The sequence below is a fragment of the Blastopirellula marina DSM 3645 genome, from assembly GCF_000153105.1.
Classification (GTDB): Bacteria; Planctomycetota; Planctomycetia; order Pirellulales; family Pirellulaceae; genus Blastopirellula; species Blastopirellula marina.
The window spans coordinates 4,117,315-4,232,657 of sequence record NZ_CH672376.1 but is presented as its reverse complement, the minus strand read 5'-3'; the positions used below and the strand labels follow the sequence as shown (position 1 = coordinate 4,232,657).

General features: G+C 56.5%; 94 protein-coding genes and 1 tRNA gene (1 of these 95 running past the window's edge). 39 read left to right on the top strand and 56 right to left on the bottom strand.

The window, feature by feature from the left end:
• The 4 genes from DSM3645_RS18945 to DSM3645_RS18935 all read right to left on the bottom strand — a co-directional run.
• Positions 1-2,532 carry the 5' portion of a 2-oxoglutarate dehydrogenase E1 component gene (locus tag DSM3645_RS18945; RefSeq protein WP_261339704.1) on the bottom strand. Its footprint begins 303 nt before the window's first position, so the window shows 2,532 of its 2,835 coding nt (coding positions 1-2,532); the start codon lies at positions 2,530-2,532; the stop codon falls past the left edge of the window.
• Between the two features lie 101 nt (positions 2,533-2,633).
• The gene (locus DSM3645_RS31925) at positions 2,634-3,002 is read right to left on the bottom strand and encodes an SPW repeat domain-containing protein (RefSeq protein WP_002653903.1); all 369 of its coding nucleotides are present in this window, start codon (positions 3,000-3,002) and stop codon (positions 2,634-2,636) included.
• Between the two features lie 13 nt (positions 3,003-3,015).
• The gene (locus DSM3645_RS18940; protein ID WP_002653902.1) at positions 3,016-3,687 is read right to left on the bottom strand and encodes a vitamin K epoxide reductase family protein; all 672 of its coding nucleotides are present in this window, start codon (positions 3,685-3,687) and stop codon (positions 3,016-3,018) included.
• Between the two features lie 26 nt (positions 3,688-3,713).
• Positions 3,714-4,796 carry an NAD-dependent epimerase/dehydratase family protein gene (locus DSM3645_RS18935; RefSeq protein ID WP_002653901.1) on the bottom strand — a complete coding sequence of 361 codons (1,083 nt, stop codon included), beginning with the start codon at positions 4,794-4,796 and terminating at the stop codon, positions 3,714-3,716.
• Between the two features lie 167 nt (positions 4,797-4,963).
• Between DSM3645_RS18935 and DSM3645_RS18930 the strand changes: the two genes are divergently transcribed.
• Positions 4,964-5,422 carry a hypothetical protein gene (locus tag DSM3645_RS18930; RefSeq protein ID WP_002653900.1) on the top strand — a complete coding sequence of 153 codons (459 nt, stop codon included), beginning with the start codon at positions 4,964-4,966 and terminating at the stop codon, positions 5,420-5,422.
• Positions 5,423-5,497: 75 nt separating this feature from the next.
• Here the strand turns inward: DSM3645_RS18930 and DSM3645_RS18925 are convergent, their stop codons facing one another.
• Both DSM3645_RS18925 and DSM3645_RS18920 read right to left on the bottom strand, forming a co-directional pair.
• On the bottom strand, positions 5,498-6,445 hold the full coding sequence (locus DSM3645_RS18925; RefSeq protein ID WP_040352802.1) for an NAD(P)-dependent alcohol dehydrogenase: 948 nt from the start codon (positions 6,443-6,445) through the stop codon (positions 5,498-5,500).
• Positions 6,446-6,517: 72 nt separating this feature from the next.
• Positions 6,518-6,748: a hypothetical protein gene (locus DSM3645_RS18920; protein WP_002653898.1), complete on the bottom strand. Its 231-nt coding sequence runs from the start codon at positions 6,746-6,748 to the stop codon at positions 6,518-6,520.
• A 290-nt stretch (positions 6,749-7,038) separates the two neighbouring features.
• On the opposite strand from DSM3645_RS18920, the gene DSM3645_RS18910 reads away from it, so the two are divergent.
• Positions 7,039-7,332, top strand: a complete 294-nt coding sequence (locus DSM3645_RS18910; protein WP_002653896.1) for a hypothetical protein — start codon at positions 7,039-7,041, stop codon at positions 7,330-7,332.
• 180 nt (positions 7,333-7,512) lie between these two features.
• Positions 7,513-8,310 carry a TrmH family RNA methyltransferase gene (locus DSM3645_RS18905; RefSeq protein ID WP_002653895.1) on the top strand — a complete coding sequence of 266 codons (798 nt, stop codon included), beginning with the start codon at positions 7,513-7,515 and terminating at the stop codon, positions 8,308-8,310.
• Positions 8,311-8,346: 36 nt separating this feature from the next.
• Here DSM3645_RS18905 and DSM3645_RS18900 read toward each other — a convergent pair whose 3' ends face one another.
• The 7 genes from DSM3645_RS18900 to DSM3645_RS18870 form a co-directional block, all read right to left on the bottom strand.
• Positions 8,347-9,498, bottom strand: a complete 1,152-nt coding sequence (locus tag DSM3645_RS18900) for an FG-GAP repeat domain-containing protein (RefSeq protein WP_237564856.1) — start codon at positions 9,496-9,498, stop codon at positions 8,347-8,349.
• 104 nt (positions 9,499-9,602) lie between these two features.
• Entirely contained in the window at positions 9,603-10,388 is a 786-nt protein-coding gene (locus tag DSM3645_RS18895; protein WP_002653893.1) for a biotin--[acetyl-CoA-carboxylase] ligase, read from the bottom strand.
• A gap of 2 nt (positions 10,389-10,390) precedes the next feature.
• Positions 10,391-13,834, bottom strand: coding sequence for a pyruvate carboxylase (locus DSM3645_RS18890; RefSeq protein WP_002653892.1), 3,444 nt, complete (start codon positions 13,832-13,834; stop codon positions 10,391-10,393).
• 105 nt (positions 13,835-13,939) lie between these two features.
• Positions 13,940-14,356 carry a hypothetical protein gene (locus DSM3645_RS18885; RefSeq protein ID WP_131282714.1) on the bottom strand — a complete coding sequence of 139 codons (417 nt, stop codon included), beginning with the start codon at positions 14,354-14,356 and terminating at the stop codon, positions 13,940-13,942.
• A 198-nt stretch (positions 14,357-14,554) separates the two neighbouring features.
• Positions 14,555-15,787 carry a M16 family metallopeptidase gene (locus DSM3645_RS18880; protein ID WP_002653890.1) on the bottom strand — a complete coding sequence of 411 codons (1,233 nt, stop codon included), beginning with the start codon at positions 15,785-15,787 and terminating at the stop codon, positions 14,555-14,557.
• A complete protein-coding gene (locus tag DSM3645_RS18875; RefSeq protein WP_040351975.1) occupies positions 15,771-17,030 on the bottom strand; it encodes a M16 family metallopeptidase in 1,260 nt (419 codons plus the stop codon). Before DSM3645_RS18875 ends, DSM3645_RS18880 begins: the two co-directional genes overlap by 17 nt.
• 218 nt (positions 17,031-17,248) lie before the next feature.
• Positions 17,249-17,857, bottom strand: a complete 609-nt coding sequence (locus DSM3645_RS18870) for a GNAT family N-acetyltransferase (RefSeq protein ID WP_002653888.1) — start codon at positions 17,855-17,857, stop codon at positions 17,249-17,251.
• A 228-nt stretch (positions 17,858-18,085) separates the two neighbouring features.
• On the opposite strand from DSM3645_RS18870, the gene DSM3645_RS18865 reads away from it, so the two are divergent.
• The 4 genes from DSM3645_RS18865 to DSM3645_RS18850 are packed head-to-tail and all read left to right on the top strand — an operon-like array spanning position 18,086 to position 21,809.
• The gene (locus DSM3645_RS18865) at positions 18,086-18,979 is read left to right on the top strand and encodes a metal ABC transporter solute-binding protein, Zn/Mn family (RefSeq protein WP_040351974.1); all 894 of its coding nucleotides are present in this window, start codon (positions 18,086-18,088) and stop codon (positions 18,977-18,979) included.
• A 6-nt stretch (positions 18,980-18,985) separates the two neighbouring features.
• On the top strand, positions 18,986-19,489 hold the full coding sequence (locus DSM3645_RS18860) for a hypothetical protein (protein ID WP_002653886.1): 504 nt from the start codon (positions 18,986-18,988) through the stop codon (positions 19,487-19,489).
• On the top strand, positions 19,486-20,271 hold the full coding sequence (locus DSM3645_RS18855; RefSeq protein WP_002653885.1) for a metal ABC transporter ATP-binding protein: 786 nt from the start codon (positions 19,486-19,488) through the stop codon (positions 20,269-20,271). Before DSM3645_RS18860 ends, DSM3645_RS18855 begins: the two co-directional genes overlap by 4 nt.
• Complete coding sequence (locus DSM3645_RS18850) at positions 20,268-21,809, top strand: metal ABC transporter permease (RefSeq protein ID WP_002653884.1); 1,542 nt, start codon at positions 20,268-20,270, stop codon at positions 21,807-21,809. Before DSM3645_RS18855 ends, DSM3645_RS18850 begins: the two co-directional genes overlap by 4 nt.
• Here the strand turns inward: DSM3645_RS18850 and DSM3645_RS18845 are convergent.
• The 3 genes from DSM3645_RS18845 to DSM3645_RS18830 form a co-directional block, all read right to left on the bottom strand.
• Positions 21,806-22,507: an ankyrin repeat domain-containing protein gene (locus DSM3645_RS18845; RefSeq protein ID WP_002653883.1), complete on the bottom strand. Its 702-nt coding sequence runs from the start codon at positions 22,505-22,507 to the stop codon at positions 21,806-21,808. The genes DSM3645_RS18850 and DSM3645_RS18845 overlap by 4 nt on opposite strands.
• 192 nt (positions 22,508-22,699) lie before the next feature.
• A complete protein-coding gene (locus DSM3645_RS18840; protein WP_040351973.1) occupies positions 22,700-23,557 on the bottom strand; it encodes a deoxyribonuclease IV in 858 nt (285 codons plus the stop codon).
• Between the two features lie 423 nt (positions 23,558-23,980).
• Entirely contained in the window at positions 23,981-24,685 is a 705-nt protein-coding gene (locus DSM3645_RS18830; RefSeq protein ID WP_002653880.1) for a class I SAM-dependent methyltransferase, read from the bottom strand.
• Positions 24,686-24,917: 232 nt separating this feature from the next.
• Here DSM3645_RS18830 and DSM3645_RS18825 point away from each other — a divergent pair, with 232 nt between their 5' ends.
• Both DSM3645_RS18825 and DSM3645_RS18820 read left to right on the top strand, forming a co-directional pair.
• Positions 24,918-25,979: a DUF1559 domain-containing protein gene (locus DSM3645_RS18825; protein ID WP_002653879.1), complete on the top strand. Its 1,062-nt coding sequence runs from the start codon at positions 24,918-24,920 to the stop codon at positions 25,977-25,979.
• 174 nt (positions 25,980-26,153) lie between these two features.
• A complete protein-coding gene (locus DSM3645_RS18820) occupies positions 26,154-26,498 on the top strand; it encodes a hypothetical protein (RefSeq protein ID WP_131282712.1) in 345 nt (114 codons plus the stop codon).
• A gap of 8 nt (positions 26,499-26,506) precedes the next feature.
• Here the strand turns inward: DSM3645_RS18820 and DSM3645_RS18815 are convergent, their stop codons facing one another.
• Entirely contained in the window at positions 26,507-27,133 is a 627-nt protein-coding gene (locus DSM3645_RS18815) for a hypothetical protein (protein WP_040351971.1), read from the bottom strand.
• A 131-nt stretch (positions 27,134-27,264) separates the two neighbouring features.
• Between DSM3645_RS18815 and DSM3645_RS18810 the strand changes: the two genes are divergently transcribed.
• Together DSM3645_RS18810 and DSM3645_RS18805 are read left to right on the top strand one after the other, a co-directional pair.
• Entirely contained in the window at positions 27,265-27,804 is a 540-nt protein-coding gene (locus DSM3645_RS18810; RefSeq protein ID WP_131282710.1) for a hypothetical protein, read from the top strand.
• Between the two features lie 202 nt (positions 27,805-28,006).
• Positions 28,007-28,080 (top strand) — tRNA-Ile (locus tag DSM3645_RS18805).
• Here DSM3645_RS18805 and DSM3645_RS31845 read toward each other — a convergent pair.
• The 13 genes from DSM3645_RS31845 to DSM3645_RS18735 all read right to left on the bottom strand — a co-directional run bounded on the left by DSM3645_RS31845 (position 28,040) and on the right by DSM3645_RS18735 (position 51,619).
• Complete coding sequence (locus DSM3645_RS31845) at positions 28,040-29,368, bottom strand: tyrosine-type recombinase/integrase (protein WP_002653875.1); 1,329 nt, start codon at positions 29,366-29,368, stop codon at positions 28,040-28,042. The two genes, DSM3645_RS18805 and DSM3645_RS31845, sit on opposite strands and share 41 nt — an antisense overlap.
• Before the next feature lie 126 nt (positions 29,369-29,494).
• Positions 29,495-31,831 (bottom strand): DUF3987 domain-containing protein, encoded by a 2,337-nt coding sequence (locus tag DSM3645_RS18795; RefSeq protein WP_002653874.1) that lies wholly within the window; start codon positions 31,829-31,831, stop codon positions 29,495-29,497.
• A 403-nt stretch (positions 31,832-32,234) separates the two neighbouring features.
• Positions 32,235-33,329, bottom strand: a complete 1,095-nt coding sequence (locus tag DSM3645_RS18790; RefSeq protein WP_002653872.1) for a hypothetical protein — start codon at positions 33,327-33,329, stop codon at positions 32,235-32,237.
• A gap of 850 nt (positions 33,330-34,179) precedes the next feature.
• Positions 34,180-37,290: a type I restriction endonuclease subunit R gene (locus DSM3645_RS18785; RefSeq protein WP_040352800.1), complete on the bottom strand. Its 3,111-nt coding sequence runs from the start codon at positions 37,288-37,290 to the stop codon at positions 34,180-34,182.
• 109 nt (positions 37,291-37,399) lie between these two features.
• Positions 37,400-38,875 carry an ATP-binding protein gene (locus DSM3645_RS18780; protein WP_081444894.1) on the bottom strand — a complete coding sequence of 492 codons (1,476 nt, stop codon included), beginning with the start codon at positions 38,873-38,875 and terminating at the stop codon, positions 37,400-37,402.
• Positions 38,876-38,955: 80 nt separating this feature from the next.
• A complete protein-coding gene (locus DSM3645_RS18775; protein WP_002653867.1) occupies positions 38,956-39,990 on the bottom strand; it encodes a DUF4268 domain-containing protein in 1,035 nt (344 codons plus the stop codon).
• Between the two features lie 12 nt (positions 39,991-40,002).
• Positions 40,003-41,283: a restriction endonuclease subunit S gene (locus tag DSM3645_RS18770; RefSeq protein WP_202594962.1), complete on the bottom strand. Its 1,281-nt coding sequence runs from the start codon at positions 41,281-41,283 to the stop codon at positions 40,003-40,005.
• A 55-nt stretch (positions 41,284-41,338) separates the two neighbouring features.
• A complete protein-coding gene (locus tag DSM3645_RS18765; protein ID WP_002653865.1) occupies positions 41,339-41,653 on the bottom strand; it encodes a type I restriction-modification system subunit M in 315 nt (104 codons plus the stop codon).
• Positions 41,646-42,932 carry a hypothetical protein gene (locus tag DSM3645_RS18760; RefSeq protein WP_002653864.1) on the bottom strand — a complete coding sequence of 429 codons (1,287 nt, stop codon included), beginning with the start codon at positions 42,930-42,932 and terminating at the stop codon, positions 41,646-41,648. Before DSM3645_RS18760 ends, DSM3645_RS18765 begins: the two co-directional genes overlap by 8 nt.
• A gap of 27 nt (positions 42,933-42,959) precedes the next feature.
• Positions 42,960-44,540, bottom strand: coding sequence for a class I SAM-dependent DNA methyltransferase (locus tag DSM3645_RS18755; RefSeq protein WP_002653863.1), 1,581 nt, complete (start codon positions 44,538-44,540; stop codon positions 42,960-42,962).
• Positions 44,541-45,629: 1,089 nt separating this feature from the next.
• Positions 45,630-46,760 carry a phospholipase D family protein gene (locus tag DSM3645_RS18745; RefSeq protein ID WP_131282708.1) on the bottom strand — a complete coding sequence of 377 codons (1,131 nt, stop codon included), beginning with the start codon at positions 46,758-46,760 and terminating at the stop codon, positions 45,630-45,632.
• 73 nt (positions 46,761-46,833) lie between these two features.
• A complete protein-coding gene (locus DSM3645_RS18740; RefSeq protein WP_002653859.1) occupies positions 46,834-47,688 on the bottom strand; it encodes a hypothetical protein in 855 nt (284 codons plus the stop codon).
• Positions 47,681-51,619 carry an ATP-binding protein gene (locus DSM3645_RS18735; protein WP_040351968.1) on the bottom strand — a complete coding sequence of 1,313 codons (3,939 nt, stop codon included), beginning with the start codon at positions 51,617-51,619 and terminating at the stop codon, positions 47,681-47,683. The genes DSM3645_RS18740 and DSM3645_RS18735 overlap by 8 nt, the downstream gene beginning before the upstream one ends.
• A gap of 221 nt (positions 51,620-51,840) precedes the next feature.
• Between DSM3645_RS18735 and tnpA the strand changes: the two genes are divergently transcribed.
• The 4 genes from tnpA to DSM3645_RS18715 all read left to right on the top strand — a co-directional run bounded on the left by tnpA (position 51,841) and on the right by DSM3645_RS18715 (position 56,037).
• Positions 51,841-52,284, top strand: a complete 444-nt coding sequence (tnpA, locus tag DSM3645_RS18730) for an IS200/IS605 family transposase (RefSeq protein ID WP_002653857.1) — start codon at positions 51,841-51,843, stop codon at positions 52,282-52,284.
• A 301-nt stretch (positions 52,285-52,585) separates the two neighbouring features.
• On the top strand, positions 52,586-53,038 hold the full coding sequence (locus DSM3645_RS18725; RefSeq protein ID WP_002653856.1) for a hypothetical protein: 453 nt from the start codon (positions 52,586-52,588) through the stop codon (positions 53,036-53,038).
• 877 nt (positions 53,039-53,915) lie between these two features.
• Positions 53,916-54,626 carry a GIY-YIG nuclease family protein gene (locus DSM3645_RS18720; RefSeq protein ID WP_237564855.1) on the top strand — a complete coding sequence of 237 codons (711 nt, stop codon included), beginning with the start codon at positions 53,916-53,918 and terminating at the stop codon, positions 54,624-54,626.
• Between the two features lie 397 nt (positions 54,627-55,023).
• Entirely contained in the window at positions 55,024-56,037 is a 1,014-nt protein-coding gene (locus DSM3645_RS18715) for a DUF1559 domain-containing protein (RefSeq protein WP_002653854.1), read from the top strand.
• A gap of 59 nt (positions 56,038-56,096) precedes the next feature.
• Here DSM3645_RS18715 and DSM3645_RS28625 read toward each other — a convergent pair whose 3' ends face one another.
• Entirely contained in the window at positions 56,097-58,427 is a 2,331-nt protein-coding gene (locus DSM3645_RS28625; protein ID WP_002653853.1) for a bifunctional serine/threonine-protein kinase/formylglycine-generating enzyme family protein, read from the bottom strand.
• Positions 58,428-58,447: 20 nt separating this feature from the next.
• A complete protein-coding gene (locus DSM3645_RS18705) occupies positions 58,448-59,041 on the bottom strand; it encodes an ECF-type sigma factor (RefSeq protein ID WP_081444892.1) in 594 nt (197 codons plus the stop codon).
• A 329-nt stretch (positions 59,042-59,370) separates the two neighbouring features.
• Here DSM3645_RS18705 and DSM3645_RS18700 point away from each other — a divergent pair, with 329 nt between their 5' ends.
• From DSM3645_RS18700 to DSM3645_RS28620, 3 genes are all read left to right on the top strand, one after another.
• Complete coding sequence (locus DSM3645_RS18700; protein ID WP_002653850.1) at positions 59,371-60,468, top strand: hypothetical protein; 1,098 nt, start codon at positions 59,371-59,373, stop codon at positions 60,466-60,468.
• 437 nt (positions 60,469-60,905) lie between these two features.
• On the top strand, positions 60,906-61,868 hold the full coding sequence (locus DSM3645_RS18695) for a DUF1559 domain-containing protein (RefSeq protein WP_002653849.1): 963 nt from the start codon (positions 60,906-60,908) through the stop codon (positions 61,866-61,868).
• Between the two features lie 82 nt (positions 61,869-61,950).
• A complete protein-coding gene (locus tag DSM3645_RS28620) occupies positions 61,951-62,367 on the top strand; it encodes a carboxypeptidase regulatory-like domain-containing protein (protein WP_002653848.1) in 417 nt (138 codons plus the stop codon).
• A gap of 109 nt (positions 62,368-62,476) precedes the next feature.
• On the opposite strand, the gene DSM3645_RS18685 is transcribed toward DSM3645_RS28620, so the two are convergent.
• The 4 genes from DSM3645_RS18685 to DSM3645_RS18670 form a co-directional block, all read right to left on the bottom strand.
• Positions 62,477-63,349, bottom strand: coding sequence for a DJ-1/PfpI family protein (locus DSM3645_RS18685; protein ID WP_002653847.1), 873 nt, complete (start codon positions 63,347-63,349; stop codon positions 62,477-62,479).
• Between the two features lie 68 nt (positions 63,350-63,417).
• Positions 63,418-64,356 (bottom strand): GlxA family transcriptional regulator, encoded by a 939-nt coding sequence (locus DSM3645_RS18680; RefSeq protein ID WP_002653846.1) that lies wholly within the window; start codon positions 64,354-64,356, stop codon positions 63,418-63,420.
• A gap of 235 nt (positions 64,357-64,591) precedes the next feature.
• A complete protein-coding gene (locus DSM3645_RS18675) occupies positions 64,592-66,184 on the bottom strand; it encodes an efflux transporter outer membrane subunit (protein WP_002653845.1) in 1,593 nt (530 codons plus the stop codon).
• Between the two features lie 243 nt (positions 66,185-66,427).
• Positions 66,428-66,973: a PH domain-containing protein gene (locus DSM3645_RS18670; protein ID WP_002653844.1), complete on the bottom strand. Its 546-nt coding sequence runs from the start codon at positions 66,971-66,973 to the stop codon at positions 66,428-66,430.
• A 241-nt stretch (positions 66,974-67,214) separates the two neighbouring features.
• On the opposite strand from DSM3645_RS18670, the gene nrdR reads away from it, so the two are divergent.
• Complete coding sequence (gene nrdR, locus DSM3645_RS18665; RefSeq protein ID WP_002653843.1) at positions 67,215-67,688, top strand: transcriptional regulator NrdR; 474 nt, start codon at positions 67,215-67,217, stop codon at positions 67,686-67,688.
• A 62-nt stretch (positions 67,689-67,750) separates the two neighbouring features.
• Here nrdR and DSM3645_RS18660 read toward each other — a convergent pair whose 3' ends face one another.
• The 8 genes from DSM3645_RS18660 to DSM3645_RS18625 all read right to left on the bottom strand — a co-directional run bounded on the left by DSM3645_RS18660 (position 67,751) and on the right by DSM3645_RS18625 (position 78,093).
• A complete protein-coding gene (locus DSM3645_RS18660) occupies positions 67,751-68,767 on the bottom strand; it encodes a polyprenyl synthetase family protein (protein WP_161603386.1) in 1,017 nt (338 codons plus the stop codon).
• Positions 68,768-68,798: 31 nt separating this feature from the next.
• On the bottom strand, positions 68,799-69,317 hold the full coding sequence (gene moaC / locus DSM3645_RS18655; protein WP_002653841.1) for a cyclic pyranopterin monophosphate synthase MoaC: 519 nt from the start codon (positions 69,315-69,317) through the stop codon (positions 68,799-68,801).
• A gap of 241 nt (positions 69,318-69,558) precedes the next feature.
• The gene (locus tag DSM3645_RS18650; protein WP_040351967.1) at positions 69,559-70,131 is read right to left on the bottom strand and encodes a helix-turn-helix domain-containing protein; all 573 of its coding nucleotides are present in this window, start codon (positions 70,129-70,131) and stop codon (positions 69,559-69,561) included.
• A gap of 736 nt (positions 70,132-70,867) precedes the next feature.
• A complete protein-coding gene (gene smc, locus DSM3645_RS18645; protein ID WP_002653839.1) occupies positions 70,868-74,497 on the bottom strand; it encodes a chromosome segregation protein SMC in 3,630 nt (1,209 codons plus the stop codon).
• A gap of 112 nt (positions 74,498-74,609) precedes the next feature.
• Positions 74,610-76,394: a HEAT repeat domain-containing protein gene (locus DSM3645_RS18640; protein WP_081444890.1), complete on the bottom strand. Its 1,785-nt coding sequence runs from the start codon at positions 76,392-76,394 to the stop codon at positions 74,610-74,612.
• Positions 76,395-76,521: 127 nt separating this feature from the next.
• Entirely contained in the window at positions 76,522-76,770 is a 249-nt protein-coding gene (yidD, locus tag DSM3645_RS18635; RefSeq protein ID WP_002653837.1) for a membrane protein insertion efficiency factor YidD, read from the bottom strand.
• Entirely contained in the window at positions 76,767-77,144 is a 378-nt protein-coding gene (rnpA, locus tag DSM3645_RS18630) for a ribonuclease P protein component (protein ID WP_002653836.1), read from the bottom strand. Before rnpA ends, yidD begins: the two co-directional genes overlap by 4 nt.
• 4 nt (positions 77,145-77,148) lie before the next feature.
• The gene (locus DSM3645_RS18625) at positions 77,149-78,093 is read right to left on the bottom strand and encodes a DnaJ C-terminal domain-containing protein (RefSeq protein WP_002653835.1); all 945 of its coding nucleotides are present in this window, start codon (positions 78,091-78,093) and stop codon (positions 77,149-77,151) included.
• A 174-nt stretch (positions 78,094-78,267) separates the two neighbouring features.
• Between DSM3645_RS18625 and DSM3645_RS18620 the strand changes: the two genes are divergently transcribed.
• Positions 78,268-78,702 (top strand): MarR family winged helix-turn-helix transcriptional regulator, encoded by a 435-nt coding sequence (locus DSM3645_RS18620; protein WP_002653834.1) that lies wholly within the window; start codon positions 78,268-78,270, stop codon positions 78,700-78,702.
• Positions 78,703-78,740: 38 nt separating this feature from the next.
• Positions 78,741-79,250, top strand: a complete 510-nt coding sequence (locus DSM3645_RS18615) for a DinB family protein (RefSeq protein ID WP_002653833.1) — start codon at positions 78,741-78,743, stop codon at positions 79,248-79,250.
• A gap of 33 nt (positions 79,251-79,283) precedes the next feature.
• On the opposite strand, the gene DSM3645_RS18610 is transcribed toward DSM3645_RS18615, so the two are convergent.
• Positions 79,284-79,946, bottom strand: coding sequence for a metal-dependent transcriptional regulator (locus DSM3645_RS18610; protein WP_002653832.1), 663 nt, complete (start codon positions 79,944-79,946; stop codon positions 79,284-79,286).
• Positions 79,947-80,084: 138 nt separating this feature from the next.
• On the opposite strand from DSM3645_RS18610, the gene mch reads away from it, so the two are divergent.
• Positions 80,085-81,026, top strand: coding sequence for a methenyltetrahydromethanopterin cyclohydrolase (gene mch, locus DSM3645_RS18605; RefSeq protein WP_002653831.1), 942 nt, complete (start codon positions 80,085-80,087; stop codon positions 81,024-81,026).
• An 11-nt stretch (positions 81,027-81,037) separates the two neighbouring features.
• Here mch and DSM3645_RS18600 read toward each other — a convergent pair whose 3' ends face one another.
• Positions 81,038-82,870, bottom strand: coding sequence for a WD40 repeat domain-containing protein (locus tag DSM3645_RS18600; protein ID WP_002653830.1), 1,833 nt, complete (start codon positions 82,868-82,870; stop codon positions 81,038-81,040).
• A gap of 282 nt (positions 82,871-83,152) precedes the next feature.
• Complete coding sequence (locus DSM3645_RS18595) at positions 83,153-83,521, bottom strand: hypothetical protein (RefSeq protein ID WP_002653829.1); 369 nt, start codon at positions 83,519-83,521, stop codon at positions 83,153-83,155.
• Between the two features lie 177 nt (positions 83,522-83,698).
• Here DSM3645_RS18595 and DSM3645_RS18590 point away from each other — a divergent pair, with 177 nt between their 5' ends.
• The 10 genes from DSM3645_RS18590 (at position 83,699) to DSM3645_RS18545 (ending at position 94,406) form a co-directional block, all read left to right on the top strand.
• A complete protein-coding gene (locus DSM3645_RS18590; protein WP_081444929.1) occupies positions 83,699-84,607 on the top strand; it encodes an ATP-grasp domain-containing protein in 909 nt (302 codons plus the stop codon).
• 46 nt (positions 84,608-84,653) lie between these two features.
• Entirely contained in the window at positions 84,654-86,342 is a 1,689-nt protein-coding gene (locus DSM3645_RS18585) for a fatty acid CoA ligase family protein (RefSeq protein WP_002653827.1), read from the top strand.
• A 196-nt stretch (positions 86,343-86,538) separates the two neighbouring features.
• Complete coding sequence (locus DSM3645_RS18580) at positions 86,539-87,507, top strand: hypothetical protein (protein WP_002653826.1); 969 nt, start codon at positions 86,539-86,541, stop codon at positions 87,505-87,507.
• Between the two features lie 38 nt (positions 87,508-87,545).
• The gene (locus DSM3645_RS18575) at positions 87,546-88,532 is read left to right on the top strand and encodes an NAD-dependent epimerase/dehydratase family protein (protein WP_002653825.1); all 987 of its coding nucleotides are present in this window, start codon (positions 87,546-87,548) and stop codon (positions 88,530-88,532) included.
• 91 nt (positions 88,533-88,623) lie between these two features.
• Complete coding sequence (locus DSM3645_RS18570; protein ID WP_002653824.1) at positions 88,624-89,877, top strand: beta-ketoacyl-[acyl-carrier-protein] synthase family protein; 1,254 nt, start codon at positions 88,624-88,626, stop codon at positions 89,875-89,877.
• Between the two features lie 25 nt (positions 89,878-89,902).
• Positions 89,903-90,154: an acyl carrier protein gene (locus DSM3645_RS18565; protein ID WP_002653823.1), complete on the top strand. Its 252-nt coding sequence runs from the start codon at positions 89,903-89,905 to the stop codon at positions 90,152-90,154.
• A gap of 74 nt (positions 90,155-90,228) precedes the next feature.
• Positions 90,229-91,620 (top strand): phytoene desaturase family protein, encoded by a 1,392-nt coding sequence (locus tag DSM3645_RS18560; RefSeq protein WP_002653822.1) that lies wholly within the window; start codon positions 90,229-90,231, stop codon positions 91,618-91,620.
• Positions 91,621-91,708: 88 nt separating this feature from the next.
• Entirely contained in the window at positions 91,709-93,160 is a 1,452-nt protein-coding gene (locus tag DSM3645_RS18555; RefSeq protein WP_002653821.1) for a phytoene desaturase family protein, read from the top strand.
• A 6-nt stretch (positions 93,161-93,166) separates the two neighbouring features.
• Positions 93,167-93,598: a 3-hydroxyacyl-ACP dehydratase FabZ family protein gene (locus tag DSM3645_RS18550; protein ID WP_002653820.1), complete on the top strand. Its 432-nt coding sequence runs from the start codon at positions 93,167-93,169 to the stop codon at positions 93,596-93,598.
• 4 nt (positions 93,599-93,602) lie between these two features.
• Positions 93,603-94,406, top strand: a complete 804-nt coding sequence (locus DSM3645_RS18545; protein ID WP_002653819.1) for an enoyl-ACP reductase FabI — start codon at positions 93,603-93,605, stop codon at positions 94,404-94,406.
• 196 nt (positions 94,407-94,602) lie between these two features.
• On the opposite strand, the gene DSM3645_RS18540 is transcribed toward DSM3645_RS18545, so the two are convergent.
• The gene (locus DSM3645_RS18540) at positions 94,603-95,754 is read right to left on the bottom strand and encodes a 3-oxoacyl-ACP synthase III (RefSeq protein WP_002653818.1); all 1,152 of its coding nucleotides are present in this window, start codon (positions 95,752-95,754) and stop codon (positions 94,603-94,605) included.
• 585 nt (positions 95,755-96,339) lie between these two features.
• Here DSM3645_RS18540 and DSM3645_RS18530 point away from each other — a divergent pair.
• The 4 genes from DSM3645_RS18530 to DSM3645_RS28615 all read left to right on the top strand — a co-directional run bounded on the left by DSM3645_RS18530 (position 96,340) and on the right by DSM3645_RS28615 (position 100,294).
• Positions 96,340-97,098, top strand: coding sequence for a gamma-glutamyl-gamma-aminobutyrate hydrolase family protein (locus DSM3645_RS18530; protein WP_002653816.1), 759 nt, complete (start codon positions 96,340-96,342; stop codon positions 97,096-97,098).
• 192 nt (positions 97,099-97,290) lie between these two features.
• On the top strand, positions 97,291-98,508 hold the full coding sequence (locus DSM3645_RS18525) for an anhydro-N-acetylmuramic acid kinase (RefSeq protein WP_002653815.1): 1,218 nt from the start codon (positions 97,291-97,293) through the stop codon (positions 98,506-98,508).
• A 300-nt stretch (positions 98,509-98,808) separates the two neighbouring features.
• Positions 98,809-99,753: a DUF1559 domain-containing protein gene (locus DSM3645_RS18515; RefSeq protein ID WP_002653813.1), complete on the top strand. Its 945-nt coding sequence runs from the start codon at positions 98,809-98,811 to the stop codon at positions 99,751-99,753.
• A gap of 85 nt (positions 99,754-99,838) precedes the next feature.
• Positions 99,839-100,294, top strand: a complete 456-nt coding sequence (locus DSM3645_RS28615; protein ID WP_002653812.1) for a hypothetical protein — start codon at positions 99,839-99,841, stop codon at positions 100,292-100,294.
• A 753-nt stretch (positions 100,295-101,047) separates the two neighbouring features.
• Here DSM3645_RS28615 and DSM3645_RS18505 read toward each other — a convergent pair.
• From DSM3645_RS18505 to DSM3645_RS31645, 3 genes are read right to left on the bottom strand one after another with little or no spacing between them, the layout of a single operon-like run.
• Positions 101,048-101,635, bottom strand: a complete 588-nt coding sequence (locus tag DSM3645_RS18505) for a DJ-1/PfpI family protein (RefSeq protein WP_002653810.1) — start codon at positions 101,633-101,635, stop codon at positions 101,048-101,050.
• 34 nt (positions 101,636-101,669) lie between these two features.
• Positions 101,670-101,927 carry an acyl carrier protein gene (locus DSM3645_RS18500; protein ID WP_002653809.1) on the bottom strand — a complete coding sequence of 86 codons (258 nt, stop codon included), beginning with the start codon at positions 101,925-101,927 and terminating at the stop codon, positions 101,670-101,672.
• 34 nt (positions 101,928-101,961) lie between these two features.
• The gene (locus DSM3645_RS31645; protein WP_002653808.1) at positions 101,962-102,087 is read right to left on the bottom strand and encodes a hypothetical protein; all 126 of its coding nucleotides are present in this window, start codon (positions 102,085-102,087) and stop codon (positions 101,962-101,964) included.
• Between the two features lie 314 nt (positions 102,088-102,401).
• On the opposite strand from DSM3645_RS31645, the gene DSM3645_RS18495 reads away from it, so the two are divergent.
• Both DSM3645_RS18495 and glgB read left to right on the top strand, forming a co-directional pair.
• A complete protein-coding gene (locus DSM3645_RS18495; RefSeq protein ID WP_002653807.1) occupies positions 102,402-102,914 on the top strand; it encodes an RNase H family protein in 513 nt (170 codons plus the stop codon).
• Positions 102,915-102,973: 59 nt separating this feature from the next.
• Positions 102,974-105,181 (top strand): 1,4-alpha-glucan branching protein GlgB, encoded by a 2,208-nt coding sequence (gene glgB, locus DSM3645_RS18490; RefSeq protein WP_040351966.1) that lies wholly within the window; start codon positions 102,974-102,976, stop codon positions 105,179-105,181.
• Between the two features lie 477 nt (positions 105,182-105,658).
• On the opposite strand, the gene DSM3645_RS18485 is transcribed toward glgB, so the two are convergent.
• A complete protein-coding gene (locus DSM3645_RS18485) occupies positions 105,659-108,166 on the bottom strand; it encodes a hypothetical protein (RefSeq protein WP_040351965.1) in 2,508 nt (835 codons plus the stop codon).
• A gap of 401 nt (positions 108,167-108,567) precedes the next feature.
• Here DSM3645_RS18485 and topA point away from each other — a divergent pair, with 401 nt between their 5' ends.
• Complete coding sequence (topA, locus tag DSM3645_RS18480) at positions 108,568-111,345, top strand: type I DNA topoisomerase (RefSeq protein WP_002653803.1); 2,778 nt, start codon at positions 108,568-108,570, stop codon at positions 111,343-111,345.
• Here topA and DSM3645_RS18475 read toward each other — a convergent pair.
• The 4 genes from DSM3645_RS18475 to DSM3645_RS18455 form a co-directional block, all read right to left on the bottom strand.
• Entirely contained in the window at positions 111,329-112,321 is a 993-nt protein-coding gene (locus DSM3645_RS18475; RefSeq protein WP_002653802.1) for a hypothetical protein, read from the bottom strand. The genes topA and DSM3645_RS18475 overlap by 17 nt on opposite strands.
• 147 nt (positions 112,322-112,468) lie before the next feature.
• Positions 112,469-113,425, bottom strand: a complete 957-nt coding sequence (locus DSM3645_RS18470) for a bestrophin family protein (RefSeq protein WP_002653801.1) — start codon at positions 113,423-113,425, stop codon at positions 112,469-112,471.
• Between the two features lie 669 nt (positions 113,426-114,094).
• Positions 114,095-114,490 (bottom strand): hypothetical protein, encoded by a 396-nt coding sequence (locus tag DSM3645_RS18460; RefSeq protein ID WP_002653799.1) that lies wholly within the window; start codon positions 114,488-114,490, stop codon positions 114,095-114,097.
• Between the two features lie 152 nt (positions 114,491-114,642).
• A partial coding sequence (locus DSM3645_RS18455) for a DUF1559 family PulG-like putative transporter (RefSeq protein ID WP_002653798.1) occupies positions 114,643-115,343 on the bottom strand: 701 nt, incomplete at its 5' end.

The window sequence follows — 115,343 nt, the reverse complement described above, 5'->3', positions numbered from 1 at the left end:
ACGGTAAGAGTCCAACTCGTAGTAGAGCTTGCCGGTGCACAGCAGCACGCGGCGCACCTTGGCCGGATCGCAAGTTTCGTCCGGCAGAATCGGTTTGAATTCTCCCTCGGCCAATTCGGTCAACGACGAAACGGCGGAAGGATGACGCAACAGGCTCTTCGGCGTGAAGATGACCAGCGGCTTGCGCCACAATCGCAACGTCTGGCGACGAAGCAAGTGGAAGTACTGGGCCGGAGTCGACGGGTAAGCGACCTGGATGTTGTCTTCGGCACCGATCGCCAGAAAACGTTCCAGACGGCCGCTGGAGTGCTCGGGCCCTTGTCCTTCGTAACCGTGCGGCAGCAACATCACGATGCCGCTCAGCCGGTTCCATTTGTCTTCGGCGCCCGAGATGAATTCGTCAATGATCACTTGGGCGCAGTTGCCAAAGTCGCCGAACTGAGCTTCCCAAGCGACCAGCGCCTCGGGGAAGTCCAAGCTATAACCATAGTCAAAGCCGAGAACGCCAACTTCGCTGAGCGGGCTATTGACCAGTTCGACCGGCGCTTGATCGCCGGACAACTTCGAGAAGATGTTATGCGTCTTGCCGGTGACGACGTCATGCAACACGCCATGCCGTTGGCTGAAGGTGCCGCGCTGAGCGTCTTGCCCCGACAAGCGGACGCGGCGCCCGGCCATCGACAGGCTCGCGAACGCCAGCGCTTCGGCCGACGCCCAGTCGAGCGGACGCTTCCCGTCTCCCATAGCGCGTCGCGCTTCCATTTGGCGGGTCAGCTTCCGATGCAGATGGAACCCCTTGGGGATCTCGGTCAGTTTGACCAGCATCTTCGACAGCTTTTCGACCGGCATGCCGGTGTCTGGATCGTCTTCACCGACTTCCGGCTGCGGGCCGCCAAAGTAGCCTTTCCAAACGTTTTGCGGATGACGATCGTCTTGGACAAGTTCTTTGCCGATCTCGTATTCGGTCTGCAAGAATTCGTGATGCTGGGTGAGCATCTCGTCCGCTTCTTGAACCTCGAACTGCCCCAGCTCGACCAGATTGTCAAGGAAGCGATCGCGAATCGAACGGTGATGTTCGATCGCTTGATAAAGCAGCGGCTGCGTGAAGCTCGGTTCGTCCGTTTCGTTGTGACCGAAGCGACGGAAGCAATACATGTCGATCACGACGTCACGCTGATGCGTACGACGGAATTCCAACGCCAGCGAAACCACCTGCGACACCGCCGCCGGGTTTTCGCCGTTCACATGAAAAATCGGCGACTGCAACATGCGCGCGACGTCGGTCGCATAGATCGTCGAACGCGAATCGTGCGGTTGCGTCGTAAAGCCGAGCTGATTGTTGACGATCACATGCAGCGTTCCGCCGGTGCGATAGCCATGCAGCTGACTCAAGTTCAACGTTTCCTGAACGACCCCTTCGCCGGCGAAAGCCGCGTCGCCGTGGATCAACACAACGGCGCCCATTTGGCGTTCGGTATCGCCGCGGCGATCCTGCTTGGCGCGCATGCGGCCCAAAGCGACCGGATCGACATACTCCAAGTGGCTCGGGTTGAAGCAGAGCGAAACGTGGACCTTTTTGCCCGAAGCGGCCACATAGTCGCCGCTGGCGCCCATGTGATACTTCACGTCGCCGCCGCCGATATGACGCTTGGGATCGGCGTCTTCAAATTGCGAGAAGATCTCACGCGGAGGCTGCCGGATCACGTTGGCCAACACGCTAAGACGACCACGATGCGGCATCGCCAACACGAGCTCGCTGATCCCTTGTTCGGCGAAACCATGGATCGCCAGGTCGAGCAGCGGAATCAAGGTCTCGGAGCCTTCGAGCGAGAAGGTCTTGGCGCCGAGGTATTTTTTGCGAACGAATTCTTCAAACACCATCGCTTCGGTCAAACGCTGCAGAATTCTGCGCTGCGTGTCGCGGCCGAGCGACGAGTCGCGATCGTCCCCTTCGACTTCTTCAATCAGCCAACGCCGGACGACATGGTCGTCGATGTGCTGCAACTGGATACCGACGTCGCCGCAATAGACGCGCTGCATCCGCTCGAACAGCTCACGCACGGTCGTCAGGATGGTCTCGCCGTCGCGATCGACATAGACCGAGCGATCCAGGTCGCTCTCTTTGATATTAAACTGGTCCGGCGACAGCGGCGGCGCCGGCGTGGTCGTCAGCCCCAGCGGATCGAGCCGAGAGTGCAAGTGACCGTAAGCCCGGAACGCTGTGATCATGCGATCGACGCAAAATTGCAGCAGCGCATCAGCCCCGACCGCCGCATCCCCAGCGGACGCGGCATGGTCGCCGTTGACCGCGACCGGAGCACCGGTCGGGTTGAACATGCTGGAGGTCGTGATCGGCGGGGCCAGGTTGGTGAACGCTTCTGCGTCGCCGTTGGCCTGCGGCAATTTCCCAAACCATTCGCGCCAGTCATCCGGAACGCTGTTGGGATCCTCCCGGTAGGCGTCTAGCAGCTCCGCTGCGTAGGCCATGTTTTGAACATCAATGTCAAGACGTTTCGAAAGTGGAGTGCGCATTGGTCGGGTTGTTCCCGTGTAGTGGTGAAGCCTTGAAGGAAGGTGCGCGACGATGTCTTACGGTAAGCCGTGTCGTAGGTAAGCCGGTCGTTTTCGGTAATTCAGTCTTTTGGTGATAAGGAGTTCGCTGAATCGGAGTACCAAAACCGGGGAGGATAGGCTGCGTGATTCGGAACTAGCGCGAACATCAGCAACAACAGTCCTACGACAATCTCGTTTTGCATTCCTGGTCCAGGGGACCCTTCCAATCCGAAACGCCCAAAGCCGATTAGCCAGATTGCCACGACCGCCGTGAACAAGTGTGCATGTCTTGTCGGTCGCCAATAGGATAACAGCGAAGCGCCGCCAACGCAGATGGCCGTCACGTAGTCGTTCCACCAAAGTGCGCGTGCGCTATCGGAATGATGAAATATAAACGGACTAGCCGCCAGCCAACAAGACAACATAAATTCAACAACACGGGCCCACATGATCGCCTCCGGGTTATTTGGACAGTGCGTCAGGCGAAATCGAACCCGAAATCGTCCCTACCATTTCGAGTGCGGCCTCATCTGCGGCCTTCTCTGGAAAACCCCATAAGGCTCGCCAAACGATTTTGCGACTTTTCGTCTTTTTCCAAACTAGAGCGAGATACTTCAGCGAAACGTAGACTTCGTCGTAGGCCATCACGACAAGCACGAGGGAAATCAGGGCCGTCACCAGGCAAAGAAAACACCAATTCCCAACAATTGTCGCTTGACAGATCACCAAGATCCCGCTGACCAGACCCAGCGGAATCACGTCGATTCCGAACAAGATCACTAGCCAAGGGCGATATTGCCAACGCCGCGTTGACCCGGCCAGGCCGAAGATCGCGTCGCCCAAGTAGGCGATCGCGCCCAAAATCGCGTCGGGCACACCCAGCCAAAGGTGCATTTTTTTCGCCACGTCCGAGTCGAGCACCTGTTTGCTTTGATCCCCGAATGCGGGATCCCACACGTCGCCGATCAGTCTCCACTGGTACAGCCCCATGTGAGTCGCCAACAAAAAGGCGATAAACGCCAACACGCAAATCGGCAATCGCTGCGACCACGCCGACGGATTGTACGAATAGGGGCTGACCCGCACCTCCAGATCGGCTGATTCCGCCGGGTAACCTTTGAGAGAAGCTGACATCGTGCGTCCCTTCCTTCCGCTGTGGTTCATCTCGAATGCAAATGCTCGACCGGCAGGTGATTGATCTCGTAAAACTTCTGGGGATCGCGTTGCAGCAGTTCAACCATTTGCGGCAGCGTTTCACGCAGGGTATGCCGCGGTTTCCAGCCCAACAGACTTTCGGCCCGACTAATATTGATCGGGTAATTCTGATCGGCCAAGTCGATCATCCACGGTTTGATAAAGGGAGCGTTGTCGCCGCTCGCCCACTGATCTTTCACCCATGCGCCCGCTTTGGCGACCATTTTGGGAATCCGAATCGCAGGCCATTGCTGACCGTGCAACAGTTCGCCGATTCGATCTTGCAGATCGGCGTAGCTCAGCACCTCTTCTTCACCGATCAACAGACGTTCCAGCGGCGGCAACTCGGCACGACGTTCAATCGCGCAGCGGATCGCTGTAACGGTGTCATCCAGATGGATAAATGATTGACCATGATCTTTGTCGCCCGGAAAGAAATAGCTCTCGAGCTGCTTTTCATAGATGCGGCTGATCTGCTGCGTAATCGGCGGCGAGTGCCCTTGTTCGTCATAAGCCCCGGCCAAACGAAGTATGAGGGCGGGTATTCTTCCCCGCTCATGCTCGATGACTTCTTCCGTTTTCAACTTCGACTGAGGGTAGTCCCACTCTGCTTCCAGCGGCGACTGACTCGATAACGGCAGACCACTCTCGGACGACTTCATGACCAGCAGCGTGCTGGAGAAAAGAAACTGCTCGACATCAAACGATTGCAAATGCCGCAAGAGGCTCCGCGTTCCTTCGACGGTCAGCTTTTCATATAGGGGGCTAGGCTCGCCGGAAAAGTCATAATAGGCCGCTAGATGGACGACGCTAGCGAGTTGGCTTCCCCACCGATCGCGAATCGCCTGCAGCGTATCGCTGACGTTGTCGTCATCGGTCAGATCGCATTGTCGCCAATCGACATCGGCTCGATCGCTTGACGGCGGATCAATATCAAGACCGATGACCTGAAAAGAGCTCGCCAGATCGTGGATCACCCGGCTGCCGATCAAACCTGCGCCGCCAGTCACAAGAACCACACGGCGTTCCTCTTTTTTCGTCGCGTCCATACTCATCTTCCTTTCCCTTTCGGAGCAAATAACGAACAATTCTGGTAAGTCGAACTGCGTCTTGTGAAATAAAACACGCAAGTCGGGCGCCGAAGTGGGCCAAGCCGTGCATTTCTCCGCACATTCCACTTGGGAGCAGTTGGTTCTTAGCAAGAGAAGGAACAGTTATGAGAAATGCCGAAGCGACGCCTGATCTGCACCAGGCCTTAGAACAATTTGAAAACATACTAGAAACGCCGGTCGTACCTGGCGAATTGCCCGAATGGTGCCAATCGGCGATGACAAGCTGCGTCGCGGTTCGTCAGTTGCTGCTGCGCAAACTGGACGACCATGTCAGCATCTATCTGCAAATCGAACAGGAAGATCCTTCGCTGGAATCGCACGTGCAGACGATGCGGGAAGAAGACGACACGCTAAGGAGCGAATCAGAGCGTTTTGTGGATGAGTTCACCCGCGCTGCTGCGACGGCCGAAGTCGCTGAGCCGAACGAAAATCTGGTCGAACAATTGGCGGGCGAAATCGCTGACCGCGCTATTCAATTTATTATCGCCGTCCGCAAGCAAGAGCGAGCCGTCGCCACGTGGTACGTCGAATCGTTGGAGCGTGATCGCGGGAACAAGGACTAATCAACGCCCTTGCGGGTCACTCGCCGACATTAGCTTCGGTAATAGAGTTGCTGCACTGCGATGGAGAGTCTCGACTCACTCCGCAACTTGCAGCACAATTTTTCCGACCGCATGTCCATCTTCGCTCTTTCGATGGGCGTCGGCAGCCTGCTCGAGCGGGAAAACTTCGTCGATAATGGTGCGCAACTTCCCCTGCTCGGCCAGACCGTAAATTGCTTGCAGGTCTTTCTTGCGAGAAGTTGCCCAAATAATTCCGCAGCGTCGCCGCTGAAATTTGGAAATCACGGTGAAGGCCGCCGTCTCGGCTGAAGGGAGCGTGGTTGCAAAGCGCCCATTACGGTCGAGCACGCGACAGCAATCGCGATATGACGCTTTACCAACGGCGTCAAAGATCACGTCAAACTTACGATTTGTCTGTGTGAAATCGACCTGGTGATAGTTAATGACGTCATCGGCGCCCAACTCGCGCATCAGCGCTTCGTTTCGTCCACTGCAAACGGCGGTGACAGTCGCGTGATGAATCTTGGCGATTTGAGTTGCAAAGATGCCGACTCCGCCCGAGGCTCCATTCACAAGCACGTTGTCGCCTGGGCGAAGCGAGCAGATGTCAAACAGGGACTGCCAAGCGGTCGACGCCGCCAAAGGAAAGGACGCCGCTTCGAGCGGTGAAAGATTCGCCGGCTTTCGCACAACGCAATCCGCATCGACAGAGATATATTCGGCGTAACCCCCGCCGGGCGCATGATTCGCGTAAGCACAAACTTCTTCTCCCACCGTCCACTGGTTCGTCAGGTTGCCGCCGACCGATTCAATTTCGCCGGCGACATCAAAGCCCAGAACCGCAGGAAATTTAAGCGGTAGTATCCAGCGTAGTTCGCCGTAGCGAATCTTCCAATCGATCGGATTGACGCTCGCCGCTTTGACTCGGATCAACAGTTGATCGGGGCCGACTTCGGGACGGGGCAAGTCCATCAGTTGGAGTCGCGTTGCCGGTCCGTACGCTTGAATGGCGATGCTCTTCACGGGATTGCGTTCTGTAAAAGGTTCATCCTGGGAAGACGCCGCATTGGCTTCGGCCAAGCGAATCGCTGCGAACTATCCAGCGATCATTCTCGCCAAGTGGACAACTCCAGCATAGCTGCGACGCGGATTAACTTCGACCGAGCCCTGGCGAAGCGTTCGATCCAGCGCACGAATTCGACGTTCGCCATCGATTTTGCGTTTGATCTTTTCCGAGCTGCTCCAATTCATTCGAATCGCTTCGCAGCGTGCTTGGATTTCGTCATTCGTCAATTTCGGCATTTCATCGCATAACGAATTAAGCATGGGTTTGCTCCTTCATTGGATAGGGGATCGCGTGTCGTCGAAATTCCTCGTTCGATTTCAAGCTACGGCTCTCCTTAAGCAAGCGTCGTGCCAGGACACGACGTTTCTTGGCTCCCTTCAATTCGTTGGCAATTCTGGCAATCTACAGGACTCACGCAACCCGCAGGCTGATTGTGGGGCATCCACAGCGGTTGAATCGCGTGCAACAATAAACCTTGCCGGTATGCCCTTTGCTTCGTAACCGGCAACTGCTTTCTATTTCCCCCCATTTGCACGGAGGAGTTTTTCGTATGAAGATGGCTCAATCACTGAATCAGGCTGCTCGTTGGGTTGTTGTTGTCGCCGCGACCATTGCGTTGATCGTCGCCTTCTCGCTGCCCAGCGCTGGATTCTTCTCTGCTTCCAGCAGTGACTCGGTCGTTGCTTTCGGTCGTCGCCACGGATGCTGCGGCGCTCGACGCGTTCATCGTCACCGCGGTTACCGCTCTTGCGGTTCGACCGGTTGCGGCGCTTCGTACTCTGCTTGTGGCGCTGGCGGCTGCAATGTTGGCGGCGGCTGCACGATCGGCGGCGGTTGTAACTAACAAGTTGCAACCAACAAGCGCTGAGCGTAGCTCACGCTTCTTGATCGTTCAGCGATCAGAAACGCCGTGAATCATTCAAGGCGGAAGAGGGGGAACAGACAACCGTTTGTTCTCCCTCTTTTTATTTCGAAAACTTTAGCCGAGGTTGATTCCGCAAAAACGAATCGCTGTAATAAGCGGATGAATTTCGAAACATTAGAAAGCCTGAATGATCCGCGACTCTCCCCGTATCGCGGTCTCGCGAATTCGCGGGCCTATCGAGCGACGGGACTATTGATCGCCGAAAGTCGATTTCTCGTCGAGCGGTTGTTGGCCAGTGAGTTGGAAGTCGAATCGTTGCTCGTGGACGATCTCACCAAAGTACCGACGCTGCCGGCCGGCCGCGAAGCGACGCCGATCTATTGCCTGCCGCGTGACCAGCTACAAGAGCTGGTTGGCTTTAATTTCCATCGCGGCGTCATGGCCTGCGCTCGCCGACCTTTACTATCGGACTTGCAGCAAGTCGCCTGGCCGGACCGCGAGCGTCTCACGCTCATGGTCGCCGCACAAGTGGTTGATCCCGAGAATCTCGGCAGTTTGATTCGCGCCGGCAGCGCCTTTGGCGCCGACGCTATCTTGATGGATGATCGCTGCGGCGATCCCTATTCACGCCGCGCGCTGCGCGTCTCGACGGGGCATGCCTTCAAGATTCCGATCGTTGAAACGTCGAACTTGCTAGACCAATTGAATGTCGCCCGGTCGCTCGGCTTTCAGTTGATCGCGACTGTTTTGGACGAGTCGGCGATTCCCCTAAAAAAAGAGACGGCGCGACATGATCGCACCGCCTTGCTGTTTGGCAACGAGGGCTTCGGTCTCGAAGCCGATCTAACCGCAATGGCCGATCGCTGCGTGACGATCCCCATGAGCCGCGGCAGCGATTCGCTCAACGTTTCGATGGCCGCCGGCGTGTTTCTCTATCACTATTGCTACATGCTGTAGCGTTCTCTCACGCAACCCTCGTCGGGCGACAGGAAACTACTCGCGCGGAAGTTGCTCTAGGTAAAAAACCCCTTGCTTGTTGGACGTGACGACATCCAGCAAGCCGTCGCCGTTCATGTCGGCCACTTCAAACTGCGTGCCGACGCCGCTGTTGTCGTCAAAGATGTGCGCAGTCCAAACCGCTTTGCCATCTTTGCGTGACAGCTCGTACCAGCACATGATCGCCGGATCGTTGCCGCCGGGATCGCGACCGCCGTGCGCCCAATGCCGTTTGCCGGTGACATAGTCCGGCAAGCCGTCGCCGTTCATATCGACCAGATGCGACGAGTGGGTCTGCGAAAAGGATTTGTCGATGATGTGCCGCTGAAAACCTTCCGGCGTCTGCTCGTACCACCAGACGCCAAAGTCGTGAGCGCTGCTGCTGATCACGTCATTGTCGCCGTCGCCATCGAAATCGTAGACGTACATGTGTCCGCATTTTTCACCAAAATTGGCCGCGTGAAATTTCCACGGCGTTTGGCTACGATCTTCCGGCGCTTCCCACCAGCCCTCGGTGACTAGGATGTCGTTACGGCCATCCTTGTTGATGTCGCCGGCGCCGATGCCGTGCGAGTAACGATCGGTTCCCGGAGCGTTCTCTTCCGATACGGCGGTGATCACCCACGGCGCGGTCGGATCTTCCGCCGGAGCGGCGTAGCCCACTTTTTTGCCCGGCTCAAACGAGAAAAGCAACTCGCGTTTGCCGTCGCCGGTGACGTCGCGCATGTCGGGGCTTTCGTTGTTGGTCACCGGGACCATTTCGTGACGCGGCCACGGGCCATCTCCTTTGCCGGGATTCTCAAACCACCAGGTCTGCTTGCCGGGGAAGTCGACCACCAGCACGTCGGTCCAGCCGTCGTGATTCACGTCTTGTGCAAAATTGCAAAACGAGTCGCTGTAGTTTTTGGGATCGTACTCGTCGGCTTTGGCGCGAATCAGGTGCATTTCCCAATCAGGCGCCGCGTACCAGACGCTGCCGGCGGCAATGTCCATTTTGCCATCGCGATTAAAATCGCCGACGGCGACTCCTTCGCTGCGGAACTTGGTTTCGATTTGATGCTTTTTAAACTTCAGTTCATCCTCGCCGCGCACAACAAGCGGCAAGACAAACAACAACAGCGAGCAAGCGGTCAGAGATCGGCGGAGCATCATGCGGGACCTTTCAGTCGAAAGTCACGGTAGGAGGCGAGAGAAGCGACGCGGAAGCTCCGCGTGCGAGGCGCATCTATTTTGCGCTGAATTATTTCGGATTTCTAGAACCGCGTGACGACGCCGGCCAAGATTCGACGAACTCCGGCGGGAGAATCGACCAGTAATGCCCCAGAATCGTCGATTCCGCCGCAGATCCCGGCGATCGTCTGTTCTCCGGACTGAATTTCGACTTTACGCCCCCACAGCAAACAACGACTGCGCCACGCATCGGCCAAGGGAACTAGACTCCGTTCGCACAGCGCGAAGTTCGCCTGCATCCGCTGTAGGATCGCCAACAGCACGTCGGGCAAAAAAAAGTCCTGGTGACTCATTTCGACCAGTGAAATCGCTCGATCTTGCACTTCCTGTGGCGCCGCAGCGAGCGAATTGTTCACATTGACGCCGATTCCTAAGTGCAGCATCGGCCGCGGCGAATCGGTTCGTTCCAGCAAGATGCCGCACAGTTTGCGACCGCGGCAATAAATGTCATTCGGCCATTTCACGAAGATCGATTCGTCAGGGACCAACGTCTCCAGCGCTTCGGCCACGGCGACCGCCGTCATCAGCGACGCCTGCGGCCAGCGCTGCAGCGGAATCAGCAGCGACGCTTGATCAAAGACCGCAGTAAAGGTCAACGCGCCGTCGGTCGCGTGCCAGGCGTTGTCGCCGCGCCCTCGACCGGCGGTTTGTCTTTGGGCGACGATGACATAGGGCAACGTCGCCGCGATCGCGTCGGCCCGCTCTTTGGTATAGCGACTGGTCGAAGGGAGTTCGGCCAGCGCTTCCACCGCAGCGGCGCCGACGCTGCGAGCAATTTCGTCCAGCGCCGCTTGGGGAAACGGATCCATCGCTACGCCAATTTCACCAACAAGTCGCCCGACTGCACCTGGCTGCCGGGTTTGACCAACACCTGCTCGACGGTTCCTTCGACTTCGCTGTAGATCGTCGATTCCATCTTCATTGCTTCCAACGAGAGCAGCTTTTGCCCCTTGGCCACTTTGTCGCCGACTTCGATGGCGACCATCACCACCATACCTGGCATTGCGGCGCCAACCTGCTTCGAGTCGTCAGGATCGGCCTGGATTCGTTTCGGCACGTCCGATTCCAAGCTGTGATCGATGACTTCGACTTCGCGCGGTTGACCATTCAGTTCAAAGAACGCGACCCGGGTGCCGTCGACGTGCGGTTCGCCCACCGTCAAAAACTTGACGATCAACGTTTTGCCAACTTCAATGTCGACGGCGGCCTCTTCGCCCGACTGTTGGCCGTAAAAGAAGACCGGCGTCGGCAACGTGCTGACGTCGCCATACTTTTTGACATGCTTGGTGAAGTCTTCGTAGACCTTCGGATAAAGCAGGTACGAGACCACCTCGCGGCGGTGCGGCTCACGGCCCAGCATCTTTTTGACGCTTGCAGTCGCAGCGGCAAAGTCGGCCGGCGAGAACTCGGCGCCGGGACGGTCGGTCATGACCGGCTCGTCGCGCATGATGCGGGACTGCACTTCCGGGGGAAAGCCGCCTGGCGGTTGTCCCATGCGGCCGCCGATCAAATCTTTGACCGACGCCGGGAAGGCCAACTCTCGCTGGGGATCCAGCACGTCGGCCGTGGTCAGGTTGTTGGCGACCAAAAACAACGCCATATCGCCAACCGCTTTTGAGGTCGGCGTCACTTTGACGATGTCGCCAAACAACTGGTTCACATCGGCGTAGATCCGGCAGATATCGGCCCATTGATCGGCCAGGCCGAGCGCCCGAGCTTGTTGAAACAGGTTGGTGTACTGACCGCCGGGCATCTCGTGACGGTACAAGTCGGCGTTGGCCGGCAACACGATCGCTTCAAACGGCGTGTAGAACTCACGCACGGCGCGCCAGTATTCGGCGATGCCGTCAAGCGCGTCGGTATCCAACTCTCCGTCGCGGTCGGTATTGCGGAGCGCCTCGACCATCGTGTTTAAGTTGGGCTGCGAAGTGCCGCCCGACCAAGGGGCCATCGCGGCGTCGGCGATGTCGAGCCCGACTTCCGACGCTTTCAAAATCGACGCCGCTTGGGTGCCGGCGGTGTCATGCGTATGAAAGTGAATCGGCAGGCCGATCTCTTGCTTGAGCGTCTTGACGAGCTTTTCGGCCGCGTACGGTTTGCAGAGCCCGGCCATATCTTTGATCGCCAAGATATGGGCGCCCATCTTCTCTAACTGCTTGGCCAGATCGACGTAGTACTTCAGCGAGTACTTATCCCTTTTGGGATCCGAGATGTCGCCGGTATAGCAGATCGAAGCTTCGCAGATGGCGCCGGTCTTCTCCACCGCTTCCATCGCGATCTGCATGTTGGGCGCCCAGTTGAGCGCGTCAAATACGCGAAAGACGTCGATGCCGGCCGCCGCCGCTTCTTCGACAAACGCCGTAACCACGTTGTCGGGATAGTTGGTATAGCCGACGGCGTTCGACGCTCGCAGCAACATCTGGAACAAGATGTTCGGAACCTTCTCCCGCATGTCGGTCAGGCGGCGCCAGGGGTCTTCCTTCAGGAACCGCATGCTGGTGTCAAACGTCGCGCCTCCCCACATCTCCAGCGAGAACAACTGTGGGCAAAGTCGCGAATAGGCCTCAGCGATGGTCACCAGATCATGCGTACGGACGCGCGTCGCCAACAACGACTGATGCGCGTCGCGGAACGTCGTATCGGTATAAAGCAGCGGCTTTTGCTCGCGAATCCACTGGCCAAACTTGGCGGCGCCCAGCTCTTGGTACTTCTGCCGCATTCCTGCCGGCGGATTTCCCTTCACGCTGTAAGACGGCAGCGGCGCGGGATCGCGCCGCAAAGCGACCGGGCGTCCTTTCACCAATTCGTTGCCGTTGACCGCGATTTCGCCCAGATAAGAGAGCAATTTGGTCGCGCGATCGCGGCGAATCGGAAAATTGAAGAGATCAGGCGTTTCGTCGATAAAACGGGTCGTGCAATCGCCGGCCAGGAACGTCTTGTTCGACATCAGTCGAATCAAAAACGGGATATTCGTTTTGACGCCGCGGACCCGGAACTCTTGCAGGGCTCGCTCCATCCGTTTGACGGCGGCCAAAAACTGACGCCCCCGAGCGCTGACTTTCACCAACATCGAGTCGTAGTAGGGATGTACGACGGCGCCCGAGAAGGCGCTGCCGGCGTCCAGGCGAATCCCCATGCCGCTGGCCGAACGATAATGGCTGACGCGGCCGTAGTCGGGCAAAAAGTTGTTGGCCGGATCTTCGGTCGTGACGCGACACTGCAATGCGAAACCGACGGTTTGCACTTTGCTTTGATCGCCCAGATCAATATCGGGGTGACTCAGCTTTTCTCCCTGCGCGACCAAGATCTGCGTCTTCACGATGTCGACGCCGGTCACTTCTTCGGTGACGGTATGCTCGACCTGAATGCGCGGATTGACCTCGATAAAGAAGTATTGGTTTGACTTTTTGTCAACCAAAAATTCGACGGTGCCCGCGTTCTGATAGCCGACTTCTTTACCAATTTTGATCGCCGCTTCGCAGAGCGCAATACGCACTTCCGGCAAGAGATTGGGCGCTGGAGCGATCTCAACCACCTTTTGATGGCGACGCTGGACCGAGCAATCACGCTCGAACAGGTGGACCAGATCGCCATGGCGATCTCCCATCAATTGCACTTCGATGTGCCGCGCCTGTTCGATGTACTTCTCGACAAAAATATCGGGACTGCCGAACGCCGACTGCGACTCGCGCGTCGCCGAATCAAACGACGCGTCAAACTCAGCAGCTTCGCGGACGACGCGCATCCCGCGTCCACCGCCTCCTTTGGCCGCTTTCAAGATGATCGGGAAGCCCAGCTTCTCGGCCAGTTTTCGTCCTTCATCGGCGGTCGAAATCGCCTTGGGACTGCCGCTCAACACGGGGACATTCGCCTGCTCGGCAATCGCTCGGGCGGCCGTCTTGTCTCCTAAGCGTTCCAAACAGTCGACGCTGGGGCCGACAAAGATGATCCCATTTTCCTCGCAAGCACGCGCCAGCTCTGGATTCTCCGACATGAAGCCGTAGCCGGGATGCACCGCGTCGATATTATGTTCGCGACAAAGACGAATCACGCTGTCAATGTCGAGATAGGCGCGAACCGGTTCGCCCTGCGTCCCGACCTGGTACGCTTCGTCCGCTTTAAAGCGGTGCAGCGCAAAGCGGTCTTCGTACGAGTACATCGCGACGGTGCGAATGCCCAACTCGTGGGCGCTGCGGAAGATGCGAATGGCGATTTCGCTACGATTCGCCACCAACAGTTTTTTGATGCTCTTCATGATGCAATATACTGGTGCGCAAGGTGGGTAAGAACGCGTGGACGCGCAGCGCTCGGCCGCGTTAGAAACGGCAGCAGTATAGCAAATGTTACGGCATCCCGGCAGCTACGCCCCGCGATGGAGCGGCACGGCCTTCACCGGCTCGACAATCGGCGGCTGATTTAGCAGCGGCGTGATCGATTCTCGCCGCATTTCCAGCGCCGCCGGCTCACGACCGGCATGGGGGCACGTTGGGCAATTTGCGGTCGGCAGCGCTTCGGTCGGCGGCGGCATAAACGGCAAGTGCCATAAACGGGGCAAATGGTCAATTTGGCCGGGTACGTAAACTTCGCCGGTGCTGACGGCATATTGGGAAGAATTGATCTTCGCTTCGGACCAATGACTGCCAGGGGCGTGATAGCCGTTGGACCATCCTTCGCCAAACCAGCGCCCGAATTGAGGCCAACCGGCTGCGGCCGGACTTGCGGTCAGCGCGAGAAGCGAAAACGCCAAAAACAGCGTAGCCAGGCGGGAAAGTACCATCGCGAAAGACTCCATTACGAATCGCGCAGCGAGAAACAGACTTCGTGCTAGCTAGGGTTATCGCCGCGATTCGAAGAGGGAAACCAACGATTTGTCGCCGTCACCGCAGAAAAGCCCCGCCGCCGTTCCGGGCAGGACGATCTTGCCGGTTCTAGGGAGAAACGCGCAGACCGCATTTTCGCGGTTGAATCTTTTCCGTTATCGAGATAGTTCGGCCAAGGGACCGATCGCCAGCGTGTTGCTTTTCGAGAGGGGGTACTTCGCCAAAACGGCGTGCACGTCGTCCAGCGTTACGCTTTTGTAGGCGGCGACCGATTCGGCGACGGTGTGATATTTGCCGCGTTGGATCCAGCCATTGCCGACCGAGAAGAGTCGGCTCGAAGGGCGTTCGCTCCGCAAGACCGTGCTGGAGCAAACCTTGTTTTTGGCTTGCTCCAGTTCGGCCAGGGTCACGCCGTTTTTCTCGAGCTTGGCGATTTCTTCGGTCAGGATCGCCAGATTGCTGGCCGCTTCTTCGGGGCTGCAGCAGAGATAGTTCATGTAAACGCCGGCTGACTGGAACTCGTACGGATCGGACGAAGCGAATTCGGCCAAGCCAGGATCCACGAGCGCCCAAAAGAGTCGACTGCCGGTGTCATCGCCAAAGATCGTCGTCAGCAATCGCGCTGCGAAACGATCGGCGTCTTCCGACGCCGGACAATCGGCCAACTGAATCAAATATTCCTGGGCGGCCGTTTCTTTGTGAATCACCTCGAAGCCGGTCTTGCCTGCCGGTCGCGACAAATCGCGCGAAGTTTCGGAGCGTTCCCAATCGCCGCAATGCCGTTTCGCTTGCTCGACCAGCGCGTCAAAGTCGACCCGTCCTGATGCGGCCAACACAATATTGTGCGGACTATAACGGCGATTGAAGTAATCCATCATCCGATCCGCCGAAAGCGCGCCGACGGTCTCGGCAGTCCCCAGCACGCTGTTACCCAGCGGATGCTGGCCGAAATACGAGGCCATGATTCGCTCGTGACCGCCAAACGGAGGCTGGTCGTCGTACTTCATAATCTCTTCCAAGATCACTTGCTTCTCCGTTTCAAAATCAGAGACGCGCAGCGACGGGCGCATGATGTCGGCCAGTAGGTCGACGACCTGCTCTTGAAACTCGGGCAAAACGACAGCGTAATAAACGGTCTGCTCTTCGCTGGTGTAGGCGTTGGACTGCGAGCCCATTTCGTCCAGCTCGCGATTGACGTCGGCCGCCGAACGACGCGGCGTTCCCTTGAACACCATGTGCTCGAGAAAATGGCTTACGCCGGCAATTTCCGCCGTTTCGTCCCGCGATCCCGTTTTGACAAAGAAGGCTGAAGAGAGCGAGTAAGCGTTCGGGTTAATTTCAGCGACGATCTGCAGACCGTTGTCGAGAACTTCATGGCGAAACTGCAACGGGAATCTCCAATTTTTCAGCGCCGACCGTGGTAAAACGGAAATCGTGCGGCGGGTTGTCTTGCAAATAGCGGTTGATCGAATCGCATGTCAGACCGTCCAGAATCGAAGTCAATTCGTCCAGCGTGCGAACGCGTCCGAGGTGACGCCAGTCGCTGGCCAACGAGGATGCTCGGGACGAACTCGACTCTTGCTGCATCACCAGCGAGCTTTTGATGCGCGCCTTCAGCCGAGTCAGTTCACTCTCTTCGATACCTTCGCGGATGCGGACCAGTTCGCTCATTAATACGTCCAGCGTCTCTTGCGCACGCTCGGTGCTCGTGCCGGCGTAACACAAGACGCTGGCTCGATCCAACAGCGTATTGATCGATGCGAAAACGGTATAGCAGAGTCCGCGATTTTCGCGAACTTCAGTAAACAGACGCGAGCTCATGCCGTCACTCAGCACGCCGACCGCAGCGCGAGCGAGAAAATAATCGGGATGGCTGTAAGGGACGCATTCGTAGCCGACGCCGATATGCGTCTGGTTGGAATCAAACGGAAGATGGCAATAGATTCCTTCGGCCGGCGTTTCCACAATCGGCGACTCGGCGGCCATTTTCCAATCACCAAACAATCGCAGCACGTCGTCGCGCGTTTGGTTCCAGTCAATGTTGCCGGCGATCGCAAGGATCGTGCCGTTGGGACGATAGCTCGCGGCGAAGTGGGCCTTGGCGATCTCGGCGGTCAACGCTTCGACCGAAGCGACATCACCGTACGACGCGCGGCCCCAGGGGTCGGCATAAACTTGTTTGCGTAGTTGCAACATCGACTGTTGAGCGAGATCATCTTCCAGCGCTCGCAGCTCTTGCAGACAAACCAGTTGGGCTTCGTCGAATTCATCTTCCGGCAAATGGGGCTTCTGGACGACATCGGCGTAGATCGCTAACGTGCGGCCCAGATTTTCGGCCAGCACCGCGCCCCCAAAACTGGTATGCGAGGTCGATACGCCGGCGCCGCGCGAGACGCCCAGATTGTCCAGGTCTTCGATAAACTGCCGACTATCACGATTTCCGCACCCGCGCTGCGTCCAGTCGCACAGCAAATTGCTGACGCCAACTTGCGTTTTGGAATCACTGGCGCTGCCGGACGGGGTCAGCAAAGCGAACGCGGCTGATTCGAGCCACGGCATTTGCTCCACCACCAGCGTCATGCCGTTGGCCAGGGTTTCGTGACGGATAGTGGACGAATCACTAGGAGACATACGCATTCCACGGGACAGGGAAATCAAGCCCCATATTAGAAACAGAACCTGGTTAAGTGACAACCTGAGTGGATGAGGGTTTCCACGTTGAAACCAAGCGTTTGAGGAAATGTCGAAGGACTAAATCCTAATGTCTAATGAAAATTCTTCCCCACTCGACATTAGGATTTAGTCATTCGGCATTCCGCCGAAAAGCCGCGGCTTGAAGCAAACCGGCGTCAAGAACACGCCGCTTCGACCGCTTTATAGACGGTGCGAGAAATTCGGAAACCAATTCGTTCGTACAGACGAATCGCTCCTTCGTTTTGGGCGGTGACTTCGAGAAAGGCGTGCTGCAAACCGTGATCGTAAAAACCTTGCAGTGCTTTTAGCAGCAAGCGACCGCCCAAGCCGCTGCCGCGATGCTCGGGAACGATTCCTAGATTTTGAATCGAACCTTGGCCAGATCGGTCGGCGACCCCTTGAACCGTCCCAACCGGCAACATCATCCCCGTCGTTTCATCTTTGTATTCGACCAACCAGGTCGCGCCGGGGATGAACCCTTCGCGATGGGAGATTTCGGTCATCAACCGCCGACAGCCCTCGGCGTCTCCCAAGCAGGGAAAGACGTTCGCGTCGATTTCCCAGCGGAAGCTCTCAAACTTGCTCGCCGCATGCGCGTCGATCAGATCGGGCCGCCAGGATACGAAACGATAGACCGAGGGAAGCAGAATCGGCTGGGCGGGAACTTCCGCCAAGTCGATTTCCATGCGGTAACGTTTGAAGTAAGTCAGTGTCACCGGATCTACCACGTCCGTCGTAGCGTAGCGTCGAATTTGAGGATTCATCTTGGTCGTCGTCCATCGAAGCGTTCTTGCAATTTATCGCGGTCGCTCCTTCCGGTCAATTTTCGACCCTGCTAGCACTCCAGGGCGAGACTACCTCCCAAGCGGACGTTTGGACCGATTCTTCCGTTGAATTGCTCTGGAAAACCTCCACAAAAGGAATTGACGCCGCTACAGACCGACTCCTATACTTTTTGATAGGCCAAAAACTTTTTTGCGCGAGCAGAAAACATGCGTGTTTTTTCTACCACTGTAGCGATTCTCCTCACACTAACCTCGTTTTCCACCGCATCAGCGGATGATTCCAAGCCGCTGATCGTTTGCTCCACCACCCAAGTTGCTGATTTTGCTCGTCAGGTGGTCGGGGATCAGATGGAAGTTCGGTCGATTCTCGCTGCCGGGCAAGACCCGCACGTCTACGAAATTAAACCGAACGACGCCGCTCTGGTTTCGCGTTCGGCCCTCTGTTTTGACAACGGCTGGCATCTGGAAGGCGCCAATTGGATGCGCAAACTTGCCGAAAACGCCAACAAGCCGATCACCAGTTGCACCACCGGCGCGACGCCGCTAGAGATCAACAACGGTGCGGCGCACGATCCGCATGCCTGGTTCTCTCCGGCCAATGCTGCGGTTTATGTTCGCAACATTCGTGATGCGGTCAGTCAATATGATCCGACGCATCGCGATGATTACCACGCTCGAGCACAACTCTACTTGGATGAACTACGTACGCTGGACGGTTGGATTCGCAAGCAGATGAATGCGATCCCGGTCGAAAAACGAATCCTGGTCACCAGCCACGATGCGTTCAATTATTTCTGTCGGGAGTACCATTTCACCGCGGCGACGCCGGTCGGCTGGTCGACCGGTTCAGAAGTTGGCGGAGGGGTGACGCCTGAGCGACGGCGGGAGACGGTCAAATCGATTCGCAGCTTCGGCGTCCGCTCGATCTTTGTCGAAACGTCGGTGAGTCCGGTGATGATTCGTCAAATCGCGGACGAAGCCGGCGTTGTCGTCGGCGGCACGCTCTATTCCGATTCGATGGGGCCTCCCGGTTCGGCCGGCGAAACTTACATCGGCATGATGCGCGAAAACGTGTTGACGATTGCGGCAGGGTTAAAATAATCGGTCATGCGAATCCTCTTTGCGATCACCGCCGCGGCTCTGGCGCTCTTGTTGGTGAAAGTCTACCTCACCGTCGATGAGCATCGCGCCGCCGCTGCGCCGCAAGCCGCAGCGCTGGAAAACGCCGCCGGCGAATTTCGCCTGGAGCTGGAACTTTCGTTTGACGCGGGTCCCGATCGCTTTTCGGCCGACCTCAACAATTCCAACGCGGTCAGCGTTCGTTTTGCCGGCTCGGCGCTCTATGAAACCAACCAACCGGTCGCCGCCGGCGAAGAGATCGAGATCGCCGACATCGGCAACATCGTCGCCGGGCGGAACGAATTTCTGATCGAAGCGACTCCACAAAACCCCGGCCCCCCCCTCTTCGCGAAGATCGCGATCTACTCGAGCCAACGTCAGGAGCCGATTGCCGAACGTTTCTTGTGGGCGCCGGCTGGATCCGCCATCTTGTCCGGCGTCGCAAATTTCTCGACAGCCGACCATCCGCCGATCGAGGGAGGGACGCGATGATCGCCCGACCGACACGTTCTGGTGTTCCCGCGGTTCAGGTCGACCACCTGACGGTGAGCTATGGCCCCACGCCGGCGCTGCTCGACATTTCGTTTCAGATCGAAGCGGGACAGTTAGTCGGAGTGATCGGCCCCAACGGCTCGGGAAAATCGACCCTGATCAAAGCGATTCTCGGCTTCCTGAAACCCGACTTGGGCGAGGTTCGCCTGTTTGGCGCGCCGACCGACAAAGCCCGGCGGCGCGTCGCCTATGTTCCGCAGCGCGGCGCGGTCGACTGGGATTTTCCGGTCACCGTCGAGCAGGTTGTCATGATGGGACGCTATGGCCAAATCCCCTTTTGGGCTTGGGGACCGTCGCGTGAAGATCGCCAGCATGTCGACGACGCGTTGGTGACCGTACGCATGGAGAAATTCCGCCGCCGGCAGATCGGGCAGCTCTCTGGCGGACAACAGCAGCGGGTCTTTATGGCGCGAGCGCTCGCCCAAGGCGCCGATATTCTGTTGCTCGATGAACCATTCGCCGGCGTCGACGCCGCGACCGAACGTGCGCTGCTCGAAGTGCTGGACAGCACCAAGCAGGCGGGACGAACGCTGATCGTCGTCCATCATGATCTGGCGACTGCCGCCGAATATTTTGATTCGCTGCTGTTGATCAAACAGCGACTATTCGCGTTCGGATCGCCGCAGCAAGTCTTGCAGCCTGAACTGTTGTCTGAAGTCTACGAAGGATCGCTGAAAGCGTTTGAGCACTTGCGGGACGTCTCGACAGGAGGTGACAAATGAACTTTCTGTACGACGTCTTTGTCGAGCCGCTGGCTTCCGGCGGATATCTATTTCGCGCGATGTTCGCAGGCTCACTGGTCGCGATCGCTTCGTCGATGATCGGCTGCTTTATCGTGCTGCGCCGCATGGCCTTTTTGGGAGACGCGATCTCGCATTCGATGCTGGCCGGCGTCGTCGGCGGCTATTTGCTGATGAAATTGATCGCCGGCGAAGAAGCCCATTTTGGCGCGATGATCATTGGCGCGTTGTTGGCCGGCTTTGTGACGGTGCTGTTGATCGGTTTTGTCTCCCGTGCTTCACGCATCAAAGATGATACGGCGATCGGCATCATGTACACCGGCATCTTCGCTTTTGGCGGCGCGATGGCGAGCGTCTTCTCAAGCGAGATCCACGTCGACTTGATGCACATGGTGATGGGCGACGTCTTGGTCGTCGACGCCGAGCGGCTCTGGATGATGGGCGCCGTCACCGCGATCATCCTGTTCGTCGTGATCTTGTTTTATCGCCAGTTGCAACTAACCAGTTTCGATCCGATCATGGCCGCGTCGGTGGGAGTTTCGGCGCCGCTGATCGGTTATTTGTTGACCGCTTGCACGTCGCTAGTCGTCGTGTCAGCCGTTTCTATCGTCGGCATCATTCAAGTGGTGGGGCTGTTGATTACGCCGGCGGCCGCCGCTTATTTGCTCTGCAATCGGTTGTCGAGCATGCTGGTCCTCTCAGCGGCGCTCGGCGTTAGCAGCGTCGTGCTCGGAGTTTATACTTCGGCCTGGCTCAACATCGGCGCCGGTTCGTCGATCGTGATGGCCGGCACCCTGCAATTTATGGCGATCTTGATTCTCGCGCCGCACAACGGGCTGTTAGCCGGCACGCTGCGGCGCTGGAGCCAGGTTCCGCAACATATTGTCGAAGACGTCCTAGGTTGCTTGCGGCGCGACGAGACGCATGCAACGCGATTCGAAACCATTCGAGCCCACGTGCAAGCGACGCCTGCCGTATTACGTCGCGTGTTACGACGCATGGTGGCGATGTCGCTCCTCAACCAGACGCCGCACGGTTTTATTCTGACCGAGTCCGGAAATCATGAAGCGCGACGTTTGATGCGTGCGCATCGAATTTGGGAAACCTATCTGCAACGAGTCGGCATGCCCGAAGATTCGCTACATGATCGCGCTCATCTGTTAGAGCATCTCAACGACGAGGCGACCGTCGACTATCTGGATGATCGACTAGGACATCCGACGCGCGATCCGCACGGACAAGAAATTCCCGAAGACTTCATCGACTTGATCCCCGGCGCAGAAGTAAAAGCAAGTCTCTTGCGTGACCGGCACCGCGGCGTCGTTACCGCGATCATCGGCAGTCACCTGCATGATCAAGTCGCGCTCGGCGACGTGATTGTCGCCGGCCCGCGTGAAATGGACGACACCATCTGGACCTTCCGTTTGCCCAGCGGCGAAGAGTTGCATCTCGATCATGACTCGGCCGATCAGCTGACCGTGCGTCTAGCCGATCCGAACAGCGAGCGACAAGTAGACTAGCCTTTTTTCTTTTTCGATCCCAAGCCAAACATGACCCGATTCATCGTTTGGTTCTTGTCACCTTTGCTGATCTGTCGCTGGATGAAACCGGCCGCACGTTCCGCGGCGACAAGATAATCGCGCACCGCCGGTTGATGATAGGCGACGGCAAATTGAATCGGTCGCAACCCATTGATGTTGTTCATTTGGATGTCAGCGCCCGCTTTGACCAGCACCTTGGCGACATCCAAAAACCCCTTGCGAGCCGCCCAGTGCAGCGCTCCGCAGCCGTCTGGATCGCGTGCTTGCAGATTGGCGCCTTGGGCGATCAGCATCGTCGCCGCTTCGGCATGCCCTTCGCGCGCGGCGTACAAGAGCGGCGTCTGCTCAGTTCGACTCGCGCGAATCTCTAGCTTCGCGCCGCCTGCTAACAATTCTTTCAGCGCGTGCAGCTTGCCGTGCAAACTAGCGACGTGCAGCGGCGTGTGGCCATCTCGGGGATTCTGCACGTCGAGATCGGCCTGCTGATCGGCGAATGCGCGAATCACTTCGCCGTCATTGCGCCGCGCAGCAAACAAAACGCCCAACTGCATGCGCTCGGCAACGCTACGATCTGGGATAAAGAAGCTGCGCCGACATTTCAGACACAGCACCTCATGGCCGCGCGCTTCGTCAGGTACGACTCCCAACGTCTCGCAAAGCGGACAATGATAGTTCATGAAGCAGTCCCCAACCGCTGCAAAACGGTTGTGGTCGATTCGACCACAGGCCCTTGCCAAACGGTTATATCGCAGAGACTTCCGATTTCCGCGCGAATTCAGCAGCAGCTTCCCCCAGAAGTGAGAGACTTCATGGGCGCTTCATCGAACGTTCATTTCGGTCGCATTTCAGCGTCACGCACCAAGCGGCGCTTATGATTTCATCAATCGCCGCAGCGTCGCCAGATTGCGAGTGTCGAAAGTTTCCCCGTCTTCGTCCCCCTTCGGAGTCTCCAGGTACATCGGCATCGTTTTGAAGCGTGCATCATTGACCAACAAGCGAAACGGTTCGATTCCCAGACAACCCTCGCCGATGTGCTCATGCCGATCGACCCGCGAACCAAGCGGTTTCTTACTGTCATTCAGATGAATCGCTTTCAACTTGTCGAGCCCGATGAGCGATTCAAATTGCTTCCAAGTCGCTTCGTACTCTTTCTCGGTTCCAATGGGATAACCGGCGGCAAAGATATGACAAGTATCAAGACAGACGCCTACCCGATCCTTCTTCTTCACACCGTCCAGCATCGCGCCAAGATGCTCAAACGTGTGCCCCAAACAGCTCCCCTGCCCTGCCGTCGTTTCTAACAGGCAGATCGAATCGAGATCCAATGTTGCGTTGATCACTTCATCCAGCGCTTTTACCACCGCCGCGATCCCTTCTTCTTCGCTGCTGTCGACAAACGCGCCGGGATGGACCACGACATACGGAATCCCCAACTGATTGGCCCGCTGCAGTTCGACAATCATCGCATCGCGCGATTTTTCCCACAGTTCTGGCTTGGGCGATCCCATATTGATCAAGTACGACGCATGCGAAAGCGGATGCTTCACTCCCTTTTCGCCCAGCGCATCTTGAAACAGCTTCACATCTTTGTCGGTAATTTCCTTAGCGCGCCACTGATTGTTATTCTTGGTGAACAACTGAACGCACTGCATCGACTCTTCCGCGGCGGCATTGACGGCTTTGTAATAGCCGCCGGCGATCGACATGTGAGCTCCGAAGATTGGCATGAGGGAGAATCTCTTTCCTAATTCAAAGAAATTTGACCGTAAGCCGGCAATGAATAGCGAGCGCCTTGTTGCGAAAATCAAAAACGCTTACTGGCGGCATCGATTTCCGCCGTTCTATCGCCTCAAATACCTGCTGACGGATTGGGAGCATCTGCTATGTATCGTTGACCGGCTTAGAGCAAGCGTTATGGGATTGCGCTCTTGCGCACGCCCCCTTTTCCTACCGATTTTTTGGTAGATCACTCGCTGTCGCTGAGTTGGATGCGACATTGGCAAACTTCAACCAGTGGCGAGAGCTTCGCAATCAGCTCAGAGCAGGCGATAAAAATTTACCCATTTATCATCATTCCCAACACCCTGGCAATGCGAATCGGTGTCGTGATCGTTTGGAAAAACCACGCGATCGGCGGACTTGTCTTGGTCTCAAGTTGACTTCTCAGCGGCCTTACTTTGCATCGCATAGTGCGAGTTAATCGCCGCTTGCCCTGTATAGTTCGGCCCTGCCGAATCATCCGCACCCAGATATTCAAACGGCGGCGCCAGCTCGCGCCGCTCCCTATATTCAAGCAACTTTGTCCGACTCGAATAACTCAGTCCCGCGCTGCGCAGGTAACGAAAGATCGCCTCCGAAGTGCGATGCCCGTGGAGTTGAAGATTTTTCGCGTCGAGATTTCCGACACAGCGGCCGTCAGGCGTCAGCCATGAGGTCGCCGTGGCGATGATCCCCAATTTATCGCCCAGATAGTGCAGCCCGTGGACCGACGTAATCAAATCGAAGGACGACGTCGGTTGAAAATCCTCAACCGATGATTTCATCAACTGCAGTCGCGAAGCTTCGCTGTTTGCACAAAACCTTCCCACCAAGTCGATACCCACAATTTCGACAGTCAGCGACTCAGCGGCGGTGACATCCGCTGCTTCGACCAATGCATTGCCGGCGCCACAGCAGATGTGTAGCCAACGAGCGCGTCCTTCGCGTTGACATACCAATCGCAAATATTTCAACAAGTCAAACTTGAGATCACGCTCGTAGCTGTTCGCCCCCCGCATGCGTCGCTGGCGATTCATTTGGCTATTAGCGACGACATCCGAGCAAACCAACTGTTCTCGATTCGACAAATATCGCATGTGGCTTTCCGACAGTTGCTCTCCCCCTTGGCCCCAAACAGATTCCACCGGAGGGAGACACGGACGCTCATCGCGATCATCAGGCTACCGACCTGCGCATGAATACTACGCATGGACCAACATGAATATGGCACGGAATTGGATGGAGCCGCTTGTTTAGATTTGACGCGATACCAAAACAACATTAAAACAATGCACGTTATCTTTTTTTTCATTTCCCCAGGAGTTCCGTATGACTCAAACGCGACGAACCGGCTTTACCCTGGTGGAATTGCTGGTCGTGATTGCAATCATCGGCGTCTTAATTGCGTTACTTTTGCCTGCCGTCCAGCAGGCTCGTGAAGCGGCTCGCCGGATGCAATGCACGAACAATCTCAAGCAACTCGGCTTGGCCATTCAGCTCTACCATGATGTGTTTAACGCTTTCCCGGCACTGAGAGCAGGCAACCCCAAAGGCGCCGCCAGCTATGCCGGCAACAATCGCATGAATGCACGCTTCGCAGTCTTACCGTTTATGGAGCAGACGGCGTTCTACGACCAAGGGATGGCTTCCACATATGGTTCCTATGACGCGTCGGGGGCGATTTGGAAAACCACCGTCGATTCGTTTCTTTGTCCCAGCAATGCTGGTCCGACCGAATCGCCGGAAGCGCCGGACAAAACGCTTGGCCTTGCGGACTACTACTTCTGCGTCGGCGATCGCCCGTACCATTCTTACCCTACCGGCTCGTATACCTCCGGTGATTTAAACTCCGGCGTCTTTTTAAACGATGCGTGGTCGCGGATGTCTGACATTATTGACGGCACAAGTAATACCATGGGAACCTCTGAAGGCGTTCGGCCGTCAGCGAATAACGGCTTCGGCGCGGTTGTCACCAAGCCAAGCTCAGCAAGCTGGAATCCGGCGGCGCTGACTCCTTTGTACAATCGGGCAACCAAAAAATACGTTTCGACGGTAGGAACGTTTTCGAGTCAAGCGCTACGCGGCTTCAAAGCCTGGGACGGGGCGATTCTCTTTTCGGCCATCACCGCCGCAACACCACCCAATTCGGTGCTGATTGCTGACGGAACAAGCCATGGCACGAGCCAGTATTTGCTCTCCCCCACCAGCTACCATCCGGGAGGAGTCAACGCAGGCTTCATGGATGGTTCAGTTCGCTTCATCACGGACACCATCGATACTGGTAATCAAGCTTCAGGCTACCGACAAAATACTGACAAGAGCTCTCCCAGTCCGTTTGGCGTGTGGGGCGCGATGAGCACGAAAGCCGGCGGAGAAGTCCTTAATCAATAGAACGCAGGAATCTCGCCTGATGCACGAACGCTCAACGAAAATTTTGAAGTAACGGCCATGAAGATGAACATGCACGCGTTTTGCAAACCTATCCAACTTACTTGTGCAGCGGCTTTTCTCTTGTCCGTCGCCGGTTGCGGTCCGAGCGTTGATCCCAACAAGATTCCAATTCAGGTGCAAATCAACTACCAAGGGGCTCCCGTCCATGAAGCCGTCGTCATCTTCTACGGCGACGATGACCGATACGCGAATGGACTGACTGGGACCGATGGCGTCGCCCTCATGGGGACCACAGCACCAGGAGACGGCGTCTTTCCGGGACAGTACAAAGTAGCCGTCGACAAGAGTCAGTTGATCGAGGAAAGCGATCCTAACGATCCAACAGGCCTTAAAATCATCAAGCGCAAAGCAGTCTTTCATATCCCGGCACGCTATGGCGATTTCACCCAATCCGGCCTGACGATCGATGTATCCAAAGAAGGTCCGACCGAAATTCTTTTCGATTTAGTTGACAAATAAAGTCCGCTCTAAATCGTCAGCTGATGCAACAAAATCATCAGCACGGTCCCCAAGATCGCTGTCGCCCAAGTGATCGCGCCAAACATCCCCAAGAAATAGCCGATCTGCGTGATCAGCACCGAGCGCGTGTCGAGTCTTCCCTCGCGATGCGCTTCTAAGTCGGATGCCCCCATGCCCCACGCCAATACGGCGAAGACCGGACAACCGACCCAACCCAAGACGCCAAACAGGACGATCATGATCCCCCGTTCCGACAAGCGCGATGCTGACGCGGCGTTGGCCAACGGTTTGGGCTCGATCTTAAAGGGATTGCCGCTGCTGACCGTCGGCGGCAACTGAAGCACCGGAAAAATCGTCGCCGCCGATTGCCAAGGCCCATTCAAAGTAAGTCGCACGTCGCATTTATCATCGACGCGCCCCTGACAGATCCATTCTTCCAACTGATCCAGCGGCATCGGACCGTAGATTCGTCCCTCGGGAATGCGGAGCGAAGCGATTGACTCGACCGGCGCCGCAATCGATAGCGAATCAGGGCGAAATTGGTGCCCACACGCCGCGCAGCGAATCGAACCGCCAGGCGCCGCGTCCAATTCCAACACAGCCCGGCAGTTGGGACATTGCAAAGTGAAAGTCATGAGGAGCCGTCGAAGAGGAGAATTTTTGCGAAGTGAACGATCTGGCAGGATTTACGCCCACAATCTTCGACCTTGTTGGTCGGTTTTCCGCTAAACAGTTGATTTTCATCGCTGCGCGTCAGTAAAATCAAGTGCCTACTCAATTCCTCGGACTCGCCACCAAGGTGAGCGCCTACATGGACGCAACCTCCCAATCTATTGCGGTCGGACTTGTACTGGTTGCGATCGTCGCCGTCGCTATCGGGCTCTGGCTACGCGCCCGCGCCAAGCGCCAGAATCCCCGCGTCGACTTCACGGCCGCTCGCAAACAGTTCTCGCTGCAACGAGAATTACTCGAAGCAAGATTTGAAACGATCGCCAGCAACTCGGGACGTCCGCGGGGTTTGGCCTGGAAACATTGCGATTTCCAATCCGAAGTCCAGTTTGCCCGCGACCCGGCCAACTCGCAGCTCCGCGCCTTTGTCGCGCTCACCATCAGCTTTGAAGCGATCGAAGGAGGCGGCATGGAAGAAGTCGCCGCCGTCTCGAACCTTCGCGCCGCAACCGCCCTCTTCTCGTACGTTGACGGCGCCTGGATGACCGACGGCCGCACCATCTTCAACCTGAACCCGCAACAAGCGATCGAACACTACCGCCACACGCCGGAAGTCACGCCGGCCCCGGTGCGGTAACAGCCGCAGATCTACCGCCAACCTACGCCGCTACCTACTCTGGCCGCCCCCCCCCGCATCGCAGCCAATCGGCTTTCAACCGGCACAAACCGTCGATCAGCCAACAGCTTACGCAACGCCCCGGGGATTTCCGCCGAACCCCAATCCAGGTACTATGAACCTTTGCGTCACGTTGCTCCTCTAGCGAGCAATAAGACCACACGGGCCAGTAGCTCAGTCGGTTAGAGCAGGGGACTCATAATCCCTTGGTCGCGGGTTCGAGTCCTGCCTGGCCTACCTTTTTATTTTGTGCAGCTTCGCCATATTTCGCTTTACCTCGTATTTCAGAGGCTTTTCGCTCCCTTGGATCGTACTTAAGCGAATCGTCGCGAGTCGCGGCGTGCACTGACTGCGCCGGATTCTGCGCCGCTTTTTCGGGACGGCGTAGCGCCTTCGTAAAGTGATCGTCGGTGACCTGCCAATAATGCTGACGGGCTACCTTCACGCAATGCCCCATCCAGGCGGTCGCGACGTGTTCCGGGTATTCATCGGCCAATTCCGTTGCCCGACTGGCCCGCATGTTCTGAAACAGCTTTTCCCAAGGCAAAACGCTCGCCTTCTTGAGAATCCGCAGAAACTGGGTTCGCAGGTTGGCGTTGCTATCGCGATAGCGATTGATGAGGTACTTCTGGCCAGCTTCCATGAGTTGGCAAACATCTTCCAGATAGGACTTCAGCTCGGGGAAGATCGGAATAACCCGATAGGATTTGCCAACATGGTGTTCCGTCTTCGGACTGGGTACACGTAAACGCTCGTTGATCCAGTCGACATCATCAATCGTGAGGGCTAGATGCTCGGACGGACATCGAAGGCCGGCAAAGCGACTCAACGCCACAATCAACCGCCATTCCGCATCAGGGCAAGAGTCGAGAACCTTCTCGATCGTCTCACGCGTGACGAAGTGGTCACGTTCGCGGTTGGTTCCGACCGCTCCTTTGAGCGTCTTGAACGGATTCGCCGGAATTAACTCCCGAGCGACGGCGTCTTCGAAGAATAGTTTGGCATTGGCGACGCGCTTGCGAATTGTGTTGACCGCCAGCCCCTGCTTCGATTTCAGGTCCTTCAGATTTCCCCTGGCAGCCGGCGTCGCAAGCCACCGTTCCCAGTCTTTCGCATCGGCAACGGAAATGCTGGCCAGCTTTCGTTTTGCACCGAAGAATTTCAAAAGTGATGTCCTGGCCTGTTTCCAACTGATAACCGTGCGCGGCTTCACTTCGGCGCGGCGATCCAGGTAAGCGTCGATATGCCCGGCAAGCGTCTGAAGTTGACTAACTCGCGGTTCGACGAGTGCAACCCGAGCCAGCTTTTCGTGCGTAGCGTTATCGAGATCGGCAACCCATCGGGCCGTTTCCTGATCTAACCCTGACTTCAAGGTCAGAGCATTCAGCAGCTTTTCGATACGTCCCTTGATAGACTCAGCGTCTCGTTGCGAAATCTTCCCGAGCCGAATCTGCTTTCGTTTTCCATCGGGGGCGATGAAAAGAACGCGACGTCGGCCGTTGGGGTCTTTAGAAATCGATGCCATTGGGTTTCACACTCCGTTATTTGCTTGTATTTGCGATTGTATGCCAGTTAGTGCGGGCTAGCCAGTGAAAACTGTTCGTTTGGAGCCGTACCGGAAAGCCGATGAGAATTGCGACGATGCGGCGAATTAAGCCACCTGACCTGTTTCCAATGCCCGCGTCTGTAAAGAAGCGTCCTCAGAATCCTCAAAATGAGCCAAATTTGGTGGTGATACGGCGTTTTGAGGATATTGAGGACAACTTGCGAACGCCTCGCGTTGAAGCAATACCGGGTTCACTTGATATCTGCGTGATGGCTTCCTTCCCGGTGTGGATTGCGATTCGCTATTGATTGGCTGCTCGCGGATGTAGCCACGTCCGATTAATTCGTTTAGCGGAGCGTCGATGTCTTCTGCTTTCTTGAATTTCCGACGCCCATGTTGGTGAGCATCGCGCCGACTGAATTCTTGAAGGCGATTCTTCTCGATCCAGCGAACGATGTAACGGGCTCCGTCCGTGACTGGATCGCTCAATGCCGTCATCGAGTCGAAAACCGTTTGGGCGTGTGGAATCAAATAGCGAGATATCGTGATGGCTGCTTCAACCCAGCAAATCGAGACCTCTTCGTGCGGAGAACCAGCCACGCAATGCAAAATCCCAGCCAGTCGAAGAGTCGCTCCATGTAATTTCGCCCCCCAATCGTGCATACCCTCCAGAGGTCCACCATCGGCAAGCATCGCCTCTGCTTCAACTTCCCAAGATTCAAACGCAACAGCAGCTTCGCGAGAAAGGCGAAGTGTGACAGGCCCGTCGATCGTGAATAACCGGCGTATGAGTTGGTCATAAGTATCATTGACGGATTCAGGCACCGGTGGACAAGCAACTTGGCGATGACCGATCCAGCTTTCCGGAATCGCGTATAAGAATCGCCCCAAGAGTCCACGGCCACGAAATGCCTTGTTTTTGCTCATCGCCTTGAGCACGATCTCTTGCACCGTATACGCACAAGTCAGCGCCGGCTTGGTGACCCTTACTGTTTCGCGACCAACGCGGTCGGTTACGAGGTCGTCACCATTGTGCCCCTTCAGGTAAACGTCCATCTGAGGCAGACCGCTTTTAGAGTAGAGGCCAGCCATCAAGTCAAAGACGGTGCCCTCCGCCGAGAAACTTGCGATGCGCCCCCCTTGGTCGGCCAACATCATCCCAAGCTTTTCGCCGGTAGCGTCTTCAACGATAAGCCGGGGCGCTACTGGTATAGGTTGCTGGGCGAGTTCGGCAGCTAATTCCTCCGCGTCGCGTCTTGCTTCGACGTCATGAGCACCTTTCTTTTCAAGGTCCTGAAGCCGCTTTTCATCTTGCCGGCGCCGCGAAGTTAACATGGCGACAGTCTGGGTAGTCTCTTCGATCAATTCATTTTCTAAGTCCTTCAGCGGCCTGATCACGTCGGCGAAGACTGCCGACTTTCGATTGCCTGGATCAAGAATCACGCAGACAAAAAGATTGGTTGGTTCGCTAAAACCGGGTCGCGCTTCGATACGAACCTTTCTTGCAATTGCCGCTGCACAAGTCGCCAAACTCATAATCGCCGCTAGGTCAGAAGGCGTTTGAGTAGCGTGAGATTCAGCTTCGACAAATTCCTGGAGCCCCCTTGGCAGCACTTCAACGGGAAATAAAGGGAGTTGCAGATAGTCCAGTGACTCGATATTTGGCCAAGCTTGACTACCCAGTTTCCAAATCCGTGTGGCATCCGCTAAGTTGACCAACTGCTCCTTTGTTCCCCCTGCCGCGATCCAATCGCTAACATCCCCTTTTTCTCCCAACCCAGGCAACGTGACGACCTTCACAGTGCGTGCAATCCCCTGCAGAGACATTGCAACTGTTTCAGCATGTTTCCCGCCAGGAACGTCATTGTCAGGAAGAACGACGACATCTCGGTGGGTCAGATAAACGGAATGTTCAGCCGTCCATTTCGATGCGCCGCCGGCGTTGCAAGTAGCAATGCAACCAATTCCCTCTAAAGCAATGACATCCTTTTCCCCTTCGACGAAAAAGACGACGTCGCCCTGGGAGGTTAACAGTCTAGGAAGGTGAAACGGAACTGAGCGAACGTCTTTCACTGACCATTTCCAGCCTCCCTTTCCATCAGGCTGGCGCTGGCGGAATGATTTAGGTTGGTACCGCACGACCTGAAATAGCATCGTGCCGACTTCGTCTTGGTAGTCGTACGTTGCGACAATAACCGATTTCTGTAATGCCGCGGAGTGCGAGGAATAAGGCATCAGGTCGGCAATTGTTAGCCCGAGGGCCGAGACAACTTTTTCAAAGTCGCAGCCAGCAAAGCACTTCATCAGCACCTTGCCATCGTCCCCTTCGCTGATGCTCAGACTGGGAGTGTGGTCGTCATGAGCAGGACAACAGGCCATCCAGCCTGAGCCCTGCCGATGTACACTCTGGAGCAGGCCTAGAATATCCTCAACGGTTTTCATTTTGTCCCCCTTTTAACATTGCTTCGATGTGAGCCTGCAGACCGGTGACGGGATAGCGAACAAGTCGCCCCATCTTTACGTGAGGCAACGCTGGCTCATCTGCAAAAGTCATCGCCCACAATTTGCGAGGCGAAACGGAGAGAAGCCTAGCGGCCTCCTTTGGCCCGACCAGAATGGGGGCAGAGTCGACTTGATTACGTTCGTGCATTTTGACACCTCAACTTGGGTTACCCGAAAAAGCCACGACGCTGTGACTCATCACGGAAATCAAATTAAGGGCAGGTCGAACAGAATTCATTCGATCACGAGAATTGTTCGCGCTCTAGCAGCGAGTCGTACGCGAATGCTGGGTCAAGAATTACCAAGAATGTCGGCGCGAACAATTAATTGGATATTGACTCGGCTATTTGTTCGCGCGGTTTCTCCAATTGCGAACTCTTGACTGGGCAGTATCCAGTTTCTTACCTTCAATTTTTCTATCCTTACAGAATTCGGGTTTTGAAACGTGCGCTGATGATGCCTGCTCCCAATCAGCAACTAGCTGCTTATCCTCCCTGCGTTCGTCCTCAGGAATTGGTTTGGGACCAGGTTTCCGAGCAACGACTATTTTTGATTCAAGGCTTGATTGTGAAAGTCGCTCCTCAATAGACTCCACCGCCTTCTGCCTTAGTATTTCAAATCTGGACATTTCCGATCTCGCCCAATCCTGGAATTGACGGCAGTGGTCGTAAAACGCCCAATATTGCTCGTCGTCGAACTCTCCTATTTCACCACCTGAGATCCGAAGCATTACAACCCAGTCTTTTCTCACATCCATTGGTAATTTGCGTTGTGGATAAAATGACTGGATCAGCCTAACTAAGTCATACAGCGGCCCACCCCTAACCGGCGATGGAGGATTCGGTTCGTCCGGGACTGATGTTTCCGAGTCGTCGAGGATTTCATCCAACTCCCCAACAAGACGCTCTAAGGCAAGAGTAAGGCGAAAATCGATTAGTAGTAGTTCGTAATTGAACTGCGAATTAAGTTCCCTTCGGAACGTGAAACCAGAGGTTAGCGAATCCTCCGTTGGCCCCCTGGATTTTCTCAATTCGCGTTTAGCCTGATCGATATACGACGTCAGTTGACTACCAAATACTTCTGGAACTGTTAAATTCCCAGCCGTGATTTCTTGCCCATCCTGGCCGGCTAATTCTCGAATCGTCGAGTCGAGACCATGAATTGACAAATACGTGCGGACGAGAAGTCGGCGCGACGAAAGGAGGATGGCGGCCAATCCTGAAAATTCACGTGGGGGTTGTGTGAGCAATTTCTCTAGATTGCAAAACGATCGAATCAAAAGTCCAATATTCGGCCTCAGCAATTGCCAAATTTCTCGGCTGCAAAAATCAGCCTCCGTTTTCGATTCTTGCAAAAGCTGAATCGCGAGAGCCTCCTCCAGGAGGATTGTCCATCTCGCCAATTCGCTAGGGTCAATCTCTTTCTTGCGCCGTCCCATAGATGCTCCTCAACTCGTTGATCCATTGCGAGCGATTGAGAATTATGGCGGTCTGAAGCCGTGGTCTTTCGTCTGAGAGATAGGCGAAAGAATGAAATGCGCACGTGCTGACTCAGACTTGCTCAATCATATTTGATTGTGAGCAGATCTCGCTAGAATTCGCAAGTACTCGCAATCCGATACTGCGACGGACTTGCCTAACTACGCTGATAAGGCCATGGACCGCAGCGATGAGAGATGGCATCGCGACGACGATGTCAAGAAATCGCCCGGGTTTGGAACCTCGCATTTTGGACGAATACGCTCAGGCCAGTCGGGCTTATTCCCCTTAAACCTTTATGATTTGGAAATAATTTGGATACGCCAAAAAATTCAAACCGTCGTTTGATAATTCTCTCGGTCCATGCGATATCAATGCCAGCGCGCAGTTCCCCCACCCAAATTGCACGATCTTGAGCCTCGCGCGCAGAGCGTAAATAGGGGCGCGCCGCGGATTTCGCGTCTTCTTTCGATACGAGAACGCAACCGTTCCTAAGTCAGGACCGAGCGCTCGGCAAGCGAAATATATTCGCGACCAAAGGCGAGTAGCGATTTGGGGCCACGCGTGGATTGGCCATCACCAAACACTGCTCGATCGCAAAAAATTTCAACTGCCGCTGACGCCATGATTAGCCAGAGCATCGTATCTCAAGAAGTCGCAGAATATCGTGCGTATGTGCGCTGCCACCTTTACGACCGGTTCTACCATTTGGCTAGAAAAACGTGCAAGTCAGTTCGTCGGCTATTGAGAAATATTTCGATTAACTGAGATGCCGAAACTCCCTTGAGATCACCAGGATGACGACGAAAGTTAAACGGCCCAATCCGCACACATCACTTCCGCCTGCTCCAGCACCAGCTTCACCGCTTCGGCTTGCAGGTCTGGCGGATAGCCATAGTGCCGCAAGATTCGGCGGACGATCGTGCGGATTTTGGCTCGGGCAGACTCGCGGTGTTGCCAGTCGATGGTGACGCTGCTGCGGACCTTGGTCACCAGCTCGGCTGCGATCACCTTTAGTTCGGGAATGCCCATTGCTTCTACCGCGCTGTTGCTTTGAGCCAGGGCGTCATAGAAGCAGATCTCGTCGTCTCCCAGCCCTAGGTCTTCACCGCGACGGTTCGCCTTTTGCATTTCTTTGGCGACCGTGATCAACTCTTCGATCACTTCCTGCGTCGCGATCGCTCGGTTGTGGTAGCCGTTTAGCGATTGCTGCAACATCTCGCTAAACATCCGGGCCTGCACCACGTTGCGGCGGGAACGCTCTTTGATCTCGCTCTTTAGCAGCTTTTGCAGCAGCTCGGCGGCGACGTTTTTGTGCTTCAGGCCGCGTACCTCGGCCAGGAACTCGTCCGATAGGATCGAGATATCGGGCTTCTTCAGCCCCGCCGCCGTAAACACATCGATAATCTGATCGTCGGCCGAGATCGCCTTCGAGACCAGCTGCCGCACCGCATGGTCCAGGTCTTGTGGCGAGCGCTTCTCGCCCACCGGCTTGACCAGCGCCGCTCGGACCGCCTGAAAGAAGGCGATATCGTCCCGAATTCGCAGCGCCTCTTCGTGAGACGCACACAAAGCGAACGCTTGCGACACCTCGGTCACGCTCCGCGTAAACCGGGCTTTCCCTTCCTCTTGCTGCAACACATGCTCCTGAGCAGCCGGAATCAGCTTCAACCGCTCAGCGGCCGGCGCGTTGCTCATCCAGATCGACCAGTCAAAGACATGCATCATGTCGCAGCAGATTTCGTACTTCTCCAGCATCACCGCCACCGCGGCCGCTGTATCAACCGACGGCGCCCCACGGCCGCCGCTTTCGGTGTAGGTGCCCAGTGCCTTCTTCAACTGATCGGCCAAGCCCAGGTAATCCACCACCAGGCCGCCTGGCTTGTCTCGAAAGACCCGATTCACCCGGGCGATTGCCTGCATCAGGCCATGTCCCTGCATCGGCTTGTCGACGTACATCGTATGCAGGCAAGGCGCGTCAAAGCCGGTCAGCCACATATCGCGGACAATCACAATCCGGAACGGATCTTTCGGATTCTTAAAGCGGCTCGCCAACTCCTTCCGCCGGCGTTTCGTGCGGATATGCGGCTGCCAATCGACCGGATCACTGGCCGAGCCGGTCATGATGATTTTCACGGCGGTCTCTTGCTTGCCTTCTTGCGTCTCATCATCGCCGGCCGCACTCGCCCAGTCGGGACGTAGCTTGATGATCTCTTTGTACAGATCAACACAGATGCGGCGGCTCATGCAGACGATCATCGCTTTGCCGTCCATCGCTTCCAGGCGTCGCTCGAAATGCTGGACCATATCTTCGGCGACTAGCGACAATCGCTTCTCGGTTCCGACCAACGCTTCCAGCGCCGCCCATTTCGTTTTGATCTTCTCTTTATTGTCCTGCTCTTCCCCTTCGGTCAGTTCGTCAAACTCCGTGTCGACCTTCGGCAGCTCCGCTTCGTTGAGCGATAGCTTGGCGACGCGGCTTTCGTAGTAGATCGGGACGGTCGCTTTGTCTTTGACCGCGCGCTGGATGTCGTAGATCGAAACGTAATCGCCAAAGACGGCCCGCGTGTTGGCGTCGTTCTTTTCGATCGGCGTGCCGGTAAAGCCGATAAACGACGCATTGGGCATCGCGTCGCGCATGTTGCGAGCCAGGCCGTCGATCAGGTCGTATTGGCTGCGGTGGGCTTCGTCGGCGATCACCACAATGTTGCGGCGGTCCGACAGCAGCGGCATCCGTCCCCCTTTTTCGTCAGGGCGAAACTTTTGGATGGTCGTAAAGACCACGCCGCCGCTCACTACCTGCAGCAGTTTCTTCAGGTGGTCGATCCCCTCGGCCTGCACCGGTTTCTGCCGCAGCAGTTCATGACAGCGCAGGAACTGCCCATACAACTGATCGTCCAGATCGTTTCGATCGGTCAGCACCACCAACGTCGGGTTGGCCATCGCCGGTTCGGCCACGATCCGTCCGGCGTAAAAGAGCATCGAAAAGCTCTTGCCTGATCCTTGCGTATGCCAGACCACGCCGCCTCGCTGGTCGCCACCTTCGCGTGAAGCGGCGATCGTCGACTCGACCGCTTGATTGACCGCATGAAATTGATGATAGCCGGCGATGATCTTATGGACGCGGTCGCTGTCGGTATCTTCTTCATACGTGATGAAGTGCTGCAGCAGATCGAGAAACCGCGCCGGCGCGAAGACTCCTTTGATCAGCACTTCTAGTTCCAGCACCACCGGCGGCGCGTCGTCCGCGGCGGCGATGTCGCGCCACACTTTGAACCATTCGGTGCTCGCGGTCAAAGCGCCCAGCCGTGCTTGTAAGCCGTCCGAGACGACCAGCAGTTCGTTGTAGTGAAACAACGACGGGATCTCTTGCTTGTAGGTCTGCAATTGATTCCAGGCAGTCCAGATCGTCGCGTCTTCATCCGCGGCGTTCTTCAGCTCGATGATCACCAGCGGCAGGCCGTTCACAAACAACACCAGGTCTGGGCGCCGGTGATGCCCTCCTTCGGTCACCGCCAACTGATTGACGACCAACCAGTCGTTGGCCGCCGCATCGCCAAAGTCGATCAGCCGCACATGGTCGCCTGCGATCGAGCCATCTTCGCGTCGATACTCAACCGCGACGCCGTCACGCAGCATTTGATGGAAACGCCGGTTGATGCCTACGAGCGAAGGAGCATCGGGGCGCAACACCTTGCGCAGCGCTTCTTCGCGAGCTTCGGCCGGAATAGTGGGGTTCAGCTGGTCAATTGCTGACTGCAAGCGTTTAATAAGCACGACGTCGCCAAACGAATCACGCTCCGTCGCCGGCTCGCCGGGGGCGATGTAGGGGCCGTGCAGGATGGTGTAGCCAAGTTCGGCAAACCAATCTTGGGCGGCTTCTTCGACGGTTGATTCCGCGAACTTGGATTTGTGGGGCATTTTGGCCAATCCCAATGGCGCAATTATTGCGCAATAATTGCGCGAAACGAAAATACAAACAAAAACCCGGACTAATCGCGCAAATGGCCGGCGGAAAATGCGAGATTTGCTATCGAAGAACGTGATACATTATTGAACGCCCGCGTCCAGTTGTTGCGACCAAACCACAGTTAATAAAAGACTTTAGGTGCAAAGTTGCCGCGCGTTTTGCTAGCCCCATTGCTTCAGCATACTCAGCACTGCTTACCACGTCTTTTGTCGCCAACCAGAGCCACCCTTGACGCTCCGAATCACTTAAAGATTGCAATTCTTCGGGCGAAAGGGCTCCAATTGCGCTTTCAACATTTCGATAAATCGTCAGCACCAATAAGTCACCATCCATAGAATACCGTGGCAACGGAAGCCCCAGATCTTCGGCATACGACTTCAAACTAGAAAGCCCGTAACCCTGCTCTTCCGCCATACCCATCCTAGAGAAGACATAGTGCAAAAGCGGATTCCGGCTCTTAATTGGCGCTGAAAATGCACGCATTTGATCTAGCGTCACCGGAGGAATTGGTCCTCCCGGACTTTTGATTGTGATCGTATCGGGAGTGATGATCAGATGGCACTTCTGCCCTATTAAGTCGTAATCCCGATGAATTAGCGCATTCACAACTGCTTCACGTATCATCTCAAACGGAAGGTCGACAGCTTCCTTGCGTTCCATCCGCCTGCGATCTACCGTGCTTGGTAAAACCGTATCAAGCCAAGCCTCGAGTTCACCAGGCAGCAACACCAACGCTTCTGAAAATTCCTTGCGCGAGGATTTACCATTCGGTAGCTCAACTCGTGCCAATAACCTTCCGTGAGGTAAAGCAAGCGACGAATCCTCTCCGAAAAGTAGCAAGCCAAAACCGGACGGAGCGACACTATCCCCTGATTCAACAAGAATTCCTTGCTGCAGCAAAAATCGCTGAAAGTCACTCGACCCAACCTTTGGCGCAAGCTTGGCCCGCGTACGGTAAGCGTTCAACGCCTTCGTCGAAAGATCCTGGAGAGTTACTGCGGTAGCAGACAACTCATACTTGGAAAGTAAGATCTTTTTGTCTTCAATGGCATCGATTTGTTGACGCGCCCATTCAAAAAACGACTTATTCTCGTCGAGAATGACCTCCTGCAATTCACGATCAAACAGGTGGACCGTCACACCGCTTCGCCGTAGGTACTCGATTCCTTTCCCCGCCACCTTCGGATTGTCGTCTTCGATCCCAACGTAAACCTCTCTAATACGAGCTCCCACAATATGCCGCGCGCAGCCACGCTTGGGAGAATTTCGATTAAGGCAGGGCTCCAATGTGGCGAAGAGAACGCAGCCTTCCAAATTCTCCGCGGCACATTTTCGCTCTAGTAAAGTGAACTCTGCATGATTGCCATCTCGCAGTTCGCCACGCGCGGCAGTCTCAATCGAGCCATCCGGCCTAACTAAGACCGCGCCTACCTGCGGACTGGGACTACCATCAGGTCTATGCTCTTGCACCGATTGACGCATCACCTCAATCGCTTTTTCCATCATCTCGCGAGGATCAAAAGGTCGTTTCGTCATGAGCCGAGCTCCTGGCCAGAACGGCCCTGCACGGATTCTTCAACGGTCGATTCATTAACTCTGGACATGCGACAACGCCTCTATTCGGCTTCCTCAGAAACAATCACATCCACTTCTTCCATCGGAAGCTCGGATTCAAGCAACTTTACTTTTGGAGCAAAAATCTTGAACATTCGGTTCAGCTTCACCCGCAACCACTCGTGATATTCGGGCCATTTTGCGTGGTCATGCAGATCCGCCGTCGCGGTCAGATAGGCGCGGCAGGTGCGGCGATCTTCGGGGTTGTACCAAATCAGCGGTTCGCCTATCTCCGTTTCGATCGCATCTTTCATCGCGAACAATTGGGCGTAGTAGGTCTTCGCGTAGTTGTCGGTCAATTCTAATTCGGCCCGCAGCTCATGGCGATCATTGCTTTGGGTTTGGCTATCCCAGTGAGAAGCAACCGCGTTTAGCTTGAAGCCCGTGCGACCGATCGAGACGTTCATCCAATGCTGCGGCAGCGGTTTGGTCGGCTTGAAGTCAGCGCCATGCTGTTCTAAGTAGGCGACAAATTCTGTCCAAAATTGGACGTGCCGTTCCTTGGCTGGCGTCATCGCTTGTTCCTGGGCCGCTTTCGCTCCACGGCTAACGCTCTTCGACCAATCGTTGGGCGAACTGATGATGTTAAACCGGGGCGCCACCGGCGAATCGCCGATCTGCCACAGTTCGACCTGCAGTCCAAAGAAGCGGATATCCTCGCTGGTCACTTTGTTCAGCCAGTCGAGCGCCGCGCGGTGCTCTTCGGTAAATCGCTGCGAGATCCAGACGATCGTCACCGTGTTCAGGCCGGCGGCGTAGGTGATCAACTGGCCTAGGTGCGTATGGTCGGTACGCTCCAACTGATTCTCGATCAGCACCCATTGGTCGTTGGCCGTATCCTTGCACAAGATGTCAGCGCGAAACGGGCCGACGCTTTTCTCCTGCGCTTCGACCTCTAGATCGATGCCGATCGTATCGCTCAGCAGCGCGATGTTTTCTTCCTCGGCCAGCCACGGCGTAAAGTCGCCGGCTTCCGATTCCCAGGCGTCACGCAACTTGACTGGGATTAATCTTCCTAACGTTTTTTTGATCGGCATGGGCGGAGATCCTTAGGCAAGTTGCTTGTCGATGAACTTTTCGGCGTCGGCTACACGCAACTCGCCGGAAAGGAGTTTAGGGAGGAGGGCGTCGCGAAGTTCCGCCAAAATATTGGATGCACCTTCATTTACGGCGATTTGATTCCTAAAACTCCAAACGACTTCATCAAATGCTTCGATCGTTTGGAGATCGGGCTCGAGTAGCTCCGCATCGGAGAAATGATCGGGGCGAACTGCTGGGTATGCGCTGCCATCGGCGCAATTTGTAAGGTACGAAGTAAACTCGTGCGTAGTTATTGCGTAATGCAAATAACACGGAGTGAGCAAATTCGGAGAAATAACCGCGAACCCAGTTGAAGCGATACGATTTTCCGGTGGCGAGTGAACAAAAAGGAATGAACGTCGATTTGGTCGAACACATGACCAAATGGTGTCGCCATGTGAAATCTTACGTCGCGCCCGACTTGGAGCTGAATTGAAGTCCATCGCCGTTGGTCCAGATGACCGCCCTTCTGAAACAGATGCGATGTCTACATACTCGATCATGCCGCTGACTTCGTTAGCACGCACGGTATTTGAATTGATACGACAGAGGTCCCCCAGGCGACCGACCTTCCACCCCTCAGGCACCAACTCCCCATTCACATGCACCAGCTTGTCAGGAAACAGCGCGGCGACGTCGGCGGACATGCCAGGCGGTTGGCGACCATCCATCTTGGCGCGGACCGGATCGAAATCGACGAACCAGCTTTTGAACAACGCCCGGGCCATTGCCTCCAGCGTCTCGTTCATCCGCCGGTTGAGTTCGATCTTGTCGTCGAGGGCGCCGAGGATGCTGGCGATCGCTTTTTGTTCGGGGAGTGGGGGAATAGGAAGACGAAATTTTGGCACGTCGGCGCATCTCAAACTGTCGAATACGGCGCCCACATTAATGAAGGTTCCTACTTGATTCCACCAATGTGGACTTCTCACTAACCAGCGCAGAAAAGGAGGATAGACTAATTCTCCATCCGCTCTAAGCAGGACAAGATTCTGGCCGAGTGCGCATTTCAGTTTTGAATCGACGAATGCGGTTTCACCGGGATTGCATCGACGAGACAAGATGACGTCGTTTTCCTGCGGCAGAGCTTTTTTGGTCCACTCAAAAAAATCAGATTCTGTAATCTTCCGTGCCGTTGCTACATCGATCCGACCATTTTGCATTTGTGGAATAGCGACATATGGGATTCCAGATATCGCGGCTGCGGGCGTTTTATGAACGCAGTCGATAAGTGAAACGCCAGCGTTGGCCAAAGTCAGTTCTTCCCACAGACCGGATATGCCGCTAGTACAATTCGATGCTTCATCTCTAGTCAACATAGCCCTGCCCTTTCAGATTCTTCTGAATCGCCGTCTCCAACTTCTTCGACTCAGAAAACTGCTCGGTAAGTTGCTGCGACAGTCGGGCCATATTTCCTTCGAACGGCCCTTCCACCTCCTCGTCCCAGACATACTGCGCCAGCGTCAGCACGTAACCGCGATCGGCGATCTTTTCCCTCTCAGCCGAGAAGCAAAAGCCGGGGATGTCTTCATATATCTTCAGCTTGCCCTGCTTGCGATCACCGCACCCGGTGTAGGTACCGCATTCCAGCCAGCGTGTTCGTCCGATATGGCAATTACGCATCAGTTGCTCCAATCAATTGGAGCGCATCAACAACGCCGGCCTGCTTCAGATCTTCGACTGCAACTCTGACAAATTCAGCGAGGGCGCCTGCTTGATCCTCTTCCATCAATAGCCAGGCCAACGGCTTGGAGATATGGACCACGCGCCAGGCCGATTCTTCGGGCGCCGGAATCGCCCAGTCGGGGTCTCGGGCTTGCAGGGGGCCGATACGTTCCGCGATGGCGGATCTTACCTGGCTACTGATCGGGCTGTTGGGGCTGACCTCGATCCAGACGCGAGCCCGGTCTCGATGGACGCCGGCCCAGAGACACAATTCCGGCACTGGTTTACGCTTGCCGTTGGCGACCAGGTAGCCCCAGACCACGCTCCGCACGCTGGGGCGAAACAGGGCCTTTTGATGGGCCACTTTCTCAAACGCAATTTTCGAGTCCGCGAAAACCTGCAGCAGCGGCGAAACAAGACTGTGAATGCGACTGGCGCACGCTTTCCCTTGCTGGGCGTAGGCACGGATCAGGGCGAGATCTTCGATGTCGATTCGGTGGTCGTTCATTTCGCTTGGATCCTGCAAAAATTTCAAGAGAAAGCCCAGCAGATGCTCGGCAAAGACTTTTTCGTGGGGAGGGAGCGTTTCGGCGGCGAGTTGATCCTCGATCCAGCGGCCCAGATCGGACCAACGCAGGCAATGCCAACGCGGCTGGAGCTTGCCGGCCTGGATCAAATCGTCTACCTGATGGGCGTGGGAAGGAATGGACAAGACGATGCCCGCTTTTCGGTCAGCGGCGACTGCTTGGGTTTCTAGCCAACGATCGTAGTTTTCTAGCTGAGTGACCGAGACGGCGACCTCGGCCTGCGGCTGGTCCTCTTCGCCGTACGATTCATGGGACGAGTCGTGAATGCCGGCCTGGACCTTGATTTCGATGGTCCACAGCAGCACAGGCGCCCCCGTCTGGTCCTCGTTCTCATATCCGACAATCCGCAGGTCGTCGCGCTTGCCGCCGACGGCCTGCTCGGTTTCGATGTCGTAGTGAAGTTCGCTGAGCGGCAGTCCTTGCCAACCGCAGAGCTCGGCGAGCTGCTCAAAAATAGCGGTGCGGAGCTGCGGACAATTCAACAGCACCACGCAGAGCATCTCGGCACAACTTCGTTCGCGCATCGGCCGATTAGGATTGGTCGGATTGCGAATGATCCGCTGAAACAGATTGGCGGATGGATCGGGGACATGCACGCGCAGCGTCGTCGGTTTTGGCGGCGGGTAGATGGGAATGAATGACCACGGCATGATGCTTGCCCTGTTGCTCGGTTCTGTTTAGAAACCCAGCCCTTTCAGGTTCTTCTGGATGGCCTTCTCCAGCTTCTTCGATTCGGCAAATTGATCCGTCAGCTGCTGCGTCAGCCGGGCCATCTTTTCTTCAAACGGTTCGTCGTCTTCCTCTACCTCTTCGGCTCCGACATATCGGCCCGGAGTCAGCACATAGCCATGCTCGGCGATTTGCTCTTTCTTGGCCGAGAAGCAGAAGCCGGGGATGTCCTCATATTTCTTTAGCTTGCTCTTCGGATTAATCGTTTTCAGGTCGCCGCGCCACGCGTGGTAGGTGTCGGCGATGCGCTGGAGCTCTTCGTCGGTCAGTTCGCGGTGGACGCGGTCGATCAGGACGCCGAGCTTGCGGGCGTCAATAAACAGGGTTTCGCCCACTCGGTTGCGGCGCGATTTGTCTTTCTTGCCGCGGGTTAGAAACCAGAGACAAACCGGGATTTGCGTGCTGTAGAAGAGTTGGCCGGGGAGTGCGACCATGCAGTCGACTAGATCGGCTTCGACGATCGCTTTGCGGATCTCGCCTTCGCCTGACTGGTTGCTGCTCATGCTGCCGTTGGCCAACACAAAGCCGGCGAACCCGCCGGGGGCCAGGTGATGGATAAAGTGCTGCACCCAGGCGTAGTTGGCGTTCCCCTTGGGCGGGACGCCGTAGGCCCAGCGGACGTCGTCGTCATTGCGGTGCCAATCGGAGTCGTTGAACGGCGGATTGGCCAGCACGAAGTCGGCCTTTAGATCTTTGTGGAGATCGCGGCGGAAGGTGTCGGCGTTTTCGGGACCGATGTCTCCTTCGATCCCGCGAATCGCCAGGTTCATCAGAGCCAAGCGGCGCGTGGTGGGGTTCGACTCTTGCCCATAGACGGCGATGTCGCCGATGCGGCCGCCGTGCTCTTCGACAAATTTTTCGCTTTGCACAAACATGCCGGCGCTGCCGCAGCAAGGATCGTAGATGCGGCCTTTGCCGGGAGCGAGCATTTCGACCAGCACGCGAACAACGCAGCGCGGCGTGTAAAACTGGCCACCCTTTTTGCCTTCGGCGCTGGCGAACTCGGACAGAAAATATTCGTAGACGCGGCCGAGGATGTCTTTGCTGCGGTTCTCAGCGTCGCCCAGGCCGATGGTGCCGATCAGGTCGATCAGCTCGCCCAGACGCTGCTTGTCTAGCGCCGGCCGGGCGAAGTCTTTGGGGAGAACCCCTTTGAGCCGCGGATTATCACGCTCGATCGCGACCATCGCGTCGTCGATCAGCTTGCCGATGGTCGGCTGCTTGGCGTTGTCTTGCAGCAGCTGCCAGCGGGCCGCGGTCGGCACCCAAAAGCAGTTCTCGGCCCGGTATTCGTCCGGCTCTTCGGGATCGGCGCCTGCGTAGTCCCCTTCGCCGGCGAGCAGCTTTTGCCGCATCTCCTCGAACGCGTCGGAGATGTATTTGAGAAAGATCAGCCCGAGCACCACGTGCTTGTACTCAGCGGCGTCCATGTTGTTTCGCATTTTGTCGGCCGCGAGCCAGAGCTTGGACTCGAAACCGAGATTGGCGGCGGTGGTCTCTTTTTTCGCCGCAGCTTTTTTCTTCGCCATGATGATCGTTTGACGTTCGTGTCAGGAGAGCCCGTGCGTCGTGCGGGGGCCGGGTAGGAAAAACTCCGCGATTTTATCCGATCGCGGGGCGGCAGAACACCCAGAAGAATGGACCACCGTGGGGAGATGTGATGATTGTGGAAGGTGGTGCGGACACGTTTGGTCCCGACGAATAGAAAGTAGAGATCTATTTTGCTTCCATGATCGCTCCAGGTGACCTACCAACCGAATCAGAGAAAGCCAGCTGCGGATACAGCGGGCTTTCTTACTTTAGTGGAACGACTCGAGATTTCGGCTCACGAATTCATTCAATGCGATGTAGCCTTCCACGCGAAACCCGCAGCGGCTGGCGACATCCAGAACAGCGAGTTCCGCCCGAACGTTGAGTGATCTCTAAATACTGTCCGCATGCCGGGCAATTCCCTTTGGCTCGATAGCCCATGAAGGCAAAAGGAGCTCCAAGCGCGAGAAACAAAAAGATTGGCGCCGTTATCGGCCAAAGCGGGACGATGATCGCCAGAATGACGAAGAACAGCGACAGCCCAAATCCCGCGATGATCTTTCCCAGACATCCTATCTGTTTTAGCTGAGTCGACATTTCAAGATTCCCCGTGTGAAAGAAGGTGGAGGCCCGACAGCCGCCACATTCACAGGTCACACGGATACCACTCCGCAAGCACAGCAAATGCACGTTCCGCCGAGCCTCCATGGGCCGGGGAATTGCATCGCCGTGCTAGTGGGTCAAACGAGACTTCCGAAGAAAGCCCCGTCAGGTGGTATTTTGTGACCTAGCGACGATTATCAGGTTGTTAATTGGTTGCTGATTTACAGCATGGCTGAGTCTCCGGTACTTGCTATTTCGAGTTTCTCATTCTAGTCGAAAATCGGGCTGAAGCTATCTGGTGTCGGAGCTTCCTCAAACCGCCATAGCTGACCTAGAAATTCGGGTTTGAATGGCTGCCGGGGCCTATTTTCGACGACAGTGGTCGCTCTGATAGGAATTTGTAACCGCGCCTCAGGATGCCTTTGCGACGACGGTTGAAGGTACGCAATTACGATTTACCAGAGCGTTGAGGGAGAAGAGAGGATTTATTTTTGTTCGTCCAGGCGGGCTCGGAGGAGACGGATAATGTCGCTTCGCCGTTTATCCGAAAGACGGTGGAAACTGCTGGGCGTCCCGTCGATTTCGAGCGGGTTCAGCGGGTCCCAAAATAGCCATTTCTTGATACTCACTCGCCACTCCTGAAGTTGCTCAAGTTCAGAAGGTGCTTGGCCCTCGAGTTCAGCGAGCGAAAGCCGATCTGGATCGAATCCTTCAAGCGATAGAAAGCTTTTATCTTCGGCAATTCCAACTCCAATAATACCGTTCTTAATCCCCGGTAAAGCTGACCCGCCTTTATTGCCATGCATCAAAATCAGATCATCTCCCTCCACCTCAATCATTTGGTAGTAAGTTTTCCCGTCCTGCCATGTTGCCGCCAGAGAGCGTCTACGCATTAACTCTTCAAGCTTTATTGGAAGCGGATAATTCGGCGGTTCACGCTTGGTGTTGCAAATCCAACCGGTCCGGCCACCGTTTAAGAGCGATATCAATTGGGACGTCGCGGGAATTAGAAGTTCGGGACAATTCGGATACTCGCTCGCAACCGAATCGTGCAACTCTGGCTGTTCATTACTGGCTGGCTTCTCAAAACGCCAACCCTCAATTTGAGATTCAGGCACAGCGGCCTTCGCAAGTTCTTCCGCTTCCACCTGGGGCCGAATTCGCTCCAATTCTTGAATCGTAAGCAATTGGTCAGGATTCCAGAGACCATCGAACCAACGGATCAATTCGGCCACCTCCGCTCCGTCCAATTGCACGCCAATTTCTAGATTGTTGTCCAGGGCGCTTTTCGTGAAATTCGCCGACGAGACGATCGCGGACTTCTCGCCAAAGATATACACCTTGGCGTGCAGAAATCCATCGTCGTAATAGCAACAGGGGATATTCAAGCGAAGGATTTCGCCGAGTGCGGACAGAGACGAACTGCCGTTTGCTAAATCATCCGGATTCGTACTGGTCAATATCCGAGACTTTCCCGGGGGCAACCTCGAAAGCAAGTCGGTCTCGGTGATGTACGGACTGGCGATGCGAATCTGACCGTCTGACTCGCTCAGCAGTTTCTCAATGCGCCGGCGATGGAGCTGCTTCCCAGATGAGTCAATCAGCAATTCAGGCATGAATGGCGGCTCTTGATCCCAAAAAATGACGTATCGATCGACTATATTCTGGGCAAAAAAGTCGTGAGTCAGCTCACTGCTGATCCCTAGCAGCAAAGGCCTTTATTTGCCCAGTAAGAGATTCGGCGCTCCACTTCAGCAGAGCAACAAACATCGTGTCAATTTCCTTGTTGTATTGCTCAATGATCTTAAGCAAGTCCCTCTGCAGCCAGCTATCTTCCGCCTCTTGAACGCAGATAGCATCGCCCTTCTTTTGGCCGTTGCCGTCGCCGCCACATGCTTTTTGAAGAAACCCAAGGGCATCATTGCTCAGCATAAATCGATCGGCGATTCTGTCACCTTCAAACAACGCAGTAGTTCCATCCTCATACCCTTCGTGTACTAGCCAATTCCTGACTTTGTAAGACACCTTAATGGGCCAAGCGTAAGCCGCGTAGATGTGAAGGTGACCGCCGAATCCCAACGTATCGTTCTTCTTCGGCTTACCTTTTTCGTCATTTTTTTCTCCAAGCAAATCCTCGCACAATTTGGGATTTTGCTTGGGGTGTTCGCTAATTTCGCGAACACCCGAGAGCCTGCCACACACGTTGGCTAGACGGTCATAGATTGACCATGTGACGGAAACGTAAGAGGTCAGGGCAAGGTGACGAGCTACGGCAAATTCCATTTCAATACCGCCATAGGAAACCAATCCGGGCTTTCCGTTCAGTTCCTCAGCGAAGGCGACCCCTTGAACAACCTCCCACGCCTTTTCTCTTGCCTTAAATACCGGAATCGTACGAGTCAGCAACTCATGCAGTTTAGCTCGTTTTTCCCAATGCTCGAAGCATTTTGTTGGCAGGGATGAATTCGCCGTATTCTTAACAGTAGTCCAAGCGATTTTCAGCTCGCTTGCAGCCACGCCTACTTGTTCTTCGAGCTCAGCCATCTGCGTCTTCCTCTGCGCGACCTTGTTCAAAACGAAGATCGCGTTCAGCGCTATTCAGCGCCCACCTACGATACTCGAGAAGAGGCGAGCTAACCGGCTCTTGTTCGAGTAGTCGCTTGGCCTCTTCACAAGCTTCGATGTAATACTGCGGAACTTCACCCGGCATGCTGGTCATCACCCCCGTTTCCTTGCTAGAGAGACAGAAGTAAAGGTGCTCGCGATCCTTTCGAGGCAATGAACGAGCTCTTTCGCAGACAGATCGAGCGATGCCTGCCCATGCCTCAGAATTCACGGCATACTTTGACGCCAAATTTGCGAGCTTCGACAATCCCTTGAGATTATCAGGCTCTTCGCTCTCATCTAGATAGCGAGCAACGAAGGCCGCTACGAGAACCCCGTCGGCGTCAATCTCTGACAAGACCCCTGGAATCCAGTAGGTCGCTGTGAAACTGTCGCCGAGAGCCAAACGGCACACATCGTCAAACGCCGACACATCGGAAGAACTGCTTGGATCCAATTGACACCATGCTTTGGCATCGAAGCCATACGGAAGCACCTCAATTTGATCACGCCGCGTCGAAATGCTTTCAAGCTCCACTCTAGATCGCATCAACGAGGCGAAAGTACGCATATCCGGAACATATTCAGAGCTCTCAAACATAGCCTTCAAGTCGTAAAACCCGAGTAATCCACCGTTCAACTTCAACGAAATGATCCACTCCAAAACGGAATGGCAAAGTTTTTGCGTGGGCGATCGATCGAATCTAAGGAAGGCCAGACGGGCGGACCGAATAAACAGCCCAAGAAAGTTACTCGTCTCAAAGAGGCTGAATTCGGAAGATTCCAAAAACGAGAAAACTTCACTTGCCACTGTTTCATCGAACGCCCCAACAATTACGCCAAGCAACCAAGCCCGTTCATGAGGCATAAAGCTCTCTTTGCGGGCAAGAATACACCGCACCTCGCCCGCCGTCAGTGGCCCGATCGAGTCTGGATGAGCATTCTGATATAGCTGATAAAGCACTTTCTCTTTTGACTGCGATATGGCGAGTAACTCCGTGAGCCACTTCTCTCCATCCACGTCTCCATTTGCCTTAAGATCTTTTAGTCTCTTACGACACATCGAGACTACAAATCGAAATTCGCGTGGCTTAGCCTCATTTCCAGCGGCCAAAACCGACCGTACGAATGAAGAAAGTGCTGACGTGTCATTCTGAGCGTCAAGCGAGAACTGATCCGCCAACAATTCAGCCAACGCAACAAGCTGCATTCCGTCGGCCAAATCCTCCGAGTCCCCTCTAGCGTTACGAAGATATCGATCGACTTCATCAAAGAAGCCCGTTACCTCGCTCTCGTCGGCGGCGGCCAGCAGTTTGCCAGCTATACGCTTAGTCTCAAACGCTAGTCTTTCGTCGTAGTCAAATCGAAAGAAGTCATGTATTTGCCACTCGGAAAGGCCAGAATAGATCTTCTCGCACTCGCGTGCCAAAGCAACAGAGACTTCGTCTTTGCCATGGTCTAGATACCATGCCCACATCGGGCGAGCCCGTGTTGCCTCTCCAAACGAGAGAGGCTTCTCTAGAAGCTCCTTGCTTTTAGTCAAGTCTTCTCGTAGAACGTCACGATAGTTCTGTGCATCTTGAGCGATAATCCTGTAGTGAGCGAGAGCATAGTTGATCGAATGATGCGAATCTGAAAGCAAAGACCAAATCGATTCATGTAGCGATTCATGATGCCCCAATTTGAGGGCCTCGAATAGCTTTGCTCGCAAGTCCAGCAGTCGCTCCCAGTCAGATGAACCCGTTACGAGAGCAAATCGAGCAACGCCCAGAGTCCAATTGCCTACCCACTCATTCCTCTCTCGCATGGGCTCCAAAATGCACTTCGCCAAGCGTCCAACAAAAGGCCACGAACCTTCCTGGAACAGTTTCTCATTGGCCATCTCGAATGCCGGTTTCGCGAACACCTCACTGTTTCTCGATTCACAAAGCAGGCGATGGAGCAATTGCGACGGTGATTTGCCCGGATCGGATGGCTCCATTCCAGTTTCTGCAAGCTTCGCTAATTCACGAAACTCGCCTAGAAACCGGGACGCGACGACGGCGTCGTCAACTCGATCAGCAAGGTTGAATAACGTCCAGGAAAGTGTTGAAAGCACTTTATTCCGGGTGAACGTGAAATTTCCCCAAAAGGAATCCGCAATTTCTTGAACGTCTTTCAGGTGTTCACGGATCGCGATTAAGACGTCCAATGCGTTTTCGGGATCCGCAACGCCGAGTTTCGCCACTAGCTCAGCGATATGGTTCTGACCGACCAGATTCGCGGAAGTCGCAACACCAGCCAATTCGTCAAATATAGGCTGCAAGAGCGTAAACGCATCTTCCGAATCCAGGCGGGAAAACGACAAACTTGCGATGGTCTGAAATATGTCGTCGATACGCGGAACACGGCCCGATAACAATTCTGATACAAGGGCCTTACCTGCGGCGCCAACTGAATACTTGCCGTCGCTCGTTTCGTTAAGCAGCCATTCACTAAGTATGCTCTGGCGAACGAGCATAGACTCTACTCCGTACAGCCTCTTACCAATCCCCCAGTTGCGGACCAGTCCAGTGTCGACAAGTTTCTTAAGGAGGTCGCCCAAATCTGACTTCGGTATCCCTTCTTGTGTCAATAACTCAATTTCGTCTCGCTGATTCTCATTACCGTCGAAAACGACAGAGCCCCACAAAGATAACCACCGAAGTACTGTGAGCGCACGTTCACGATCGCCCACACTCTCCAAGCATGCAGCCAAATACGAGGAGGCGACGCCATCCACCTCGACAGGAAAATCAGCCAACCTCCCCTGCTTTACCAATTCAGATAAGAGGCTGAGCCAACCTGGCACGCCTTTTGTCAGACGAAACGCACCGTGGCCCCAAGCGTCATCCGCTTGGCGGCCAAGACGAGTATTGATCAGGGATTTGGAATCCGATTCATTAAGCGCGCTTAGCCGTATTGTCTTATCCAAACTACTGTTAGTTTGGTATCGCCGAAGCATTCCAGATCGGTCAGTTCTGCACGAAACAATAACTCGCCAGTTTCGGCGTTCTACCGTTGAAAGCTGTTCAACAATCGCGCGAAGTATTCTGGGGTCCTCCGGATCATCAAGCGCAACGCAAGTCTTTTGATTCCCATTTAGCAATCGGAACCATTGCGTTGACTCGGCCATGACCCCAGAAAGCCCCCAAAGAACGCGCCATCCATCCTGCGATAAAGCGACTAGGCTTTCGTATAGAAAACGCGACTTTCCAATTCCGCCTGGACCAATGACGGGAAGTATTCGCTTCTCATTAGAATCGGCAAAGGCTTTCACCTCGGCAAGTTCTGCATCCCTGCCCAGCATAGGATCGTCTAGGGAGTCATTTCCGATCCGTTCGCTCGCAATCAGGTCATGAGCTTCCTTAAGACCAACAAGGACACGGTTTTCATGTTCGAAGAATACATCTCGAACTTCAGGCTTTTCGGCAAGCTTTCCCTCAATTTCAGACTTACACCAGTATTCCGCATTCAGGCCAAACGCTGCGAACTTGGGAACGACTTCGCTCTTCCATTTTGCATCATCGTTAGGATTGATCGACAAATTGGCAAACAGTACCCACCGTTCTGCATGTTCCCAGTGCTGGTAGTTCGCATGGTCCTTTTCACGATACTTCGTGATAAACTCGAGTTCTTTGAGCGCCACCTTGATGGCCTCACTCATGTCCATGCCGTCTCGATACTTGGATTGATAGACGATTTTCCCATCAGCCGTGCGGGCATCCTGTCCGGCATCCTTACCCGGACGACCGAACAATATCGTCTGGGGATTCTCAGCGTAAAGAATCGCGTGCATCAGCGATTCCAATACACCGCCATCCTGTATCAAGCCCCAATTCAACGCCGGCAACGCTCTCTCCTAGAAAACCAAAAATAAACAGATCGTCTCGTTCCGCCCCCAAGCCACTAACAAATTTCTAACCGGCTCTCTCTCCGTTCGCCACTCCCGTAGCTCCCGATTCAACTCGTGTAAACACGACAACGCCAGTTTTATTTTCCAAGCGATGGGTCTAAAACCCTCGCCTTCAGGCGAAACCTTTCGGTTCTTCCGTTTCCGGCTAAAATCGGGGAATGGAAGGATACCGCACCAGTTCGCATAGTCGTTTTGACATCAAGTACCACTTTGTCTGGGTGACCAAATATCGAAAGCCTATTCTCGCAGGGGAAGTCGGCGTTCGATTGCGGGAACTGGTTCGCGAGGTTTGTCGCACCAACGAGATTGAGATCTTGGAAGGGGCGGTCTCGCGAGATCATGTTCACGTGTTGCTGTCGTGCCCGCCGAATCTTGCGCCCAGCAAAATCATGCAGTACATCAAGGGGAAGAGTTCACGGAAGCTGTTGATGGAGTTTCGGCATTTGCAAAAACAGTATTGGGGTCGGCATCTGTGGGCACGCGGGTACTTTGTGGCGACCAGCGGCAACGTGACCGACGAGGTGATTCAGGAATATATCCGCCACCAAGACGGGACCGAGCCCAGCGATGGCGGCGACCAATTTCAAATTACTCCTTCGTGAGTTGAGGACTTCAGTCCGAATCTCACGAATATCTTTAAACCTGCCGGCTTCCAGCCGGAAGTTGTTTAGTTCAGAGCCAACCTTATTGCTACTTCGGCGACCGGTATATACAACACAATCTATCAACCATTTTCAACGCTCTACTCAGATCCGATTCCAACGAGAACTATCCGAACAAAACTACGTCCATTCAGCGGATGTTGTACTGTCAACCACTTTCGCACAAAGAAACATGAATTCAACAATCTCGGGACTCGGGCAACACAGACAACTATTTAGCGTATCTTGTGCGCCATCCGGCATGGAAGCGGTACTCAAGCTGCACGGACTAATAGATCCTGATGCATTTCCGTATCAAAACAAATTCCAAAACGAGCCCATAGGATTCGAAAAGATTCATTTGCTCTTGGCATACCGAATTGAAGGCAAGGATACGTGGATGCCCCTGGAAGACGCAATCAACAAAATAACTTCCGAGACAAAATCCGGCAGGTTTCCTTTGGTGTCACTATTAACAGGACGAGACAAGGACAACACTTTTTGGCATATCTTCGCAGCGCGACAACACGGATGTGAGCTTCAGCTAATCGATCCTGGGAAGCTTGGTGGCGAAATTCATGCGACATCAACCGATGAAGTACGACGCGTATTTGAGTTCACCCTTGCAAAGGTTCCAAACCGTCAGGAAATCAACTTCCTGACCTACACCTTCATCAACTGCGGCGATGAAACCCAACCCAAAATAGCGACGTGATTCCCAAAACGGAAAGGTCAAACATTTGATTCGCTGACAAACCTCGCGATAGCTTTCGACTAACGACCAGTAGTAAATCAACTTGGAACCCCCAAGAACTAGACGAAGCGTCCTAGCATGAACGTCGAGCGAAGATCCAACATCGTTATCCCAAGCGTGGTTACGTGGTTCAAGCGGTCGCCCCCACCCACGCCCTCTTTTGTTAAGGGAAGCACTTTTTCGAGTGCGATTTGACCTTCGCGGTGCCTGCGAATCTATTCTGGCTTCCTAGGCCCCCCCAGAGCCTTTACTATCTTCGTCTTGGCAGTCTCGGACAATGTCGGCCAAGCGGCGATCACCTTAGCCAGATCCTCATCAAATTCGCCATCCAGCGCACCAACTGCGCCGGATTCTGCGCCGCCTTCGCCCTCAACCCCCGTCTTCCCCGAAGAATCTGCTTCCCGTTCGAGTCCTGCCTGGCCTACTTATTTATTTTTCGCAGCTTCGCCTATTTTGGTTCTGCCTCGTATTTCAGAGGCTTTTCACTCCCTTGGGTCGTATCTTCGGCAAATCGTCGCGAGTCGCGGCGTGTTCGGACTGCGCCGGATTTCGCTTCCCTTTTTGGGGACGTCGTAAAGGGATCGTCGGTGACCTGCCTTTAATGCTAGCGGGCCACCTTCACGCAATTCCCGATCCACTGTCAACTTTTCGTGGGCAATTCCAGGATGCCGAAAAGCAAGATCGCCTGATGATGACCAATCCAGCCGCTAAGACCATCCAAATCTTTCTACCATCAGGCGAACCACGCGGCGTACGGATCGCTGAGTTTACCAATCGGACTGTCCAGGCAATCGTCGTCCCTCGGTCGGACTTGGCGGAGGCGAAGCTGCGAGCCGAGTTGGGCCATATCGCCGTCTATTTTCTGTTTGGCGAGTCCGAAGAATCCGCCAAGCCGATCGTTTATATCGGTCAGACTGAGGATGTGCGAAAACGGCTGGACAATCACAATTCAAAGAAGCATTTCTGGAAGACTGCGGTCTTGGTCGTCTCTCGAATACAGACGTTTACTCAGGCACACATCCGATACTTGGAATGGCACTGCCTGCGGATGGCGAAGGAAACAGGACGTTTCGCAATTGATAATGACGTGCAGCCTGGCAAGCCGTTTGTAACTGAGCCGATGGAGGCCGATCTGCTCGACATTTTCGATACGCTGAACGTTCTGGTGTCGACCGTAGGCTACCCAGTATTTGAACCGCTCGTTAGCAAGAGCACGAATACGGAGTCTTTCTTCCTTAAAACGAATGAATGTGACGCAGAAGGCAACTTTGTCGAAGATGGGTTTGTTGTCCGAGCCGGTGCGATAGCTCGTAAGGAGATTACTCCTTCCGGCATCGATCTCATTGAGCCGGTTCGTACGCTGCTCATCGAAAGCGGCGTCCTCATCGACCAGGGGGCGAATCTACGGTTTACACAAGACTACCTATTCAATTCTCCCAGTCGGGCGGCAATCGTCGTACTTGGACGCCGAGCAAATGGCTGGACCGAATGGAAAGATGCTTTGGGGCGCTCGCTAGATGAAGTTTACCGAGCGGATGGCGACGCCTAATCCGTGATGATTTTCAGCCAATTAGCCCCAAAATCCGCACCTTCGTTCGTGTATCGAGACCGCTCCAAACGGCAATCACCTACGCCAGATCTGCGGCGAGTTCAGAAGGGGGCGCACCAACTGCGCCGGATTCTGCGCCGACTGGCGTTTTCCCCGAAGAATCTGTCCCAGCTTCGAGCCCGACCGGGCCTACCTTACCTCGTCTGCGCCATTGGGCGAAATATGTCGAACTCGGCGTTACCGAGCTTTCTTCGCCCCGGGAAATCGGCGCCTAGTCATTATGGTGACTAAATCATCCCCAAGCCGGTGATTGTTTGAATTAGCGGATCAAATACCGTAACGGTAAATCATCATACGTTTGGCCTTTTGTGGTCAGCCAAAGTTGCGGGAGCATCAAGTGTCAGGTTCTTCGGCGAAACGGAACGGCTTTACGCTGGTCGAGTTGCTTGTTGTGATTGCAATTATTGCATTGCTCATCGCGTTGTTACTTTCTGCCGTGCAACAAGCGCGTGAGGCGTCGCGCCACATGCAATGTAAGAACAATCTCAAGCAACTTGGCTTGGCGCTGCACAATTATCACGACACTTTCATCCAGTTCCCCGTTGGTGCACAACGACAGAATGGAATTGGCTTGAGCTGGCTGGTGGGACCGCTTCCTTATCTGGAGCAAGCGAATCTGTTTGACCTGATCGACATGAAATCCACGAACAATGGAATGATTGGTCTGCCTCCCCCTTGGGGCACGTCAAACGGCGCCACCCTTCACAAGATCGTCATTTCTGACTATCGCTGTCCCTCGACTCCATTGCCAGAATTGCAGAAAATGGGTTCGGTCAGTCCTGCAGAGCATATGCAGCCATCCTATGTCGGCATTTCGGGCGCTAGTTCTGACAACGGCTTTCCGGCAGCGCGTGTCAATGAATGTTGCATCTCCGACACTACTGGAGAGATTTCCGCAGATGGAATACTGGTGCCCAACGACGGAGTGAAGTTTCGGGATGTTGTCGATGGCCTCAGCAATACCGTTTGCGTCGGCGAGGCGTCGAATTACGCCTACGATTCACAAGGGAAACCCCATCGTACCGACGGCGCTTTTCCCGTTAGCTGGATCTCCGGGACCGCCGCCAGCGGTTCGCCACCGATGATGCATTTCGCATTGGATCCGTCGAAGGCGCCGCCGGAGGCTTTCAATCTGACCACTATTCGACATGCTCCGAACAGTTCCTTCGATCAGCCGGGCGTCAGCAGCGGCCATGGCGCCAACAACCCGCTCTCGTCCGCCCATCCCGGCGGCGTCAATGTCTTGCTGACCGATGGCTCAAGTCAATTTATCGCTGATACCATCAGTAGAACCGCACTCAAGCGACTCGCTTCTCGCGATGATGGTCAGGTCGTCGATCTTCAGCAATAGACGAACCATACGACTTTTGGCGAAACGCGATTTGCTTTTCGCTTTGTAGGCAGATCGCCCTATTGGTCGATGGTACGCACAAAGTCGCTCGGCAACAGACGCGGCTTTGCGCTGCGTACGCAACGAAAACTGACTCCCCGTCCGACAAAGTACGGTGGATAGGGATACCGATTTCGCGGATTGCGCACGCTCTCATTGACCGTCGCATTTCCCTCTTTACCGACGGTTCGATCGCCGCCGCGTACGATACGATGTCGGAAAAGATCGTGAGGTAACGCTTTCTGTAGCTCGCCTGCCGCTAAATCACCGTAGGGGTAAAAGGCGGACGCCGAAGTCATCGTCCATTCGGCCATATTCGAACAAAGTCCGTATACCGGAGGCTCTGTTAACAGACGATCCTGCGCCGGCGCACCTACCGGACCAAATTTGTCGCGTGGTTGAAAGAGTTGCTCCAAATCCGCCGCCGTAGCCGCGCTCTCCCACGAATGATTCAGGCGTCCGCCGTCGGTCGCCGCATATTCAAATTCGGTCTCTTCAGGAAGCCGCTTGCCAATTTGTTCGGCACGCTGGACCGCTTCGTCCCAACAAACGCAAATCGCCCAATCCTCAGGCACCGCGTGGTAGTGCAAACTGGGCGGGTCAAGATGACTAGCATTCAATTTACGATACTCGGCGACCGTCACCTCCTGCGTGTCTATGAAGAAGGATGGCACGCTGCGATGGTGCGGCGGGACCATCGTCGAACCTTCGCTGCCCATCAAAAAGTCGTCGCTCCCTACGATCAGCGCCATACCGTGCGTGATCCCATCCGCGGTAGGAATCTTGATTCTCGGCAATTCGATGCGACCGTCCGCAAGCACTTTCCATCGTCGATGGGCATAGGGGCCGCCGGAGGCGCCTGATTGCTGGTCTTTGCTAGGAACAAATCGGTAAACCTCGTGAAAGCGATTCTCGTCTTCCAAACGCGCAACGACTAAATAGTTGCCTGGCGGAAGCGTTTGCGTGAACGGGGTTTTCTGCCGCGCATGAATGATCCTCTCAGGCACTGGTTCGGTGGTTTGCTCGTCCAGCGGAATAAACGAGACCGTCGCCCCAGCGGGAACTGTGGACAACGCGACCCGCTGATCGCCGGTCTCCGGCGCCCAAGGTTGACTGAACGCCAAAGCGGTCATCGTGACGGCCAACGCTGTCGCCACGCCGCTGAAGCCGATCGCTCCGGTAAAGAGCGGATTTTTACGAACCCAGCGCCAAAGCTGAACGGGTCGCGAGATCGGGCGCGCCAGGATCGGTTGTCCGGCAAGATACCGCTGCAGATCGACAAGCAACACAGCCGCCGAAGGGTAACGATCCCGTTTTTCTTTCGCCATGCATTTTAGGCAGATGGTATCTAAATCGACGGGAATGGCTGGGTTCCGTTTTCGCGGGGCTTCCGGCTCTTCGCGCAGAATCTGGTGAATGATCGCTTTTCCCTTGCCGTTGAACGGCGCGACGCCGGTCAACATTTCATACAAGATGACGCCTAACGCATAAATATCAGACGAGGGTTCTACCTCGGACGCTCGGCCATCGGCTTGTTCGGGGCTCATGTAGGCGAGCGTACCGATCAGATCTCCGTCTTTTGCGATCGTCGTTTGGCCATCCAAGTATTTCGCCAAACCAAAGTCCGCGATCGACGGCTCGCCGAACTGATCGAACAAGATGTTGCTCGGTTTCAAATCGCGGTGAACGATGCCTTTGCTATGAAAATGCTGCAGCGCATCTGCGAGGTCTACGGTAAACTTGGCGGCCGATTTCGGCGCTAGCGGTCCGGCGGAAATTCGAGTCCGTAAGGTTTCGCCATCCATAAACTCCGACACGATATAAGGTCGACCGTCAATTTCTCCATATTCATGAACGGCCACGACATTGGGATGCTTTAGTCTGGCCAAGGAACGAGCTTCTCGCGCAAACATCGCTTGCTCCGCCGAACCAGCGAGATGGTTGCGCAGCAGTTTGACGGCGACGACACGGTCCAAGCGGGTATCGATCGCCTTCCAGACGGTCCCAAAGCTTCCTTCCCCGACGCGCTTCAGCAATTCAAAACGTCCCAAGCGTTCTGGAAGCGATGCTTCCTCGCGGAGCCCAGAAAACTCCGCCGACAGCGTATCGATCAGGGGGACGCTATGGGCGATCAGCGTCCGGTAGTCCTCAATCGAACAATCTTCGCCCGTTTGCAGGCGATACGCGACATCCACACGGATCAGCTCCACAAGCAGCGTATCTCGCAACGATGGATCGACACGAGTCGCATACTGCGATATGACCGGCCGCTCGGCTTGCTGCCAATGCGATTCGAAATCGTCGCAAATCGCGTCCAATTCACATTCGATCGCGATTTTGTCAGTGGTCATCTTCTTGCGATTGTCAGGCGTTATTCTTGCAAATCACGTAGCCAGATACTGCGGATCAACTTCCTCTTACGAGTCACTGTCACCGTCGCAATCCCTAGTTGCTGACTGATTTCGATCACCGTAAGTCCTTCGAGAGTCAGCTGCGCGATCTTTTTCAGTCTCTCCTCGGGAAGGAGAGTCAGGACACGTTCCAATTCTTCACCGAGAACGATCACGTCGTCCGGAGTGGGCTCTCTAGATACAATCGCAAAAAAACCACAACTCCGATCATTATTCAAAGAAATAGGGCGATTACGCCCTCCTCGCTTCTCGGCTGTTTCAAATCGGACGGCGTTGATCAACTTCCGATGGGCCAATTTCATCAGCAACCACCAAAGTTCATCCCGATTTTTCACCGACTGGAATCGGCCCTGTTGTGCTCCAATATAGAGACTTTCAAACACTGAAGCGGCAATATCTTCCGCTTCGACGCGTCCCCCCAACGCTCGCCCAATTCGATTATCTGCGTGCAGCATCAATCTCTTAAAAAAGCGGTCCCAAAGCTTTTGAGCGGCATCGGCATCTCCATCTTCCAGGCCGCGAAGCCACTCGGAAACGGAATCGGAATCGGACACAACGAATTACCTTGAAACGAATAAGTGATCGCTTCTATCATCCTTTCTGCCCCTCCCTAAGGTCAAGACTTCCCCCCGGAGTTCCGCGATTAACCCCATCAGTGGTGATTGTTTTTCCGGCTTCCGCCGATGTTGAACCGTCCGATGACCCATGAAATGGGGGGTAAAATCACCAATATTGAATGGCTCGCGGATCCTAAAACCGCTTGAACATTCGTCCGACCTGGGGGATGGGGACTGCGGATTTCGCTATGCCAGGGAGCCGATTTGGCTCGCAAAATGCATTGATTCGGCCGGGCGGTTTTTGCAACCTGCGGAGTGCTGATTCCATGAGCATTGCGACCTTTTCTCGGATTGCCGGCGCCGAAAATCTGAGCGGTTCCCCTTTGATCGACGCGGACCTGGCCGACTTTTTGGACATCCTGCAGTTGCTGATCCGCGAGCCAAGCGTGGTCGGCGCCGAGGATTCGTTCTTTCGGGTTTTGCGGCGCGAGTTGGAAGAAGTGGGCGCCCGGGTTCAGTATTACCAAGGAGTTTTGGTCGCCCAGGGACCGCGACCGTATGATCTGATCCTGTCGGCCCATATCGACCGGCATGGACTACTCTGCACCGGGCCGAATGAGTTTCAATATGCGGCGTTTATCGCGAGCAATCGTTGCGATTTGACCGGTGACTCAGTCTCAGAACAGATGATGTACAACATCGGCGATCGCTTTGCCGGGCAGCGAGTGCAGGCGCATCTGCCGTACGCCGGAACCTATTTAGGACAAGCGGCGATTACGCGGTCGTATGTCTGCCCGCAACGACACAATTTGATCTTTGAACTGAACGGGCTCGAGTTTCTACAGCCGGGGACGCCGATTTCGTTTTTGGATCGGTTGAAGATCGAGAATGGTTTTCTCTCGGCCCAGTTGGATAACGTGTTGTCGGTCGCGATGCTGGTCCACCTGTTTCGCAAAGGTTTTCGGGGGACGTGCCTATTTACGGCCCAGGAAGAAGCAGGCCGCAGTTGGCGATACGCGCTGGAGTGGTTCAAACGGCAGCATTTGACGACGCAAAAGCTGATCGTGGTCGACACGAGTCCCTTCCCCTGCACGCCGACGGCGACGGCCCAGCAACTGGTGCTGCGGCGGAAAGACGCCAGTGGAGAGTTCGCCGGGGGGATCACCGACGAATTGCAGAATCGCTGCAATGACCTGGGGATCACCACGATGTTCAAAGACGCCTACATCGAATCGCAAAACGTAGACCGCTGCAAACCGCTCTCGCTCGGCAGGACCGAACTGGGGCGCTTGGCCGCAGCGACCTGCGGAGAAATTAACGGGACCACGCTGCAGATTCCGACCACCGGCTATCACACGGCGGAAGAAACCGCATCGCTGGAATCGGTCGCCGCGGCGATTCGCTTGTTGTCGACCTATTTGTAAAGTTGATTTCGCGTACCTTACCAAGGGCCTTGATTCCAGCGACGACTGGTTGCTATTTTTGCGAACCATTTCGCTCAAAAAGCAGCATGACATCGCAAGTCTTTCCGCGCTCTGCGGTCCCCGATGCCCTCACTGCGTCTTCTCAAAAAGCTTCGCTTACCGACTCAAAGTTTCCACGATATCGGAGACCTCTCTTAACCGCGCCGTTTTCCGTCCGCCGTCTGCCCAAGTAAAGAACAGGGACCGCCTCACAAACCACCCAGGCGAGCCCCTCCCCCGCGGGCCGGCAGAAAAAAACTCCTTTACATTGATATTTTTATTCCCAAAGAATCGCAGGATCACTACAATGCTTATCCACCCCTTAAAGCCAATTGAATGGATTGCGTCTCGCACTTCTATTAATTTATCCCGTATCTTGACTGGATGGAGTTTTACCGATGGCACGCTCCAAAGGATTCACCTTGGTCGAACTGTTGGTGGTCATCGCGATCATCGGCGTTCTGATCGCGTTGCTATTACCGGCGGTTCAACAAGCTCGCGAAGCTGCTCGCCGGATGCAATGCTCAAACAATCTGAAACAGATCGGCTTGGCGCTGCACAATTACCATGATGTCGCAAAGCGATTTCCGCCGGCATTGCAGCTGGATAGGGCCCGGGTTCTAGCGAGCAACTGCCCTGAAGGGAAATGCGGCACTTGGACCTGGAGCGCATTTATTCTGCCGTTTGTCGAGCAATCCAACCTGTACGATCAATTGCAAGTCGGCAAGCTGGCTGGCGAGCTCTCTCTGGGTGACGCCGATCGCTTGAAATCGGCCGAAGCGGGATTCGATGGCTATCGCTGTCCTTCGTCCACCGCGCCCGAACTCAATAGCGAACGCAAAGTCCCCGCCGGCTCCGGCGGCAATACCGACTGCACCGACGCCGGGTGCCTACAGATCGCTACGTCCAGCTATGTCGGATCGAACGATAGCTACAACTTGGAACGCGCTAACTGGGACGGTTTCATGGGCAGAGACTCGGAAGGACAATACGTCAATTTTGCCCGCGTCACCGATGGCAGCAGCAATACGATTGCGGTCGGCGAGCGAGCCTGGATGCTGGCCGGTTTTTCTCTACGCGCCTCCACGCAATTGATCGCCAATGGGGATACCGAAGACCATAGCCGCCAAGGATATTCTTATCCTGCGGCCGCAGGTCGTTGGCCGCTGAACTGCACCAACAATGCGGCATGTGATCGAGGTTTCAGCAGCACCCATCCCGGCGGCGCCCTGTTTCTGTTTGTCGACGGGTCCGTTCATTTCCTCGCGGAAACGATCGACCACAATACCAACAGCACCACGAACAGCACCTATGAGTATCTGATTCGTCGCGACGACGGGAATCCTGTTTCCAACTTCTAGCGTACGCCCTACGCTCCCTCCTTCTCTCCGACTCGCGCGCTGCAAGCGCGAACATCGGGTTGGCATCCTGCAGGAAAATACGATGAAACGGAACGCATTCCTCTTGGGGTTAGCGCTGCTCTTGACGACAGGCTGCTTTGGCTCGAGTGGTCCGCAATTGGGTAAGGTGCATGGAACCGTCACTCTCGATGGACAACCGCTCGCCGGCGCTACCGTCGCGTTTGATCCCGTCGCCGGGGGACGGACGTCGGAAGCGACCACCGACGCGGAAGGACACTTTCAGCTGCAGTTCGCCGCCGGCGCCGAAGGGGCGCTGCTGGGTGAACATTCGATTCGGATTCATACGTTTCAGGCCCGAGTACTGACCGACAACGGCAAGGTCCAAGATCCCGGCGTACCCGAGAAGGTTCCCGCCAAATACAACGATGAGACCGAACTAAAGAGAACGATCGAGCGGGGAGAAAACAACTTTGACTTTGATTTGGATTCTACCCAATAACAATACCAAGCGGCCCCCGACATCGCGACGATGGGGCCTGCAGCAAATCGAGAACCATGAAAGGCTGGCGTTCGGTCGTCTCAAAAAGGCTCGAGAACTGACATCCGCTCTAGTCGGTGCGCCGCTTCATTTGTGCCGCGAAAGCTTTTGCGGTCTGTAGGCGTGATTCGGTCAATGATTTGATTTTGGCGGTCACATCATCAAGCACGTCGGCGGACGCAGTCGCAGGGAGTCCCGCTTGGAACGGCGGTTCCGGCGCGTATTGAATGCCCAACTGGATTCGTTGGGCTGCGACATCGCCACGCAGCAGCGCGGCGATGATCAGGGCGCCATCGATCCCTGCGGTGACGCCTGCGGCGCTGACAATTTCTTCATCGATCACGACGCGCTGGTCGACGGCGATCGCGCCAAAATAAGGCAGCAAATCGATTGCCGACCAATGCGTAGTAGCGCGACGTCCGTCGAGAATGCCCGCGCCGCCGCAAAGCAGCGCACCGGTACAGACCGAGAAGAGCGGCTTGCCGGTTGCGTGATGGCGGCGGATGAACTGCAGTAGTTGTTCGTTTTGCATCAACGCCTGTTGGCCGGGACCGCCGGGAACGACGAGCAGATCCAACTCCGGCGCTTCGGCGAGCGTCATTTCTGGCGTTAGCACTAGCCCGTTGTAATCGCGAACGGGATCGGCCTGCGTGCCGATGATGCGAATTTTGGCGCCGGGTACTCTAACCAAAACTTCAAACGGTCCGGTGAAGTCAATCTGATCGATGCCGGGAAAGATCACGACACCGATCTCCAGCACCGGTTTGTTTCGCAGCTTGCCGAAAGCGGCAGGGACTTGTTGGGTTAGGCTTTGAGCAGATGCATTGGAAGTAGGAAGCATAGCGGCGGCAATTCCCCAAGTAGCAAGTTGAACCAGGTGGCGGCGCGTTAGCGGCAGTTTGTCGGAAGCGGATTCATGGCGATGGTTATCATACGTTGACATGGCGGATTTCACGATGGTTGGACGGGGCGGGAATTAAGCAAGAATGCAGAATCGTATCGAGATTGCGTTTAAGACTTTTTCCCTTTCTGTTGGATGGCGCGTTGCAACGACTTTTCACAGCCAAAACCGAGTTCGGCGGCAAGCTCTTTCGTTTTGCCGGGCGCTTGTTGCATGCGGCGCTCGCCAGCTTCGGCTCGCAGTTGACGCAGATAGCTGCCGGGACTAACGCCGGTCTGCTGTTTGAAGAGTCGAGAGAAATTTCGCGGACTCATGTGGACATGCGCCGCCATGTCTTCGACCGTCGTTAGCGACTGCAGATTGTCAGGCGCCCATCGCTGCAGTTGACGAATCGGATCGTGATCGGCGATCCGCTGCGCCAGCGACCAGCTGAGTTGCGTCTGATCCGCATGACGCTGAACGAAGATGACGAGATCTTGCGCGATCTGCTGCGACGTCGCGTGTCCGCAGTCTTGCTCGACAAGCGCAAGAGCAAGATCAATTCCTGCCGCAATGCCGGCGGAAGTATAGATATCGCGATCAGCAACGAAGATCGGTTCGGGATCGACCGTCAGATCCGGAAATTGGGTCTTGAGCTGGTTGATGTAACGCCAATGACTGGTGACCCTGCGTCCGGCCAACAGACCCGCTTGGGCGAGATAAAAGACGCCGGTACAGACCGAGCCCATCCGACGCGTGCGCGCGGCGGCATCTTGCAACCAAGCGAGAAAAGCGGGATCGGCGGCGGCGTCGACGCCTTGCTGGCTACCTGCGACGAGCACCGTGTCGAGCGCTCCCTGAAATTCATGAACCGAGTGTTCGCAGCGGATATCGAGGCCAAACTTGGTGCTGACCCGAGCCCCTGGTTCGGCGGCGACAACGGCGACATCATAGGTTCCCGGAAACATGGCCTCAGCGCGGCAGAAGACCTCCCACGGCCCCGTCACATCCATCAGCGTAACCTGCGGGGGCGCGACGATCAGGACCTTTCTTTTGTCCTTGTGGTTCAATGTCTTTCTCGCATTCAAGTAGTGACGACTTCCGTATGAAGCTTAGAAACGGAGGGACGCTCCGTCCATGACAAAGATCAGACAAATCGCGCCACGGGTGCGGATCAACGCTTTCTGGCCTGATCGGCGCCCCACGTGATGCGCAGCGCAGGAAAAGCGATTCGCCACAAAAAAAAACCGCGGGAGATTTCTCTCCCGCGGTTCACCAAAGCATCGGTGCGAAAAATTTGGTCGCCTAGTTCATCGGTTGCGGGATGATCATCGGCGGCGGGATCGCTTCGCCGGGCGCCATCGGCGGGACCGGGTTGTCCGGGGCCAGCGGATTGGCTCCGGCTGCGTCGGGCCCCGGCAGCATCGTCTGCGGATCGAGCTGCAATTCACCCAACGGGTTCTCGTCGGCGCCCAGGTTGCCAGATGCGAACGGCTCTTGCCATCCGCCGCCCAGGGCCTTGTAGAGGTTTACCAGCGATGTATATGTATCGCCGCGAGCCGCGACATACTGGTCTTCCAAGTCGGCCTGGAACCGCTGAGCGTCCAAGAGCGTTTGGAACGGGATGATGCCTCCCTCGTACTGAACTTCCGAGATCGCCGAAGCGCCTTGGGCTGCTTCAACCGCTTTATAGAGCTGGTCGGCGCGAACCTGGGTGAAGCGATACGAGATCATCGCGTTCTCGACTTCTTCCGAAGCTTCCAGCACGGTTTGCTGATAGTTGTTCACCAGCTCACGCCAGCGAGCTCGCTGGAATTCGATGTTGCCCCAGACGCGACCAAAGCTCAACACGTTCCAACGCGCTGTCGGGCCAAAGTTGTAAGCAAGACTGTCGCCGGTGAACCATTGATCGATACTGGTCGCGTTGACGCCTAGCGTTCCGTTCAAGGTAAAGCGGGGCAACATGTCGGCCATCGCTACGCCGATACGCGAAGCTTGGGCAGCCAGCTGACGTTCGGCCATGCGAATATCAGGACGCTGGCGGATGATTTCGATCGGCAAGCCGACGGCGATATTGTCAGGAATCTTGAAAAGCTGTCGCGCGCCCATCACTTCGTTTGTCAGGTCTTGCGGCGGCATCCCCTGCAACACGGCCAGACGGTTGTAGGCGATATCGAGATTCTGACGAAGCGACGGAATCAACGACTCGGTCGAGTACAAGTTAGAGCGAGCTTGATAAACGTCCAACTTGCTGACCGTACCGGCTTCCAACTTCGTTTCCGCGATTTGCAATGACTGCCGTTGCAACTGCACGTTGCGCTGGGCGATCAAGATACGATGCTGCAGCGTGCGAGCTTGCACGTAGTTGGCGCCGACATCACCTTGCAGCGACACCAGGATCGCGTTGTGATCTTCGATCGCGACGTCGATATCAGCGTTGGCGGCTTGCAAGTTACGCCGCACGGCGCCCCAGACGTCGATTTCCCAAGAAGCGTCGACCAGCGAGGCGCTCCAATAGTTGAACGACGGCGTTTGGAAGGTCAAACCGATCGGGCTACCGTTGTTGCTGGACTTGATGCGGCTGTAGCTCATGTCCATAAAGAAATCGGGAAACAACCCGCCGCGAGCAATCGCCCGCTGAGCACGCGCTTCGGCGATCCGTTCGTAGGCCTGACCCAGCGTCAGGTTTTGCTGAGCGGTCCGAACCATCATTTCGGAAAGAACCGGGTCATTAAACTTGGTCCACCACGCGACCGAGTCGTTTGGCTCGTCGGTCAGCCCCTCGGGTAGAGGGCGACTCCAATGCGGCAAGAAGGGCGCACCAGGATCACAATGATCGGGTCCGATTAGACAACCAGTGCTTGCCAGTGCGGCCGCCAGGCAGGCGATCGCGAGCACTCGTTGCGTCGAGAAAACTTGTTTGCATATCACGGGTCAACCGCCCCCAGCGATCATCGATTCGTAAGCTAACCATCGGTTCGCATGTTCCGATACTGCTTGACATATCGACCATTCCGAAAAGACCGGATGAAAGTTCTTTAAGGGCGCGGTAAGGTGGCTGGAAACGGAAAAGTCGCCGATAGCAACGCTTACAACGGTTGATACCGGCGACTCTTTGGATTGCGTAAGCTGCCCTACAATTCACACCGCTTCGATATGAATTCCCCGGCGAATACGCTCTTTTCGTCGGGCGCCGTCAATTAGGTCCGCCACCCTTTTGACGTCCTCGATCCCGTCCAATACCAATGTGGGGTGCGTACGATCACTGGAGGTGACGGTGATCGTGCCGACCCCAAACATGCGATCAAAAATGCTTTGATTGAAAGTGACGTCGTCGATATCGATCACTTCGATCCGATCGGTCGTCCGGCTCAGGATGCCGCTTTGGTGAACAAAGCGCTGCGTCGTCAGTTCGTATTGAACGCTCCATTTGCGCCAAGCCAGGCGACACAGAAGAAAAATCCAGATCACGGCGACCACGGCGACTACTCCTAGAACGACGGGAATCATCGCCAAAAAGAAGACGCCAGCCACCACGAGAGCCGTCACCGACAGCACGGCGGTAATGATCCAGGTCCCATACATATCTTTGACCGAATAGTTGCCGGCCCACAGTTGCTCTTCGGGGTCGTCGCGGCGACGGTCGTCCTGGGGCTTCATCTTGTCAGTGAAGTCGTCTTTATCCATTGCGCATCCTCGTTGCAGTGACTAGAGGGGGACTTTTGATAGTGTATTCGTTACGGCCGCCCAATTCTTGGCCGCCACAAGTGGGCCATTATAGCGGCTCAGAAATGGGGCTGCAGCGCACGCCGCTCCGGATAATCTCCCATTTGAAACCAACGGATTTTCGTACGCGAGCCGACCCGTTCGTGTATATTGAAGAAATCGCTCGTTTATCGAGCTTCTCCCCCTCGCGGAATTTTTTAGCATGCGTTGCCCATTTTGCCGTACGGATAACGACAAAGTGATTGACTCGCGCGCTAGTCAGGACGGGTTCTCGATCCGTCGTCGCCGCGAATGTCTCGGCTGCAAGCGTCGCTATACGACCTATGAGCGGGTCGAAGAGATGTCGATCAAGATCATCAAAAAGGACAACGTGCGCGAGCCGTTCATGCCGGAGAAGATCAAAAAAGGATTGGCGCTCGCTTGCTGGAAACGGCCGATCAGCGAATCCCAAATCGAGGGTATCGTCTCCGGCGTCGAAAGTGACATCTACGTCGAATGTGAAGGAGAAGTCGAAAGCCACTACATCGGCGAGCTGGTGATGCGTCATCTGCAGAAGATCGATCAAGTCGCCTACGTCCGCTTCGCCAGCGTCTATCGCGAGTTCAAAGATGTTCACGACTTTGTGGACGAACTACAGCCGATGCTCAACACGCCGCGCAGTCCAACCCAGCCGTAGGGTCCGCTTGTGCGGGCCAAAAACGCTTCCTCTGGTCCGCTACGAGCGATAGCGACCGATTCCTAGCAAGACCGCGCCGTCACAAAGCTGGCGAGTTGCTCCAGCGTCGTGCGCGATTCGGAGTGGGGCAAGATCGAGAGCGCCGCGATCGCCGATTGAATATATTCATTCGCGCGGCGGCGAGCGTAACCGAGCGCGTCGCACTGAGCCAGCCAAGGACGCAAGCCGGGACCGCGATTCTCAGCCGGACCTTCGACGATCGCCAAGACTTGTTCGCGCTGTTCTCCTTGAAAGTAATGCAGCGCGTAAATCAGCGGCAGCGTCGGTTTTTGCTTTTCGAGATCGGTCCCCAGCGACTTACCGGTCTCGACTTCGTTTCCTTCGACATCCAACAGGTCATCGGCGATCTGGAAGGCGATGCCGAGATCACGGCCGAATTTCTCGAGCGCGGCGATCTGTTCTTCGCTCGCTTCCGCGTAGCGAGCGCCGAGTTCACAAGCACACGCACACAGTTCGGCCGTCTTGGCGTCGATGATCGCCAGGTACTCTTCTTCCGTGGTTTCAAATGCCTGACGACTGGCGATCTGCCGTAGTTCGCCTTCGCAGACGATGTTGGTTGAACGACCGATCATGCGGGCCGCGCAGGTGGTCGGCAGCATCGTCGCCAAGTAGAACGCATGCGAGAAGAGGAAGTCGCCCAGCAGCACGCTGGTCTCGTTATTCCAGCGCGAGTTGACCGTCGCCAAATGGCGGCGCTGATCGGCTTCGTCCAGCACATCGTCATGGACGAGAGTCGCGGTGTGGATCATCTCGATCACGGCGCCCAACGTGTAGTGAGCGTCGGTCACTTGGCCGCAAGCTTTGGCGGCCAACAGCAAGAGGGCCGGGCGCATTCGCTTACCGCCGAGCATGCATCCATACGAGACGACCTCGTTGACCGACTCGTACCGCGAACTCATCTCGCGATTCAGAATTTCTTCGACGGCCGCCATCTCTGGCGCAATGCCGCCGTATGCCGACGAGAGAAACTGGGCGTCGGCTGGGAAAGAGCGGGATGCGCCGTTGGCTGTTTGGCTCACAACAAAATCGCCTAATACTGTCGGTCGAAAATCAGCGTTCCCGCTGTGGTGCGGAGTCCGCAGGGTCGCCATCGGCCGATCGGACAAAGTGACCCGAACGTCCGCCTGTTTTTTCTAACAGACGAACCGCGCGAATCTCCATCTCCCGATCGATTGATTTACACATGTCGTACACGGTCAACGCGGCCGCGGAAGCCGCGGTCAGCGCTTCCATCTCGACGCCGGTTTTGCCGGTGGTTCGGGTCGACGCTTCAATCACCAAGGTTGTCGCGTCCACAAAACGAAAGTCAATCGACACCCCTTCCAACGGAATAGGGTGACAAAGCGGTATCCACTCGCCGGTTCGTTTGGCGGCCATGATGCCGGCCAACCGAGCGACTTCCAGCACATCCCCCTTCCCCAGATCGCGCTGCGCGATGCGGGCAACCGTGGCGGCGGCCATCACGACGGACGCTTCGGCCTTGGCCGTTCTGGTCGTCGTCGGCTTGGCGCTGACGTCGACCATGCGGCTGGCGCCGGAGTCGTCGAAATGGGTTAGTTCGCCGGCCATATTCCCCGTCAAGGTTGAAGTGAGGACAACCCACCATGGTAACCTGCCGTCGAACCTTGAAAAGAGGCCTTTTGGCGGCAAACGAAGGCGTCGCCCTGTGGTTTTACAACCGCGGGGGTCCTCAGTCGATAACCGCGCAATTGGTGCGAGAATCGAAAGTTTGCGCTAGGCGCAATAAAAACGCCGCGGGGGTCTGTCCGCGGCGTAGTATCGTATCGGCGATTTATTGTCGACTAGCTGACTAGACCAATTCTTTCTTGGCGCCAATCAGCGTGCGAAGGCGCTCAGCCAGCAAAGCGGCATCGAACGGCTTCTTAAAGGTTTCATTGATCGTCGAGCGATCGAAGCTCATCGGGTTGCCGTCATCGGGCAACAAGGCGATGAGAATCGTTTCGGCGAAATCGATGTTGCGACGCAGATTTTGGCAAATCTGCAACGCTTCGACGCGGCCGATCGAAAAATCGACGATGATGCAGTCGGGGTGAAAACCTTCGGCTTGAATACCGGCTTCAAAACCACTCGCGGCCACAGCGACCTTGAATGACTTTTCGGGCGGCAGTTCACGACGCAAGTTCTCGACCAAGACCTGATCTTGAGCGACGATCAAACACTTGGCCATGGCCTCGTCTTCGAGGTCACCCAAGGGCATCCCGTGCTCTTTCAAAAACTTAATCAAGTATTCCCGCGGAATTCTGCGGTCTTGCGACCCCGGAATCCGGTAACCTTTAAGACGGCCCGAATCGAACCACTTGCTTACCGTGCGCGGGGCCACTTTACAGATCTTCGCGACCTGTCCTGTTGTGAAGACCTTCATCTCAGGCTCTCCGTTACTCTCTAGTTGAGTTGACCTCCACCGCGTTTCCGAAAACCGGAAACACGCGTCCAGCCCTTGCTTGCAGCGTCGCCTTGACGCTTCTTCCCTCGCGCCGACAGTGGGACTTGTCCGGCTACCGCAAACATCTGGGTTAGGGCTGATAAAAATGCATCGCTTCTGTGGCTCGTGTTCAGTTCCTTCTGACTCCGCGCCTCATCTGTCTAACCACCGAAAGCGAATGTCTGCGAAGAGGATGAGATATTGCTTCCCAACCGCTTCGCTTCGCTTCGAATCCGATGATTCGGCGAGGTGGCGGCTTAAGGGATCCCCTCATAGAAGACGTAACTCCACCACGATTCGCTCCCGTCCGTTGCGAAACGTTGCGGCTTACGCCCTGATTGAGATGTACCCCCCTTGCCGGTCCATTCCGCGAGACGTCTTGTGGACGCAATTCGACAGAACAAACCTTCCGAAGCTTAATTTCGAGTCAATCGGGGGTTTTTCTTTAGCATCTTTCCGCGCAGACGCCGCCAACAAGCAAAATCGTATCGCACGGCGCGACCGGCGCTATCCGAATCCTATCGAGCCCGACCGATGCAAGTCGTTCTCATTAGCCGGGTTAGAATGGACAGCGCTAGGCATGTCGCCGCAGACGATTTCTTCGCCAAACATTTAATTATATGCGCGGAAGATAGAGCGAGTCGCAGCAATTGTAATGATTAGGGAGCTTCTGCAGTTACGCAACTTGCGCATCGCCGCCGTCGCGCTCGACCGCAGCTTGCGAAATCTCGCCGTCCTCGCTGACGTCATCAAATTGCACCGAGACTCGTTTCGACACGCCCGACTCTTGCATCGTCACCCCATACAACGTCGAGGCCGCCGCCATCGTCGCTTTGGAGTGCGTCACGATCACAAACCGCGTCCAGTCCAAGAACCCCTTCAGGACGTCAACGAAGCGTCCAATGTTCGCTTCATCGAGCGGACCGTCCACTTCGTCCAAAATACAGAAAGGACTAGGGCGAAACTGAAAGATGGCTAGCAACAGCGTCACTGCCGTCAAAGCGCGCTCGCCGCCGCTCAGCAGCGAGATATGCAGCGTGTTCTTACCCGGCGGAGTTACGACGATATCAACGCCGGCTTCCAGCACGTCGACCCCTTCTTCCAAAATGATGTCCGCCGAGCCGCCGCCGAACACCTTGCGAAAGAGTTGCCGGAAGTTGTCGCGCACCGTCGCCAGCGTTTCTTCAAACAACCGGCGACTGTCGGCGTTGATCTTGTGGATGATCTTTTCAAGCGACTGTTTCGCTTCGGTTAAATCGGTCAACTGACCGGACAGATGGGCGAACCGCTGCTCTAATTCATCCAGTTCTTGCAATGCGTCGACGTTGACGGCGCCGATGTTGGTCACCTTGCGGCGCAATTCGGCGATCTCTTCGTCCACCGCTTGGCGATCTTCGATCGGCTCGATGTCTTGCTTGTCGACGAACTTACTGATCTCGATGCCGTAATCTTCCAGCAGTCGCGCTGCTAGCGTCCCTCGTTCGTGACGCAAATCGCCGCCGGCAAGTTCTTTGCGATGGACACGTTGGGCGACTTCGTCCAGTTCACGCCGCATCCGTTGCGCTTCGGCGGTGATCTCGGCGCGCTGCGTTTCGATCGTGCGACGACGAACGCGGCCAGAGTGGACCTCGCGATAGCGTTGTTCGCGAACCAGGAACAAATGGGCCAGTTCGCCGTTGGCCGACAGGATCTCGCGTTCGAGCGTCTGATACTGCGTCTGCTCGGCTAGCAGCCGCTCGCGGTTTTCCGAAATCGCTTGCGATTTTTCGATCAGCGCCTGCTCGGTCTGATTCGCTTGCTGTCCCAGCGAGCCGACTTGTTGCTCACTTTTCGCCAACTCGATCTTTAAGCTCGTCGCTTGCTGTCCGACCTGGGCTCGCTCGCTCTCCAGCATCGCCGCTTTGGCGTGATCGTCATCGGCCGCTCTCTCCAAGTTGGCGGTTTCGCGCTGCTTTTCGGCCAGCGAATGACGAACCGCCTGCAAGCGTGAGTCCCCATCTTCGATTTGGCGACGAATCGCTTCCTGCTCTTGGCCGCTGCGCTGCTGATCGCGGGCCAGATGCTCGAGTTGCTGCTGCACCGAAGCAAGTCGAGCGCGATGCTCTGACTGGAGCAGGCTCGCTTCCCGATGTTCGTCGATGGCGCTGCGCAATTCGTCGTCGGCTTCGGCAATTTCATGCTGCAAAGCGGCGATTTCGCTGCGCCCGCCGGCGATCTCTTCATCTAGATCGGCTAGTTGATCACGCAGAGATCGCAGTTCGCTGCGACGCGAAATAATCCCGGAAGCGTTGGCCCGCGGCCCGACGTAGATGCGTCCGTCCGCCTCCAGCATTTCTCCGGTTTCCGCGACAAAGCGACGACGTGGGTATTGCCGTTGCAAGCGTCGAGCGGCCGCCAGATCGCTGACAATCCATGCGTCGCCGAGCAATTGATTCACCAGCGGCGTAAATTCTTCGGCCGTCTCGACGAACCGATCGGCCCGTCCACGAACATCGCCCTCTTCGGCCAGTTTCTCTTCGTCTTCTTCGCCTACCCGCGGCAAACAACTCGCGAGCTCGATCAGTCCGACGCGCCCCGGAAAGTGGACGGTTCCGTCTTCAATCGCGTCAACGAGCCCGCTATCACGCAGAACGACGTAATGCGCGGCGTCTCCCAGTGCGATTTCGATCAACGTGGCGATCTGCACGTCGACCTGAAAGACATCGGCGACCAGACCGGCGACCGAGCGGAAGTGATACTCCTTTTCGTCGCGAGCGCGTGATAGCACTTCTTTGACGCCGGCGTTAAGCCCTTCGTACCGCTTCTCAAGCTCGTCGAGCACTTTGGCTCGTTCATGAATCGCGGCGCGGCGATGCTGCAGCGTCGATAACGCCTCTTGCCGCGCACGCAGGTCGTCACGTTGTCGGCTCAGGCGATCTTGCGTGACGTCCAGACGGTCTTGCTTGCGTTGCAGGTCAATCGCGACGCGGGCGCCTTCTTCTTCAAAATTGGCCAGCTCTTGTTGCTGACTGGCGATCAAGCCGCAAATTTCGCTGTATTGTTCACCCACTTCGCTGGATCGTCTTTGGGCGGCGGCGACTTCGGCTTCGATCGCGCCGATCGAGTTCTCCAGGCTCGAAGCTTCTTTGAGCAACTCGACGTGCCGCTGGCGACGGACTTCGCGATCTTTGCGAAGCTGTTCGACGCCTGACTCCAAGTCGGCGGCGGTCTCCTCGACGCTATGCAGTTCTTCGACCACGGTGTCGTACTGCAAGCGAGCGGCGTCCAAGAGGCCGCGGATCGACGCGACGTCAATCGTCAGCGACGCTTCGGCCGACTTCAGACGCGAAACTCTCTCGCGACGACTTGCAACATCGCTGGTCAGTTCATGCAATTGGCGATATTGCATGTTGGATGCAGCGGACAGGGTCGCCACGCGTTGCTCGGCCCGCGACAGATCCCCTTCGGCTTGGGCCATACCTTCGCTGAGCGTGCGTGATTCCGCTTCCAGCGCCGTACTCCGCTCTTCCGATGCTTGCACCGCTTGCGTTAACGAGGCGGACTCGTCACGCAGTTGCGAGAGTTCGACTTCGTATTCTTCCAACCGCGCCGACAACGATCGCCAATCGACCAGGCCGACGCTAACCCGCAAATCTTGCAGGCGTTGACTATATTCACGATAACGCTGCGCCTTGCCGGCCTGGGCGCGAACGCTTTTCAGGCGTCCTTCGACCTCGTCCACGATGTCGGCCAGGCGCAACAGGTTTTGATCGACACGCTCTAAACGACGCTGCGTTTCCACCTTTTTCGCTTTGAAGCGACTGATGCCGGCCGCTTCTTCAAAAATGGCGCGGCGATCGCGGGCCGACGCTTGCAGCAGCGTATCGACCTTGCCTTGCTCGATGATTGCGTAGGCGTCGGCGCCAACTCCCGTGCCGCTGCAGAGATCGCGGACATCGCGGAGACGGCAAGGGTGACGATTGATCAGATATTCGGCTTCACCGCTGCGATAGACGCGGCGAGAAACATGGACTTCGGGCGAATCGATCGCCAGTTGGCCTTCGCTATTGTCAAAGACGATGGTCGCTTCGGCCGAGTTCATCGCTTTGCGAGCGCCGGACGCGGCGCCTTTGAAGATGACGTCCGCCATCTCTTTGCCGCGGAGACTTTTTGCGCTTTGTTCGCCTAAAGCCCACTTGATCGCATCGACGATATTCGACTTACCAGAACCATTGGGGCCAACCACCACCGTAATGCCGGGGGGGAACTCGAACCGCGTTTTGTCGGCGAAGCTTTTGAATCCGACAAGTTCGAGCGCCTTCAGCATAGAAACGAACGATACGCGGAGGTGATGGTGGACCGGTCCCTCGTCGCGCAAGCGCGACAAGCGAGATAAGTAAACAGATTCCCCCTAATATACGCACAGGGAGTCTCTTAGTTTACCAAAACCGCCACCAACTTTTGTCGCCTGATTTCTCACCGGCGGCAATTTCTTCCGACTCAGCGGCTTCTGCATCCTCTGCAACCGCTTCTTCTTCCAACATTTCGTCGTCCGCGTAGTCGGAATCGCTATCTTCCTCACGTTCCAGAAAATAGACCCGATCGTTATGAGCCAGCGAATCGGCCTCGACGCGAGCGTCGATCGCTCCCTGCTGCTTCAAGCTGTAGATAACTTTCATCACCTCGGGATAATCGCCATCGGCGTCGACGACCCCTTTGATCAATTCGGTGACCGTCGGCTCGCAGACAAACGAGCGATTCTCGCGGCCGGCGACGACGCGGGTCACTTTGATCTTGCCGTCGGTCGTACCGGTGACGGTCAACCCCTTGGGCATCAGCAAGATCGCGTCGGTTCGGACCGGAATATTGTCGCCAAAGACGACCACTTCGGGACGTTCGCTCAGGCGAAAGTGAACCAGCGGCGAAGCTTTCGAGCGGATCGGATGGAAGACGAACTTCCCTTTCATGTCGACGCCGCGGATGATCGGAGCCTTGCCGGTTTTTTCGAGCAGCGTGTCGAAAGCGCCATAGCGAGCTTCGGCGCTTTCGCAGTGGAGCAACCCTTCCAATTCGTCGATCACCGTCAAATCGTCCAGCGTGCCGAAGGCGATATAGGCGCGATGGCGAAATTCGCTTTGACTACGCGCCGCTTCGGTCAGCGTGGGAATCGCGGCGGGATCATCTAGGTAAGCCAGCGCTTCGGCCGCACAGAAGCGGACTAGCGGGCTTTTCGACGCGAGCCCTTTCTTCAACGAATCGAGCGAATCCTTGCCGAGCGCTTCCAACTTCATCGCTCCGGCTTCCGCCGATTCGGGAATCATCAACTCAGCTTCGGCGTTTTGAATGCGTTGCAAGCGTTCTTCGGTCGTGTCGCCGATCGGAATATAGCGAACGACGCGCAAGAAGCGGGGGACATTCTCAAAGTATTTGGGATGAACGCGGAGCTCGATCTTTTTGTCGTCCAACGGATTGGCGACCCCGGTCTTGCCGCCGCCGTTTTGATAGCTGAAGAAACGAGAGTTGATCGACTGCCCAACCCGAGCACTGGCCTGAACCGACACATTTTCAGCGCGCATCGCCAGTCCGATTGGACGATCTTTCTTGAGGATGCCGCCGCCGAGGATCACGCCGCGTTTGAGCAGAATCTCAGAGTCGTCTCGGCCTTCGCGGATGTTATCCGTCAAAATGGCGCCGTGGCCGCGAACGAACGTTTCGCCCTTCCGCAAGCGCCCCTCTAACACGGCCGACTCAGACAACGAGGTTTCCAGCATCCAGCCATCCACCAGGCTGGTCGTCTCGGAATCGCGCGAAGTCAGAACGCGAAGATCGACACGCTGGCCCACCCGCGCCCCAGGCACGATATACGCTTCGGCGATCACCAGCGAAGTTCGCGGCGACGCAAGTTCGGTGTTGGGTTGGGCGATTTTGCGAATCCGCATCTCGTTCAGCAGCGCTTCTTGCAGCGGAGACGGCGCCGGATCGCTGCCGGTATTATCAAGGCCGGTCACCATCGACACGCCTTGGATTTTGGCGACCTGCAGTCCGACAGGGACGGTTAAATCCCCCACCACGCGCGAGAGTTCCCAATCGGCGGGCGATTCGTCGACGATCGCCACATCCTCTTCGTGAAACCACGAAACGCACCCCGGCGAAACGAGCAAACCGCCGGCAAGCAGTAAGATCGTGAGTGGTCGAGAACGAGATTGTATTGCCCGAGTAGTCATAGCGTGCGACGCTCCGTGTCGGCTTGGCGGCCGCGCTCGCAATCCTTGCGGCGCGTTCCAGTCGATGTGTCGGGGCGAAGGCTATTTCAATCTGATAGCACGGTCAAGAGCGATTTAGAGTAATGATTTAAGGAGGATCGTACCCGCCGCGACTAAATGGATGACAGCGGCAGATCCGCCATGCTCCTCGCACGGCGCCGACGAGCGGCCCGTACTTTTGGACGGCGCCGATAAAGTAGTGACTACACGTAGGCTGGTAAATGCATTGGCGACCAAAGATCGGGCTAAGAAAGATCTGATAGAGCCGCACCGCGAAGATCATCGACTCCGCTAGCAGTCCATCCGCCGCTTGCCACAAGAACGCCCAACCGCTCATTGCTTGGCGCCTCGCTGGCCTAATTTTTTGCGTGCCCGCCGCGCCGTCTCGACCAGACTGCGGCAAAGTCGTTCGAGCGGCGGTTCGATCGCCGCGCGGGGAATCACGATCAGATCGCAGTTCTCCGGCAGACGCGCCTGCTGAATGCGAAACGCTTCGCGCAGCCGCCGCTTCCATCGATTGCGGCGGACGGCGTTCCCCACTTTCTTTGAGACGACCAAGCCGATCCGCGGGCCGAGTTGGTCATTGGGTGCGATGTAGACGACCAAAATGCCGTCGGCCGAAGAGCATTTGCCGGCGAACACCTGATCAAACTGGGCGGTTCGCAGCAGCCGTTTTTCTTTGCCAAATTGATGATCTCCACGGCTGCTCATCAGATCACCAGGTCAGGTCTTTACGCGGGCTATCGGCGTACAGCTTGCCCAACTCGCGAATCATCTCTTGCGCCTGCTCATCCAATTGCGGCGGCATTTTGATTTGCAGTTCAGCGTACAGATCGCCGGGCTCGCCTGACCTTGGTTTGACCCCTTGGCCGCGAATCCGCAGCCGTTTGCCGCTGGAAGAGTTCGGAGGCACGGTCAGCGTGATCGTCCCATGCGGGGTCGGAACATCGATCTTTCCGCCGAGCGCCGCTTCTTCGAGCGTGATCGGGACTTTCACTTCCAGATTTTTGCCGTTGCGAACAAAGCAGCGATGCGGCTCGATATGGACGTTGATCAAAATGTCGCCGGCAGGTCCGCCGCCGGGACCGGGCTCGCCTTGCCCGCGAAGTCGGATTTTCTTGCCATCTTCGATCCCAGCAGGAATCTGGGCCGAGATTGTTTCGACACTGTTGCCGCGACGAACGCTGAGCAGGACCTCTCCCCCTTCGACAGCCGTGCGAAACGGAACCGTCACTTCATGGTGCAGATCCGACCCGCGAACCGGCGCCGAGCGAGCGCGTCGCCCTCCTGCTCCGCCGGTAAATTGGCGAAAAATATCGGAGAATCCGCCGCTCGCCTCTCCGCCGCCCCCAAAAATATCGCTGAAGTCAAACTCTTCCCCTGCGCCGCCGGCGCCACCGGGGCGTCGCCATGCCCCCCCTTGCGGGCCTCCGCCCATCTGCTCAAAGCCGTGACCAAATTGGTCGTACTTTGTCCGCTTTTCGGTATCTCCCAACACGTCGTAGGCGTTCTGGATCTCTTTGAACCGCTCGTGCGCCTTCTTATCGTCCGGATTGAGGTCAGGGTGATACTTCTGGGCGAGCTTGCGATAGGCCTTCTGAATTTCTTCAGCGGTGGACGTGCGTGGGACGCCTAAGGTTTTGTAGAGGTCTTCTGGCATGGGAGCGGAGGCGTTCTAAAGGCCCTAAACCGTTGCGGTAAAATCCGTTACGATTTGTGAAAAAACGGGAATGCCTATTGTAGAGAGCAAGCGATCGATCAATCAAGACGCTTGACCCAGCGAGACGACGATACCTAGAATTTCGTTTATTGGAACACCAATTATTTGCAGCCTATGCCTTTTTGTCGTGACAACTCGCTCTCGTTTCAGCTAGGCGTCGCAATGCGCCGTGTCGCGCGGCTCTATACGGAAGAACTCGCTCCCTTCCAACTGACGCCGCCGCAGCTCTATTTGCTGACTTGCTTGGAACAAAACGCAGGGTGCAAACCGCGAGAAATCGCTCGTTCGATCTGCGTCGACGCTAGCAGCATCACCAGTCTGTTGGACCGCAGCGAACAAGCGGGGCTGATCCAACGCCAGGCCGATCCCGCCGATCGTCGATCGCTGCAGATCTTTTTGACCGACCTCGGGCGGCGGCGACTAGCGACGGTCGCAGAAACGGTGGAAGCGTTAAACCAGCGCATTCGCGACGAATTGCTGGCCCCATTCAATGACGAGCAGGTCGACTTGTTTCTCACAATGCTCCGCGGCATCGGAAAAGACGACTAGCTGGCCCAAGCCGACGACAACATTCACAGGAATTGCGGATGACTCCGAAAGAACGACTACGAAAGCGATTGACGACGGCTCGTGCTTTTACCGAGCGATTGTTCGAAGATTTTCACTCGCCCGAAGAATGGACTCGGCAGGTCTGCGATCAGACGAACCATGCGCTCTGGATCGCTGGGCACTTAGCGCTGACCGACAATTTCTTCTTGACGCAGATCGCGCCCGATTTGGCGGAACCCCGCGACGAGTATCAGACGCTGTTTGGCGTCGGCTCTCAGCCGGTGGCCGATCCGGCTCACTATCCGGCAGCGGCGACCGTGCTCGAATACCTGCGCGATCGCCGCGCCGTGCTGTTGGCGGCGTTTGACGCGCTGGATGAAGAAGCGATGTCGACACCGACTCCGGATGGATCGCCCGATTTTCTCAACGACATCGGCGCCGTCTTTGAAACCGCCGTCTGGCACGAAGGCATGCACACCGGGCAGTTGTCGGTCGTGCGACGCTCGCTGGGACACGAACCGGTCAACGCACCGCAGCCGCAAGCATAACGCGAACCGATTTTGTTCCGCACACAGCGGCCTCTACGTCAGGGCCGAGACCAACAGCTTGTCGGCGGCGTCCAAACCGAGCGTCGTTTGTCGCCCGTCAACTTCGATCGTCAGGACGCCGGCTTCGGCGCGGAATGCGATAATCTTGCCTTCGCAGCCGGGGGCGAGCGATTCTTCGGTTAAATAGCGCAAAAAGTCCGACGTTTGATCCATCACGCGGATCAAACGAAACGGCTCGGCCGCGTCCCATTTGGTCAATTTTTTGGAGTCGACGCTTACCATCGTGCCGTCAGCGCGGGGAATCGGATCGCCGTGCGGGTCGGTGTCGGGATACCCCAGGTACTCATCGATCCGATCGACCAGCAGGTCGCTGACCGCATGCTCCATGTGTTCGGCCTCTTCGTGGACTTCGTCCCAGGTCAAGTCGAGCGTACGAACCAGGAAGAGTTCGATCAGGCGATGCCGGCGCAGCACGCGCAGCGCCAATGTTCGGCCCGCTTGCGTTAGGCTCACCCCTTCGTACTTCATGTACTCGGCAAGTCCCGCTTCGCTCAATGTTTTGAGCATGCTGGTGACCGTGCCTGGCGAAACGGAAAGCGCTGTCGCTAACTCTCCGGTCGACGCAGCGTCTTTGTCGGCGCGGGCGCAGACCTGGTAGATCGCTTTTACGTAATTTTCTATCGTCAGATTGTGCACTCAGTTCTCCTCCCGGTGGCGACGCCAATTCTACGAAGACCGAGCCTCGGGAACAATCGACCCTGTGCGCCTGACTTGCAAGTAACCCGTTTTGCTGAAACAACATGGGTTAGCAACTTCACTCACGGAGCCCCCCTCTTGAACCTGAACCAACGCGCTTGGGCCGCAGCGCAGGCGATCGTCGACCAGCCAGAGCAGTTTCAGGCAATCGTCAGTCACAGCCGTTGCGGCGTGCAAATATTGGACCTGGGAGTCAACGCGACCGGCGGCGGCGAAGCAGGAATCAAGATGGCCGAAGTCTGTCTGGCCGGATTGGGGGAAGTTCGTTTTCTGCCTGGCCAACTGCCGGGAGTTCCGCTGGACGTCCTGGTCCAAACCGATCAGCCGGTCCTCGCTTGCATGGGTTCGCAATACGCCGGCTGGAAAGTGCAGCAAGGGGACTTCTTTGCGATGGCCTCGGGCGCGATGCGGGCCTGCGCCGACAAAGAACCGCTGATCACCGAACTTGGCTTCGCCGAATCGGCCGAGGTCGCCGTCGGCGTGTTAGAAACGGCGCAAATTCCGCCGGATGAGGTTTGCGCCGACTTGGCGAAACAGTGCAGCGTTGAACCGCAACAGTTGCGTCTGTTGGTCGCGCGAACCGCGAGCCGAGCCGGCCATGTGCAGATCGTCGCGCGAAGCGTCGAAACCGCGCTGCACAAATTACACGAACTTCATTTTGATCTGCGGAAAATCGTGCGTGCCGAAGGCACGGCGCCGCTGCCGCCGCTCTCAGCCAACGACGTGCAAGGCATTGGCCGCACGAACGACGCGATCCTGTACGGCGGCCAAGTCACCTTGTGGGTGGATGCCGATGAAGACGAAATCGCCCAGATTGGCCCCCAAATTCCCAGCAGCAGTTCGTCGGCGTACGGAACGCCGTTTGAGAAGATTTTGCGCGACGCCAAGTTTGACTTCTACCAGATCGACCCGATGCTCTTCAGTCCGGCCCAGGTGACCTTCATCCCAGTCAAGACCAACAAGCGGCAGGTCTTTGGCGAAACGTCGCCGGAGTTGTTGCGCGAGAGCTTCGGCGTCTAGAGAACTTTTTTCTAACGTCGTTCTTTTGTCGGCTTCGTAGCGATCACTTCGACACCGCCGCCGATCGATCGCAGCCGCTCAAACGCGACGCCCATCAGTACGGCGGGGTCAAGTTGACGGATGATGACCTCCTGTTTGTCATTGGTCACCGCGACCCATTGGCCGTCGGCGGAGATCGCCGCCGTTTCGGTTTGACCTGCGATTTGCGGCAGTTTAACGCCGAGCGCGACCTCTTCTTCGCCGCTCAAATTTGTCCGGCGAATCCAGCCTTGCATGTCAATCGAAGCGAGCGCACCGCCGGGCAAGAATCGGACAAGCTGAATTCGCTGTTCATGACCCACGACCGGCGTCACGACATTGCTGTTCCAAGCGATCACTTTGATTGCGCCTTGCTCGCCGCCGATCGCGACGCGTCCCTGGGCGAAGTCGACATCGGCCGCCAACGGCGCGATCTCCAGCGTGGCGATAACTTCAGGATGAATCATTTCGCCCAGACTCCAGCGACGGACGACGCACTCGCCGTTGTTCCCCTCTGACACGGTCACCAACTGCGAACTATCGGGCGAAAAGAAGACGCGATCGGTCAGTCCATGCCGCGCTCGCATCGCGACGGTCAAGCGATCGCCGCTTTTCGGATTCAGCCGCCATAGTTGCACAAATCCGTCGGCCGAGGAGGTGAACGCCCAACGCGAGTCAGGGCTCAACTTGGCCGCATGGACGCGCCCGAAGTGTTGCCCCAAGGTTTGCGTGACATGCGGATGCCCCTTGGCCTGCAGATCCCAAAGCAGGATTTCGCTGGGACTGCCCGGCGCGGCTTGAGCGGCGGAAAGCAACCAGCGTGAATCAGCGCTGAAGTCGATCGAGAGGACGCGTTCGTCATGACCAGACAGCACGACCGGCGATTGCGCCACGTCGTTGGCCCGCACGTCCCAGAGACAAATTGTCGCGTCAAAACTGGCGGTCGCCAATTTGCGCGAATCAGGAGAAAACCGTACCTGACTGACGCGGCTCCAATGCGCTTCCAGCGGAATCGCAGCACGTTGGCTTTGCATCGCGTGCAGGATCGCGCGATTGTCATCGCCGCCGCTGGCCCACATCGCTCCATCGGCGCTAAATGCGATCGAGCGGATCGTCTCAGCGTGCCCTGACGACTGCATTTGGGCTTGATCTTGGAGTTGATCAAACAGCACCTGCACGGCGCCCGAGGCTGGATGTTGCTTCGTGGCGCGAGCGATTTCAACCGATTCGGCGGCCAGCATCAGCGAACGATGGGGGGCCGACAATTCCAGCCGGGTCGCCTCGTCCGCCAAGCGAAGCGAAAGGTCTCGGCGTGCATCGAGGCGGGCCTGGTCTAACTGCTTGCCGATCGAACGCGATTTGATCTGCGCCGAATCGACCAAGATTCGCAACTCTTCGTCTCGCTGAGCCGCCAGGCGGCGCGTCGCGGCATGCGAGTCCCGCTCATCGGCCAACTGCCGTTGTGCAACGACGCTATTTTGCATCGCATGTGCGGCCAATCCAGAGATCCCGAGCAGTGCGATCAGGAAACAGGTGACGGCGCCCCAGTTCTCTTGCGCCCAACGATGCAAACGCCGCGAGATCGGCGGCGTCTTTTGTTCGATCGGCTTGCCAGAGAGCCAGCGATCCAGTTGGTCTTCGTCTTGGTCGGCTCGCAGCGGTTGCGAAGGCGCAACTTCGACCAGCGGTTCGCGCTGCTGCGCCAATTCGATCGACATGCCGCAACCGTGGCAATTCCACAGATCGCGGATGCTATCTTCGTCGCGTTTTAGAGCCGTTCCGCAAAGCGGACAATCGGCTCTGCGACTCGTTAGCTCCGTTTGCATTTTTGATTCCGCCTGCCCGTCGCTGCACCCTGAAATGTCACTCGACCCATGCCGCCGAAATAACAATGTTTGCTGATGTAGGAAATGATCGGGTTTTGACGCGTAACATGCGGCATGAAACGAATTTGGATGGGACAACTAGCTTGGCCGCTAGATTTCGACTGACCGAAAGAGTCACCCCCCGCCGGCCTAAATTGCCAAGAAACGAGAGCAGGACGTGCGTTGATAGCACGTCCTGCCGGGAGACGTCTTGCCCCATTTGCGGCCGCAATCCTGGGAGAACTAGGCCGCTCGGCGTCGCGGAGTGATGCCGGGCTGCTTGTCAGCGAGATCTTCTGATTTGATCCCCCACGAAGCTTTCTTGTTTTGCAAAGCTTCGAGAAGTTCGGTTAGCGTGACGGTGCGATTTTCGATTTCTAGCGGAATCTCACTGCCGGGATCGCAGTAGAGATCGACCGCGTCATCTTCACTCATCAAGTGATCGAGTTCGCGCAGCAGACCGTCACGGACGGCCTGACGCACCAGATGGCCGCGTGATGCGGCGATGGCGCGTCCGGTTTCACCCAAGTTCTCGTTGGCGCGTTGCACGAGTGCGGGCAAGTATTCGCTCGGAATTTCGACGGTTTTCGGTACGTAGACTTTGACTTGCATATTTCGGTTCCCGACCCTGAACGTTGACTTCTACGATGCTGCCCTTGGGTTTGCGGCCACGGCTAGCGGGCATTGGATTCTGTCACTATGGTGATCGGCAGTTCGACTGTAACGATTGAACTGATTATTTGCGATTTCACGATTATTCTGATCCGGACCTGCTTTCGGCCCTATTTCATGTCCCACTCCCCTCTGCTGGTCGGATTGCTCGCAGCCGCTGATAGCTGGTACGGCCAAGACTTGGCCCGCGCCGCCGCAAAGATGGCGAATGTCGAGATTCAGTGGATCAACTTCCGCCGCTTCCAAGCGACCGTCGGCGATGCGCTCCATTTTGCGTACGACGATCTTCACCAGGCCGACGGTTTGCCAGCACTGCTAGTCCGGACGATGCCGCTGGGAAGTCTCGAGCAAGTCATCTATCGCATGAACTGGCTGGCCGAGTTGCAGCGGCAAGGAACGGCCGTTTTAAATTCGCCGCGGAGCCTTGAAATCGCGATCGACAAGTACCTAACGCTCTCCCGTCTGGCGGCCAGCGGCGTTTTGGTTCCCCCGACGCATGTTTGTGAGTCGTGGGAAGACGCGCTCGCCGCGTACGAAACGTTGGGAGGAGACGTCGTCGTCAAACCCCTATTTGGGGGCGAAGGACGCGGAATCATGCGCGTCGAGTCGCCCGACTTGGCCGAGCGGGTCTTTAAAACGCTGGCCCGGACCGACTCGGTCTTATTCCTGCAGAAGTTCATCCCCCACGATGGCTACGACATTCGCGTGCTGTCCATCGGCGGCAAAACCTGGGGAATGACGCGGCATAGCGTCAGCGACTGGCGAACCAACGTGCAGCGCGGCGCCGTCAGTCGATCGCATACGCCGACGACGGAACAATTGGAAATCGCGAATGTGGCGCTCGACGCGATCGGGCTCGAGATGGCCGGCGTTGATCTGCTGCCGGGGCGCGATGGGAATCTCTATTTGCTCGAGGTAAACGGCGTTCCCGGTTGGAAAGCGCTAGCCGCCGCTTGCGAGTGCGACATCGCTCTCGAACTGCTTTCCCACGTTCGGGCGGTTGTGAAGAGCGGCTCGGCGGCCTAGATTACCGAGCTTTGATCCATTTCGCTCTCGTTCAACGGTAAGTCTTGTGACGACCGCCGCTTCGTCCACCTCAAAAAACGTCGGCCTTCTCCTGGCGCAAGTCGCTGCGGAGCGAGGAGATGCTGTTGCGATCGCGACGCCTGGCCGACGTGACGCCGATGGTCGCCGCGTCTATCAGACGATCACGTTCGCCCAGCTAGAAGCCGACAGCACGCGTCTGGCGGCCGGTCTGGCCGCGCTCGGCGTCACCCCCGGCACGCGACTCGCGTTGCTAGTAAAACCAAGCATCGACTTTGTCTCGCTGGTCTTCGCGCTGTTCAAGGTTGGCGCGGTCAGCGTGCTGATCGATCCGGGAATGGGACGGAAAAATTTGCTGCGTTGTCTCGACCAGGTCGAACCGGAAGGCTTTGTCGCAATTTCGATCGTGCAAGCGGTCCGCGTTCTGATGGGGCGGCGCTACGGACAAGCCAAAATGAACGTCACCGTCGGCCGCCGCTGGTTCTGGGGTGGTCCGACGATCGACGATTTGCGCAAAACGGACGCGAGCCACTTTCAGCCGGTGGCCGCCGCCGCGGATGATCCGGCGGCGATTATCTTCACGACCGGCAGCACGGGGCCTCCCAAAGGCGTGCTATTTCGGCATGAAGGTTTCTACGAACAAGTCCAGCAGATCCGCGATCGCTATGACATTCAGCCAGGCGAGATCGACTTGCCGGGCTTTCCGCTATTCGGCCTCTTCAACAGCGCGATGGGCGTGACGTCGGTCATTCCCGAGATGGACGCAAGTCGCCCCGCCGCCGTCAATCCGCTGAACATCATCGAACCGATCCACGACTGGCAAATCACGCAGTCGTTCGCATCGCCGGCGGTCTGGAACAAAGTCGGTCTCTATTGCGAGCAGCACGAGATTCGTCTCCCCTCGTTAAAACGCGTCCTCTCGGCCGGCGCGCCGGTGCCGCCGCATGTGCTGCGGCGGATGAAGAACGCAATTCACGCGGATGGAGACATCTATACGCCGTACGGAGCGACCGAGGCGCTGCCGATCGCATCGATCGCCGCCAGCGAAGTGCTCGACGGAACCGAGCTCGCTTCCGCCCAAGGCGCCGGAACTTGCGTCGGCCGGCGCTTCAGCGGCATCCAATGGCGCGTGATTCGCATCACCGACGCCGACATCGCGACGCTCGACCAGTGCGAAGCGGTCGACGAAGGAGAGATCGGCGAATTGATCGTGACCGGCCCGGTGGTGACGCACCGCTATTTCACCAGCGAAGCGGCGACCCAAGCGGCGAAGATCGCCGATGGCGAGCGAATCTGGCATCGAATGGGAGACGTCGGCTATCTCGATGCGGAAGATCGCTTTTGGTTTTGCGGGCGCAAAGCGCATCGCGTGCGGACGATCGACGGCGATATGTTCACGATTCCGTGCGAAGCGATCGCCAACAATCACGCCAGCATCTTCCGCAGTGCGCTGGTCGGCGTCGGCGAGCCGGGTGACCAATTTCCGGTGATGATTGTCGAGCCTTGGTCCGACAAGTACCCGCAGTCCAGAGAAGCGATCGACGCGTTGCTAGAAGAAGTGCGTCAATTGTGCGCCGCTCATCCGCTGACCGAAACGATACACGATTTTCTGCTGCACCCTGCATTTCCGGTCGATATCCGTCACAATGCCAAGATTTTTCGCGAAAAGCTCGCCGTTTGGGCCGAGGAGCGTCTCAACGAACCGTCGCAAGACTAAAATAGATGGGTCACAAAATCGGAGAGTCTTGGCCCGTTGCAACTATCGTGAAGTGATTCGACCTGTACGAAAAGCTAAGAAATAGAACACGGTAAAGCCACGGATGAAGAACGGTAAAGCACGGTCGGAGTCAAACCGAGAATCAGCACACTAGCCCGCAGCGCCACCTCACTTTTTCGAAAAGCGCAACGTCAAAATGCAACTGCGATGTCCCCACTGTACGACCGTGCTCGAAATTCAATCGGCTGCCGGAACTCAGGTGCAGTGCCCGACCTGCAGCGGCGTCTTCTTGGTTCCCGACATGCCGGCTGCGCCCGCGGCCGCTGCGCCGCCAGTGATTCAAACGCGCCCCAAATCACCGGGTCGTAAATCTGCGCCAGCGCCTCCCAAGCAGCCGCAATCGGCGCCGCCTGGCGGCGCAGGAGAAGAGCCCGCCGACGGAGAGGCCGGCGTCTCATTCTTTAAACAGCACGAGAAATTGATCTTCAACATCGCCGCCGGCGGTTTCGGCGCCGTGGCGCTCTTTCTGGTTTTCGCGGTCGCGAAATATCTGATCATGGGCAGCAGCAGCGGCGGCGGCGAAGAAGTCGAAGTGGTCGCCACCGAAACGAATACCAACGTCGGCAACCGAATTCAAGATGTCCTCGACAAATCGGAAAACGACCCCAACTATTACATCAATTGGGCCGACGCGTCGAAGAGAAACCTGAGAATCGACGGGCTACGCGTGAAGGTCCATCATGTCGAATGGGGCGAAGTTCGCGGGCAAGACGAGAAAGGCGAATTGGTCACGTCGGGACGCCCGTTCATGGTCGTCTATCTCGAACTGGCGAACCGTTCGGGGAGTCCGATTGATTTTAAAACCTGGTACGGCACCGAATTCAAATCGCCGGCCGGCTTTCGCACCGCGCAGCTTTCTGACGAACAGCGCAACACGTACTATCCGCTTCGCTTTGACGACATCGCCAAACTGAAGTGGAACACGCCGGAGAAAACGTTCGCGCCGAAGGACGAAGGGACCGATTCGGTGGTGTTTGACGTCGGCGAAGACTTTAATCCCCAGACGGTGCAAAATCTCTATCTCGACTTACCCGGCCAGGCAGTCGGCGACGGTGGATCGTTTCGCTTTAAGATCCCCCGATCGATGATCGAAGGTCTCGACTGATTTTTGGCAACAGGGCTCTTGGTAAATAGGCGAATCTGGTGCGAGCGCTTGTCACCGGCGGCGGCGGTTTTTTGGGACGATATATCGTCGAGCAGTTGCTTGCGCGCGGCGATCAAGTACGCGTCCTCGGGCGGCGCGACTATCCCGATCTGGCGGCGATCGGAGTCAACTGCCTGCGGGGCGATGTCGCCGATGCGCAGATCGTCTCGCAAGCCTGCGCCGATCAGGACGTCGTCTTCCACACCGCCGCAATCGCCGGCATTTGGGGACGTTGGGAAGATTTTTACCAAGCGAACGTCGTCGGCACGCAAAATATCCTGGCCGGCTGCCGAGAGCACGGGGTCGGCAAGTTGGTTTACACCAGCAGCCCGAGCGTCACCTTTGACGGAACCGATCAAAACGGAGTCGACGAGTCGGTTCCCTATCCAACCCGCTGGCTCGCACATTACCCCCGCAGCAAAGCGATCGCCGAACAGCAAGTGCTGGCCGCGAATCAGCCCGGAAAATTGTTGACCTGTGCGCTGCGTCCCCATCTGATTTGGGGGCCGCGCGATCAACATTTGATTCCCCGTTTACTCCAGCGAGCCAAGAGCGGGAAATTGCGGATCGTCGGCGACGGAAAAAACAGGGTCGACATGATCTATGTCGAAAACGCCGCCGTCGCGCATCTGCAGGCCGCCGCTGCGCTGGTCGCTGGCGGCGCCGTTTGCGGCAACGCGTATTTCCTCAGCCAGGGGGAACCGGTCGTCTGCTGGGATTGGATCAACGAGCTGCTGGAATTGGCCAAAATTCCGAAGCTAGAGCGGAAAATCTCGTATCGCGCCGCATTCGCGATCGGCCGGTTGCTGGAGACGGCGTATAAAATTGCCCGAAAATATGACACCGAACCGCGGATGACCCGATTTTTGGCGGCTCAGCTGGCGACCAATCATTATTTTGACCTCTCGGCGGCGCGGCGCGATTTTGGCTATCAGCCGCAAATTAACATGAAAGAGGGGATGCGGCGTTTGGCCGAAACCCTCTAATCGACGCCGCTTCATTCGTCCTGCATATCTTGTCAACATGCAGGGGAGTCGGTAGTTTGGACTGTTTCTCTCGACCCTTCGGCAGCAGTTCATGATCGCGGGCCCCGACCAACTTCCGGATTCGCAACGCATCGTTATTACGGGGATCGGCCTGACCGCTCCGAATGGCAATTCGTATGCTGAGTACCGGTCTGCGCTGTTGGCGGGCAAGAGCGGCGTCCAGAACTACCACATTCGCTATGTCGGCGACACGCTCGCCGGAATCTGCGACTACGAAGCGACCCGGCATCAGACGAAACGGGAAGTTCGCCGCGGTACGCGAGCCGGCAGCATCGGCATCTACTGCGCGTCAGAAGCGATCGCCGACTCGGGGATCGATTGGGAAAATACCGATAAAAGCCAAGTCGGCGTTTACATCGGCGTGACCGAGCACGGCAACGTCGAGACCGAAAACGAAGTCTACGAGCTGAAGGGGTACGACTACGACACAAGTTGCTGGTCGCACCACCACAATCCCCGCACCGTGGCCAACAACCCGGCGGGCGAAATCTGCCTGAACCGCGAGATCACCGGACCGCATTACACCATCGGCGCCGCTTGCGCCGCCGGAAACGCCGGCCTCATCCAAGGCGCCCAAATGCTGCGTCTGGGCGACTGCGATCTAGCGCTGGCCGGGGGGGTATCGGAAAGTATCCACACGTTTGGCATTTTCGCCGGCTTCAAAAGTCAGGGCGCCCTAGCGCATCACGACGTGCCAGCGCAAGCGTCGCGTCCCTTTGATAAGGCCCGCAACGGCATCGTGGTGGCCGAAGGAGGCTGCGTTTACGTGCTGGAGCGACTTTCGGACGCGAAAAAGCGCGGCGCTAAGATTTACGGTGAGCTGGCCGGTTACGCGATGAATACCGACGCGACCGACTTTGTGCTCCCCAATCCCGAGCGTCAAGCGCAATGCGTCGAACTAGCGCTGAAGCGAGCCGGACTGGTTGCCGAACAAATTGACATTGTCAGTACGCATGCGACCGGTACAACGCTGGGGGATTCGCAAGAGTGCGACGCTCTGCGGCGCGTGTTCGGCAAGAGCACCAAAACCTACATCAACAATACGAAGAGCTTCATCGGTCATGCGATGGGAGCGGCCGGCGCCTTAGAAATGTCAGGCAACTTGCCGGCGTTTGAAGACGGCGTCGTGCATGCGACCATCAATGTCGATGATCTTGATCCCGATTGCCAACTGCCGGGTCTGGTGATCAACGAACCGAAAGAAATTGGGCCGGTCCGTTACATCCTGAACAATTCGTTCGGTATGTTAGGGATCAACTCAGTGGCCATTATTCGCAAACTTTAAGCGGCAACGCAGGAGATAGAACGCAGTGACGCCAGCGGAAATTCGTGAGGAAGTTCTAGACATCTTGCGCGACATCGCCCCGGATGACGACATCTCCGACATCGACGACGCGAAGCCCTTTCGCGAGCAACTCGAGCTCGACAGCATGGACTTCCTGGACATTGTCATGGAACTCCGCAAGCGTCACCGCGTGCAGATTCCGGAAGAGGAATACACGGAACTCGCTTCGATGGCGAGCACCGTCGCCTATCTCGAGCCGAAGATGAAAGACCTGTAATCAGGCCCCTCAGCAAGCGGCGTCAGCTGACGCCGCTCGCCCAGTAACCGTTCGCATTTCCTAGCAGCAGCACCATGTACGACGTGATCATCATTGGCGCTGGGATGTCGGGATTGGCGGCCGGAATCCGGCTCGCCTACTACGGCCAGAACGTTTGCATCCTGGAGCGCCACTACACCATCGGTGGGCTCAATTCGTTCTATCGCATGGCCGGACGTGATTTTGACGTCGGCTTGCATGCGGTCACCAACTATGCCCCCAAGGGGGATCGTCGCGGGCCGCTCGGTCGGCTCTTGCGGCAGCTGCGGTTCAAGTGGGAAGAGTTCGCGCTGTGCGAACAACGGGGATCGATGATCGCGTTTCCCGACGTTTCGCTGGCGTTCGACAACGATATCGAACTGCTAAAAAGCGAAATCGCAGCCAAATTCCCCGGCAAGAGCGACGCGTTTGAGCGCCTGCTCGGCAGCATCATCGACTACGACGATATCTCGGATGACAACTACGCAGGCTCGGCACGCGACATCCTGGGCGAAACGCTCGGCGATCCGCTGCTGGTCGAGATGCTCCTCTGTCCGCTGATGTGGTACGGAAATGCTCGCGAAACCGACATGGACTGGGGCCAGTTCTGCATCATGTTTCGCAGCATCTTCCTGGAAGGGTTCGCCCGACCGCTAAAAGGGGTTCGATTGCTGCTGAAAAATCTGGTTCGCAAATATCGCGAACTTGGCGGCGAACTTCGTCTGCGCAACGGCGTGCAGCGCATCGTGCATGACGACGACAAAGCGGTCGGCGTGGTGCTCGACAGCGGCGAAGAGTTGCAGGCGCGCAAGATCATCTCTTCGGCCGGTTGGTTCGAGACGATGCGGATGTGCGGGCAACCTCAAGAGAAGCTGGAAGGCTCGCCTGGCGTGCTGAGCTTTATCGAGAGCATCTCGGTCCTCAATCAGCAGCCGCGTGACGTCGGATTCGATCCGACGATCGTCTTTTACAACGACTCCAATAAGTTCCACTGGGAAATGCCGCGCAACGAGATTTGCGATACGCGCACCGGCGTGATTTGTTCGCCCAACAATTTTGTCTACCCAGGTGACGTGCAGCTCGACGAAGGTTTCATGCGGATCACGACGCTGGCCAACTTTGAGCGCTGGACCACCATGTCGGACGCCGATTATCAACAAGCGAAACTGAAATGGTACGACCAGGCGGTCGCATCGGCGGTTCGCTTTATCCCTGATTTTCGCCGCCATATCGTCGCGACCGACATGTTTACGCCGAAAACGATCCATCGTTACACCTGGCACGACAACGGCGCCGTGTATGGAGCGCCCGAAAAGCGGCTGAGCGGCGAAACGCATCTGAAAGACCTTTACATCTGCGGGACAGATCAAGGTTTTGTCGGTATCATAGGGTCGATCGTCAGCGGTTTGTCGATCGCCAATCGGCACGTCTTGCAAGCCGCCAGCTAAGCATTTGGCGCGTCGCCGCTCTGCCCCCTCCCAAGCGGCCAACGCTACTTCCGAACATTAGAATTACGAGATCAGGTCGAGTTTACGCATGCCGAAAGATTTTCTCGCCGGAGCGAAAGACTATTACGATGTCGTGGTGATCGGCAGCGGATTGGCCGGCATGACCGCCGCCAACACGCTGGCCCGCGCCGGCCGATCGGTCCTTCTCTGCGAACAACACTACAAGCTCGGGGGGATGGCGACCTGGTTCAAGCGCCCCGGCGGTCATATCTTTGACATCTCACTGCACGGCTTTCCGATCGGCATGATCAAAAGCTGCAAACGCTATTGGACGCGCGAAATCGCTGACTCCATCGTGCAGCTGAAAAACATCCGGTTCGACAACCCGATGTTCTCGCTCACCACTTCGTTCAATCGCGAAGATTTCACCAAGCTGCTGATTGAGCAGTTTCAAGTTCCCGCCGAAACGGTCCACGCGTTCTTTGACGCGGCCCGGCAGATGAACTTTTATGACGATCAACAGACGACGACGCGTGAGCTGTTTGATCGCTTCTTCCCCGGTCGCGAAGATGTGATCCGGCTGCTGATGGAGCCGATCACCTACGCCAACGGTTCGACGCTGGAAGATCCGGCGATCAGTTACGGCATCGTCTTCTCGAACTTCATGTCCAAAGGGGTCTTCACCTTTGAAGGAGGGACCGATCGGCTGATCAACTTGATGGAAGCCGATCTAAAGAAAAGCGGAGTCGATATCCGCATACGCTGCGATGTCGAAAAAGTGCTGGTCGAAAATGGCCGCACCTCCGGCGTCGTCATCAACGGCCGCACGATCAAAGCCGGCTCGGTCGTCTCCAACTCCAACCTGCGCGCCACCGTGCTGGAACTGGTCGGCGAAGACAAGTTTGATCCGAAGTTTATCGACGAAGCGAAAGCGGTTCGACTGAACAACTCGAGCACGCAAGTTTACATGGGACTGAAGCCGGAAGAGCTCGTCCCCGAAGAAACCGGCGACTTGCTCTTTAGCAGTACGGCCGAGACCTTCCGCACCGATCTGCTGCTAAGCCGCGACATCACCAGCCGCACCTATTCGTTCTACTATCCGCGCACGCGGCCCGAAGGTCGCCCGCGCTGTTTGATCGTCTCCAGCACCAACGCGCGCTACGAAGATTGGGCGAACTTGCCGGAAGACGAATACGAAGCGAGCAAACAAGACCTGGTCGAAACGACGCTCGACGCGATCGAGAAATACGTGCCGAACATCCGCGATCGGATCGACCATGCCGAAGCGTCGACTCCCCGCACCTTCCAGCACTACACCAAGCACAACCTTGGTTCGAGCTTTGGCACCAAGTTTGAAGGCTTGGCCGTCAGCCGCGCCTTGCCCGAACAACTGCCGGGACTCTACCATGCCGGCAGCGTCGGCATCATCATGTCGGGCTGGTTAGGCGCAATCAACTACGGAGTGATCGTCTCGAACGACGTCGACGCCTATCTTTTGAAGTCGGCCGAAAAGAACCCTTTCGCTTCCACCACAAAATAAGCATTCATGACACGCGAAGCCATTTACGCGGCGATTCCTCACCGACCGCCGATGTTGCTGGTCGACGAAATCGTGCGCCAAGACGACGACACGATCGTTTGCCGCAAGACCTTTAACGCCGACGAATACTTTTTCCAGGGACACTATCCCGACTTTCCGCTCGTTCCCGGCGTCATCCTGTGCGAAGCGACGATGCAGTGCGGCGCGATCCTGCTGTCGAAGTTCGCCGCCGAAGGCAAAGGCGTTCCGGTCGCGACCCGCTTGAGCGACGTGAAGTTCAAAAAGATGATCCGTCCCGGCGACACGATCGAGATCGAAGTGAAACTGACCGAGCGCATGGCCGACGCCTTCTTCATGCAGGGGAAAGCGACCTGCGACGGCAAAGTCGCCGTCCGGTTCGATTTTGCGTGTACTTTGGCGCCGGCCCCGGGAGCGTAATCGAGTGAGCGATTTCCTCCAGCTATCAGGCAAAACCTTCGTCGTCTGCGGCGTCGCCAACCGCAAAAGCATCGCCTGGAAGATCGCCGCATCGCTCGAAAGCGAAGGCGCGACGGTCGTCTATGTCGTCCGCAGCGAGACGCGCAAAGAAAGCCTGGCGAAACTGCTGGCCAATCGTGAAGTCCACGTTTGCGATGTCGAGCACGAAGCTGAAATCGCCGCGCTGCCGGCCAAGATCGCCGCGACGCATAGCGTCGTGCATGGACTGGTCCACTCGATCGCCTTCGCCGATTACAGCGAAGGCATGCGGCCGTTTCACGAGACGACCAAAAAGCAATTTCTGCAAGCGGTCGACATCTCCTGCTTCTCGCTAACGGCGCTTTCCAACGCGCTCAAAGAGCTGTTCGCCCCCGATGCGTCGGTGGTGACGATCTCGATCTCGACGACCCGCATGGCCAGCGAGAACTACGGTTTTATGGCGCCGATCAAAGCGGCGCTCGATTCGTCGCTGGCGTTCTTGGCGAAGAGCTTCAGCCAGTTCTCGCAGGTTCGCTTTAACGCCGTCGGACCCAGCTTGCTCAAGACATCCGCATCGGCCGGCATTCCCGGCTATGTCGACGCCTATCTGTTCGCCGAACAAGCGATCCCGCGGAAGCAGGCGCTGCAAACCGACGAAGCGGCGAACGTCGCCATCTTTTTGCTCAGCCCGCGGAGCAGCGGCATCCAAGCCCAAAACCTGGTCGTCGACGCCGGCATGTCGATCAACTACTTTGATCGCGACATTATTGAGCGGACGATGAACAAGTAGATGCTGCCGCCCAACTCTTTTCGTAGCCCGTTTCGCTATTTTCAATAACGGCATCCGGTTGGCCCGAATAGCTCCGCGATCTGGGCCTGCGTAGTCGGTAAGCGGACCTAATCCGCGGTGGGCGTCTCATCGGCAGTTGGTCCGGCGGATCAAAATCGAAAATCATCATCCGCTGCAATCCGCGAACAGAATCCGCTTACGGCTGCGCCGCTCCGATAGCAGAGCTATCGCGGCCAACCGAGTTCGATCGCAACTCCAAAACTTCCGCCGGTAACTCCCCTGCCCCGCTGACGCGCGCCTCTTGCCAGTCGACGCCCAACATCACGCAATTGATGCCGGAACCAATCCCCAGCATCGCAACGTTGTCGCCAGCTTGGATGCGGCCATGCTGCGCGCCGATCGCCATCGTGACCGGCAGCGCGGCCGAGCCCGTATTGCCGAGCCACTGGACGGTGGCGAAATCATTGTCGACCGACAGCCCCAACTTCTCGAGCACCAGCCGACGATGCGTCAGCCCGACTTGATGGCTGAACGTGCGTTGAATTTCTTCGCGGCTCCAACGTGACTTCTGCAGAAAGTCCTCGAAGGTTGCGCCTCCCACTTCGATTCCTTCGACCATCAACCGTTCCGAATCGGTTTGCATCAACGGACTGCCGACGCCGGTTTCGCCTGATCCGGCGATGCTGTGGCAAAGCTGATGATGCTGCGTATGCGCCCGGACGGCGCCGGCATGCAACAAGTTTTGCGTTTGACTCAACTCGCGATCGCACAGCAACATCGCGCAGCTGGCCGATCCGATCGTCAGCGACGCGACCGCCAGCTTGATCTGGTTGCGGGTCAGCGTCTTGTCTTCGTTGAGCGTGCGGATGGTGTTGTCGACCAGTTGGCGACCATTTTCGGTTCCGACCACCAAACCGGCGCGAATCTGTCCCAACTCAATCATGCTGGCGACCTGCAAGGCGCCGCTCAGCAACCCCAGGCACGCGTTGGAGACGTCGTAGATCACGCAGTCTTGTCGTAGGCCAAGCTCATGATGGACGCGACACGCGGTCGCAGGCTCCAGGTGATCGCGACATACCGAGCCATGAACTAACGCGCCAATCTCACCAACATCGATCCCGGCCGCTTCGATCGCGTGACGGCCACTCTCGATGCTGATCTCGCTCGGCAGCGTCTCCGGCGACCAAAATCGCCGTTCGCGGATGCCGGTCATCAGTTCCAGCCGACCAGCCGGCAAACGTAGTCGCTCATACAGCGGAGCCAGCCGAGCTTCCAACTGATCGGAGGTCACAATTTCGGCCGGCAAAACGTATCCGAACGACTCTAGGCAGACGTTGTGAAAATTCATGCAGCGGCCCAGTGAAGGCGAAAAGAATGCTTTAACCCTACTCAATGTATAGATTTAGGGTCATTTCGGCAACCGTCGGCATGGTCAGAATCGGTGTTGCGTTGCACCGAGAGCGAACAGCTACAAAACCAAGTCAACACAAGATGTTGTGCAAGCACTCACTGCCTGCCCCAAAATCGTGAAGGCAATTGCTAAAGTCCGCGCAATCCTTAAACTCTTCGACTGTCTTGCTATCAATCTGGGCTGACTTGGACTGGTCGTTGCCCAAGACACTACGGATATGGAGGTCTGTGGTTAACGAAGCCTCAAGAGAGGATTTCACAACAACAATTCGTCTCTGTGCGAATTCGGTCAGGGAAGGCATTCTGAAGGACTGCGGCATGCCAGCCCACGCACCGAATTTTCGCGGGCAATCTGTGTAGCAAAGTTGCGATCTTTGGACAAGATCAACGCTGGTGCACGCCGGAATTGCTTCTAGAGATGGATCGGTGAAATCTGACCTGTGGTGCGTTAACCGATGATCCGTGGTCTTGGGTAGGTCACCATTTTTCCGGCACATGATGTGCCCACACAGGAAAGTCCCAGATGCAATCCAAACCGTTGATCGGCTTGAACGCCAATTATCGCCCGGCCACCCATGACCGTCCCGCCTATTCGTTTGTCGGGGCAGGTTACTACGATTCGATTATCGCTGCTGGCGGCATTCCCGTAGTAATTCCTCCGGTTGCTGAAGCGGCTGATATGGATGCGATCCTCGATCGACTGCACGGAATCGTGTTTATCGGTGGACCCGATCTCGATCCGCATCGCGATGGTTTCATGCGTCATGCGTCGGTTCGCACCATGGAACCGCGTCGTGAAGATCTCGATCGCCAATTAATGTCGTTGGTCGTCCGTCGCCGCCTGCCGGTATTCGGTATCGGCGTCGGCATGCAGCTACTGAATATTACGATGGGTGGAAACCTGTTCTTCCACATTCCGGCCGACGTGCCGACCGCTTTGCCTCACAAAGATCCGTTGGATGCTGGTCATCGTCACGGCCTGGAAGTAGTTCCCGGCACGATCATGGACCGCATTTACGGCGACGGCGAAGTCCGCGTCAACAGCATGCACCACATGGCGATCGATGAACTCGCCCCCGGTTTCCAAGTCGCCGCTCGCGCCCCCGATGGCATGATCGAAGCGGTCGAATGGGCGAGCGATGATTGGGTTGCGATCGGTACGCAGTTCCACCCTGAAGCCGACTCGGCCTCGGCCCTGGATCAGCGGATCTTCGAAGAATTCATCGAAGGCATCCACGCCCAATACGGCGTTTCGCGCACGGCGGTCGCCGCCGGCGTCTAGTCGCACACAAAGCTGGGGCGTCCCGCGATCGAGCCCGCAATCGGTCGCGGGACGCAACCCTTTGGAGGCAAATTTGTGCGCCACTGGCTGGCTCGTCCAGCAGTGCCGCCCTGGTTCATCACTTGGAAAATCCTCAGAGCGGATTTTCAAACGGCGGATTGCAGTTCCATTCCTAGATGCGAAGGGACGGCCGTGAGATCGGATGCAACCATCTCGCTTGAACGTCGGCGCTGGTTTCTGGGCGCTTCGGTCGGCCTGCGCGCAGAGACTGTCGACGGCGTCGTCATCGCAACTCGCGGACGCGGACTAGAAGCGGCTGTCGAGATCGTCAGTGAAGGTTTTGTCGAACTGCCGAAACCGATCGCCGTCACGCTGCGCCGACATCTGCAGGGAGAACCGCTCCCAATCGGCGAAAAGGTTGAGCTCTCGCGCCAGATCGCCGAGTTGCAAACCGTCGTCGTCGAACGTCTGCTGCACGAAGTCGATCTCGACCCAAGACAAGTCGCCGTCGGTCTGTCCGGCCCTACCGCCTGGCGACGGCTCGGCGAAACCTGGGCGCCCGAAACGATCGGCGCGCCGGAACTGGTCGCCGAAGCGACCGGCGTGACCGTGATCGACGCATTCGCCCAGCGCAACATCGCCGCTGGCGGAACCGGCGGTCCGCTCGACGCGCTTCCCCTCTGGCTCCTCTTTTCGCCGCCGCAGTGGTCCAGCGCAGGTCGCCCGACGATCGCGATTTCGTTTGACGAGACGGTCGACGCCTATTTCGTGCCGCCGCGCCGCGTCGGCGCCGAAATTCCGCCGATCTTTTGGTCTCCCGTAGCGCCTGGTCGCTTGCTGCAAGATCAGCTCGAACAAGTGCAATCGGCGACGCCAGGTAAAAGCCAGTTTGAAGCGGTGTTAAAAGCCTGGCGCGAAATTGACTCGCTCTATCAAACTCCAATTTGGCGACCTGATCTGTTTGACATGGAGCCATTTTTCCAAGCCGCCAATGGGCGCATCGACGCCGACCAAGGCGAAGCGCTCTTGCGACGTTTCTGGCAAGATCAGATCGCGCATGCGATCCAAGCCGACCTGCCGACATCGGCCGCCGTGCAGCGAATCGTCCTGCTGGGCGAGCCGCTTGGGGTCGAGGAAATCGCTGACAAGATCCGCCAGCGGACGGATATGATGGTCGAAACGACGCTGGACCTGGGCTGGAATCCCCGTATCATCGGCCCCGCCGTCGCGGCGCTGTTGGCCTTCGCATTTCTCGAACGCTTTCCGGCCGACGTCACCACGCTGACCGGCGCCAAAGCGGCCCGCGTCCTCGGCAGAGCGACGCCGGGAAGTCCCGCCAACTGGCAGTATTGTCTAGAACAACTCGCCACGGCGCCCTGCGGAAAAATGCCGCTTCGCAACGCGGTCTAGATCGCTTCTCGATTTCGAGTTCGGGCGCCAACCTTTCGGCCATTGTCGTCAGGCAGGCTTTGCGTAGAAATTCAAATAATTCACTTGACTGCCCGTGGATTTACTTGGATAGTCAACGAGTTGAGCTTCGTCCATTTTCTTTGTACGAACTCTCCGCACATTCCTATCCGCCCCTGAATGAAAGCCGAGGGAGCGAAAGTGGCGATCGGATTTTTCCTCTCCACTTGAACGGCAAGGTCTCGCAGCTCATCGCTATTCTTTTCGTTCAATTATCTCCTCATCCTATCGAGATAGATGTCCATGAAACGAAATGCATTTACCCTCGTCGAACTGCTGGTCGTCATCGCGATTATCGGCGTCTTGGTGGCCCTATTACTTCCGGCAGTTCAGCAGGCTCGTGAAGCGGCGCGACGCAGCGCCTGCCGCAACAATCTGAAGCAGTTGGGCCTGGCGATCCACAATTATGAAAATACCTTTCGCCAGTTTCCTCCAGGCGCGGTGCGAATCAGCTTCGAGAACGGCAGTAGCTATCGCATGCCGTTCGTGGCGCAGATTTTGTCCTTTATCGAGCAGGGCAACATCTATGACATCGTCAATTTCAAGCAATCTTGGTCGCATAGCTCGAACGCTGCGGCGTTGGAAGCTCCCATTCCGCTCTACCAGTGCCCCACCGATCCGACGTCTGGCCCGCAACTGATGCTGCCTGACGAAACGTTCGGCAACTATGGCTTGAACTGGGGAATGCACCGGTTTCTGGATATTGATGGCCAAGGTCCCAGCACGAACGAGCCCGGCGGCCAGACGAACCTGGCGTCGCCGTTTGGCAACAATTACGGCGCTAGGATCGCGGACATTCAGGACGGGACAAGCAATACGCTGGCGATGATGGAGATGCTGAAGGGAATCGGCGCCGGGGGAGTCGATCGACGCGGACGCATTTGGAATGAAGATTCTAACTGCTATCAAGTGATGACCAGACTCTCGCCGAACTCGGCTGCTCCCGACTATTGTGAGTCAGGCAAGTGCATCGATCATCCCGAATTCAACTTACCATACCAGCCGCCGCCGAATGCGACTGGGACCGGCCGCGGGCAAGCGTCTTTGGCCTCTCGCAGCCAGCACGCCGGCGGCGTTCAGGTCGCCCTCTGCGATGGCTCGGCGCGGTTCGTTAGCGAGACGATCGACCTGAACGCATGGCAGGCGCTGAGTACGCAATGGAATGGGGAAGTCGTGGAGGACTATTAGTCCCGACTTTTTTCGCTCGGACTTTCCGTTGCATCTCGGGACGCAAGCAGACGAACAGTGACTATATCCGCCAAGGACGCTAACAATGCGTGCGATCAATAGGTTAATTCATTTAGGCGCCGCTCGACGCAATTGGATTGCCCTGCTTTTATTGGGCGGGGTTCTCGGTTGCAGCGGCGGCGATAACCTCGATCGCCGCGAAGTCCGCGGAGCGGTGACGTACTCGGGAAAACCGGTCCAGGAGGGAACGATTACGCTGTTTCCAATAGACGCAGGGATGGTCGCCTCTGGCAAAATCGAAAACGGGCGATACGAGATACCACGCTACCAAGGACCAATTCCCGGCGAGTACCGCGTCGAGCTGACCGGACTGCAAGCGACGGGACGTATGATTCGGTTGGAGGAACCCGGCATGGCGCCGCAGGAAATCCCCGAAGTGAAATCGATCCTTCCCGCGAAATACAACGATCGTTCTGAATTGACGCTCACCATCGATCGCGAACAGCAAGTGACCGTCTCCGACTTCTTGCTGGAAGAGTAGTCTCTTCTTCGCAGCCCTGGCGGCTCCCTTTTTGAAGTACCGAGGCGCTTCAGAAGCGAAGAATCGAACGCAGCAGGAATCGACATCGCGTCGGACAAGTTGCAGCGCCCGAAGTAAGGAGCGGCTGGTATCCGCAGCCGCCGCACGAACCCCGACGAAGATTGTCTCTTGACGAAGCGCACGGAGTTCGGGTCGATTACAGGGTGAGGATAAACGCACAGATCACAAGATCTCGCTGGCCAACGATTGCTGACGAAGCGGTGGTTTGCTGCGCGCTTGCCCGAGATTTTTGACTTTCGTCATTCATTTGAGAAGTAACCCCGGGGTTGCGTCGCTTCGCGACTCCACCCCGGGCTCGCTTAGAACGCCTCTCTGGGTCTAAGAACCTGATGCTGACGCACGTTTTTAGACGGTGACCCGCGATGTTTCCTCCGCGGCCTGACCGTATTCCAGGCTTCTTGCGAGCCATTTCAAAACGGGCGTTACGGGCTACAAAAAAAACGTCGCGGTCCGGTCCACATTGTGAAACGAATCACGAAGGTCGAACCCGATCGTCAAAGGAAGCGCAAATCAACCTTGGGTGGATCTGGTCTAGTCCCATGAGCCGCCTAAAAAACGATGCGGTCCAGTCCATTCGCCCGCATAAAAAAAACGATCCGGTCCGGTCCTACCCTGTCCATTGGCGGATGAGGGCATTTCTCGATTAATTTGCCTTAGACATTAGGATGTAGTCATTCGACATCGACACTGTCTCTACGGCTGAATCTTGGTGCCGAGCACTTCCAGAAAGGCTCGCATCAGCGCGGGATGCGCCGGCCAGGCAGGCGCCGTCACGAGGTTGCCGTCGACATGCGCGTTGTCGAAACCTTCGCTCGCAGCGACGTACTGGCCGCCGGCCAACGTCACTTCGGGTCCCACGGCTGGGTAACAGCTGCACGATTTACCTTGCAGCACGCCGGCCGCGGCCAAGAGTTGCGGCCCATGGCAATGCGCGGCGATCGGCTTCTCGGCGGTAGCGAAATGCTGGACGATTTCGATCACCTGGGCGTTCAGACGCAGGTACTCCGGCGCACGTCCGCCGGGAATGAACAGCGCGTCATACGAGGCGAAATCGATCGAATCAAACGTCGCGTTGAGCGCGAAGTTGTGGCCCGGCTTCTCGGTGTAGGTCTGATCCCCCTCAAAGTCATGGATCGCGGTCTTGATGGACTCGCCTGACTTCTTACCGGGGCAAACCGCGTCGACCTGGTGTCCGACCATCAACAACGTTTGAAAGGGAACCATGACTTCGTAATCTTCCACGAAGTCGCCGACCAACATCAAAATCTTTTTCGCAGGCATGTTTACGTTGTTCTAGCGAGTATGAGGGGAGGGGTTATCGCTTGCTGATGATCAAGTTGCTGAAATCGCCCAGCGTATCAATGTCGGCGATCTCCTCAAAATCAATCTGCACGCCGAACTCTTGTTCGACCGCGGTGGCCAATTCGATCAACTCGAACGAGTCAGGCATCAAGTCTTCCGTCAAAGAGCTTTCGGGCTGAATTAACTCGGCCCGAATTTGCCGTCGCTCGGCAATTTGGTTTCGCAGCCAAGCAAACACGTCGGACGTTGGCGAGTCTGAGTCGCTCCCCATATGGCTCTCCCGCATTTTGAATCGAAAGAAACGTTTATCGACCGCGTCCTAAATATCGCATCGCCACCCAAGTCATCACGGTACCGATCATGATGCCGCTGGCCAAAGCGACCAAAACCGTGGGGAACTCGGTATGAGTAATGTGCGCGATAACTTCCATCGAAACTGACCCTAGAGAGGTTATTGAAGACTTCATTCAGGCCAGATTCTAGCAATCCAAGCATAGAATTGCCATGCGCCGCCAGGACGCGGACAGCCACTATCTTGCATCTCTCTACGGCCTTGCCGAGGGGCAATTCCAAAATAGTGGCAAGAAGGTTGAGTTTTCACAAGGGATAAACTGGGGAGTTTAGGTCTGGCTTGCCGATAAGCAAACCGTGCGGGCATGGAAAGCTAGCATTTGACGAGCAATCGTCAGGTTGTCGGGGACGGAGCGGATGAAACAATCCTGCGGGTCACGACTTGAATGCAGCGATGAACGAATCAACTCCCCTTTACTTATTGTTCTGCGAATCGGCCGAAAGCCCCTACGGCGGCACCTGGCGTTTCGTGCTGGAAGGCGTCGGCCAACAAGAGCGACTGGTCGCATCCGGTGAAGAAACCTGGCGCGATCGCGATCGCCTGGCGCTCTTGTCGGTTGTTCGCGGACTAGAGGCGCTGCCAGAGCCCTCTCGCGTGACGCTGCTCACTCCGTCGCGCTATGTCAGTCGCGGATTTCGATATGGGCTCTCGGTCTGGCGCGAGTCAGGCTTCCGCTGGGAGCGATTTGGGCGTTTGGCTCCCGTCCGCGACGCCGACCTTTGGCAGCGAGTTTCCCAAGCGATGCAATTTCACCGGGTGGATTGCCGCCCTTGGCGATTTGAGATGATCGAAGCCGAAGAAGCGGCGGAAAACAATCAGCCAGCCAGCAGAACTCATTTTAGCCAGCATCGCAAACGGCGCACGATTCGCATTGAAGAACAAGAACTTACAGCCGCCGCGGGCTGATTTTTATTCGCGGTTTACATCATTCCCCCCACTGAACACAACATCACGAGGAGAAGCGCGTGCGGACTAATGTTACACTAGATAACATGGGGGCTTTAATCGAATGCCGATCCGAGGATCCGTTCCGCATTCTCGGCCCGCACAAAGTTGATCACCGGGGTGAGCCTGCGATCGCCGTTCGAGCATATTTGCCCGAGTCGGAGCAAGCATGGGTTTTCCATCCAGGTCATAATAACTCTTTACCGATGCGGCGGATTCACCCGAGCGGTTTGTTCGAAGCGATTTGCCCAGAGGATGACGTCATGAAATCGGGACAGTATCAATTGCGCACCAGTGACCAGAGCGGCCAGATGAACTCAGTCCATGATCCCTACGCGTTTCCATCTTATTTCAGTGACTACGACCTTTACCTGCTGGGGGAAGGCGCGCACTGGAAATCGTACGACAAGCTGGGCGCGCAGATCCGCACCGTCAACGGCGTCACCGGCGTCAACTTCGCCGTCTGGGCGCCAAACGCCAAAAGCGTCGCCGTCGTCGGCCAGTTCAACAAATGGGATGGCCGCGTCAATCCGATGCGCAAGCTGGCCTCGAGCGGCATCTGGGAGATCTTCATCCCCGATCTGCAGCCGGGTGCGCAATACAAGTACCGCGTGAATCAACATGATCGGACCGTCGACAAATGCGATCCCTACGCATTCGCCGCCGAAGTTCCTCCACGGACTGCAAACATCGTCACCGACCTGTCGACCTATACGTGGAATGACGGCGACTACATGGAGAAGCGTCGCGAGCAGAACCAACTGGAACGTCCCGTTTCGGTCTACGAAGTCCATCTGGGTAGTTGGAAGTGGAACGCCGATTCTAAGAACGGCTGGTTCAACTATCGCGATCTGGCTCACCAATTGGTCGAGTATTGCCTACAGCAGAACTACACCCACATCGAACTGATGCCGATCTCTGAGCATCCGTTCACCGGCAGTTGGGGCTATCAAGCGGTCGGCTACTTCGCCGCGACCAGCCGTTACGGCACGCCGGAAGACTTCATGTACTTTGTCGACTATTGCCATCAGCATGGGCTGGGCGTGCTGATCGACTGGGTGCCGGCTCACTTCCCCAAAGACGATCACGGCCTGCGTCAGTTTGACGGCACTTCGCTGTACGAGCACGAAGATCCCCGCAAGGGCGAGCATCCCGACTGGGGAACGCTGATCTTTAACTATGGCCGCAACGAGGTCCGCAACTTCCTGACCTCGAACGCGCTGTTCTGGTTTGACAAGTTCCACATCGACGGACTGCGCGTCGACGCCGTCGCTTCGATGCTGTATCTCGACTACAGCCGCAAGCATGACGAATGGGTGCCGAACGAACATGGCGGACGCGAGAACATCGAAGCGATCTCGTTCCTCCGCGAGTTCAACGAGCAGTCGCATCTGCAATACCCAGGCGTGTTGACCATCGCCGAAGAGTCGACCTCTTTCGGCGGCGTTTCGCACCCGACCTCGGTCGGCGGTCTCGGCTTCAGCCTGAAGTGGAACATGGGCTGGATGAACGATACGCTCCGCTACATGCGGAAAGATCCGATCCACCGCAAGTTCCATCACGGCGAACTGACGTTTAGCTTGATCTATGCGTTCAGCGAAAACTTCTCGCTGCCGCTGTCGCATGACGAAGTCGTGCACGGCAAAGGCTCGCTGCTGGACCAGATGCCAGGCGACTTGTGGCAACGCTTCGCCAACCTGCGATTGCTCTATTCGTACATGTGGAGCCATCCCGGCAAGAAGCTGCTGTTCATGGGCGCCGACTTCGGTCAATGGAACGAATGGAACGCCGACGGTCAGCTGCAGTGGGATCTCCTCGAGTGGGAATCGCACAAAGGGATGCAGCAAATGGTCTCGGACCTGAACGCAATGTATCAGCACGAAGCGTCCCTCTACGAAGTCGACTTCAAGGGAGAAGGCTTTGAGTGGATCGACTGCGACAACTGGGAAGCCAGCGTCGCCGCCTTCATGCGAAAAGCGAAAGACCCCAACGATTTCACAATCGCGGTCTGCAACTTTACGCCGGTCGTTTATCACGACTACCGCATCGGCGTGCCGAAGGCAGGCTCGTATCGCGAGATCTTCAACTCCGACAACTCGCGCTACGCCGGCAGCAACGTGATCAACGTCGACGAACTCGATTCGGCTCCGATCGGCTGGAACGGCCGCGAGAACTCGATCTCGCTCAACGTCCCGCCGCTAGGCTGCGTGATCTTGAAGCCTTGCTAGGCGACGCGTGCGACCATGAGAAATGCGAAAGAGAGCCAGTCCTTGCGACTGGCTCTTTTTTTGTGCGCGCCGTTGTCATTTCTTCGTAGCCCGAAGCGCGCTTTTTTGAAGTTGCGCCATTTCCCGGTTGGCCGCGATAGCTCGGCTATCGGGGCGGCGCAGCCGTAAGAGGCATTGGCGCCAGGCTAGTAGTTAGCGGAGCTTTCACAACATCAAACAGGAAAACGCCTGCCGCTGATCGCCCGACCTCGGACCAATGCTTCTTGCCGACTTCGTCGGCCCCGATAGCGGAGCTATCCGGGCCAACCGGATGTGGTTTGGCAAAATAGCGCAACTTCAAAACTTGCGCTTCGGGCTACGAAGAGGAATATTCACAGGCGACTTCCAATAGCGCCACCTTCAACTACGGCGCAACAAAAAAAGAGCCTGCGATCACTCGCAGGCTCTTGCTTCTCACTCATGTGGCGAATCGGCGATCTATTCGTCAGCGATCGATTGCCATTCAACGTTGAACCGCTCAAACAAGTCTTCCTGGACTTGATTCCAGCGAACTTGCGAACGCATGCCTTCGAGGTACGCGACGCTAAACGGGAAGTCGCCGTTCATCTCCGCTTTCAGTTGATCACGAAGTTCGGCTTCGGTCTTTCGTTCGCCGGTGACCCGAGCGACATACCAGACCGTTTCGTCGGCGTTGGGCGCCACCACCGTGGCGCCAACCGGTGTGGCGAAGATTTTGTCGAGCGTCTTGAGACCGGTCTTCTCGACGCCAGGGATCTGAGCCGGGTTGTATTGGCCCGGCTGGCGAATCTCTTGGTAGTAGGTGATGTTGTCCGCGACAAGCACCGCGTCTTTGACCGGCACGACTTCGTTGAGCGGCGCGTCTCCCTGGGCCGAGGCGGCGATCTTTTCCGCTTCGGCTTCGGCCAACTTGGCCGCTTGTTGCAACTTCCAGGCTTCGACCACTTGGTCGCGAACCTGATCGAAGGTCGGCAAAAAGCCTTTTGATTCGTCGGTCTTCCAAAAGACGAACTGCTGATCGGCCGGCATTGAGAACATGCTGGACGACGACGCGCCAGGGAACTCTTGCGGACGATACAACGGCGATTTGTTGCCGAAGATGAAATCAACGAACCGTCGATCGTTACGCTGCAGACCGCCCTGTTGCGGGTTGTAGCTGAACTCGGCGTGCGTGATCTCACCGTACGGCGATTCCATCGCCGCGATGTAGTCCATCATCGGCATCTCGCCATACTCGACGCCGTGCTCTTGGGCGAGCTTCTTCAGATCGAGATCGTCAAACGGGTTCCCGTTTTGCTCGTCGGCGTAGAAGTAGTCGTCGTACTCACGCTGCAGAACGTCCGAGACTTTTTGCAGCGCGTCTTTCACGGCGGCTTGAGCCAACGGGCGAGCCAGCGAAGCTTTGATCTGATCTTTCACTTCTTCCAGCGGACGATACTCGACCGGCGCTTCTTCCATGGGCGACTCGTCCGTCGGCTTCGTCTCATCCATCGGAGCCGACATCTCTTCCATCGGCTTCGTTTCGGCCGGCGTCTCTTTCATCGGTTCCGCCGCCGGAGCAGCGTCGTCTGCCGGCTTTTCAGTCGCCGGCTTCTCTTCGGACGGTTTGTCTTCCGCCGGTTTCTCACCTTCTTCTTGGAAGGCGACCAGCATCACTTCCGAACCGCGTCCTAGCAGGCTCGATTCTTCCGCAGCCGGTTTTTCATCGGCGGGTTTCTCTTCTGCCGGAGCTTCCGGCGCCGGTTTCTCCTCCGCCGATTTTTCGGTCGCAGGGGGAGTTTCGGTCATCGTTTTTTCTTCCGCGGGAGCTTCCTTCGCCGGTTCTTCCATCTTGGCGGGTTCCGCGGCCGGCTTGTCTTCCGCCGGTTTCTCGGCAGCAGGCTCGGTTTTCATCGGCTCCGTCGACATCGGCTCCGTCGTCATCGGCTCGGTCGTCATCGGCTCGGTAGCGGCCGGCTGCTCTTCCATCGCCGGTTCAGTCGCTGGCACGCCCAGCGGCGTTTCGGCGGCGGGGTCCGCGACCGGTTTGCGGTAGCTGCTGTCTTTGTTTTTCTCGTAGTCGGCGGCGACTTGCTCGTCGGTGATCTTGGCCAGTTCGGCTTCCAGGAATTTTTCGTAATCGGCTTTCACGAAACCAACCGCCGCTTTGTCGAGTTGCAAGAATCCGGGCTCGCCGGTCAGCGGATTGCGGATCTGGTCGCGATATTGATTGAACAGTTTTTTCAGTTCGGCTTCGGTCGGTTTTTTCGTTACCTTCGCCAGGTAATCGGCCGTATTTACCGGGTACAGTTGCACGTCAAGCGTACGATTCAAGTTGCGATAGTTGATCCATGCCGACGCAGGCGTCGCCGTGCTAATCCCTTCCAGCAACAGTCGCTTGGTCTTTTGAACCAACAGCGTCCGCCGGAACATCTCAAACATCTGGTCGTAGGTAACGCGACCATCAGCGCCCTGGGCCTGATTGAGCAGTTCGGCGTATTGAACGTCCGAAATCACTCCGCCGGTCACCGAAGTCATGAATTCGCGAACCATGTCGTCGCTGATCGCGACCCCCAATCGCTCGCCTTCAAGCGAAAAGAGATGGTCCGAAATCACAACTTGCGTCGAAATTTCTTCTCGCATCGCGCCGCCGGGCGAATTGGGTCCCGATGGGGGTTGATAACGCAAGCCAGCGATCGGCGGAGCCGGCGGATTCGGAAATCCTCCCGCTTCTTGCGTTCGCGCCATCGCCATGCCGGTCACCAACGAAACCAGTGTGGCGTCCTGGCTCAATCGGTCAATTTCAGGTTTGGTTAGCGGTTGGCCATCGATTTTGACGACGACCTTATCAGCCGCTTCATAAGCGGCCCGTTGTGGGAAGAATTGTGAAACCACACCCCCGACGGTGAAGACGATCATCAGCAAGACGCCGAAGACAGCCAGCAGGGCTTTTTGGTTTTTACGGAAGAAATGAAACGGGTTGCGCATGGGTTCCAATCCTTAACACTGACGCATTTGGCGCCAGCGTCACCACTTGACATCGCGATACAAGACGCATTATTGGTTTGCAGCAGCATCTGCTCGCGGACGAATTCGACCGATTGTAGGGGGACGCGCCCTAAATTCAATCCCAGTCTCGCCTAGCGATGCACAAGTTGAACCGAATCCACCGGTCGCGCCAAAGGGAGAAGTCAAATCTTCTCGCCGGGCTCGACGCTGTTTTTTCGTAATTCGCCCCCCAAGTGCCGGGAATTTTGGATACCCGGATTTTAACGAATAACCAACTCCCGAATACGTAACTTAGGAAGACCACGCAATCTGTCAGATATGTAATGACGACAGACGCCTTGCGCCGCGTAAAGCCTTCCCCCACATTGAGAATGACACCCATGGCGAAAGCTGAAAAGCCCGCGAAGAACGCACTAGTAATCGTCGAATCACCGGCGAAAGCGCGGACGATCTCCAAATATCTGGGCGCCGGCTATACCGTCGAAGCGAGCATCGGTCACGTTCGCGACTTGCCGCATGGCGCCAAAGAACTGCCGGAGCAATATAAAAATGAAGAATGGAGCTATCTTGGCGTTAACGTCAACGAGAACTTCGATCCGGTCTACATCGTGCCGGCCGGCAAAAAAGCACAAGTCACCAAGCTGAAAAAGCTGCTGAAGGAAGCCGACGAGCTTTATCTCGCGACCGACGAAGACCGCGAGGGAGAAGCGATCAGCTGGCATTTACAAGAACTTTTGCAGCCTAAAGTTCCCGTTCATCGGCTGGTTTTTCACGAAATCACCAAAGAAGCGATCATGACGGCCCTCGCCAGCCCGCGTCAGATCGACGACGGCTTGGTTCGTGCGCAAGAAACGCGCCGGATTCTCGACCGTTTATATGGGTACGAAGTTTCGCCGCTCCTCTGGTACAAGGTCCGCCCACGTCTTTCGGCCGGTCGCGTGCAAAGCGTTGCGGTTCGCTTGATTGTCGAGCGTGAGCGCGAGCGGATGGCGTTCCACTCGGCCACCTATTGGGATCTGGTTGGTACGTTCATCGCTGACGGCAAAAAATTTAACGCCGTCCTGACCGAAGCGGACGGTCAAAAAATTCCGTCCGGCAAAGACTTCGACACGACCAACGGGAAGTTAAAAAACCCCGGCGTCATGCTGCTGCTTGACGAAGCCGGCGCCAACGGCCTGCTCGAGCGTCTGCAAAGTGCGCAGTTTTCGGTCGAAACGCTTGAAAACAAGCCGTACACCAACAAGCCGGCGGCCCCGTTCACCACGAGTACGCTGCAACAGGAAGCGAACCGCAAGCTGGGCTTCACCGCGCGGCATACGATGCGAATCGCGCAAAGCCTGTACGAAAACGGTCACATCACTTACATGCGTACCGACTCGACCAATCTGGCCGAGGTCGCGATCGATGCGGCCCGCGATCTGGTGAAAAGCGAATACGGCGCCGACTATCTGCCCGAGAAGCCGCGCGTCTATGCGTCGAAGGTGAAAAACGCCCAAGAAGCTCACGAAGCGATTCGTCCGGCCGGTCACCCGTTCCAAAAGCCCGAAGCGCTGAAGGGGACGCTTAATAACGACGAGTTCCGCTTGTTCGAGCTGATCTGGAAACGGACGATCGCCAGCCAAATGGCGGATGCCCGCGGTTTTCGCATCGCGATCACGCTGGCCGGCGGCGGCGCCAAGTTTTATGTGAGCGGCAAAACGATCGAATTCCCCGGATTTTTGCGAGCCTATGTCGAAGGCTCGGACGATCCCGACGCCGAACTCGCCGATCGTGAGACCTTGCTCCCTTCGATGAAGCAAGGCCAGCCGGTCGACAAAGACCTCTTTGAACCGAAGAGCCACACGACGCAGCCGCCGTCGCGATTCAGCGAAGCGTCGCTGACTCGCTCGCTCGAAGAAATGGGGATCGGTCGCCCGAGTACGTACGCTTCGATTATCGATACGATTCTCGATCGCGAATATGTCTTCAAAAAAGGGACGGCGCTCGCGCCGACCTGGCTGGGATTCGCCGTCGCGAAGCTGCTGGAAGAGCATCTTCCGAATTTGGTCGACTATCAATTTACCGCGAAGATGGAAGACGATCTCGACGCGATCAGCCGCGGCGAAGCCGAACAAAACGCCTACTTGAAAGAGTTCTACTTCGGCCATAACGAACATGGCTTAAAGGAGACGGTTCAGGCGAAAATCAAAGATGTTGACGCTCGCGTCGTGAACTCCATTTCGTTGGGCAAGCCGGAGAGCGGCGAGTTCCAAGACGATGTGGTCGTGCGCGTCGGTCGCTATGGGCCGTTCGTCGAACAAGGGGAACGTCGCGGCAGCATTCCGTCGGACCTGGCGCCGGACGAAGTGACGCTGACGAAGGCTCTGGAGCTGCTCGAAAAAGCGGCGCTCGGCGACGAACCGCTTGGTTCCGATCCCGAGACCGGGCGCCCTGTCTTTATCAAGACCGGCCGCTTTGGCGACTACGTCCAACTTGGCTTGCTGGAAGCGGACGAGGATTCGAAAGAAAAGCCGAAAAACGCTTCGTTAATGAAGGGGATGCAGGCCGGCGACGTCACGCTGGAAATCGCTTTGAAGCTCCTTTCGTTGCCGCGTGAAGTCGGCGTTCATCCCGAATCGAAAGAGCCGATCATCGCTCAGAACGGCCGTTTTGGCCCGTATATCAAGTGCGGCGCCGATACGCGTTCGCTCGGCGACGTCTCGCCGCTTGATGTGACGATGGAACAATCGATCACGCTGCTGTCGCAACCTAAGACCGGCGGACGCGGCCGTGCGGCGCCCAAAGAGCCGATCAAGACGTTCGACGCCTCGCCGGTCACCGAAGAGCCGATCAAGCTGTTAGAAGGTCGCTACGGGCCCTACCTGACCGATGGCCAGTCGAACGCGTCGCTCCCCAAGGGAGTCACAGTCGAAGAGGTGACCTTCGATCAGGCAGTGATCCTACTGGCCGAACGCGCTGCGAAATCGCCTCCCAAGAAGAAAAAGAAAGCGGCCAAAAAGAAGGCGACCGCCAAGACAGCGACCGCCAAAAAGGCCACGGCGAAAAAAGCAGCCAAGAAAAAGACGACCACGAAAAAAGCAACCAAAAAGAAATCGACTTCCGCCGGCGCTGAAGAAGCGAAACCGAAGAAAGAAAAGCCGATCAAGGATAAGTGGTAGAAGACAACTTGCTGACGCCGGCCGACTCGTGCAGCTGTTTCATTTCGGCATCCGTCAACGCGCGGTTGAAGACGGCCAGCCCGCCCATGCGTCCCTTGAGCGTTTCGCTCAGGATGCTGCCGACGGCGTAGCGAGCGCCGACGGTAAAGTCGGCCGGGCCGCTCGGCTTTGATTCCGCGTGTTTTTCGGCCTCGTAAGTGAATATTCCGCGGCCATGATAATAGGGATTCATGCCGCGTGAGCCGCCGTCGGGGCCTTCGCTGGTGAAGTAGCGGTCTTCGCGCCGGTCTTTTTTCGGATCGAGTTCACGCGCTTCCATCACGCCGTTGTAGTAAGCGCGGATGTATTGGCCGTCGTAGGTAAAGCCGAGCGTTACCCACTCTGCGGTTGGAACTTGCGAGACCGATGCGGCGTAGTCGGCGCACCAAGGAAAAGGAGATCCATCGGCGCGGCGCGTCACGCCCCCTTCGGCTGAAATATGGGGAACCAACTGACGACTTCCGCCATACGCCGGCATGTTCAACAAAATCGCGTACTGCCGGACCCCTTTGTCGTCCCCCTTCCCTTCTCCTTCATTCCAAATCCCGGCGATGGTGACTCCCTTCTTCATCTCGTCGAGTCGCACGACGGCGAACATCGAAACTTGGGCATAATTGCCATGGATGTCGAGCGCGCCTAGCTCCGCATGCGGAATGCGAAAATATTGCCTCCCTTGAAAATGCGCCGAGTAGCCTGAGTAAGGACCACCAGCGGCCCGCGCGACTTCGCCCCCTTCTTCCGCCAGCGGATGCTTCGCGTCGCCGCCGGTCGAAACTCGCGGCTGGCCCGGCTCTTCACCAAACGTCCAAAACGCGATCAGACCCGGCGTCTTTTCGACCACGCTGGCGTCGCCGGTAGGTTCGGCGGCGGATGCGGCGGAAAATTGGAGCAGCCATAGCAAGGACAAAACGGGAAACGTGCGTCGAGAGAATTGCATGATCAGAGGCTCGCCAAGGAACGTCAGAACTGAGGGGCTTCGCCGACTATAGTTTCCCTGCGCCGACCGAACAAGCAATCACCGTTGGCTCCACCGCCGTATGCCGTATTTTCTCGGCGTTTTGGGCGATCACGGCGCCATATGCAATTAGAAAATAACGCCGTGGATCTTTTCCGTTTTTTGCGGAAGATCCGTCTCGTCAAGCATCTCCTTTAAATTCTGTTCGATCGTGACGCTGATCGACGTCAACGGCGTATCGCTGGGGCGATTCTCAAACGGGTCTTCCGTTCGCTCGCCGATTTGATCGAGACTTAAAAAGATAAAGTTGATCAGCAATGCGAGCGGTATATTGAAGATGCCGAGCACTTCGACAAATGCGAACGGAACCAAGGTTCCGTGCAAAAAGACAAACACGCGGGAAAAGAAACTATAGGCCCTGGGGAACGGCGTATTCTTGATTCTCTCGCTCTTCCCCTGATGATTGTTGAACTCGGTCAGCGTCTGAGAAAGCTGGACGAACCGGTAATCGGAAAGCCAACCCCTGCGGTGCGCCTCCAAAAGTTCGCGTCCTTGAATCATCAGCAGATAGTTCGGCGGGTTTTCTTTGCTCAACACCTCTTCCGCTTCGGCAGCAGACAGAAAAGGACGAATATCGTCATAGGTGTTGGACGTTTCGATCCACTGTTCGTCGATGTTGTTATACTCATGTCGCCCCCGCAAGAAGACCCGCAACGCATGTACGAAGGCAATATGCCGATAGATCAGGCGATGCCGCCAGGCGTCGAGTTCTCCACTCGGATCTCCTTCTACGGCGAAACTTAGGGTGAGTATCTCACGCCCCCAGGCGCGACTATAGTTGACCAGCAGCCCCCAGATCTTGCGGGCCTCCCACCATCGATCGTAGGCGCTATTGTTCTTGAAACCTAGGAAGATCGCCAAAGCCGTACTCAGCAGCGCGACCGCATTGAAAGGGACGCTGAGGTCGTCGATTTCAAGTTCGTGATGTAAAAAATAGACCAACACCGAGAGCACAGCGTAGTAGAGGATGCTCTTCCATGTGTAGAAGAGCACCTGACCAAATTTGAGATTTCGATTGACAATCATGATTGAAAATAGCCGGTCGCAAGGCAATCTCAGACGCACAAAGCAAACGAGATGTTCGCACAATACGGCGATTTTTGAAAGCATCGCCAATCGAAATGCATTGATTTTCTTTCCCGCGACTGCTGGCCTGCGACCAGCGAGTTCGGGCTTTCGCGTCGCTTGTGCTGCGAATGGTCCTTTGCAGCGTATCCGCCATGCCTGAAACGCCTTAGACGTTCGCTGAAGGGATATACTTGTCGAGAACCTAGGCCCTAGGGCTGCACTGCTCCCAGAGTTTTCCGACCTCGCATGCGGATCGGTCACAGAGTGGTTTTAGAACCGTGAGAAGGCCGGTTCAATCCGAGAGCAAGCATCGACCGGCCGACTCCGCAAAGCCAACGGCACGTCGAACGACTCGCAAGCAGCGCGACTTCCAGTGTCGACTTCTAATCGGTCTAAAACGGGCGCAAACGGCAAGTCGTCCCACGACGGCGAGCACGTCTCACCAGAGCTCTCTTGCCTAGGCCTTCACCAACCTCTTTTCGCTGGCGATTCGCTGCTTCGAGTCGGCTTGAGTCGTCGTCTGCAGCACGTTGGATCGATGCCGCCAGCCGCATCTGCGCGAGATGCGGCGCAATGGACATTGAAGAATTGCCGGTCATCATCCGGAACGGCCAAGCAATCTTCGCTTTACTTGAGATCGAAATCGGCCGTATTCTCCCCTTCGGTGACGGTCGTCTCTAATTTGGAATCCTTGTTGAACTTCGCCGGAATGGACTCTTTCATCATGGGTTCGCCAGTGCTTTCGTCTCGCCCTGATTCGACAAGGTGCGAAACCTTCACCGTTTTTTTACCGACGGTCACCATAAGCGAGTACTGACCATCATGAATCTCTACTGACGCCGGCGGCACTCCGCGAGCCGCGTCCTCCGTAGAGCTGAACATGATTCGACCTTCCGCCAGCGGTTTTCCGTCAAGCGTCACCGTCCCCGAAACCTGATGCCGCGGATCGACGGTGCGTTCCTCCGCACTACACCCCAGTGACAATGAAACCAGAAAGCAAACGACCAGACAAACGTATCGCATGGTGAATTCCTGTCAGAATAAATGAGCGTTGGAGCGCAAAGAGATACGTCGGCGACACCCTCCACGACAAATGCCGCTCGAGCATGCTTCCATCAAGAGGACGCCGCCACACAGCGCGTCCTCTTCGCGAACAAGAGAATCCTAAGGCCGTGCTACGGCAAGCTGACAACCAAGCCGTCATTGCGGACGCCCAGCTTTCCGAAGGTCAGCAAATCAATCGTCGACGGCAGGAAGTGGACCGAGCCGTCAACAAACAACGCGCTGACGCCGCCTGGGTGATTGGAGCGGAGCGGAGCATTGTTGCCATAATTGGCGCAAACGCCGTCCGTTGCACAATCGCTAGTGTAGGGCTCGATCTGATTGATCGGGTAGCGAAGCGACGTGGTATTGAAGCAGCGCGAGTCCGTAGAGTTCGGCAGCGCGGTCTTGTTGTTATTCGTACCGGTCGTTCCCATATTGAAGCCGTACTGCGTGCTGCGATAGTCGACCTTGGAGCCGGAGTTGTTTTTGAGCCATGCGCCAACTTCGCTGACCGCCATGGTGTTGCTGCTTCCATCGGTCACATGGGCGAAATTTGTGCGACTGTGGTAATACAGCACGCCGTTCATCGCAGCGTTCCCGACGGTGGTCTCATTCTCCGTCGCACCGGTCACGCCCGCAAAGTCATTCACCACGCCGGCGATCGAGATGTAATCCGCGATCATCGTATGTCGGTCGTCCGTGCTGACTTCGAGTGACAACGAAGCGGAAGGACATTCGTAAATCTTGAATACCGGACTTCCAGCATCGGTTCCCATCGCATCGCTAACCGACCCTTCGCTCCAACTTTGGCTGAAATCGATCTTGTCGTAGA

Excerpts from the sequence above, each read along its gene's own strand:
- DSM3645_RS18485 (WP_040351965.1), bottom strand. The coding sequence starts at position 108,166 with ATGCGCAACCCGTTTCATTTCTTCCGTAAAAACCAAAAAGCCCTGCTG.
- DSM3645_RS18695 (WP_002653849.1), top strand. The coding sequence starts at position 60,906 with ATGGCACGCTCCAAAGGATTCACCTTGGTCGAACTGTTGGTGGTCATC.
- DSM3645_RS18590 (WP_081444929.1), top strand. The coding sequence starts at position 83,699 with ATGTCCCACTCCCCTCTGCTGGTCGGATTGCTCGCAGCCGCTGATAGC.
- DSM3645_RS18550 (WP_002653820.1), top strand. The coding sequence starts at position 93,167 with ATGACACGCGAAGCCATTTACGCGGCGATTCCTCACCGACCGCCGATG.
- DSM3645_RS18620 (WP_002653834.1), top strand. The coding sequence starts at position 78,268 with ATGCCTTTTTGTCGTGACAACTCGCTCTCGTTTCAGCTAGGCGTCGCA.
- moaC (WP_002653841.1), bottom strand. The coding sequence starts at position 69,317 with ATGGCCGGCGAACTAACCCATTTCGACGACTCCGGCGCCAGCCGCATG.
- DSM3645_RS18475 (WP_002653802.1), bottom strand. The coding sequence starts at position 112,321 with ATGCAATTCTCTCGACGCACGTTTCCCGTTTTGTCCTTGCTATGGCTG.
- DSM3645_RS18530 (WP_002653816.1), top strand. The coding sequence starts at position 96,340 with ATGCAATCCAAACCGTTGATCGGCTTGAACGCCAATTATCGCCCGGCC.
- DSM3645_RS18845 (WP_002653883.1), bottom strand. The coding sequence starts at position 22,507 with ATGAACTATCATTGTCCGCTTTGCGAGACGTTGGGAGTCGTACCTGAC.
- DSM3645_RS18625 (WP_002653835.1), bottom strand. The coding sequence starts at position 78,093 with ATGCCAGAAGACCTCTACAAAACCTTAGGCGTCCCACGCACGTCCACC.
- DSM3645_RS18700 (WP_002653850.1), top strand. The coding sequence starts at position 59,371 with ATGAGCATTGCGACCTTTTCTCGGATTGCCGGCGCCGAAAATCTGAGC.
- DSM3645_RS18600 (WP_002653830.1), bottom strand. The coding sequence starts at position 82,870 with ATGCAAACGGAGCTAACGAGTCGCAGAGCCGATTGTCCGCTTTGCGGA.
- DSM3645_RS18795 (WP_002653874.1), bottom strand. The coding sequence starts at position 31,831 with ATGAAAACCGTTGAGGATATTCTAGGCCTGCTCCAGAGTGTACATCGG.
- DSM3645_RS28615 (WP_002653812.1), top strand. The coding sequence starts at position 99,839 with ATGCGTGCGATCAATAGGTTAATTCATTTAGGCGCCGCTCGACGCAAT.
- topA (WP_002653803.1), top strand. The coding sequence starts at position 108,568 with ATGGCGAAAGCTGAAAAGCCCGCGAAGAACGCACTAGTAATCGTCGAA.
- DSM3645_RS18555 (WP_002653821.1), top strand. The coding sequence starts at position 91,709 with ATGCCGAAAGATTTTCTCGCCGGAGCGAAAGACTATTACGATGTCGTG.
- DSM3645_RS18640 (WP_081444890.1), bottom strand. The coding sequence starts at position 76,394 with ATGACTACTCGGGCAATACAATCTCGTTCTCGACCACTCACGATCTTA.
- DSM3645_RS18740 (WP_002653859.1), bottom strand. The coding sequence starts at position 47,688 with ATGGCTGAGCTCGAAGAACAAGTAGGCGTGGCTGCAAGCGAGCTGAAA.
- DSM3645_RS18935 (WP_002653901.1), bottom strand. The coding sequence starts at position 4,796 with ATGGACGCGACGAAAAAAGAGGAACGCCGTGTGGTTCTTGTGACTGGC.
- DSM3645_RS18885 (WP_131282714.1), bottom strand. The coding sequence starts at position 14,356 with ATGGTACTTTCCCGCCTGGCTACGCTGTTTTTGGCGTTTTCGCTTCTC.
- DSM3645_RS28625 (WP_002653853.1), bottom strand. The coding sequence starts at position 58,427 with ATGACCACTGACAAAATCGCGATCGAATGTGAATTGGACGCGATTTGC.
- DSM3645_RS18910 (WP_002653896.1), top strand. The coding sequence starts at position 7,039 with ATGAAGATGGCTCAATCACTGAATCAGGCTGCTCGTTGGGTTGTTGTT.
- DSM3645_RS18765 (WP_002653865.1), bottom strand. The coding sequence starts at position 41,653 with ATGCGTAATTGCCATATCGGACGAACACGCTGGCTGGAATGCGGTACC.
- DSM3645_RS18745 (WP_131282708.1), bottom strand. The coding sequence starts at position 46,760 with ATGCCTGAATTGCTGATTGACTCATCTGGGAAGCAGCTCCATCGCCGG.
- DSM3645_RS31845 (WP_002653875.1), bottom strand. The coding sequence starts at position 29,368 with ATGGCATCGATTTCTAAAGACCCCAACGGCCGACGTCGCGTTCTTTTC.
- DSM3645_RS18855 (WP_002653885.1), top strand. The coding sequence starts at position 19,486 with ATGATCGCCCGACCGACACGTTCTGGTGTTCCCGCGGTTCAGGTCGAC.
- DSM3645_RS18865 (WP_040351974.1), top strand. The coding sequence starts at position 18,086 with ATGCGTGTTTTTTCTACCACTGTAGCGATTCTCCTCACACTAACCTCG.
- DSM3645_RS18755 (WP_002653863.1), bottom strand. The coding sequence starts at position 44,540 with ATGGCGAAGAAAAAAGCTGCGGCGAAAAAAGAGACCACCGCCGCCAAT.
- smc (WP_002653839.1), bottom strand. The coding sequence starts at position 74,497 with ATGCTGAAGGCGCTCGAACTTGTCGGATTCAAAAGCTTCGCCGACAAA.
- DSM3645_RS18840 (WP_040351973.1), bottom strand. The coding sequence starts at position 23,557 with ATGCCAATCTTCGGAGCTCACATGTCGATCGCCGGCGGCTATTACAAA.
- DSM3645_RS18570 (WP_002653824.1), top strand. The coding sequence starts at position 88,624 with ATGATCGCGGGCCCCGACCAACTTCCGGATTCGCAACGCATCGTTATT.
- DSM3645_RS18940 (WP_002653902.1), bottom strand. The coding sequence starts at position 3,687 with ATGTCAGCTTCTCTCAAAGGTTACCCGGCGGAATCAGCCGATCTGGAG.
- DSM3645_RS18500 (WP_002653809.1), bottom strand. The coding sequence starts at position 101,927 with ATGGGGAGCGACTCAGACTCGCCAACGTCCGACGTGTTTGCTTGGCTG.
- DSM3645_RS31645 (WP_002653808.1), bottom strand. The coding sequence starts at position 102,087 with ATGGAAGTTATCGCGCACATTACTCATACCGAGTTCCCCACGGTTTTG.
- DSM3645_RS31925 (WP_002653903.1), bottom strand. The coding sequence starts at position 3,002 with ATGTGGGCCCGTGTTGTTGAATTTATGTTGTCTTGTTGGCTGGCGGCT.
- DSM3645_RS18895 (WP_002653893.1), bottom strand. The coding sequence starts at position 10,388 with ATGGATCCGTTTCCCCAAGCGGCGCTGGACGAAATTGCTCGCAGCGTC.
- DSM3645_RS18785 (WP_040352800.1), bottom strand. The coding sequence starts at position 37,290 with ATGCCCCACAAATCCAAGTTCGCGGAATCAACCGTCGAAGAAGCCGCC.
- DSM3645_RS18905 (WP_002653895.1), top strand. The coding sequence starts at position 7,513 with ATGAATTTCGAAACATTAGAAAGCCTGAATGATCCGCGACTCTCCCCG.
- DSM3645_RS18595 (WP_002653829.1), bottom strand. The coding sequence starts at position 83,521 with ATGCAAGTCAAAGTCTACGTACCGAAAACCGTCGAAATTCCGAGCGAA.
- DSM3645_RS18515 (WP_002653813.1), top strand. The coding sequence starts at position 98,809 with ATGAAACGAAATGCATTTACCCTCGTCGAACTGCTGGTCGTCATCGCG.
- DSM3645_RS18830 (WP_002653880.1), bottom strand. The coding sequence starts at position 24,685 with ATGCGATATTTGTCGAATCGAGAACAGTTGGTTTGCTCGGATGTCGTC.
- DSM3645_RS18775 (WP_002653867.1), bottom strand. The coding sequence starts at position 39,990 with ATGCCGATCAAAAAAACGTTAGGAAGATTAATCCCAGTCAAGTTGCGT.
- DSM3645_RS18615 (WP_002653833.1), top strand. The coding sequence starts at position 78,741 with ATGACTCCGAAAGAACGACTACGAAAGCGATTGACGACGGCTCGTGCT.
- DSM3645_RS18870 (WP_002653888.1), bottom strand. The coding sequence starts at position 17,857 with ATGAATCCTCAAATTCGACGCTACGCTACGACGGACGTGGTAGATCCG.
- DSM3645_RS28620 (WP_002653848.1), top strand. The coding sequence starts at position 61,951 with ATGAAACGGAACGCATTCCTCTTGGGGTTAGCGCTGCTCTTGACGACA.
- DSM3645_RS18900 (WP_237564856.1), bottom strand. The coding sequence starts at position 9,498 with ATGCTCCGCCGATCTCTGACCGCTTGCTCGCTGTTGTTGTTTGTCTTG.
- DSM3645_RS18930 (WP_002653900.1), top strand. The coding sequence starts at position 4,964 with ATGAGAAATGCCGAAGCGACGCCTGATCTGCACCAGGCCTTAGAACAA.
- DSM3645_RS18825 (WP_002653879.1), top strand. The coding sequence starts at position 24,918 with ATGACTCAAACGCGACGAACCGGCTTTACCCTGGTGGAATTGCTGGTC.
- rnpA (WP_002653836.1), bottom strand. The coding sequence starts at position 77,144 with ATGAGCAGCCGTGGAGATCATCAATTTGGCAAAGAAAAACGGCTGCTG.
- nrdR (WP_002653843.1), top strand. The coding sequence starts at position 67,215 with ATGCGTTGCCCATTTTGCCGTACGGATAACGACAAAGTGATTGACTCG.
- DSM3645_RS18560 (WP_002653822.1), top strand. The coding sequence starts at position 90,229 with ATGTACGACGTGATCATCATTGGCGCTGGGATGTCGGGATTGGCGGCC.
- DSM3645_RS18650 (WP_040351967.1), bottom strand. The coding sequence starts at position 70,131 with ATGAAGGTCTTCACAACAGGACAGGTCGCGAAGATCTGTAAAGTGGCC.
- DSM3645_RS18470 (WP_002653801.1), bottom strand. The coding sequence starts at position 113,425 with ATGATTGTCAATCGAAATCTCAAATTTGGTCAGGTGCTCTTCTACACA.
- DSM3645_RS18685 (WP_002653847.1), bottom strand. The coding sequence starts at position 63,349 with ATGTCAACGTATGATAACCATCGCCATGAATCCGCTTCCGACAAACTG.
- DSM3645_RS18815 (WP_040351971.1), bottom strand. The coding sequence starts at position 27,133 with ATGACTTTCACTTTGCAATGTCCCAACTGCCGGGCTGTGTTGGAATTG.
- DSM3645_RS18540 (WP_002653818.1), bottom strand. The coding sequence starts at position 95,754 with ATGAATTTTCACAACGTCTGCCTAGAGTCGTTCGGATACGTTTTGCCG.
- DSM3645_RS18760 (WP_002653864.1), bottom strand. The coding sequence starts at position 42,932 with ATGCCGTGGTCATTCATTCCCATCTACCCGCCGCCAAAACCGACGACG.
- DSM3645_RS18460 (WP_002653799.1), bottom strand. The coding sequence starts at position 114,490 with ATGCGATACGTTTGTCTGGTCGTTTGCTTTCTGGTTTCATTGTCACTG.
- tnpA (WP_002653857.1), top strand. The coding sequence starts at position 51,841 with ATGGAAGGATACCGCACCAGTTCGCATAGTCGTTTTGACATCAAGTAC.
- DSM3645_RS18780 (WP_081444894.1), bottom strand. The coding sequence starts at position 38,875 with ATGACGAAACGACCTTTTGATCCTCGCGAGATGATGGAAAAAGCGATT.
- DSM3645_RS18920 (WP_002653898.1), bottom strand. The coding sequence starts at position 6,748 with ATGCTTAATTCGTTATGCGATGAAATGCCGAAATTGACGAATGACGAA.
- DSM3645_RS18890 (WP_002653892.1), bottom strand. The coding sequence starts at position 13,834 with ATGAAGAGCATCAAAAAACTGTTGGTGGCGAATCGTAGCGAAATCGCC.
- yidD (WP_002653837.1), bottom strand. The coding sequence starts at position 76,770 with ATGAGCGGTTGGGCGTTCTTGTGGCAAGCGGCGGATGGACTGCTAGCG.
- DSM3645_RS18505 (WP_002653810.1), bottom strand. The coding sequence starts at position 101,635 with ATGCCTGCGAAAAAGATTTTGATGTTGGTCGGCGACTTCGTGGAAGAT.
- DSM3645_RS18860 (WP_002653886.1), top strand. The coding sequence starts at position 18,986 with ATGCGAATCCTCTTTGCGATCACCGCCGCGGCTCTGGCGCTCTTGTTG.
- DSM3645_RS18495 (WP_002653807.1), top strand. The coding sequence starts at position 102,402 with ATGAACGAATCAACTCCCCTTTACTTATTGTTCTGCGAATCGGCCGAA.
- DSM3645_RS18850 (WP_002653884.1), top strand. The coding sequence starts at position 20,268 with ATGAACTTTCTGTACGACGTCTTTGTCGAGCCGCTGGCTTCCGGCGGA.
- DSM3645_RS18725 (WP_002653856.1), top strand. The coding sequence starts at position 52,586 with ATGGAAGCGGTACTCAAGCTGCACGGACTAATAGATCCTGATGCATTT.
- DSM3645_RS18670 (WP_002653844.1), bottom strand. The coding sequence starts at position 66,973 with ATGGATAAAGACGACTTCACTGACAAGATGAAGCCCCAGGACGACCGT.
- DSM3645_RS18875 (WP_040351975.1), bottom strand. The coding sequence starts at position 17,030 with ATGTCTCCTAGTGATTCGTCCACTATCCGTCACGAAACCCTGGCCAAC.
- DSM3645_RS18580 (WP_002653826.1), top strand. The coding sequence starts at position 86,539 with ATGCAACTGCGATGTCCCCACTGTACGACCGTGCTCGAAATTCAATCG.
- DSM3645_RS18790 (WP_002653872.1), bottom strand. The coding sequence starts at position 33,329 with ATGGGACGGCGCAAGAAAGAGATTGACCCTAGCGAATTGGCGAGATGG.